We start from the raw sequence: 115343 nt of genomic DNA, 5'->3' as shown, positions 1-115343 counted from the left end.
CGAACCTGAGGCGGCTGACCATTTACGGGGCCAAACGCGAGGGACTGTTCCAGCACATCAAGGGCTCGCACCTGGTCATCACCACCTACGCCCTGCTGCGGCGCGACCTGGACGAGCTGCTCAAGTACGAGTACGCCAGCGTCATCCTGGACGAGGCCCAGAACATCAAGAACCCGAATACCATCACCGCCCGCTCGGTGCGCAAGCTCGACGCCGGGCTGCGCGTCTGCCTGTCGGGCACACCCATCGAAAACAACCTGTTCGAGCTCTGGTCCCTGTTCGAATTTCTCATGCCCGGCTTCCTGGGTTCCCAGCACTCGTTCCAGCGCGGCATCGTCAAGCCCATCAAGGACGGCGACGAGGAGACGCTGGACTACCTGCGCACCCGGGTCAAGCCGTTCATCCTGCGGCGGACCAAGGCCGAGGTGGCCAAGGACCTGCCGCCCAAGATCGAGACCACCCACTACTGCGACCTGGTGGACGAGCAGCGCGAGCTGTACAACGCCCTGGCCAAGAAGCTCAAGGACCAGGTCCTCAGGGACGTGGACGAGAAGGGCATGGCCAAGAGCCAGATGTCCATCCTGGACGCCCTGCTCAAACTGCGGCAGATCTGCTGCCACCCGCGCCTGCTCAAGCTAGACATGCCCGGCGTGTCCACCAACCTGCCGTCCGGCAAGTTCGACGCCTTCAAGGACCTGGTGGTGGACATCATCGACGGCGGCCACAAGGTGCTCGTCTTCTCGCAGTTCGTGCAGATGCTCCACGTCATCCGCAACTGGCTGCAAATCCGCGAGATTCCCTTTGCCTACCTGGACGGCTCGTCCAAGGACCGCTTCGAGCAGGTGGACCGGTTCAACGACAACCCGGACATCCCCATCTTCCTCATCTCGCTCAAGGCGGGCGGCACCGGCCTGAACCTGACCAGCGCGGACTACGTCATCCACTACGACCCGTGGTGGAACCCGGCCGTGGAGAACCAGGCCACGGACCGCACGCACCGCATCGGCCAGAAGCGCCAGGTCTTCGCCTACAAGATGATTTGCCAGAACACGGTGGAAGAACGCATCCTCAAGCTCCAGGAGCAGAAGAAGGACGTGGCCGAAGCGATCATCCCCGGACAGTCCGCCCTGAAGAGCCTGACCCGCGACGATCTCGAGATGCTTTTTGAAATTTAGGTTAAATAGGAAATATTCCTATTTACTTCCCGTCCCTCTCCTGCTACTTCCTGACCCACGCCGGTTGACGGCGTCCAACCGATGGATTTACTTGTAGAGGCATCATGATACATCCCATGCACAAGATATACGACTTGGTCACCTTCACTTTCGACCCCCTGCACCACTTCTGGGAAAAGGATTCCACCCAGCGGACCGTGGCCGGATTCCTGGTGGTGGTCTTCGTCCTCGGGCTGATCACCATCGAGATGAAACGCCAGGGCTGGATCACCGGGCATCTCGCGACAATGATCCCCACCAGCCACTTCATGGCCATCAACCTGGCCTTCACCCTGGTCCTGGTCCTGGAGGTCGTCGGCCTGATCTTCACCCTGCCCTGCTCCATCTCCAAATCCGTGGGCAAACAGTTTGAGATCCTGGCCCTGATCCTGCTCCGGGACGCCTTCAAGGCCCTGGCCGACTTCCCTGAGCCGATCACCATCACCGGCCACGAGACCGAGTTGTGGATGCTTATCTCGGACGGCTGCGGGGCCGTGGTCATCTTCTGCCTGCTCGGCGTCTACGGTCTGCTGCGCCGCAACCTGGACGAGACCCTCAGGGGCGGCACCCCGCTGTTCAAATTCGTGGCCGCCAAGAAACTGGTCGCCCTGGTCATGCTGGCCATCTTCGTGGGCATGGGCATCCAGAACGGGCTGCACGTCCTGCGCGGCGAGCATCCCTATCATTTCTTCAAGAATTTCTACACGGTGCTGATCTTCAGCGACATAATGCTGGTGCTCATCGCCCAGCGCTTCCTGCCCGAGTTCCGGGCGGTTTTCCGCAACTCCGGGTTCGCCCTGGCCACCCTGCTCATCCGGCTGGCCCTGACCGCGCCGCCCTTCTACAACGTGGCCATCGGCATCGGCTCTGCGGTCTTCGCCTGCCTGCTCACCCTGGTCTACAACACCTTCTATTCGAGCAATTCGAAGTACGTCCAGAAGCGGACCTAGCCGACCGGCCGATCACAGCAATTCGCGCACCGTCCGGGCGAACACGTCGTCCGCGACGAGTTCGAACGCGCCGTCCGCACGCAGGACCGTGCACCGGGCGTAGCCCGGCGTGAAGCGGAACAGGCCGTCCAAGGGGTGGCCGGTCACGCGGCAGAGCACCGAGCGGATCACGCCCGCGTGGGTCGCGGCCAGCACCGGGCGCGGGCCCCGGGCCAGTTCCTCGAGCGCCCCCATGGCCCGTTCGGCCACGTCTTCGAAGCTCTCGCCGCCCGGCACGCGGTACCGGCCGAGCCGCTTCCCGCGCTCCACGTACTCGTAGGGGAACCGTTTGCGTATCTCGTCAAAGGACAGGCCGTCCCACTCGCCCATGTCGATCTCGTCCAGGGCGGGCAGGGGCTCCACTTCCAGGCCCAGGCGTCCGGCCAGCGGGCCCAGGGTGGCCAACGCCCGGTCCGCCGGGCTCGAACACAGCCGCGCGAACGGGAGCGCGCCCAATTCGTCGGCCAGATTGCGGGCCTGGGCCAGCCCGTCCGGGGACAGGGGCACGTCCGTGCGGCCCACGCACCGTCCCTTGCCGTTCTCGATCCGCCCGTGGCGCACCAGGATAATCATGCCAACGCCTCCCTCGCCACGCTCTCGGCCGAACCGTCCATCTCGCGGTCGAACCGGGCCATGACCGCCTCGGCGCGGCCCATTCGGCCAAGGATGGCCGCCTCCGCGCCCTCTTCGTGTTTGTACATCTCCACCTTCTCCAGATAGCGCCCCCTGAGGGGAACCGGGCCGTGACAGCGGACCAGCTTGTCGGCCAAAAAGACGACCTCCTTCTCGGAGATGGACGCGCCGTCGGCCAGGGTCACGTCGAAGTGGGCGGCCACGATGTCGGCGGCGGCGGAAAATCCGTGTTCACGCAACAGTTCGGCCCCGGCGGCCTCGTGCCGTTTGGTCCCCTTGCCGATGTCGTGAGTCAGGGCCGCGCCGAGCACCAGGCCGGGGTCCAGGCGGACCGCGCCGGGCCGCTCGTCCAGGCGGTCGTTCAGCCGAGCGCACAGGGCCTGGGCCACGGCGGCCACGGCCCGGCAGTGTCCCACGATATGGTCCGAGACCCCTTGCATCCGGATAAGCGCCGCGCACTCGTCCTCAAGCGGATAGCCGATCCCGGCCACGGCCAGGGCCAGCTCGTAGTCCTCGGGATGGTCCAGGTCGTGAGTGGTCCCGAAATCGGCCACGTCCAGATCGCGGGCGTCGGGCTCGAAACCGTCCAGCACCGCCCGCAGCCCGCCTTGCCCGTCGTGAGCGAGGATGGCCGGAACGACCTCGCCGCCGATCACCGGCGGGTGCCCGCGCTCCCCGTTGAACCGAGGATAGAGCACGGCCGGGCGGGTACGCTGAAATTCGTCCAAGAGCCGCCTCACGGTCTCGGGCCTGACCAGGGGAATATCCGCCGGAAGCATGAAAAGACCTTCCGCATCGCCCTTCAGGGCCCGCACCCCGGTCAGGACCGAGGTGTACATGCCCTGCTCGAAGGCAGGATTGTGCACGGCCATGGCCCCGGCCTCCATGGCGCAGGCCGCCACCTCGTCCGCGCGCTTGCCCGTGACCACCACGATACGCTCCACGCCGCACGCAGTGAACAGCCTGACGCAACGCGACAGGACCGTGCCGCCGTCAAGAGGCAGCAGGGGCTTGAACCGGCCCATGCGCGAGGAAAGCCCGGCTGCGGGAATGATCGCCGCCAATCCTTGCATCACGCCTTGCCCGCCCTTACCTGGATGAGTTCGCCCACGATGCTGACCGCGATCTCCTCCGGGGTTCGCCCGCCCAGCGGCAGGCCGATGGGGCTGGTGCAGCGGTCGATGTCCGCTTGGGTGTAGCCGTCGGACAGCAGGGATTCGTAGACCTGGTCGCGCTTGGTGGAACTGCCGATCATGCCCACGTAGCGCGCCTTGGTGCGCAGGGCCTCGGCCAGGACGTTGCGGTCGTGCAGATGGCCGCGCGTGACGATGACCACAAAGGCCTCGGCGTCATCCTTGAAACCATCGCAGCACCCGGCAAAGGACGGCAGGACGACCACCTCGTCCGCCTCGGGAAAACGCTCGCGGTTGGCGAACTCCTCGCGGTCGTCCAGGACCACGGTGCGGAAGCCGACCATGGCCGCCACCCGCGCGGTGAACCGGGACACGTGCCCGGCCCCGAAGATATAGAGCGACGCGGGCGGGATGAACGGCTCGGCCAGGACCATGGAGCCGCCGTCCCGGCCGAAGACCGGCACATCGCCGACCGGCCTGCCCTCCGTGATATCGTGCCCGACCACGCGTGGACTCTCCCCGTCTTCGATCCGAGTGGTCAGGGTCGCGGCGACGCCTTTGCGCAGCATCCCGTCGAGTTCCTCGTAGCCGCAGGCGCACTCCCCGCCGGACGCGGCCAGTTCCAGGAGCATGGACAAGCCGCCGCCGCAGATCATGTCCGAATTGGCGGCCAGCTCCTGGGTCATGTCCACGAACATCAGCCGCGCCCCGCCGTCGGCCACGCCGGACCGCAGCATCTCTTGGGCCGCCCGGCAGGCGCGGGCCTCGGCCAGGCCGCCGCCCACGGTGCCGATGATGGTTCCGTCCAAGCGCACGGCCATCTTCGCCCCCGAGGACCTCGGCGTGGACCCGGAACTCTCCACCACCGTGACCAGGACAAAGGGGGCTCCCGCCCGCGCCAGCCCGGCCACGTCACGCACAAACGCTTTCATGAATCAACTCCCTACGACTATGCGCCGCTTTTCCAGGCCGGCAACGGCCGGTGCGGCGTCTCGCCTGTTTTCTATCTCCACCCCGAGGCTCCCGCCGACAAGCCCCCCGGCCACCACGGGCAGGTTCCTCAGGGCCGCCAGGACGGTCTCCCCGGCGACGTCGCCGCACACGGTCAGGTACAGCGTGTCGTTCTCCAGCCGGGCCGCGAAGTCCGCCACCCCCGGCACGCCGTACAAAATTTCGTTCAATTCCCGCAGGGTCAGCGGACCGGACGGCAGCGGCACGCTGTCGCGCCTGCGCCTGACCAGCGGATCCAGTCTGCGAAGCGGGCTGCCGCAACCGCATTCTCCGGCCAGGATACGCCCCACGTCGCCGGTGCGGTAGCGGATGAGCGGCATGCCCAGCTTGAGCGGCGTGGTCACGACCATGTCGCCGAATTCGCCGTCCGGAAGCAGCGCGCCCGTGCGCGGGTCCACTATCTCCACGTACACGTCGGTCTCGCGCAGGTGCATGCCCGAGCCGGGCGCGCACTCCACGGCCCCGCCCAGGCCGGTCTCGATCATTCCCCAGTGGCGGAAGACCCGGCAGCCGAGCCGTTCGGCCACGCTGGCCCGGACCGCGTCCGGGATCACGTCCCAGCACAGCAGCACGGACCGGATCGCCCCCTTGGGCAGGCCGCGCGCCTCCCAGGCGTGGGCCAGAAGATTGACGTGGGCCGGGGAACCGACCACGCAGGAGGCTTCCTCGGCCAGGCAGCGGTCCACGGCTTCCCCGGCATCGGTCAGCTCGCCGAAGGCCACGGCCCTCGATCCATTCCGCGACAGCGCCTCGTCAAGCAACTGGCCCACCCCGCCGGGTCGCGCTCCGGGCAGGAGCACCAGCGCGGTGCCGCCCGGCTCGACCATGTTGGCCATGCCCCATCCGAAAAAGTCCACCGTGGCCTCAAGGTCGTCCGCGGTGTGGAATATGCGCTTGGGTTCGCCCGTGGTCCCGGAGCTGGACAGGGTGACCACCCGCTCGATGTCATCGCGGGATACGCTGAGCAACGCGTCCGGGTTGGCCCGCAGATGTTCCGGAGTGATCATCGGCAGCCGGGAAAAGGCATCCAGGGAATCCAGGTCCGCGCCGCGCGCGCCGGAGAGATGGCGATTGTAGAACGGACTCCCCTGCCGGGCGTGGTCCACCAGTTCCCTCAGCCGCTCGAGCAGCCAGCCGCGCAGCTCGGGCACGGACGGGACCGTGTCCCGGTCCATGCGTCCGGCCAGCCAGCAATCAAGATTCGTTCGTCCCATGACACTTTCCCCGGTACAGGGTTTCGCCGTCCATGGACGTCAGGTTGTAGGCGCAGAACGGGATGAGCCGTCCGTCCGGTGAGACCTCGTGGATGCAGCACCCCTTGAGCCGCTCCAGGTCCAGGGTCCAGCAGTCCTGGAAGGCCATGGCCGACACGGCCAGGGTGTGGGTGGCCGCCCGCCGGATGAAGGCGTCCAGGGCGTCTTCCGGGCCGCTCTCCGGGGTCCCGCTGTCCGGAACGGCGTCAAAGGCCATGGGCAGTTGCCTGTCCGGCGAACTCCACTGGCGCTTGACGAACGCCTTGGCCGCGTCCGCCCCCTCCGAAGCCGGGCGCGGCGTGCAGCCGCAGGTCCCGCCCGAGGAGAGCCGGGTCAGCCCGCCCCGCTCGCCGACAACGTAGTTGGCGTGAAACGAACAGAAGGCGTGCTCGCAGCCCGGCGGCCGGAAATCGACGGCTCTGAGCATCCCGCCGGTCTGGGTCTCAAGTCCGCGCATGATCTCGGGTAGAGTGATGCGCTGGTGGTCGCCCGGCTGCTCGGGATAGCGCCCGAAATAGCTGACCGGCTGGAAATGAACCCCACGCACGGCCGGGGAGCGGTCCACGGCCAGCCGGAGGATGTTGCCCATATCCCGGTCGTTGACCCCCGGCACCAGCGTGGGCACCAGGATGATCCCCACCCCGGCCTCGGCCAGGGCGTCCAGGGCCGCAAGCTTTGTCTCAAGCAGGGGACGGCCCCGCAAGGTTTGAAAAATATGGTCCTCGGTGCCGTCGAACTGGAGGAAGACCGAGTCCAGCCCGGCCTCGGCCAGCCGGGCCGCATAGCCGGGTTCGCGCCCGAGCCGCAGCCCGTTGGTGTTCAGTTGGATGAACGGAAATCCCTTGGACTTGCCCAGCCGGATGATTTCGGGAAGGTCCTCGCGCACCGTGGGCTCGCCGCCCGAGAGCTGGATGTTGCAGTGGCCCGAGGCCAGTTCCACCCGATCGAACAGACGGCCAAGGTCGTCCATGGACGGGTCGGGCGGAGCCGCCTTGCCGGATGAGGCGAAACAGACCGGGCAACCCAGGTCGCAACGCCAGGTGACCTCGATAAGCGCGGTGCAGGTGTGCTGGCGGTGGGCGTCGCACAGCCCGCAGTCCAGAGGGCAGCCCTGCTCCACCGGCGTGAAGGCCGTGCGGGGCCCGGACGGGACCTTGGGACGCGCCCAGGAATCGAACGAAGGCTCGCCGCGCCAGACCACGGTACGAAATTCGCCGTGGGCCGGACAGGCCTTGACCAGAAAGGTCTCGTCGCCCACGGTCGCGTGGCGCGCCGGGATCGGCTCCAGGCAGACCGGACAGACGCTCCTCGGGCTCAGGCTCACGGCAACTCGCGCCCCTCGGCCGGGTCCAGACCATTGTCCACCAGAATTTCCCGGACCTTGGCGTTGGCCTCGCCGATCAGGCCGCCGCAGCGGGTGGGATGGGGCTGGCCGCAGGCGCCGTCCAGGATGGCCCCGCAGGAGGTTCCGCCGTATTCCAGGGTCCGCTCCGTGAACCAGTCGCGCAGGGACTCGATCATCACCGGCAGGCAGTCCTCAGGCTCCTCCATATCCATGCCCTTGCCCGCGTACAGGCCGAGTGCCAGGGTCGCCCCGGTGAGCACGCCGCATGGCCCGGAGCAGTCGCCCAGGCCGTCGCACAGGCCGCCAGCGGCCCGGACCAGGTCCGGGTCCTCGCGGTCCATCTCGTCCAGGGCCATGATGACCATCATCTGGCTGCAGCAATATCCCTTTCCGGCCAGTTCCAGGACCCGGAGTCCACCATCGTCCAGCATCAGTCCGCTCCTTGCTTTTGCGCGATCATCAGAAAATAGCCCAATCCCCGCCCACAGCCGCAGGAAGCCCCCTCGCCGGTCCAGGCGAGACGGGCGGCCAGATCGCGCAGGTGGGCGGAATGGTCTTCCAGCACATCGATGGTGAATCCGCCGTCGCGTACCAGCCGGGCCGTTTCGTCAAGCGGCGCGGCCCGGTCCGCGCAGGACGCGCCGCTGCCCGCCAGGGGGCCGGACGCGCACAGGTCGGACAGGACCAGGAAGCCGCCGGGTTTGAGCACCCGGTAAAATTCCGCCAGCCCCCTGGGCCGGTCGTCGAACAGGGAGAGGACGCACTCGCAGAACAAGGCGTCGAACGTCCCGCTCCGAAAAGGCAACCGGTCGCCGCATCCCCGGACCAATCCAGGCTGGCCGTCGGCCCGCGAGAGCTGGTCGGCGGACGGCTCCACGCCCCAGGCCCGCACCCCGTAGCGCGAGCGCAGCCGGGCCACGGTGGCCCCGAGGCCCGCGCCCACGTCCAAGACCCGCTGCCCGGGCACCAGGCCGATGCGCTCGGCCGCCCGGTCGGTCAGCGTAAACCCGCCCGGCCGGAGCGTCTCTCCGGCCACGGCGCGCAGTTCCTCGCGCTCCCACAGCGGGCGCTGCGCGAGGGACACGGCTACTTGTCCTCCAGCAACTGCTCCACCTGGTGCATCTTGCCCAGGGCCAGCGGTTCGGGGATAAGCACGTAGCCGCACTTGGGACAGGCGGGCAGCTCCACGTTGAACTGGGAGTTGAGATAGGTCAGCTCCACCGGTTTCATGACCATGTCCTCGTCGCAGGGGCCGCAACGCCAGCCACCGGCTCCGGTTCCCGGCACCGTGATCACGCTCATGGCTGCCCTCCCTTTATCTTCATGCGATGGCACCAGGCGTTGTGCACCAGGTACCCGTCGTCCGTTTTTTCGAATTCCACCCAATAGGTCACCACGGCCGGACGGAACGAGGCCAGGAAACGGCCGGTCTCGCCGTGGACCAGATGGCTGCCGGACCGCTCCGCCTGGAGCAGAACCTTCTGCACGTCGCTGGTCAGGATGCGCCGCTCCTCCATGGCCGCCGCGCCCGCTTCGGTGCAGGTAACCCGGACCTTCTCGAATTCCTCGGCCGCCACGCCGTCCACCTCGCTCCACAGCTCGCGCAAAAGCCTTTCCCTGAGACGGACGCGATTCTCGCGCCGCTCGGAATGGCCCGGCGTGGGCCGGTCGCCAGGTCGCTGTTCGCCGGGATAGACCAGATCATAGAGGTGCATGGCCGTCTTGCCCGTCCGGGCGATCATCTCCCGGCACATGGCGCAGTAGGTCACGTAATCCTCGTCCACGGCGTCGGCGCGGGCCTTGGCGGCGGCCTGGCCCAGGGCCGGGTCCACCTCGTTGAGCAACCCGCCGTAGCCGCAGCACTGGGTCAGTTCCCCACTGTACTCAGGCTCAACCGTGGACACCCCGAGGGCATCCAGCAGGGAGCGCACGTCGCCGCGCATGGCGCCGTCCTCGCGGGCCGCGCACGGGTCGTTCACGGCCAGGGTCCCGCCCGTCTTCAGAGCGGTCCGCGGCAGGCCGAGCGCGCTCAGGATGGACCAGTGGGAAACGATCTCGGCCTCGGGCATGGCCTCGCGCAGGATCTTGATGCAGGAGGGACAGGCCGCGATGATGCGCGGTGAGCCGAGCCCCTGCCAGGCTGTTTTCAGTTCGGAGAGGGACTCCCTGAACAGCGCGTCGCGCCCGGACCAGGCGGCCGGGGCACCGCAGCAGCGCAGCATCAGCCCGACCTTGCCCAGCCGCTCGCGCAGGTCCGCATAGGCGCGTTCAGCCCCGCCGGGGTCGGTGGCGGTCAGCTGGCAGCCGGGGAAAAAGACGTATTCGCTCGAATCCGCGCCCGGAGCGTGCCGGGCCATGACGCACTTGTCGCCGTCGGCAAAAGCCATGTCGCGCAGGGCGAACTCGTGGGCCGAAGGCGGCATGGTCCCCTTGGCGATCATGTTCCGCCTCGCTTCGAGGCAGACGTCGCCCATGGCGAAGTCCTCGGGGCAGACCGTGTCGCACAGCCCGCAGAGCATGCACGAGTTGATCATCTTGTTGGCCTGGCGCGTGCCCCGGACAATGGCCTCGTTGTTGTAGACCTGGCGGACGTAAACCTTGGGGTACTGCTTGTAGTGCTTGAGGTAGACGCACCCTTTGACGCACTCCATACACTCGCACTTCAGACAGCGGGCGGCCTCCTGAACGGCGGAAGCCTCGTCGTACCCTTCGCCCACGGCCACCGGCGCGGCCGGTTCGACCTTGGACAGGTTGGTGTACAGGCGCGTGTCGTACGGCCCCTCGAGCTCGCGGCTCTTGACCATGGACACGCCCTGGGAAAAACGCATGATGGAATTGGCCGCGCGCCGTCCGGCGGCCGCCTGGAATGCAGGCGAAACCTCACCCGCCCGGCTGGCGAACAGCCCGAGCCGGTTGGTGCCCAGCGTGACCTCGTCGGGCTCGCCGAAATAGCGGACCGCTTCGGGCACGCCGTCGCTGTCCACGAAGACCGCGTCGCGCTCCTCCAATTGGGCCTCGACCAGGTCCTGGGTGGGGGTCACGCCCCGCTCGATGGCCACGCCCATACGGTCCATGGCCGCGAGTTCGGCGTCGAGCACCCCATCGGGCAGTGCGGAACCGACCTCGGGCGCTTCGCAGTACACGGTCACGGCGAACCCCTTGCGGGCGATCTCCCAGGCCGCGCACAGGCCGGTCATGGCGCCGCCGATCACGGCCACGGACTTGCCGTTGCGCGGCAGGGGCCGGAGCGGCTTGGGCGGTTGGGCCGCATCCGCCAGGAACCGCTCCAGGGCGCCCATCTCGACGGGGCCGCCCTTCTCGCCGCGCAGGCAGGCCGCCTTGCACGGCGCGTCGCAGGTCCGGGCCAGGACGCCGGGCAACGGCATGGTCCTGGCCAGTACGGCCCACGCCTTGTCCACGCGGCGCGCGGCCAGCAGGGAGCAGCACTCGCGAGCGTCGACATGCAGGGGACAGGCCGCCGCGCACCGGGGCGACTCTTCCTGAATACACCGATTTTCCCATTGTCTCAGTTCAGTTTGTTCCATGGCTCCCCACATACGGAAAAAAGCGGCCCATGCCAAGGCATGGGCCGCGATTATTACGGGTTTCCAACTACCCCTTGAGGGCGGCGAGCACCTTCTCGGGATACGCCGGCAGGTGGCGGATACGCGCGCCGCAGGCGTTGTAGATGGCGTTGATGATCGCCGCGTGCGGGGCGGTCAACGGCATCTCGCCGACGCCGGAAGCGCCGAAGGGACCGTCGGGACGCGGGGTCTCGACGTAGATGATCTCCATGTCGTCCGGGATGTCCTTGATGTAGGGCATGCCCGCGCCGGCCATGTTGGAGTGCTTCTTGATATCCTCGTAGTCCTCGGTCAGGGCCAGGCCGATGCCCTGGGCGATGCCGCCGTGGATCTGGCCGTCCACCAGGAGGAAGTTGTTGACCACGCCGATGTCGGCCACGGTGACCATCTTCTCGACCGCGGTCTTGCCGGTGGCGGTGTCCACGGAAACCAGGGACAGGAACACGCCGTACATGTAGCAGCAGAACGGGTTGCCCTGACCGTTGGCGTCGCAGTCGTTGGCCGGGGCGGTCCACTTGCCGTGGTACAGCAGCTCGAGACCGTCGGCGACCATTTCCTCATGGGTGCGGAAGGAGCCGTCGGGCTTCTTCATGGCGGCCACAAGCTGGTCGCAGGCGTTCTTGGTGGCCTGGCCCACGACGACCTGGGAGCGGCTGCCGCCGGCCGGTCCGGCCGCGGGAGCGAAGCTGGTGTCGCCCATCATCAGATGGATCTGGTCCGGGGTCAGGTTCAGCGGGCGCAGGGCCTCGTGGGCCGTGCCCAGGGTGCCCATGTCAGCGCCCTGGCCGTGGTCGCCCCAGGCGGAGTACACCGTGACGGTGTTGTCATCGTTCAGGGCGATGTCGACCTCGGCGGTGTCCGGGCCGTCCAGGCCGGAGCCGTACACGCCGATGGACACGCCCACGCCGAGCTTCTTGGCGTCGGTGGAGTTGTCGGCCGCGTACTTCTTGAACTCCTCATACCGGGGACGAACCTTGTCGATCATCTCGGGCAGGGAGTAGACCTCGGGGTCCTGGCCGGTGGGCGTGGTGGAACCCTTGCGGTAGACGTTCTTGTAGCGCAGCTCCAACGGGTCCATGCCCAGCTTCTCGGCCAGCTCGTCCATGCACACCTCGGAGGGGAACTCCGCCTCGGGAGCGCCGTAGCCCCGGAAGGCAGCGCCCCAGCAGTGGTTGGTGCACACGGTGCGGCCCTCGCCGCGGATGGCCGGAATGTCGTAGCCCGAGCCGATGTACTGCGCGCCGCGCAGGGTCAGCAGGTCGCCGAACTCGGAGTACGGCCCGTGGTCCACGGTCCAGTCGGTCTCCATGCCGAGCAGCTTGCCGTCCTTGGTGGAGGCCAGGCGCACGGTGGTGAACTGCGGCGAGCGCTTGCCGGTGTACTGCTGCTGCTGTTTCCAGGTGTAGTTCAGGAAGACCGGACGGCCGGTGGCCAGGGCGGCCGCGCCGACGAGGGCTTCCATGGTCGGCGAGAACTTGTAGCCGAAGGTGCCGCCCGTGGGGTTCTGGACCAGGACCATGTTCTCGGGCTCCACGCCCAGGCCGGGGGCGATCATGAGCAGGTGCAGGTGGATGCCGATGGACTTGGAGTGGATGACCAGCTTGCCCTCGTCCCCGATGTAGGCGAACCCGACGTCCGGCTCGATGGGCATGTGCGGCTGGCGCTGCGTGTAGTAGTCGCCCTCGACGACAACGTCGGCGTTCTCGAAGATGGGCTTGGTGTCCGGTCCCTTGGCCTCTTTCTGAATGTAGTAGACGTTGGGGGTGCCGGGATGGATCTCGATGGCGTCCTCGGCCATGGCCGCCGGAGCGCTCATGTACTCGGGCAGCTGCTCGATCTCGACCTTGACCTTGGCCGCGCCCGCCTTGGCGGCCTCGGGGGAGTCCGCGCAGACGATGGCGATGGCGTCGCCGTACTGGAAGATCTTCTCATCGCACAGGATGGGACGGTCCCAGCCGTCGCCGAGGTTGGTCGGGAAGGTGATCAGACCGGTGATGCGGTTCTTGCCCTTGACGTCCTTGTGGGTGACGACCTTGAACACGCCCGGAACGGTCTCAGCCTCGGCCGTGTCGATGGACAGGATGTTGGCATGGGAGACCTCGGCCTGGACCAGTTCGCAGTACAGGCTTCCGGGGGGCAGGCGCAGCCCCATGTCGGCCCCGAAGTCCCAGGTGCCGGTGACCTTGGCCACGGCCGAGGGGCGCGGATAATGGGTGTTCCAGATACGGCCGTCCTCGGGAATCTTGAAGATCAGGTCGTCCATGGACTTGTCGCCGCGCATGACTTCGGCGGCGGCCATGACCGCGTCGACCAGCGGCTTGTAGCCGGTGCAGCGGCAGACGTTCTTGTGCTTCTGGAACCAGTCGCGGATATCCTCGCGGGTCGGGCTGGGGTTCTCGGTCAGAAGCGCATACGTGGAAACCAGAAAGCCGGGCGAACAGAAGCCGCACTGCGCGCCGCCGAAGGCGATCCAGGCCATCTGGATGGGATGCAGGTCGCCGGCGGTGCCCAGGCCCTCGAGGGTCATGATCTGGGTATTGTTCTTGACCCGTTTCATCTTCACGGTGCACGAACGGACCAGCTTGCCGTCCCGCAGAATGGTGCAGCTGCCGCACTGGCCGGTTCCGCAACCGATTTTCACACTGGTCAGTCCCAGGTTCTGGCGCAACGCGTTGGCCAGGGATTCATCCGGGTCGCAGACGACGACCCTGGAGACTCCGTTCACTTGGAGCGTCCGTTTAATCATGACAGTTTTCCTCCTAATTAGTTCTCGCTGTCTCGCAGATAGGTTGGGTTCGAAAGGAACCTTGATCTATTTACCGAAGGGGCAGATGGGATAGCGGCAGACCTCGCAGGTCGCGCAGAAACCGCCGTGCCCCAGGGATACGATGTCTTCCCGGGTGACCTTCTCCCCGGCCAGCAGGCGCGGGACAATCAGATCGAACACCGACGCCCGGTAGTACATGACGCAGCCCGGCAGCCCGAGAATGGGCACGCCGTTCAGCTCCGCGACCATGAACATGACCCCGGGAAACGTGGGGGAACCGTAGGTGATGACGTCCGCCCCGGTCAGGCGGATGGCGGTGGGCGTCTGGTCGTCCGGGTCCACGGACATGCCGCCGGTGACCACGACCATCTCCGCGCCGCCGGCGATGAAGGCCATGATCGCGTCGCGGGTCATGGCCGGATCGTCGGAGGTCAGGGTCTGGCCCATGACCTCGGAGCCGAGGGTGGAGAATTTCCTGCGGATGACCGGGCCGAACTTGTCCTTGATGCGGCCGTGGTAGACCTCGCTGCCGGTGGTCACCAGGCCGACGGACAGCCGCCGGAAGGGACGGATGCCGACCACGTAGTCGTACTCGGCACAGATGGCCTCCACCTGTCGGATCTTCTTCTCGTCGATGACCAGCGGGACCACGCGGGTGCCGGCCACGGGACGGGTCTCGGTGACCTGCTGGCCGGTGTGCAGGGTGGCCAGAACCACCTCTTCGATGGAATTGATGCGGTTGAGAGCCTCGACGTTGACGTCGAGCAGGCCGGGTTCGGCGATGAAGTTGATGCGCCCCTCGGACACGTCCGACAGGGTGATGTTCGGGCCGACGGCCGCATTGGCAATGCGGTGGGCGGCCTCGTTTTCATGGATACAGCCCTTTTCCATGTCCAGGACGTATATGTGCTCCTTGCCGATCTCGAGCAGCGTCCGGACGTCCTCTTCCATTATGATGTGTCCCTTGCGGAACACCGGCCCCTTGGACTCCCCGGGGACGATTTTGGTCATGTCGTGGCAAAGTACCATGCCCACGGCATCCTGTACTGGTACGGTCTTCATTGCTCCTCCACTAAAGACTCCGTATATGATCCGCCGCCCCTTGCCGCGGGACGGCGTCGGCTCATCATTGCTGAAATGAGCAGATGATTATGCCTAAGCAAGCATAATAAATGGGTATAGTACCCCTTACATGCCTGTCAGCCACCTCTTCCGGCACACCCTCATTATGCCGACTTGGACCTAACTTATTCCGATGAACGATTCAGGTCAACCATCTCCTGCCAATTTAGCCTTTATTTTTCATTATGTTAGGTGTGCATTTTTCGAACACAACAGGCCTGGAGACAATGCGAAAGCCGTGTCCGAAGACACGGCCCGCAGTAATAACCCTCTGTAAAAGGAGAGAATCCGATTTCGGACAATCGGTCACTTTTCCTCTCGCAGATCGATCCACTGCCCGCCCGTGAGCGCCCCGAGACGATCCGGCGTGAGCCGAAAGACCGCGTGCGGCGTTCCGGCCGCCGCCCAGATCTCCGCAAACTGTTTCAGGTCCTGATCCAACACGGTACGCAAGGGCGTGACATGGGCCACTGGCGGGATACCGCCGATTGCGAACCCAGTGCGATCCTTGACGAAATCTCCATCCGCCCTGCGCAGGTCCAGGGATGCGGCAAGGCGCACCTTGGCCGCGTCCACCCGGTTCGCGCCCGAGGCCACCACCAGAACCGGCTCGTCCGTGTTCCCGTCGCGAAAAACCAGGGACTTGGCGATCTGTCCCACGGCGCAGCCGATGCTGCCGGCCGCGTCGGCCGCCGTCCTGGTGGACGAATCCAGCTCCTTGACGTCGAACTCATCCCCCTGTTTCGATAGGAAATCCTGCACCCTCTGCGCACTTCTGCTCAGTTTTTTCGCCATCAGTCATCTCCTTGTATTCCTGGTCCGGACCGGTTCTCCTTGCCCGGCGGCCGGACTCCTGCTAAGAATTTTTCCGTGCGTTATAACGCATTTTCTCAAAATTACCACCGTACGCTATAGCGCACAAGGAGAAACCGTGTCAGCGGACGACATCAGGGAATCCATAGCCGAACGGCTGAGGGCCAGCCGGAAGGAGCGGGAAATGAGCCTGGACAAGGCGGCCCTGCTCACCGGCGTGTCCAAGGCCATGCTCGGCCAGATCGAACGCCGCGAATCCGCGCCGACCATCGCCACCCTGTGGAAGATCGCCAGCGGGCTGGACATATCCTTCTCGTCGTTCTTCGCGTCCAAGGGGGGCTCGGACTTCCGGCAGGTGCCCTTTCCCAACGACCGGGACATGGCCATCCGGGTGGTCTTTCCCTTTGACGCGGTCACGCGCATGGAGATGTTCGAGGTCACCCTGACCAACCGTCACCACCAGCGCTCCCCGGCCCACCGGTTCGGAGTGGTGGAGCACGTGGTGACCATCAGCGGCGTGCTGGACCTGATCCACGAGGGCCGGGTGCACCGCCTCGGCCCCGGTCAGTCCCACCGCTTCCACGCGGACGTGGCCCATCAATACCGGGCGGTCACGGACACCGTCGTGTTCCAGGACATCGTCTGCTACACCTGAAGGGACACGCATCGAGTGGTTCGTGCGCGAACGCCCGCAACGAAGCGCCGATCAGATTCCCATACTGGCTCGCGCCTCCCGCGCCTCTGGCAGGCCCCGTCACTTCTTGCGCCGCCGGATGTTGTAGACGCCCCGTCCCTCGGCCACATGGGTGTCCGGATCGCCCTCGGACCAGATGACCACATGGGCGTTGCCGACCTTGTTCCCGAGGAGCCGGACCGTGGCCTCGGCATAGAGATCGCGGGCAGTGGCAGGCCGCAGGTAGTCGACGCTGAGGGTAATGGTGGCGATGAAGTCGTCCCGCTCGCAGCGAGTCCAGACGGCGAAGCCCCCGCAGATATCGGCCAGGGTCGAGATGACCCCGCCGTGGATCATGGCGCTTCCGGCGTGGCCGATCAGCTCGTCCCTGAACGGAATATGCAAGCGCACCGATTCCTCGTCGATCTTGTCCACCTTCACGCCAAGGAGTTGATGGAAGGGAAAGCCCCTTTCGATGAATTGTTCTATCGGCATACCCACCCCGTTGCATGATTCATGAGGAACGGCCCGTGGCCGCCCGCCTTTCCGCAGGCTGGCCGGAACCATAGCCCAAGCCGGGACCACCGACAACAGAGGATGCGCAAAGGACGGCTATCAGGCACGGCGGACGCAAAAAAAAGAGGGTGGCCGAAACCACCCTCCAAATCTCTGCGTTCACCGGGCCCGGACCGGGTCCGCGAACCGGCTGCAAACCGGCTCATCAGAACGGTACGTCGTCCATACCGCTGGCCTCGGACGGAAAGGCGGGACCGAGGTCCTCTTCCTCCTGGGGCTGGTTCTGCGGATAGCCGTTCTGTTGCTGGCGGTTCTGCTGCGGACGGTTCTGCTGGTAGCCGCCCCCCTGCTGCTGGTAGCCGCCCTGCTGTTGATAGCCGCCCCCCTGCTGCTGGTAGCCGCCCTGCTGGGCGGGCTGCTGGCCGTCGGGGGCGCGGTCCAGTCCCTGGATGCTGTCGGCCACGATCTCCGTGGTGTAGCGGTCCTGGCCGTCCTGGCCCTGCCACTTGCGGGTCTGAAGCTTGCCTTCGACCATGACCAGACGGCCCTTGCCGATGTAGTTGCCCACGAACTCGGCCTGCTGACGCCAGGCCACCACGCGGTGCCACTCGGTGCGCTCGACCTTCTGGCCGGTCTGCCGGTCGCGGTATCCTTCGTCCGTGGCCACGGAGAAGTTCGCCACGGCCTGGCCGGAGCCGGTGTAGGAAACCTTCGGATCCTGGCCGACTCGGCCCACAATGATTACTTTATTTAAACTGCCAGCCATTTCAACTCCTTACCTGACAAGGGTTCGTCTTATAGAAATGCAATATCAAAAATCGGCGGCAATGTCTTCCAGCGCGTCCATGGTGTCTTCCAGGGCATAGGTCAACTTGTCCGCCTCGCCGGGCCGCCAGTCGCCGAGGGCCTTTTCGATGGCCTGGCGCAACTCGTCGGCCTTTTCGGCATCCGCCTTGAGGGCCTTGACCTGATTGTCGGGGATGAGCCCGGCCCGGACCGCGTCGAAAACCGCGTCAGCCAGCTCCATGACGCCCTTCCTGGGGATCGCGCCGCTGTCCTGCCAGGCCAGCTTCCACAGGGACGGCCACGCCTTGCGCACCTCGTCCTCGCTGTACGTCCACGCCGACACCCGAACCTGAAGCAATCTGCCCATGGCGCGCCTCCGATGTTTGCCTACGCCTCTTCTTCCCACTCGCTCTGGATGCGGGCCACCACGTCCTGGATGACCGTGAGCTGGTCCTCGGGGCAGACGCCGATGAGGGGTTCTCCCTCGTCCACGTTGTCGCCCCGGCCGAAGTAGACGGAGTAGATGATGCCCTCGGGCCCGGAATAGGCCAGGGGGGTCTCCCGCTTCATGCGGGACACGATCAGAAATTCCATGCCGTCCTGGACCTTGACCGAGCGCTTGCCCGAGACCTTGAGCTTCTGGTCCACCTCGGGAACGAAGTAGTACTTGGCCCGTTCCGGGGCGCGGAACAGGTACAGGGCCTCCTGCAGGATCAGTTCGATGACTTCCTTGCGGGTCAGATAATGCTTGATGGTCACCAGCGGTTCGCCCGCCTCCACGAACTGCCCCTCGTGCTGCGTGTGCACGGCCTCGATGACGCCCTTCTCCGGGGCCGGGATGGGCTTCTCGTTCTTCTCGCGGGTCAGATGGGCCAGCAGGGTGCCCGGCTTTTCCAGGAACTCGCCGCGCGGGCCGTGGACCTTCTCGCCGGGCTTGACGGCCGCAAACGAGACCACGCCGGTATGCGGGGCGCGGACCACGATCTCGCGGTACGGAGACGCCTTGACTTTATCGAGCAACTCTTTGATATTCAGCACTATTTATCCTCTATTACGCTTCGATTCGTGTTTGTTTGAAACACGGGACGCGCTCGGGGGTGTCTCATAAAAATCAGCGATAGTAAAGGTTGCGCCCGCCCATGGTCAGCAGCGACTGGTGGAGGTTTTTCTTGACCTCCCGGCGGTCCCAGATGCCGTGGATATGGCCGCGCGACAGGGCGTGGTACGCCTTGTGGTAGTTGGGCGGCACGGCTATCCCCGTGGTCTCGGAGATGACCCCGGGCCCGGCGAAGCCGATGTTCGAGGACTGCACCGCGAACTGGTACGGCGAGCAGCCCAGGAAGCTGGCCACGGGCCCGGCGTAGGAGTTGGTGTCGTAGAGCACCAGGTACAGGCCGCCCGCGTCGATGTAGCGGCGCACCGCGATGGTGCAGCGCGGCATCTGGATGACCCCGTTGACGCCCTCCTGGATGCGGATGCCCGCCGTGCCGTGCACGTAGGCGATGAACGGCTGGCGCTTGCGCGTGGCCCGTTCGGCCGCGCGGATGAACTTCTCGCCCTCGGCCGCGCCCACCGAGCCGCCCCGAAACGGCGCGCAGAACACGGCCACCACGGCGTCCACCTCCTCGATGGAGGTCTCGAAGGTAATGCACGCGGACTTGAGTCCGGTCCGCTCCTTGGCCTTGTCCAGCTTGGTGTCGAACTTCTCGTAGCCCAGGGGGTTGATGGACTCCAGCTGCCGGTTAAATTCCTTGGACTCGCTGTAGTCGAAGACGTTTTGCAGATACCAGCGGTACTCCATGGGGAAGTGGTGGCCGCAGGACGGGCAGACCCCGGCGAAGTCGCCGAACAGGTCCGGCACCCACAGGTCCGGGCAATGGTGGGTGCGCACGTTGGGGCAGGAAATGGTCCGGTCCTCCTGGCTGCGCGGGCTGGTCCAGGCCCACTCGCTGCCCACCAGGCAGGCCCCGTCTTCCGGGCAGGAAAGCCGGGTTAGCCTGTCCACCACGGCCTCGCCCACCTTGGGCGGGGTATTGCCGTTGCCGGGCAGAACCTTGTCCAGGGTCTTCTTGAGCGGCATGAGCACCTTGTGCCGGACCAGATGCGCCTCGGCCCCGAGGTCCTCGAACACGGCGTTGAGCCGCTTCTTCTGGCGGCCGAGCAGGTCGTAGCGCAGAAAGGAATGAGTCGCCCAGATAGTCCCCTTGGTGGCGGCCACGGCCCGGGTGATCACTCCGGTGCCGTCCAGACGCGCATGTCGGCTCATGGCCCGGAACTTGCGCTGACGCTGCTCCACCATGCGGTCCAGGGCGGACTGGGACAGGGTCCAGCGCATGTAGATGGACTCGGCGTCGTCGGTCTTGGTGGTGCGCACGGCCATGGCCCGGTAGAGCTTCATGGACTTGACCGAACTGACCACCTCGTTGGTGGTCTGGATCAGTTCGCGCCTGAGCTCGCGGAAAAATTCGTAGTGGGACGGCCTGGCCCCCAGCGGCGGCTCCCGGAGCACGCGGTCCACGTAACCGTTTTCCAGGTTGTCCTCGGCGGTGATGTGCAGCTGGCGGGCGCACTTCTCGATCAGTTCGGGCGTGGTCCGGTCCCCGCTGCGCAGCCCGGCCTCGATGGCCGCCGCGCCCTCGGGCGAGATGACCGAATAGTAGCCGTGGGAGAGCATGATCCGGCGGTCGGCCAGGCCGATGGCCTCGGCCCCGCCCGAGCCGCCCTCGGAAAACACGGCCACCACGGGCACGCGCAGCCCGGCCAGTTCGTACAGGTTGCGGGCGATCTGCTGGGCCGCGCCCGGCCAGTCCTCCACCGGATACGCCCCGGGCGTGAACACGAAGGTGTGCACCGGGATGTTCTCGGTTTCGGCCACCTTCATGTAGTGCAGGGCCTTGGCGTTGCCCCACGGCTTGACCGAACCGCCGTTGCGGAACGCCTCCCCGTGGCCCTTTTCCTGGCCGATGACCATGACCATCTGGTTGGTGACCTTGTCCCCCACCCGGCGGGAGAACACGGCCCGGGCGATGAGCATGCTCGGGTCGATGTTGTATTCGCCCCGCCCGCCGATCTCGGTATAGTTGTCGTAGACGTTCTCCAGGATGTCCTTAAGGCAGATACGCTGGGGATGGCGGACGATGCGCACCCGGTCCATGGGCGTCAGGGTGGTGTCGAGCTTGCGCTCGGAAAAGTCGAACAGGTCCTCGATGCGCGAAAGCTCCTCGCGCTTGACTCCGCCCGGCATGAGCCGGTGGCGCTCCAGGAGTTCGCCGAACTTGGCGGCCAGCAGCCGGATGGACTCGTCCTCGCGGTTGGCGAAGATGTCGCGGATATAGGTCAGGCGGTCCCTGAGCCCCTGAATTCTTCGTTCCCTGTCCATGCTCAGAACTCCAGGAGCCTGCCGGTCTTGGCCTTCAGGTACTCGACGTTGCTGTAGAATTCATTGGCGGCGCCGCCACACTTCCCTTCCAGGGTCAGCCCCTCCAAAAACTCCAGGCCGCGCGTCTTGGCCTCGGCCAGATCACTTCCCCAGACGATGGCCAGAGCCAGGTTCGGGTCGTATTCCATGGGGATTTCGTACGGGCCGTCCGTGGGCACGTGGGTATGGACGTGGAGCCACTCGCGCTCAGGCCAGTTCAGGCGGGTGACGGTCCCGGCGCAGGGCGTGAACCGGTTGTCCGTGTTCTCGGCCACCAGCCGGTACTCGATGCCCACGCCCTCGAAGGTGATGTCCTCCTGGGTGTAGCGCAGCGGTTCGCCCAAGGCCAGGCGGATCTGCTCGGTGATGATGTCCACCGGCCGGCCGCCCACCCGGGAGATGACCGCGGACACGCCGTTCTCCACCTGGATGCGGGTGTTGACCTCCATCAGGAAGGGCTCGCCGCGCGGGGTGATGATCCACTCCCAGGTGCCCACGTTGTCGTAATGTGTCTCGCGGGCCATGGCCAGAGAGTGCTCGGTGATCTCGGACAACACCCGGGCGGCGTCGAAGGTGTAGGAGACCACGCCCGGCGCGAAGCCCGGCGCGACCTCGATGCGCTTCTGCTTGCCCGTGGACTGGACCGAGCAGTTGCGCGTGCCGAAATGGACGTGCTGGCCGCCGCCCCGCCCGGAGACCACCTGGACCTCCAGGTGGTTGAAGTCGAAGATGCGCTGCTCGATGAGCACGCCCTCGTCCCCGAAATTCCGCTTGGCGTAGTTGCGGATGCGCCGGAACACGGAGCGGAACTCGTTGAAGTCCCCGACCTCCTCGATGCCCATGCCTCCGCCGCCCGCCGAGGCCTTGACCATGATCACCCCGTCCACGATGCCCTGGCTGGCCTGGAACTCGAACAGGGAGGAGGCGATTTCGTCGGCCTCGATCTCGCTGTACACGGGCCGGTCCGAGCCGGGCACGGTGGGCACGTTCAGTGAGCGGGCGATGCGCTTGGTGTTGATCTTGTCGCCCAGGTCGCGGATGACCCACCAACTCGGACCGATGAACTCCATGGGCCGATCCCGCCGGACCACACGCCTTGCAAAGCGGAAGTCCTCGGCAAAAAAGCCGTAGCCGGGATGCACGGCCGTGGCCTGGCTTGCGTCGGCCACGGAGAATATCTCGTTGGCGTCCAGGTAGGAGGAAATGGTGTGGACCGCGCCGTCCCCGGCCAGCTCGCGGGCCAGCCGGACGTGCCCGGACTCCCGGTCCGCGGCCGTGCACACGCAGACGAAGTCGAGCCCCAGGCGGCGGCACGCGGCCATGACCCGCATGGCGATCTCGCCTCGGTTGGCTATGAGGACCTTGTGGCGGTCGATGTTTCCGGTTTGCACTGTCAGCCTTGCTCGCGCTTTTTCTTGCGCAGGGCGATGAGTCTCTTCTGCACCTCGAGAACCAGCTTGTCGAGCTTGATCTGCCGTTGCCGGTCCAGGTCCACGAAATTCAGGCCCACGACGCCGTTGTCGTGCACGCGCATGCACATGGCCGTGGCCCCGCCGAGAAACAGCCTGTCCTTGATCAGCAGCTCCACCTCGTGGGTCTCCTTTTCAATGAACCGGCCGCTCTTGTCGAGAACCGCCAAACCGGTGGCGCTCAGGTCGGCCACGTCCAGGACGAGGTTCAATCCGGGGAACCGCGCGGTCAACCCCGGAACCTTGGTGCGGAAGGCCTTGCGCAGGCGTTCCTCGTCGTCGGGCAACTGTATGTTGAAATCCATAACTCCCCCAAAGGGTCCCTTGTGTCCGCCCGGAGGCTATTTGCCGGAGACCCGCTTTTCCAGAATGAACTCCACCCGCCGGTTCTTTGCCCGGTACTCATCAGAGGTGTTCGGGTACAGCGGGTTGAGGTAGGCCAGCCCCGTGGCCGTCAGCCGGGTTGATTCCAGGCCCATCTTGAGCAGCTCGCGCAGCACGTTGACCGCGCGCATGGCCGAAATCTCCCAGTTGTCCTTGAATCGCGAGTTGCCGCTCGGCCGGACGTTGTCGGTGTAGCCGACGATCTTGATGTTCTGGTCCTTGTGCTTGATGAAAAAATCCTTGAGGTCGTTGACCAGCTGCACGCCCTTGGGCGTGAGCCCCACCTGGCCGGACTGGAACATGACGTCGCCGGGCACCCGCAGGGTGATGATCCCGTCCTCGAAATTGGCGCTGACCAGCCCTTCCACGCCCTTCTTGGTCTGCAGGGTCTTGACCTCGGCAAAAACCTTGCGCTGGGACTCGATGATCTGGCGGCGCATCATGGCCTGGTCGATGAGCACCCCGGCCTCTTCGCGGGTGATCCGGCTGGTGGAGATCTTGTCCATCTTGCCCTGCAGGGCCTGGGTCACCGAGGTGAAGGTATCCGAGAACTTCTGCGTGTCGATGGTCGACATGGAATAGAGCAGGATGAAAAAGACCAGAAGCAGCATGGACAGGTCGGCGAAGGTGGTCAACCACTCGTTGTCATCTCCCTCGTCCTCGCCAAAGTCGAGCAAAAGGTCGTCGTCATATTCGCTGCTCATCGCTGGGTCTCCCTCTCAACCGGGGCCAGGAAGGACGAAAGCTTCTCATAGACCAACCGGGGGTTGTTGTTTTCGAGGATGGACTTGGCCCCCTCGAAAATGACTTCCAGGTGCAACTGCTCCTGCAAGGTGCGGGCCTTGAGCTTGGCCGCGATGGGGATGAAGAAGAGCGTGGACATGGCCGAGCCGTAGAAGGTCGTCAGGATGGCCACGGCCATGGCCGGACCGATGGACTTGGGATCATCCAGCTGGGAGAGCATCTGGACCAGACCGATGAGCGTGCCCATCATTCCGAAGGCCGGAGCCAGGGAGGCCAGCCGCTTGAACACGTCCTGGGCCACCTGGTGGCGGCGGCGCATGGAGTTGATCTCGATGGACAGGGTGGAACGGATGAGCGAGGGGTCCGCATTGTCCGCGATGAGCTGGCAGGATTTCTTGAGGACCATGTTCTCGGTCTGGACGTTCTCCAGCGCGATGAGCCCCTCGCGGCGGCTGATCTCGGCCACCTTGACCATGATGTTGACCACGTCGCGGGTGCGGCTCTTGCGCCCGACGAACATCTTGAACGCGGCCTTGAAGGACTGTATGATCTCCTCGAACGGGAAGGCCACCAGGATGGAGGCGAGCGTGCCGCCGATAACAATCATCATGCCGGGAACGTTGATAAAAACGTCAACAGCCCCACCGAGGATAATGGCCCCGATGATGAGCGACAATCCCACGGCGAGACCCAGTAGTGTCACGATATCCATAAAGCGCGCCTATCCTTCACGAGTCTGATCGGTCCGTTTGCTAAAGCCCTCTCCCCTGCCCGGCGCAGCGTCCAAGCCACAAGGAGTCCACATGGAATACCATAGGAAGATACGACATTCTGCCGCATACATACATGAAAAGCTAGACAAAATTCAAGCCGGTACCGTGGCATTTATAACGGGTACGGGCCTGGGCCCGCTGACCGCGGCCATCGAGAACCCGGTCGTCATCCCTTACGCCGACATCGACCAGTTCCCGGTCTCCTCGGTCAAGAGCCACGCGGGCCGCCTCATTTCCGGGACCATAGAGGGCGTCCCGGTCCTGGCCCTGGACGGCCGCTTTCACCTCTACGAGGGATTCACCCCGCAGGAGGCCACCCACAACATCCGCGTACTCGGCGAACTGGGCATCAAAACATTGGTCCTGACCAACGCGGTGGGCGCGCTCAATCCATCCTTCGAGGTGGGCTGCCCCATGCTCATAGAGGACCACATCAACCTGACCGGGCTGACCCCCCTGCGCGGCGAGAACATCGACGCCTGGGGCGACCGCTTCCCGGACATGTGCACGGTCTACGACCCGGCCCTGCGCAAGCTGGCGATCCAAAAGGCCCTGGAACTGGGCATCCGCCTGGAACGCGGCGTGTTCATGCAGATTCAGGGCCCGAACATGGAGACCCCGGCCGAGACCCGCATGTACCGGGCCATGGGCGCTGACGCCATCGGCATGTCCACCTGCATGGAGGCCATCGCCGCCCACCACATGGGCATCCGCATCCTCGGCCTGTCCTGCCTGACCAACAAGAACCTGCCCGACTGCATGCAGGAGGCCTCCCTGGACCAGGTCATCGCCCAGGCCGAGAAATCCTCCACTTCCATGGTCAAACTTCTGCGCGCCATCCTAAAGGAAATGCCCGAAACTGCCGAATAGCCTTCGGGACACTTCCAGGCATCCAATGGGCAAAACAGCGACCGGGACGGCAACGACATGAACAAAGCGGCCTTGAGCATACTGACGGCGACCCTCCTGCTCTCCCTGCAGGGATGCGGCAACCGCCTGTGGGAAGACACCAAGGAGACCACCTCCGACACGTTCAACTACGTGTTCGACACCACGCCCACGGCCCGCACCTTCCACGATGCCGCGTCCGTCCCGATCATCGAGCTCAACGACCGGGCCGCCGACGTCCTCTATTCCAACGTGGCGGGCAACGAGTTGACCGACGACTCCGCCGTGTTCGTCTCGCCCTTCACCAACCAGAACGACCCCGGGGACAAATCGGTCTTCGGCCCGACCATGGCCCAACAGATCTCCGACCGCCTGGTCCAGCAGGGTGTGCGCATCACCGAAGGCGTGCCCAACGCCACGGACTTCACCTACACGTCGGGCGTAGGCCCCGCGGACTATGAAAAGGCCTCCGGCCTGATGGGCTCGTCCCGCGACCTGCCGTCCCGGTCCGCCAAGCTGGTCGGCTCCTACGTCATCGCCGACCAGTACGTGTACATGACCGCCAGGATCATTCGCCTGGTCGACTCCACCGTGGTCTCGGCGCACAACTGGACCCTGCCCATCACCGACAGCGTCCGCGAAATGCTTCCCCAACTCTCGGCCAAGGACGAAGGCCTGGTCCCCACGGTCAAGACCTCCTTCAACGACTAGGAATGTCCCTTCCCCCGGGACAACGCGTCCCGGTTGGTACAGGTCGTCAAAAACGCCGCCCCTCGCCCGCGCCCGCACCATCGGGCGGCCCACCGGATGTGGAGAGCGGCTCCCGACGCCCCTTCCCCATTGAATTCGATACCGTTTGCCCAGGCATTCTTTGCTTGACTCCCGGGCCGTGCCATATACAAATAAGCCCGCTTCCGCCAAAAGGCGGGCTCCCCGGTCCATGCGCAACGGTCCAGGACGGAAAAACCATGAGCCGTGCGGCTTTCCGCCGCCGGGCGAAGACAAGCATCGAATGAAACGGTTCGCCGGGCCGCACGGCCCCTGACGGCGGACATCCTCCAATCGTGAAACAACAAAAGAGGAAGCGATGGACTCCGGCCTCAGCGTGATCATTCCGGCCTACAATGTGAAGGCCTGGCTTGCGGAAGCGATCGAATCCTGTCTCGACCAGACCTATTCCGATATCGAGGTCATCGTCATCAACGACGGATCGACCGATCGCACGGGCGAGGTGATGGACCGCTACGCCAAGCTCGATTCGCGGGTGCGATCCATCCACCAGGACAACGCCGGGGCCGGCATCACCCGGGCCCGGGGGCAGGAGATGGCCCGCAAAAAATACATGCACTTCCTCGACGCGGACGACGTCCTTTCCCGGCGCGCGTTCAAGACCCTGGTGGACAAGGCCGAAGCGGACAAGGTGGACATGGTCTGCGGAAACGCCGTCGTCTTTTCCGACCAGACCTTCAACACCCGCAACTACTTTCCGCATCCCGAGGCATCGAATCTCCTGTTCCGGGACGCCAAGCGCTACTGGAAGAGCAAGGTCATGTGGCGGTGGATCTTCAACACCGAATTCGTCCAGAAGAACGCCTTCCCCCATTTCCCCTACAAGATGGGACAGGACGTCCTGTATATGTACATGGCCCTGACCAAGGTCCCTTCCTTCTCCCAGGTCGCCGAACAATTTTATTACTTCCGCCAGGAGCACAAATCGACGCCCACGACCGTGGAGATATACACCGACCATGTCATGCCCCATTACGTCGAGGCCAGGAAGATACTGGTCGACGCGGGACAGCCCGGCCCCCTGGTCAAATTCATCAATGAAAACTATTTCCGCGACATCCTCCAGGTCATGCCCCGCATCGGCAGGCAGCCCTCGCCGGACAGGGACAAGATAATCCATTACGGCCTTGAATTGTTCGACGATCTTCCCGAAGAACCGTTTACGAAAGACACCTTCGGTCTCGGCATCAACCCCAAGGGCCTCCCGCTGTTCCTGGCCATGCTCCGCAAAGACGACGCCGCGATCCAGTCGGAACTCGACCGCTGGGCAGCCCCGCCCATGGCCAAGGAGGTCGACAAGCGCTCCACGTTCCATACGATCCGCCGGCGCATCAAATCCGCCCTGCGCCCGATGTCGCTCACCGTTCGCGGCCGCCTCAGGACGTTGCGAAAACGGGCCGCTTCGCGCAGGGCCTGAGCCAAGAACCTTTGAAGACGAAAAAAGTGGACGCCGTGCGGCGTCCACTTTTTTTAAGGCGTGCGACCCGGCTCGGAATCAGTCGATTTCCCCATCGTCTTCGACACGCCAGACTTGGCCCGCGTCTTCGCCCCATTCCTTTTTGGCCAGCCGGTGGCCGAGGTTGAAGGCCTTGGTGTTGACGGCCCGGATCTTGGGCGGGAGCACGGATTCCAGACTCTTGCGCATGGTCGCCTGATTGATGAAGGGCAGCAGACAGGACAGCGCGCCCAGGACCACGGTGTTCATGGCCTGGCCCACGCCGATCTTGTCCTTGGCCAAGGCAGTGAACGGCAGGCCGAGGTACTGGTTGGTGGGCGGCTGCTTGACCAGGTCGGATTCGATGATGAGGATGCCGCCCTTCTTGAGATAGGGGTAGTAGGCGTTGCAGGCCTCCTGAGACAGAGCCACGAGCAGGTCCAGGGATTCGGCCTTGGGGTAGCTGATGCGGCCGGAACTGATGACCAGGTCGCACTTGCTGGACCCGCCGCGCGCCTCGGGACCGTAGCTCTGGGTCTGGGTGACGTTGTAGCCGTGGCCGAGCGCCAGCCCCTGGCCCATGATCTTGCCCAGCGTGATGATGCCCTGCCCGCCGAGTCCGGAGAAACGGATTTCGAAACGGTCGAGTTGCTGTTGCGCCTTCATCTACTTGCCCCCCTTTGCGGCCTGGGCGAGGAAGCGCTCCTGGCGGGCGTAATACAACTCCTCGTAGCCGGGCTTGCCGCGGTCCACGAACACGCCGATGGGCATGCGGTCCACGCGCTTGTCCGCGGGCAGTTCGTTGAAGCGTTCCACGGGGATGGCCGTGGACTTGAGCCACTTGTACATGTCCACCGGGGACTTGTACTTGTTCTTGCGCCCGAACTGGGTGTGGCACGGAGTGATGGCCTCCACCAGGGAGAAGCCGGGCCGCTCCAGGGCCTCCATCATGATCTTTTCCAGCCGGTTGACGTGGAAGACCGTGCCGCGCGCCACATAGTTGGCGCCCGCGCCCTTGGCCAGCTCCACGGTGTCGAAGCTGTGGTCCAGCTGGCCGTAGGGGTTGGTCATGGTGGTCGCCCCCTCGGGCGTGGCCGGGGAGGACTGGCCGCCGGTCATGCCGTAGATGTTGTTGTTCAGGATCATGGCCGTGACCCCTATGTTGCGCCGGGCGGCGTGGATCAGATGGTTGCCGCCGATGGACAGGGCGTCGCCGTCGCCCATGAGCGCGATGACGTGCAGCTTGGGGTTGGACATCTTGATTCCCGTGGCGAAACTGAGCGCCCGCCCGTGGGTGGTGTGCACGGTGTTGAAATCCACGTACACGGCCAGCCGCCCGGAACAGCCGATGCCCGCGACCACGACCACATCGTCCTTGGGGATGCCCAAGGCGTGGATGGAACGGATCAGGGTGCCGAGCACGATGCCGTGCCCGCAACCAGCACAAAGCACGTGCGGGAACTTCTTGTTGTGCCTCAGGTATTGATGGATGATTTCGTTTCCGGTGATGTTGCTCATATGGCTACCCCTGCATGATGACCTTGAGGATTTCCGAGGGAGTGACGATCTGGCCGTCCACGCGGTTGATGGTCCTGACCGCGGCGTGGCCCATGTTGACCCGCTTCACCTCGCGGGACATCTGCCCCATGTTCATTTCCGGGACCACCAGGGTCTTGGCGCGGGCCAGAATCTTCTCCGTCTGCCTGCGGGGGTACGGGAACAGGGTCATGAGCTTGAGCAGCCCGGCCTTGACCCCGTTGCTGCGGGCCTGCCGCACGGCCAGCTCGGCGGACCGCGCCACCGATCCGTAGGCGATGACGCAGACGTCGCAGTCGTCGGTCATGATCTCCTCCACGAGCTGAATATCGTAGAAGAACTGGTCGATCTTGCGGTGGATGCGCTCCATGAGTTCGACCACCTCCTCGGGCCGCTGGGTGGGGAACCCGTTGCGGTCGTGGGTCAGGCCGGTGACGTGGAAGCGGTAGCCCGAGCCGATGGGCGGCATGGGCGGCACGCCGCGCACGGTCTCCTCGTAGGGCTTGTACCACTCGGGCGGCATGGACGGCACGGTGCGGGAAAAGACTTCGTACTCGCCCTCGTTGGGCAGCTCGATCTTCTCGCGGGTGTGGGAGGTGACCTCATCCAGGAGCAGGATGACCGGGGTGCGGTACTTCTCGGCCATGTTGAAGGCCGTGATGGTCATGTCCAGACACTCCTGCACGTTGGAGGCGGACAGGACGATGATGGGATGGTCGCCGTGGGTGCCCCATCTCGCCTGCTGCACGTCGCCCTGGGCCGGGCTGGTGGGCAGTCCGGTGGACGGCCCGCCTCGCATGACGTTGACCAGGACCATGGGGGTCTCGGCCATGACGGCGTAGCCCAGGTTCTCCTGCATGAGCGAGAAGCCGGGGCCGGAGGTGGCGGTCATGGCCTTGCGCCCGGTCAAGGACGCGCCGATGACCGCGCCCATGCTGGCGATCTCGTCCTCCATCTGCATGAACACGCCGTTCTCCATGTGGGGCAGGCGGGCGGCCATGATCTCCATGATCTCGGAGGACGGGGTGATGGGATACCCGCCGAAAAACGTACACCCGGCCAACAGCGCGCCCTCGACGACGGCCTCGTTGCCGAGCGCGAAAATCTCGGTGCGTTTCTTTGGTCTGGGCATGCCTCTCAAGCCCCCTTCCCGGCCTTCTTCTTGGGAGGCGCGGTTTCGGCGTCCTTTTCGGACAGCCCGTTTTCCATGGGTTCCTTGTCACTGACCACGATGGCGAAATCCGGGCAGTGCAGTTCACAGAACCCGCACCGGATACAGTCCTCCTCGCGCTCCACCACGGCCTTGCCTTCCAGGCTCAGGCCCAGGACCTTGCCCGGACAGAACTCGACGCAAATGCCGCAGCCTTTGCACCAGTCCGGGTAGACGGTCACCTTGTTCTTGCCTTTGTTCTTACGGGACATGGCTCCTTCCAGGGCTGCTAAAATTCCTCAGGCCGGACCTGAGCAAAGCGGGGAATGACTCCCCGGGCACCGATTCAGGATGGTACCCAGTTGATTTTCTAACAGGAATTTTCGCCGTGTCCAATGATTTCAAAAAATTGATTTTCTCCTTGCGAAAACCGATGGCGTAAAAACGAAAAATGCGCCCGGAGGATTCCCCTCCGGGCGCATTTTCGCGGCGGAAAAAAACGGAACTCAGGCGGCGAGCACGGCCAGGGCGTTAACCACCGAGGCGGCCAGCGCGCTGCCGCCCTTGCGCCCTTCAACCGAAATGTACGGGATGTCCCGGCTCATGAGCAGCGCCTTGGACTCGGCCGCGTTCACGAACCCCACGGGCATGCCGACCACAAGAAGCGGGTTTGTCGCGCCGTTGTCCACGTGCTCCACCAGCCGGATGAGCGCGGTGGGCGCGTTGCCGACCACCCAGATATGGGGGGAAAGCTCGGCCACGGCCACGTCCACGGCCGCCTTGGCCCGGGTGATTCCCTCACCCTTGGCGCGCTCAATGACGCGCGGGTCGTTCATCAGGCAGTGCACGGTGCAGCCCAGCGGATCAAGCCTGCGCACGGGCATGCCGCGTTTGGCCATCTCGGTGTCCGTGACGATCACGGCCCCGTTCTTCAGGGCGTTCAGCCCGCTTTCCACGGCCTTCATGTGAAAACGGGCAAGGGACAGCATTTCGAAATCCGCCGTGGTGTGGATCATGCGGCGGACGATCGCCCACTGCGCCCCCTGAAACGGACGCGGCTCGGGCACCTCGGAATCAATGATCCGGAAGGATTCGGCCTCGATCTCCTCGGGTTTTTGGAAACTCTGGAAGGTTATTTCGGACAAGGCGGCACCCTCCCGGTACGCATTTTCATCATTTTATCATTCGTTTTGTTCGGAAAAATGAAACGGTCCGGAACAGTTTTCACTCGTTTCCCGGACCGTTTCCGTTTGTGGCAATCTCGTTTCGCAGGCCTGCCCGCGCCTGTCTTCTAGCGGTCCCGGGCCTGGTAGCGCGAAAGCTGGGCTTCCAGGCGGCGGCTGTAGGAGGTCAAAATGTAGCAGATCAGGAAGTACAGGCAGGCGATGGTGATCCATATCTCGAAGGAGGCGACCGTCTCGCGGTTGTCCACCTGGATGCCGGTGCGGGTCAGTTCGATGACGCCGAGGATGGCGGCCAGGGAGGTGTCCTTGGTCAGGGAGACGAACTGGTTGACGAAGGACGGGATCATGTTGCGCAACGCCTGGGGCAGGATGACCAGTTTCATGGCCTGGACGTGGGACAACCCGGTGGACCGGGCGGCCTCCATCTGTCCCTTGGGCAACGCCTTGACGCCCGCGCGGACGATCTCGCCCACGTAGGCCCCGGTGAAGATCATGAAACAGCCCATGGTCGTGGTGAAGGCGGGCAGGTTCTGCCCGATGATGACCGGGGCCAGGTAGTAGAACCAGAAGATGAGCAGGAGCAGCGGCATGCCGCGGATGACTTCGATGTAGCAGACCGCGGGGATCTTGACCCACCAGCGCTTGGACATGCGCATGAGGCCCGCGGCCATGCCGAGCCAGAAGGCGCCGAAGATGCCGAAAAAGGCCAGGATGACGCTGGCCACCAGCCCTTCCGGATTATGGATGAAGGGAAAATGCCAGTCAAAGGACGTTGTCCCGTAGAGGAAATAATCCAGGTTGCCGAACGCGATATCCCAATGCATGACAAGCCCTCCCTAGTACATGACCTGGATCATGAAGTGCTTGTTGTACATGGTGATGCAGAACGAGACGACCAGGGAGATCGCCAGGTAGATCAACAGGGCAACGGTGAAGGCCTCGAACGGCATGGCGTGGTAGGACTCGATCTGGGTGGCCTGGTACATCAGGTCGGTGACGCCCAGGACCATGACCAGGGACGAGTTCTTGATCAGGTTCAGGGCCTGGGAAATGAGCGGCGGAATCACAATGCGCAGGGCCTGGGGCAGGATCACGTAGCGGTAGCCCTGCAGGAAGGAGAGGCCCACGGCGCGGGACGCCTCGAGCTGGTTCTTGGGGATGGAAAAGATGCCCGCCCGAATCTCCTCGGCGATGAAGGCCGAGGTGTATACGGTCAGGGCGATGATGCCCATGATCAGTTCCACGTTGAGAAGCATCCACTCGCCCACGAAATGGTGCCCGAACAGGGAGAACTCCCCGGGGAACCAGGAGTACAGATCGTTCATCCACGAGTTGATGGCGTCGGGGATGATCACGTGCGCCCCGTTGTACCAGAAGAATATCTGAATAAGCAGCGGCGTGTTGCGGAAAAATTCGGTGAAGGCGAGGCTGAACCACTGGAAAGGCTTGAACGGCGTCATGCGCATGACGCAGATGATGATGCCGAGAATCATGGCGCAAACAAGGGAGATCGTCGAGATCTGCATGGTCGTGCAGAACCCTTCCCACATCCACTGGGCGGGTTCGCCCGAGAACATCCTGGCCCAATGAAAAGTATAATCCAAAATGAAATCCGTCGGTTGAAGTGAAGTTGCGGTAAAAACCGGGAGCGCCTGAGGCGCCCCCGGTGTATGGGGCTAAATCAGCCTTACATGGGCCAGAGTTCCATCTCCCAGCCGGCGGGCAGGTCGTAACCCATCCACTTCTTGAAGAGCTTCTGGTAGGTGCCGTCGAGCCACATCTCGTTCAGGCTCTTGTTGACGAAGTCGCGGAACGCGGAATCGTTCTGCGGGACACCGAGGCCATAGGGCTCGGAGGAGAAGAAGGCGCCGACGATCTCCCACTTCTCGGGATTGTCGTCACCGGCCTTCAGACCGGCCAGGATGCCGGAGTCGGTGGTCACGGCCTTGACCTTGCCCTGCTTCAGGGCCATGAAGGCCTGCGGATACTCGTCATAGGAGATGACCTGGGCCTTGGGCTGGGCGGCCTTGATGTTCTTCTCGGAAGTGGACCCCTTGACGGTGCCGACCTTCTTGTTGGCCAGATCGTCGGTGGAGTTGATGCCGGAGCCCTTTTCGACCAGCAGCTTCTGGCCGTCCATGAAATAGGTGATGGAGAAGTCGATCTGCTCGTCACGGGAGAACTTGTGGGTCATGGTGGCGGCCAGCAGGTCAACCGAGCCCTGGGCCAGCATGGGGATGCGGTTCTTGGAGGTGACGACCTTGAATTCGGTCTTCACGCCGAGCTTGTCCGCGATGTACTTGCAGATATCCACGTCGAAGCCGACCAGTTCCTTGGAGTCGGGATCGACGAAGCCGAACAGGTTGACGGAGTCCTTGACGCCGCAAACCAACACGCCTTTGGCCTTGATGTCCTCGATCTTGCCGGCGAAGGCGGCGTTGGCCGCGAACGCGAAGGACAGCACCAGAGCCAGAATCAGTACCAAACGTTTCATGAATCCTCCTCTCTCTTGAGATTCCAATGTTATTCCAATTAAAGAATTTCCTTCAGGAAGTTCTTTGCGCGCTCGTGTTGGGGATTGCGGAAGAACTCGTCCGGGGCAGCCTGCTCGACGACCACGCCGCCGTCCATGAACAGGACCCGGTCGGCCACCTCGCGGGCAAAGCCCATCTCGTGGGTCACGCAGAGCATGGTCATGCCCTCCCGCGCCAAGTCCTTCATGACGTTGAGGACCTCGTTGATCATCTCCGGGTCCAGGGCCGAGGTAGGCTCGTCGAAGAGCATGACCTTGGGCTTCATGGCCAGGGAGCGGGCGATGGCAACGCGCTGCTGCTGGCCGCCGGAGAGTTCGGCCGGGTACTTGTGGGCCTGGTCGTGGATGCCCACCCGCTCCAGCAGCGACAAGGCGATCTCCTCGGCCTGGTCCTTGGGCATGTTCTTGACCTTGGTGGGGGCCAGGGTGACGTTGCGCAGCACCGACAGGTGGGGATAGAGATTGAACTGCTGGAATACGATGCCGATCTCGGCCCGCAGATCGTTGATGTTGACATCCTTGTCCAGGATGTTCTTGCCGTCGAACAGGATCTGCCCCTTCTGGTATTCCTCGAGCCGGTTGATACAGCGGATGAAGGTGGACTTGCCGGACCCGGACGGGCCGCAGATGACCAGCACTTCGCCCTTGTTCACGGATTCGGTGATCCCCTGCAGAACGTGAAAATCGCCATACCATTTGTGCAGTTTCTGCACCTCAATCATTGCCATTTGCAGCTGTCTCCGAACCTGAATGTAAAGATAAAGATAAAAAAGCCCCTCCAATCCGCCACATGCCCGGACAGACCGGCAGGGCCCCAGTCACAGACAAAAAATATTGTCCGAAATCGAAATAAAGTCAAGGCGTCCGGGGAAAATACAACATTGTCAACTCCCGCCCGGCCACGGTTTCCAGACGTTTTTAGGGGCTTGATCCGCCCCTGTTCAGGAGGGTTCCGATCACTCCGGATTTCAGCCGGATAGCCTGGAACCGTTTCCTTGCGTTATTGCAGTCCGGCCTCGCGGTAGTAGCGAGCCGCACCCGGGTGGATGGGGGCGGACAATCCCTGGAGCATTCCCTTTTTCGTCAACCCGGCGAATGCGGGCTGCTGCGCCGTGAAGACCTCGAAGTTCTCGAAGACCTCCCGGGTCACGGCATAGACGATCGGGTCCGGGACATCGCTCGACGTGACCAGCGTGGCCTTGACCCCGAAGCTCTCCACGCCCTCGTCCTCGTTGGCCGCGCCGGGGTAGTACCGCATGTCGATGCGCGACGGCACGTAGTAGGGATGCAGGACGAACAGGGTGTCCACCCCGACGATGGGCACGAAGCGCACCTTCCGCTTACCCCGGGTGGCCTTGAGGATGGCCGCCGAGGGATGCCCCACGGTGTAGAAGACGGCGTCCAGGGTGCCCGCCTCGAGCATGTCGATGGCCTCCACGGCCTTGACCTCCACGGCCTTGATGTCGGAGAGCGCAAGCCCGGCCGCGTTCAGGGCGTCCAGGGAATTCTGGTGTTGGCCCGAGCCGGGATTGCCGATATTGACCCGCCGGCCCTTGAGGTCGCGGATGTCCCGGATGCCGGTGTCCTCTCCGGCCACCAGGGTCACGGTCTCGGGATGCAGGGAGAACACGGCGCGCAGCTTCTCCTGCGGTCCGCGCTCCTTCCACTCGGCTATGCCGTGCACGGCCTGGAACTGGCGGTCCGCCTGGGCGATGCCGAACTGGAGGTCCCCGGCGATGACCGCGTTGATGTTGAACACGGACCCGCCCGTGGCCTCCACCGTGGCCCGGATGTTGTACTTGTCGCGCTTGAGGTTGACCATGTTGGCGATGGCTCCGCCCGTGGGATAGTAGACCCCGGTGATGCCGCCGGTGCCGATGGTCACGAAGGTGGGCTCGCCGGGCTTGTAGGCGAAAGACGTCGTCCTGGCCGCGGCGTCGTCGGGCTCGGCCTGCCGCACCGCGGCCCCCTGCCCCTGCTCCGCGCCGGATTGCGTCCGCTCCTCGCGCGGCGAATCGCCGCAGGCGGACAGCAACAGGGCCGAACAGAGCAACACCGCCGCCGCGAAAATTCCCCTGGCACTCCCCGTCATGATCCCTCTCCTCGGATGAAAGGTGTCTCCGCGTGCCCGATCAAGCGGTCACGAACGGTCCATTGCACAATGAATACGCCCTTTTCCAACATCTAGCAAACAGCGGAAAATCCTCTGCCGCCGCTACATTGCGGGCATAAAAAAAGACCGCTCCGGAGAGCGGTCTCTTGTTGATGCGGGTGACGGCGGATCTAGTTCAGCTCGCGTTCCTGCGGGAACAGCGGCAGATAGCGGTACACCAGGGTCAGGACCAGGAAGCCGTAGGCCACGATCATGATCGAGGAGGCGTACTCCACCCAGTTGGGGGCGTAGACCTGCCAGGAGTCGAAGGGCATGGCCGGGAAGGCGATGGTCTGGACGGTGAAGATGTACCGGTTCACGGACACGCCGATGCAGTCCAGGATAGCCGCGGTGTACAGCAGGGCCGGACGGTTGCGCATGGACGGGGTGATCAGCATGATGGCCGGGACCACGCCGCACAGGACGATCTCGGTGTAGAGCAGCCACTTGCCGTAGACCCAGCCGTAGAACATCTCGTCAAAGGTCAGGCCCACGGAGGGCAGGTAGCCGGTGGCCCACGCCCAGGTGTCCAGGATCTTGAAGAACATGTACACGGTCAGCATGGTGCCGGCGATCTTGCCCATGAGGGCCTTGGTCTTGAAGTCCACGAGCTTCTTGCCGGTCAGCTTCTCCATGAAGGTGCAGACCAGGACGGTGAAGACCGGCCCGGAACCCACGGCGGAGAGGACGAACAGGAAGAAGGTCCACGGCCAGATGAAGAAGCCCTCGCGGAAGGCGAAGGGACGTCCGATCAGGACGCCGTACATGCCGCCCAGGGAACCCTGGTGGAAGGTGGACAGGAACGCGCCGAGACCGGCGAACAGCGCCATGTTCACGTGCATGTTGTGGGCTAAAGCGTGGATGAAGGGGATCTTGTTCAGCTGCTTCTGCTCCAGGACCAGCGGGACGAACTCGATGATCAGGACGGTGCAGTAGCAGGTGATGCAGAAGATAACTTCGGTCAGCATGGAGTGGACGTTCGGATGCCAGTAGCCGAACCACGCACGGCCGGGCTGCCCGATGTCGAGCGTCAGGACCAGCATGGCGCCGGAGTAGCAGATGAAGCCCACGACCACGGTCAGGTTGATGATCTTCTCAAGCTGTTTGATCTTGAGGATGTACTTGAGCAGACCGGTGAAGAACGCGCCGGCGCCCAGGGCGATCACGGCCAGGTCGAAGGTGATCCAGGCACCGAACCCGAAGTAGTTGTCCAGGCCGGTGGTGCCGATTCCGTTGTACAGGACGAGCACGGCTGCGTAGAGGCCCCACAGGAAGAAGGCCAGAATGACGGCTGTCCAGATCAGGAACTTGCCGAAAGAGCAGCGCTGCACCCCTTCCGGGAAGAGTTTGCTATCCATTGTTCAGCCTCCTAGTGGTGTCCGCCGGCTTCGGCGTTGTAGTTGTCGCCCTGCTTGCGGACCCATTCGCGCTCGGACATGTAGTAGACCTGCGGGTGCAGGCCCAGCTTCTCGAGCAGACGGAACGCGTGCGGGCTCTTGGAGAGCTCGTGCACCTTGTGCTCCGGATTGTTCAGGTCGCCGAAGGTGATCGCCTTGGTCGGACAGATGTCGGCGCAGGCGGTGGTATACGCGCCCTCGGGCAGGTTCATCGGATCCTCGCCGTCCATGCGGGCCTTGTCCTTGGCCTGCAGGTAGCGGGAGTGGCAGAAGCTGCACTTCTCGACCACGCCGCGCGGACGTACGGAGGTGGACGGGCTCAAGCCCTTGTCCATGCCTTCGGGCCAGAGGGGATCCCACCAGTTGAAGTACCGGGCGTGGTACGGGCAGGCGGCCATGCAGTATCTACATCCGATGCAGCGGGGGTAGATCTGGGAGACGATGCCGCCCTCCTCGTTCTTGTCCGTGGCCACGACCGGGCAGACGGGCACGCAGGCCGGACTGCCGCACTGCATGCAGGGACGCGGCAGGTAGGCGGTCTCGTGTTCCGGGAAGGCCTTGCCGTTGGACAGCTCGTAGACGTTCATCCAGGTCAGGGTCCTGAGCTTGTTGGACGCGTCGTCGCGCGGCTTGGTCAGGGCCTGAACATAATTATAGGGGTCGCTCTTGGTCATGGGAGCGATATTGTTCTCCACCTGGCAGCCGACCATGCAGGCGCCGCACCCGGTGCATTTGTCAATATCAATGACCATGCCCCATCTGATTTTGAATTCTTTCGTTTGCATTGACGGTTCCCCCTAGATTTTGGCGACGTTCACAGTGGAACCGGCCCATGTGGAGGCGCCGGCGGCAGCCTCCGAACTCACCGTGAGGATCTTGTAGACATTATCGCCCTTGCCCTTCGAGAACTCGTCGCCCACGGTGTGGCCCAGCCCCAGGGGAGCGGCCACGACGCCGGGCATGACGCCTTCGAAGATCTGCACCAGGGCTTCGCAATCACCCTTCCCGCCGGACAGCTTGACCTTGGACCCGACGGACACGCCAAGCTGCTTGGCGGTGGCCGAACCCATCATCACGACCATGTGGTCGCCGACCAGCTGGTTGTTGCTGATGGTGCACGGCGCGTTGGGCGTGGTGGCCTGGTTGGCGGTGCCGACATTGAGCAGGGTGTAGGGAGCCAGTCCCACGGCGCCGGTGCCCTTGACGGGAACCGCGGCCTTGCCCAGCACGTTGGCGGCAAGGGATGCCGCCGCCGGGGTCTCACCCTCGGCCACGAAGGCCTCGCCGCCCTGCAGGGCTTCCATATCCGCGCCGACGGCCTCGGCCTTGGCCCCGAGGACCTCTTCGAAGGACTCGAATCCGAGGTCGGCCAGGCCGAGAATGAAGGTGGCCGCGGAAATCGCGTCCACGGACGGTTTGCAGACCGGCGCACCCAGGGAGTAGGTTGCCGCGGCCAGGCCGTAGGGGCTGGCCAGGTCGTCGAACCGCTCGTAGGGATGCAGGCTCGGCAAAACCAGATTGGCGGTCGCCGTGGTTTCGGTCTGGACCACGTCGAAGGCCACGGTGAAGCCGGCCTTGACCTTTTCGGGCAGGGCGTAGGCGGGGTTGGCCTCGTAGATGAACAGCAGGTCGGTGTCCACGCCCTCCAGGATGTCCGCCTTGAGCATCTCGGAGCGGCTCATGGCGGAGGGGATGGCCTTGCCGAACTCGGGCAGGGCCTTCATGGCGCCGCCGAGCAGCAAGTTCAGCGCGAACGCCGCGCCGTGGGCCGCGACCGGACCGGCGGGAACGACCACCGGATTGGAGGCGGTCAGCAGCTGTTTGGCCAGGTCGGCCATCCGGTCGGCCTTGACGCCGGTGGCGGCCTCGACCTTGGCCGGGCTGTATTCGCTCATGACCATGGCCTTGAACTGGCCGAAGTCGGCCGTGTCCACGGTCTTTCCGGCCTGCAGGACATAGTAGGCGATGCCCAGGGTGAAGGCGGCCATGCCCTCGGCCGGGACCGGGACCCACAGGGAAGTCACGGAAGCGGTCTTGGTCTGCATGGGACCGGCGAAGATGAACTTGCCGGACTCGTTGGCCGCGAACGACTTGAGGTTGGCGACCGTCGGGCCCCAGGATTCCAGGGCGTCGGCCCCGGCCAGCAGGACCAGGTCGGCCCCCTCCAGGTCGTAGCCGACCTGACCGGAACCGCCCATCAGGCCGGTCCAGGCCTTGTCGGCCGCCTGCATGTCGCAGGGCATCATGTAAAAGGCGTCGCTGCCCTTGTCGGCCAGCAGCGCGGAGAAGACCTCGTTGGCCGTGCCCGTCTGGTCGCCGGAAATGACCGCGACCTTTGAACCGGCGGCCGCCAGCTTTTCGGCCACGACCTCCTGGGCCTTCTCCCAGGTGATCTCCTGGCCGTCCAGCATGGGGGCCTTGATCCGGTTGGGGCTGTTCTTGACCTGGACGCCGTTGGCGCACAGGGGGCAGATGCCGCCGCCCGAGATCGGGTTGTCCTCGTTGCCCATGGTTCCAAAGGGCTCGCCGGCAACGGTCCGGACCTTCACGGCGCAACCGGACTCGCACATCTTGGACACGGTGGGCTTGGCCTCGACCGCCCCGTATTTCAACTTGGGGATCCAGGGCCAGTTCTGCGTCCAGATGGAAACATCATCAAGGGCTTTCCAGACCGTCGGAGTAAAAAGAATACCGACGGTGGCGCCCGCACCCAACTGAATAAAAGTTCTGCGTGCTACGCTCATTCTCAGTACCCCTTTACTTGTGACAGGTGTAGCAGGCGTTGGGCTGGCCCTTGAGGGCGTGACACCGTTCGCACTTCCACATCTTCATGGTGGTCTTGCTGTACCCGGACAGGATGTTGCGCTCCAAGGCCGGCGGGACATCGTTCGCCTGGATGTCCTTCGGATGGCAGAGGTTGCAGTTCTGCTCGGGGGCCTCGCCCTCGAAGACCGAGGGATCGACCACGTCGGACAGCTCCTTCTTCAGGCTCGCCAGTTCCTCTATGGAGAGGCTCATGTGCGAGGCGTGCGAGAAGTAGACGTTGTCCGGCTGGTACTGGTAATTCAGCCAGGGAACTTCCTTGCCCTGGATCAGATACTTGACCACGTACTCGCGTTCGGCCTGCATCTTGTCGTCATCCGAGGAAGCCAGATTGTCCTCAATGGCGCCGATCCCGGCCTTCATGATGGCGTCGTAGTCGGTCGGGTCGATGCCTTCCTCGACGATGGCCGCCTGGGCCTCCTCGGGATCGACCGCGTGACATTCGGCGCAGACTTCGTTGGTCGGGAAACCGGCATAGGTGCCGTCATCCCGGAAATAGTGACAGCTTTCGCAGTCCATCCCCTGTCCTTCCACGTGCACGGCGTGGCTGAACCAGACGGGTTGTTCCTCCTTGTCGAAGAACAAACCGGGGATGACAGCCCACCCCAAGACGCAGAAAGCCAGGAAGCCGATGATGAAGGGGAACACCCCTCCACACCGTTTTGATGCTTTTCTTTCCTCCATAACCTCGCCCCATCACTCTAAAGTTAATGTGAAAATCACACCAATTGAACTACGTTTCCATAAGGCACCAATCGTTTTGGTGTCAAGACAATATGAAAATTTTCACGATCTCTCGAATGGGTAAAATCACTGACATTTCAACTGATAACCCGCAACAATTAGCCGAAATCCTATTTCCGCACCCGGCCGTAGACATCGTCGAACCGGACGATGTCGTCCTCCTCCAGATACGGCCCGCTCTGTATCTCGATGATGTTCAGCGGGACCTTGCCCGGATTGGCCAGGCGGTGCTGTGAGGCCTTGGGGATGTCCACGGACTGGTTTTCCACCAGAATGCGCGGCTCGTTGTCGACCTCCACCTCGGCCGTGCCGTCCACCACCACCCAGTGCTCGCTGCGGTGATGGTGCATTTGGGAGCTCAGGCGCGCGCCGGGAGTGACCTGGATGCGCTTGATCTTGTACTGCGGTCCCTCCTCCAGCACCGTGTAGTTGCCCCACGGGCGGTAAACGGTGGTGTGGCTCTCCACCAATTGGCTGCCCTGGGCCTTGAGGGCCGCGACCACGTCGCGCACGGTCTGCACGCGGTCCTTGGGACAGGCCAGGGTGGCGTCCCGGGTCTGGACCATGATCGTATCCTTGAGCCCGGACACGGCCAGCTTGCCGCCCTCGCTGATGAGCAGGCAGTTCGCGCAGTTCATGGCCAGGACGTCGCCCCGGACCACGTTGCCGTCCGCATCCTTGTCGCCCAGCCGGTACATGGCCTCCCAGCTGCCCAGGTCGTCCCATTCGAACCCGGCCTTGACCACCGCGATGTTGTCGATCTTCTCGACCACGCCGTAGTCCACCGAAATGTCCGGGATATCCCGGTAGCCCTGGACCAGCGGGGCCTCGTCGCGCCCCATCCACCAGTTCCAGAGGACCGGCTCGCAGCGGGCCACCTGGGTCAGGAAATGCTTGGCCGAGAACAGGAACATGCCGCTGTTCCATAGGTGGGTGCCCTCGCGAAGAAACCGGTCCGCGGTCAGGAAATCGGGTTTCTCCACGAACCCCCGCACCGCAAAGGCGTTCTCCCCGAGGTCCTCGCCCAGCGCGATGTACCCGTAGCCGGTCTCGGGCTTGTCCGGGCGCACGCCGAAGGTCACGAACCGCTTCTGGGCGGCCAGCTCCGTTGCGCGCGCCAGGTCGCGGGCCCAGGCTCCGCCGTCACTGACGAGGTGGTCGGACGGAAACACGGCGGCCAGCGCCTTGGGATTGGCCTCCACCACCCTGTCCAGGCCGAGCATGATGGCCGGCAGGGTGTTGCGGCCCAGCGGCTCGGCCAGAACCTGCCCTTCCAGAACCTTGTCCAGGACGGCCACCTGTTTGCGCACCTCGAAGACGTGCTCCTCGTTGGTCACCACCCAGACGTGGTCGGGCGGAAATACCTCGAGCACGCGGGCCACGGTCTGCTGCAACAGGGTGGACGTGCCGCCCAGGACCAGCAGTTGCTTGGGCAGCAGGTTTCGAGAGAGCGGCCACAGGCGGGTGCCGGACCCGCCCGCCAGGATGATGGCGTGGCAGTCTCCGGCGAACGGGGGTACGACCGGATCGGTTGGGCTCATGCGCTCAGTCCTCGAAGGTAAAGGGGGATTCAAAACCGGCCAGCCGGGGCTGCCGCCGGTCCTTTTCCGAAAGGATCGGCTCCCGCCCCTGCAGGGCCGGCCGCCAGTCCATGCCGATATCCGGGTCGTCCCAGGCGAGGCCGCCCTCGTGGCCCGGCGAATACGGCGCGTCCACCTTGTACTGGAACTCCGTGTCCGGCATGATGGTCACGTACGCATGGCCGAACCCCTTGGGAATGAACATGCGCTTGAAGTTGGCGGCGCTGAGGATGACGTGCTCGGCCTGCCCGTAGGTGGGCGACCCCCTGCGCAGGTCCACGACCACGTCCAGGACCGCGCCCCGCGTCACCCAGACCAGCTTGGCCTGGGCCACGGGCGGCACCTGGAAATGAAAACCGCGCAGCACGCCGACGTCCCTGGAATAGGCGTGATTGTCCTGGACGAACCCGCAGTCGATGCCGATCTCCCGGAAATGTTCGGCGTTGTAGCTTTCCAGGAAAAAGCCCCGTTCATCCTGAAATACCTTGGGAACCAGGACAAACAGACCGGGGAATTCCGTCTCATGGACCTGCATTCACGACTCCTTGAAAAAAAGACAGGCGACTGGTGTTCATGTAGCCGAGTTCAGCAAGAGACACAACCCCGGTCAGGAATTCGCCATACCGGCTATTACAAAAATATACCTCGAATCCGGTTCACATTTCGGGCTCAGTTTGCTAGGGCTCTGTGAGGAAGTTCACCTCAGCCGACTATGGGTGCATTTATATGAATTTTCTGGATATCATTCTCATCTGCATCGTCGCCCTCTTCATCCTGCGCGGATTCTTCCGCGGCCTGGTGCAGGAAGTCCTGTCGCTCATTGCCGTGGTCCTGGCCATTTTCCTGGCCTCCCACTTCGACGAAGCCCTGGCCCCGCACCTCAAAATGTACATTTCCAGCGACATCACGGTCAGCGCCCTGTCCTATTCGCTGATCTTCATCGGCACCCTGGTGGTCGTCTGGGCGGTGACCAAGCTGATCCGCAGTGTGCTGGAGATATCCCTGCTCGGCTGGATCGACCGCTCCCTGGGCGGCCTCTTCGGCCTGCTCGAAGGCGTGCTCATCTGCCTGGTGGGACTGATGTTCCTCCAAACCTTCGCTCCCAAGTCCGACATCCTCGCGGAGTCATACATCGCCCCCAGGGCGCAGCACATGGTGGACAAGATGGGCGAATTCGTCGACCTGCCCGAGGCCCTGGACTCGGCCAAGAACGCGCTGGGCATCCGTGAGAAGGACAGCGCCGAATAATCCCCGTTTTCACAACCCGCTTTCCCTTTCCCGAAGGAGATTCGCCATGAGCGAAACGAAACACGACGCCCCGGCCCTGGCCATGCGCGAGCTGCTCGATGTCATCGACGCCCTGATCGCGCCGGACGGCTGCCCCTGGGATCAGGAACAGACCCCGCTGAGCCTGTGCGACTACCTGGCCGAGGAGGCCTTCGAGCTGATCGAGGGCATCCGCTCGGGCGACGCCCGCGAGGCCATGGAGGAGTTGGGCGACGTCATGTTCATCCTCCTGTTCATGGCCACCCTATATGAGCGCGACGGCTCACACACCCTGGCCGACTCCATCAACTACAGCGCGGCCAAGATGATCCGCCGCCACCCGCACGTGTTCGGGGACAAGCACTTCGACAACATCACAGAGCTGTGGGACAACTGGGAAAAAACCAAGCGCGAGGAAAACAAGGGCACCGGCCGCAAACGGGTCTTCGACTCCCTGCCCTCGGGGTTGCCGCCCATGCTCAAGGCGTACCGCATCAATTCCAAGGCCGCCCGCAACGGGTTCACCTGGGAATCGGACCGGGACGTGGAGGCCCATCTCAAGACGGAATGGAAAGAATGGCAGGAGGCCATGGCCGCAGGCCACGCCGAGAACTCGGAGCGGGAATTCGGCGACTACCTCTTCACCCTGGTGGAGCTGGGCAGGCGCAAGGGCATCAAGGCCAATGCGGCGCTCGACTTCGCCAACCAGAAATTCCTGACCCGGTTCGCCAAGATGGAGGAACTGGCCGAGATGCGCGGCATTGAGCTGACCGATCTGGGGTTGGACGAGATGAATGGCCTGTGGGACGAGGTCAAGGACTGGGAAAAGGCCTAGCTGAGCAGATACTCGAGAAGCTGGAACAGGGCGCTGCCCGCGCCGATGGCCGCGCACGTCAGCACTCACGGCACGCAGCGCGACCGGAGCCTTCAGATGGCCGGACCGGCCACCACGCCCGCCGCTAACACAACCAGCATCAACGTCTTATCCGCCGCATCCCTCCGGGCCGCATCATGGCCAGCCCGTCCTGCCGGTGCCGAACAGCACGTTGAGGATGTAGTACGTGGCGAACAGTGTCCCGGCCAAGGTGATCCAGACATAGAGCCGGGGCAGCACGGGCCGCTGCCAGCGGTGCAGCACCACGCCGATGACGGCGGTGATCGCCAAGGCGACTATGAGCCAGATATAATCGATGTTCATGGGCCTTCCCCCACTCTTTCCATACACCCATTTGTATTCATTGGCTATATTTTTTCCGCCTTTCCTCTAAAGATATGCGGGAAAATGCCGAAAAGGCGGATAGGCGTTATTTCCGCCCTGACGGCAGGAGGGTGCTTATGACCATGGCAATCGGCGGCTTCGGGAGCTACTCGCCGTTCGATCAGCAGACGTTCGGTGCGGCCGTGGTTTCCGAGACCCTGGACTACATGAACGACAGCGGCCCGAGCCTCGCGCCGGTGGACAAGGTTTCCGCCGAAGCGTCGCTCGTATCAAAAACCCTGGATTACATGAACCCCGGGACCTCGACGGCCGACAAGGCCGGCCTGGCCCAAAGCTACAACTTCCAGACCGATGTCCTCGGCCCCTACGCCAAGGGCTCGGTCATCAACACCATCATCTGACGGCTCGGAGATAACGCCTCGACAAAAAAGCCCCGCCCTCCCCTCACCGGGAGGCGGGGCTTCTTTTTTGCGGGGAAGTGAATGCCTCCGGCGGAGGCCTCGCCGGCCAGGCGTCTCCGACGGCTTAAGAACCTCTTCCAAGAGGTTCTTAAGAATCTCCAGAACTTTTTGTCGCCGCTTCGCGGAACCGTGCGGACGCGACAGGATGAGCCTCTTTCCACAACGTCATGCCGATCTTAGCCACCCGGCTGGCATGCGGCACAGTTAAACTCAACCCACCCCCCACGCGTATGCGTCTACAAAAAGTTTAGGAAGGGAGAGGGGATGGGGGGTTCGGGGGAAGGGGAGAGGGAAACCCTTTTCTCAAAGGGTTTCCCTCTCCCCTTCCCCGTTCCTCAATCGGCTACTTGAGCCGCAGCCAGTTTTTGGCCACGTTGCGGCAGAAGTCGGCGGACTGCTGGATGAGCAGAGGAAACCGGCTGCGGGTGTCTGCGAAGAATTCGTCGGTGAACTGGGAGCGGTATTGGGCGTAGGTGTCGATATCGCCGCGCTGGAACTCGTCGAACCATTCGTCGGCGGTCAGGGAATCCATTTCCAGATGGAACTGGAACCCGTAGGACGCCTTGCCGACCTTGAAGCACTGGTTGGCGCAGGAGTCTCCACGCACAAGCAGTTCGGCTCCTTCGGGCAGATCGAAGGAGTCCTCATGGAACTCCATGAGCGGCGGTACCGGCCCGGCCTGGCCCAGGACCGGGTCCTGTTCGCCCGCCCCGGTCAGGGCGTGGCGGACAAAGCCGAACTCCAGTTCGGGCAGAGTCCAGACCGCGCCCCCGTGGGCCCGCGCCAAAAGCTGGCAGCCGAGACAGATGCCCGCCACCGGCTTGCCCGTCCTGTCGAACTCGCGCATGAGCCGCATCAATGCCGGGAAATGGGGCGAGGCCTGGTCGTCGAAGGCGTGCTGCGGGCCGCCCAGGACCACAAGACGGTCATAGCCGTCGGCGTTCTCCGGGATCGGATCCCCTTGCGTAGGCAGGATCGCGGTCAACAGGCAGCCCTGCCGGGCCAGTTCCTTGGTGAAGTTGCCGCCGGGCGACTGGGAGGAATTTTGAACCACCAGAACCCTGGAGCCGATGATCCCGTCCTGCGGGCACGGCTCCACCGTGACCCTCGTCTCGTAGAATGGAGTGCCCTGGCCGACGATGGACGGGATGTCCCTGGTCAGGAGGTTGAACCCGTGGCCCGCCTTGTTCCATCCGCCGCGCTCGGTGATGAGCACGTCGCTGCGCATGGCCTCGTCCACCTTGAGCAGGGCCATGAGCCTGCCGTAGGGGCTGCGCACGACCACGTGGCCGCCGTCGAGCACCCCCCCCCTGTGGGCCTCGGCCGTGTTCAGGACGACCGTGGGCAGGGCGTCGTGTTCGGCCAGGGTGCGCTCGGAGCAGATGTAGCCGTGGGGCGCGATGGTCAGGAGCTTGTAGGGATATTCCGGGTCCTCACGCTGGAGCGCGGCCGGGTCGAACTCGGTCATGAACCGGAACCTGCCGGACTCGGTGGGGAACACGCCGTCCGCATAAGGCACCATGGGCGCTTCCAGGCGGAACGGGCCCTTGCGCACGCTCTCGAGGTCCGTGCCCTGGTCCCAGAGCGGCGTGCAGATGATCCGCAGCCAGTCGTCCGCAGACCGCTGGTACTGCAGGGCGAACGGGAACCGCGCGGCCAACTCCTGGAACATCTGGAATTCGGATTTGGTCTCGCCCACCGGCTCAATGGCCCGATTGACCGGACCCACGAAGTTGTGGCCGTAGCTTGCCATGAGGTCGTCTTCCTCAAGAAAGGTGGTGGCGGGCAGAAATATGTCGGCCAACTCGGCGGTGTCGTCCATGAAATGGCCGGAATAGACGACCATCTCGGCCTTGTTGAACCCCTGGAGGATCCTGTCCGCGTTGGGGGCCATGCACACCGGGTTGCCCGCCGTGACCACGATCATGCGGATCTCCGGGTCGCGGGCGCTCAGGATTTCCTCGCCCACCCTGGGGATGAGCAGGGTCCGGTGATCCGGGTGCAGATGGTCGCCCCACCAGGCCTGGTCGTAGGGGCCGTATTCCTCGAACCCCTGGCTGACCCCGCCGCCGGAGACCCCGAGGATGCCCGCGATGCCGCCCAGGGCGTCGATGGGCCGGATGGCGTAGTGGGCGTACTCGTGGCGGTGCAGCCCCCAGCCGAGCAGGATGGAGGTCGGGAACTGATTCATGAGCGTGTCGGCCAACAGTTCGGCGTCCGTGACCGGAACCCCGGCCAGGGCGCAGAGTTCGGGCACGGAAAAGGAATCCAGGATCGCCTTGTATTCGGCCCAGCCCTCGGCCCGGTTCTCGATGAAATCGCGGTCCTCGGCCCCGGCCTCGAGGATGAGCTTGGCCGCGGCCATGGCCAGGCAACCGTCGCGCCCGGGCTTGGGCCGCACATGGTGGGTGGCGATGTTCACGGACATGCTGCGCGCCGGGTCGATGACCACCACGCGGCCGCCGCGCTTCTTTATGTCCTTGGCGATCTTGACCAGGGAGATGTTGGTGGAGACCGGGTTGCGCGCCCACAGGATCATGGATTTTGAGTTGAAGTGATCCAGCGGGTCGTGGGACACGCGCTCGCCGAAATCGAGGTTCTGGGCACCCTGCCCCGCCCCGCCGCACAAGGAGCCGCGCATGGTCGTGGCCCCGCCGAGCAGGTTGAAGAAATACTTGTTCAGGAGCTTCAACGCCGTGCGCTCGCCGTACCCCTGATAGTACAGGACCGCCTCGGGGCCGGACTCGGCCACCACGGACTTGAGCTTGTCGGCCACCAGATCCAGGACCTCGTCCCAGGTCGCCCGCCGCCACCGCCCGTCCACCTTGCGCAGGGGATGGGTGATCCGCTCGGCGCTGTACACGCGCTTGATGTACTTGGCGGTCTTGTGGCAGGCCACGCCGCCGGTCAGGGGATGGGCCGGGTCGCCCGAGAGCTTGACCAGCCGCCCGTCCTCGACCGTGGCTATGAGCCCGCAGGAGTTGGGACAGTCGCGGGTGCAGGTGGTGACGATTTTACGTTGGCTCATTCTTCTTCCTTGGCTCCGTCGTCGGAGTCCGGTTCGCGACAGATCGGGCTTGATGCGCGGCGCAGGGCCATGCACCCGCCCTGGCAGCGGCGCATGAAGTCCCTGCACTCCAGGCAGTCGGTGGACACGTTGGCCTTGCGGATGGGCCGCACCCGCTCGGCGAAATGCCACATGACCGCGTCCTGGCTGGGGAAGGCGGTCACGTCCGGCACCGAGATGTCCCGCATGGGCAGGCAATAGGACGCGGACAGGTCCGGGTGCACGTCGATGGACGGATGGCAGACCCCGGAGAACTTCATGGACACCCGCTCGAGGTAGTTCCGATCCTCGATCCTGAGGTCGCACAATCGGACGCTGCAATCAAGCCCGGTGCGCACGCCCCGCTCCTCGCACGCCTTCACGAAACGGACGATGTGCGAGATGATCCGCCGGGTGTCGTCGTTGGTGAAATGGTCGTTGCCCGCCGAGATGGATGGCCGGGAGATGTCGTAGCGCACGGACTGGACCCCGTATCGGGCGCAGGCCTCGAGCAGGTAGTCGTATTCGCAGTATTGGCTGGAGAAGTTCTTCGAAAAGGTCAGCCGGGCTCCGGAGGCCGCGATGCGCCTCAGGTTCGCGGCCAGCAGCTCGGCCTGCCCATCAGTGTACAAGGACGGCTCATTGCAGTTGACCACGAAGTTGGAGACCACCGGCGTGAGCCGGTCCGCCAGCTCCGTGGGGAACAATCCATTGGTGAACAGCACCGGCGAGATGCCCGCCTCGGCCGTGCGCTCGATCATGTACGCGAGCAGCGGGTGCAGGGTCGGCTCGCCGCCGATGAAGGCCGCGGCCGGGAGCTGTGCCCGCTCCATCCATTCCAGGAGCCGGTCGAAATCGGCCTCGGTCAGGTCCTCGGGATACTCGGCGTGCAGCTCCCTGGCGAAGCAGTAGGAGCAGGCGAGGTTGCACCGGTAGGTGACGAAGATGTTGATCATGCCCGCAGCCGCAATCCTGTCCCGAGATCGAAGGCGACCATGCGCTCGTCGCGCACCGGAGTCACGCCGATGGGCTCGCGCAGGGCCAGGCCGGGCACGTCGCGGCTGTCGATGAGCACGCGGAACTCGGCGTCCTTGACCCGCACCGTGGCAACGGACTTGGGCCCGAGCGGCTCGATGTCCACCAGTTCGCCGACGGCCGGAGCGTCCTCCGGCGAGGTCAGAACCAGATTCTCCGGGCGGATGCCCAGCTCAAACCCGGCGCCCTTGCCCTTGAGCGGACCGGCCAGATGGGCGGGCGCGGGCAGGGACACCCCGGCCGCCGCGATGCGGACCGAGCCCGTGGCCTCGTCAAAGACGCCCTCGAACAGGTTGATTTGGGGCGCGCCCACGAAACAGGCGGTCTCGCGGTCGGCGGGCAGGTCGTAGACCGTCTGGGGCGCGTCCACCTGGACCACCCTGCCCCGGCTGAGCATGATGACCGTGTCGGCGATGGCCATGGCCTCGTGGTAGTCGGGCGTGGCCATCAGGAAGGTGTACCCCTGCTCGCGCTGCATGCGCCGCAGTTCGGCGCGCAGTTCGATGCGCAGCTTGGCGTCCAGGCTGGACAGGGGCTCGTCGAGCAGGAAGAGCTGGGGCGTGCGGATGAGCGCCCTCCCCAGGGCCACGCGCTGCTTCTCGCCGCCGGACATGGTCTTGGGCAGCCGCCCGAGCACGTGGGTGATCTGCAACGTCTTGGCGATGGCTTCCACGCGCTCCTTGATCCCGGCCTCCGGCTCCTTGCGGATGACCAGGGGCGAGGCGATGTTGTCAAAACCGCTCTTGTTCGGATAGAGCGCCAGGTTGTCGAAGATCATGGCCACGTTGCGGTCGCGCGGTTCCCACTGGCCCACGTCGGCGCCGCCCAGGAGCACGCTCCCCTCTTCCGGCGTTTCGAGCCCGGCGATGATGCGCAGGGCCGTGGTCTTGCCCGCCCCGGCCGGTCCGAGGATGACGGTAAGGGAGGCTTCGGGCACGGTGAAGTCCACCCCGCTCAGGGCCTGGTTGTCCCGAAACCGCTTGGAAACGGACTTCAGGTGCAGAACGGGGGTCTGTCCCCCGGTGTTGGCGGTCGTCATCAGTAAACCCTCCCGGCCACGGCGATCTCCTCGCGGCGGTTGCTGTCCCCGCCGAAAAAGACCAGGGAGTCGAAGTCGATGTCCAATCCCACGGGATCGCCCGCGCGCAGGGAATCCGAGGGCGGCGCGACCAGGGTCAGCGCCTCGTTGCCCGTTTCCACGGTAACGACCATCTCCGGGCCGCGCGGCTCCACGTTGCGGACCCGGCCGGTGATGGCGGGCGCGGACGAACCCGAGAGGCTCAGGGCCTCGGGCCGCACGCCCATGGTGTAGAATCCGGCGGGAGCCGGGCCGTCCCCGCTCTCGCCCATGGCCAGGGAGAAGCCGTCCTTGCGGAACCGGACGGCCCCGCCCTCGATCGCGAACCTGCCACGCAGCAGGTTCATGGGCGGCGAGCCCAGAAACCCGGCCACGAAGGTATGGTCCGGCCGGGCGAAGATGGTCGAGGTCTCCTCCACCTGAAGGATATGGCCCGCGTTCATGACCGCGATGCGGTCGGCGAGCGACAGCGCCTCCACTTGGTCGTGGGTCACGTAAATGATGGTCAGGCCGATCTCGCTCTGGAGCCGTCTGAGCTCGCGGCGCATGGCCAGCCTCGCCTCGGCCTCCAGGTTGGACAAGGGCTCGTCCAGGAGCAGTATCTCCGGTTTGGTCACCAGGGTGCGGCCGATGGCCACGCGCTGGAGTTCCGAGCCGCCCAGTTCGCGCACGCCGACGTCGAGCTTGTCCTTCATGCCGAGCAGTTCGGCCACGCCCTCCACGGCCCGGTTGATCTCGAGCACGTACTTGCCGCGCACCTCCAGGCCGAAGGCCAGGTTCTTGCGCACGGTCATGTGGGTGAAGACCGCGTAGTCCTGGAAGACCAGGCCCACGTTGCGATTGCCCGCCGGGGTGTTGACCACGGTGGCCCCGTCGATCTGGATGTCGCCGCCGGTGGGCTGCTCCAGGCCGACGATCATGTTCAGGGTGGTGGACTTGCCGCAGCCGGATGAGCCCAGCAGGGCCACGGTCTCCCCGGCCTCCACGGCCAGGTCGATGTCGTCCACGGCGACGACGTTGCCGTCGGAATATTCCTTGCGCAGCTGCACCAGTTCCAATTTGGGTCTGCTCATTGCTTGATCGCTCCGAATGTCATGCCACGGGCGAGGTGGCCTTGGATGAGATAGCCGACGATGACCAGGGGAATCATGGCCAGCACGGCCAGGGCGGCCTGCACGCCGTACAGGGTCCCGGCCGTGGCCGTGACGTACTTGGCGAGCTGGACCGGGATGGTCGAGATGTTCGAGTAGGACAGGACCAGGGCGAACATGAACTCCGACCAGTTGAGGATGAAGATGAACATGGTCGTGGCGAACAGCCCGCCCCGGATCAACGGGATGGTCACGGTCAGGTGCGCGGCCAGCTTGCCGCGCCCGTCGATCATGGCCGCCTCCTCGATCTCGCGCGGCAGGTCGTCCACGAAAGACTTGAGCATCCAGGTGGAGAACGGCAGCGTGACCGCCACGTAGATGGCGATGAGCCCGGTGTAGCTGTCGATGAGCCCGATGTTCGAGAAGATGATCACGAACGGCACGGCGATGGCCGCGGGCGGGAACATTCGCCCGGACAGGATTATCAGCGGCGTGGACTTGGAGTTGTTCCCGTAGCGCGAGATGCCGATGGCCGAGAAGAGCCCGATGATCACGGACAGTGTCGTGGAGACGACGGTCGCGAGCAGCGAGCCGAAGACCGCCTTGGTGGCGGGCTGGCTCACGCCGCCCACGCCGTACTTGCCCAGCGCCTCGGGGTCGAACAGGGTCTGGAAGTTGACGAAGGTCGGCTCGGACGGGATCCAGATGGCCGGGGAGGCGTTCCAGTCCGTGGGCGGCTTGATGGCCGTCATCAGGATCCAGAAGACCGGGAACAGGACCACGACCAGGGACACGGCCATGATCACGGTCTGCACGGGGGTGAGTTTCTTGTCTTGCATTTACTTGTCGCCCTCCAGGAGCTGATTGCGCACCGGGGCGAGCAGCATGTGGACCAGCAGGAGCGATCCCACCAGGACCAGGAAGGCCGCGGCCGCGCCGTAGGCGAGCTGGAAATCGTTGAAGGCCAGCTTGTAGATGTACAGGCTGATGGTCTCGGTGGAGGAGCCGGGGCCGCCCCGCGTGAGCATGTAGACCTCGTCGAAGAGCTTGATGACCTCCATGGCCCGGATGACGAAGGCCACGATGATGACCGGCTTGAGCGTGGGCATGACCACCCGCCAAAAAACCTGGCGGGGGTTGGCCCCGAGGATGACGGCCGCGCGCACAGGGTTCTCGGGCACGGAGTTGAGCCCTGAGAGCAGGATCAGGAAGAAGAGCGGCGTCCAGTGCCAGACCTCGGTGGCGATGACCGCGACGATCGCGGGCCCGGCCGAGCGGAACCAGTCCAGGGTGGCCTGGGCCCCGAAGGCGAATTCGAGCATCTGGTTGATGGGCCCGTTGGACTGGAAGAGCATCCAGAAGATGTAGCCGACCACCACGGGCAGGATCATCATCGGCGTGAGAAAGGCCGAGAACAGGACCGATTTACCCCGGAAGCGGCGCATGAAGAGCACGGCCAGCCCCAGCCCGAAGGTAAACTCCAGGCACAGGCAGATGCCGGAGATGAGCAGGGTGCGGATGACCGCATAGATGAACCGGGTGTCCCAGATGAGCAGTTCCGAATAGTTGTCGAAGGCCACGAAGGAGGCGTCGAACAGGGAGCCTCGCGTGGGGGACCAGTCCGTGAAGCTCATGTACAATGCCACCAGGAGCGGCATGACGAGGACCAGGAGGGAGACCACCTGCCCCGGCACCGTAAAGATGCGGGCGATGGCCTTGTTGCCGAGTCCCTTGCGGTTTGACGAAGTGCCGATAGCTGTCTGTGTCACGTTCTCCACCCCGCCGGTCCGAGGGCTGCCCTCGGACCGGCTTAAGGTTAATGATGATGCCCGGTCAGGACCACTGGTCCACGCCGGCGGCTTTCTTGATGGGGGCGGCCAGGTTGCTGGTCAGGGCGATCCAGGCCTTCTTGACCTTGTCCTTGCCGATGCGGCGGGTGATGCGCTCGAACTTGTGCGCGGCCTGGGACAGGGCCTCCTTGGGATCCTTGGAGCCGGTCATGCAGGCGTGCACTTCCTTGTCCAGGGCGTCCTGGTACTCGAAACCGCCGGGGATGCAGAAGTCCGGAACCGTGTTCACGATGTTGTGGTACAGGGTGTCCAGGTACGGCAGGGTGTAGGTGTCGACCAGCCGCTTGGTCGGCTTGAGCATGTGGTTGACCCGGTACGGATCGGAATAGCCGCCAAGGTACGGGATGGCGTCGGCCGAGATGGTCGGGGAGGTCATCCACTGGGCGTAGGCGTAGGCCAGCTCGGGGTTGGCCGAGTACTTGGAGACCGCGTAGCCGTAGCCCCAGCAGAACATGCCCGCGTACAGCTTGGAGCCGTCCTTGGTGAAGTCGGCGGGCATGACCGTGGCCGCGATGTTGCCGGTGGTGGCCGGGCCGGTGGACGGGGCCATGGAGTACTTGAAGCCGGACGGCCAGACGATGTTCATGAACCCTTCGCCCCGGCCGAACGCGTTGTAGTTGGAGGACCAGGTGAAGGAAAAGGCGTCGGGATGCAGGAACTGGTTCATCTCGAGCATCTCTTCCAGGACCTGCACGCCGGTGTCGGAGTTGAAGGTCGGATTCATCTCGCCGTCGAAGTAGAGCACGCCCTTGGACACGAGGCGCTGCATGAACATCCACTTGACGTAGTACGGGGAGCGGTATTCCAGGGAGCCGTAGAAACCGTTGGCCGGATCATGCATGAACTCGGCCAGTTCGCGATACTCCTTCCAGGTGTCGGGCACGGCCAGCTTGCGCCCGAACTTGTCCTCGAAGGCCTTGGCCTTGGCCGGGTTCTCCAGGTAGTCCTTGCGGCACAGCAGGGTGATCTGGTCGCCGTCGCACAACAGGCCGGCCACCCGGCCGTTGTACAGCTGGGCGTGGTGCGAGGCCGGGAAGACCACGCCGTATTCCTTGTTGAACAGCTCGGGGTCGTGCTTCTCGGTCCAGTCGGTCAGGTCGTAGATGACGCCGGAGTCGATCCAGTCCGGGTAGGACATGGCCGTGGGCATCATGACGTCGTAACGCCCGGTCTTGGCCACGGCCTCCTGCATGCCCTTGGTGTGGACGACCTCGTCCGGTTCCTCGATGAATTCCAGGGTGATGCCGAGCTCGTTCTTCCACTTGTCCACGTACGGGGTCATGTTGCCGATGGAACCGGTGGGGATGAGCAGGGTCAGGCTCTTCTTGGTGGCCTTGGCCGCGGCCACCTTGGCCAGCGCCCAGGCGCGCTCCTCGGGGCCGTTGATGGCCGCGAACGCCTTGACCGCGCCCAACGGCGACAGGGCCACGGCGTTGGCCACGGCCGCGGCCACACCCAGGGTGGTCATGGTCTTGAGGAACGAACGGCGGGTCATGCCGCCGGCCTCGTATTCCTGCAGGGTTTTCTCCAGCTTCGGGTTCATTTCCATTGCACACCTCAACTTGCTTAATATGTTAAAATGCTTGCCAGCTACCGAACATCAGCCGATCCGTCGCCAGGTCAGAGAACGTGGCGCTCATAGGTATTCTCGCAGGGGTTGCCGGGGCACAGCTCCAGCCACCCCGCTTCCGGGTCCATGATCACGGCGAACACGGTATGGAAGGCCGTTTTCGGGTCCTCGCCGGGGAACCCGTGGGCGCAGATGCACCGGGGATGGTTGGTATGGTCCCTGGTGAGTTCCTTGAGCTTCTCGAGGTTCAGCGCGCCGCGATGTTTTTTCAGGAAGTTGTCGGCCACCTGTTTGCGCACCATGGACCCGCCGTGGGAGAGCCAGTTGGGGGTCTCGAAGCGGCGCATGTCCCGGCCCACGAAGTGGTTGGTGTGGGCGATGCTCCCGTCGATGTCGAGGAGTTGGTAATAGGCCGCCGAGGTCTCGGCGCAGAAGGCCGCGCCGCCGCCCGCGAACTGGTAGTTGATGCCGCCCGCGCGCGGCGAGAAGATGGCCGCGCCCAGGGCGTCGCCGATGCGCTCGCTGACCAGCGCCTTGCGCATGATGAACGGATAGACCACGCCGGGCCGGGCGTCCGTGGCCGTGACCTTGTTGATGACCGCGCCCACGCCCGCCGAGTTCATGCCGTTCAGGCCGAGAATGCCCGCGAACGAGACCACCAGCTGGGCCGGGCCGCTCTCCGGGAGGATGCGCAGCAGGCAGAGAAACTTCTCGTAGTACTTCTCCATGTCGTAGGTCTGGCCGATGTAGGCCCGGCCCCCCTCCCCCGCCTCTCTGGTGACGTTGAAGGTGGTGCAGCCCCACAGCCCGTCGGGCAGGACCGTGCCGCCGATGCCGGGCGCGCGCAGGTCCTCCAGCTCCAGGAATGAGTTGAGGTAGAGGATCTCCCTGAAGGTCACGCCCGCGCCCTCGGCGATGCCGCGCATCTCCTCCACCAGGTCCGGGGAGAACTTCTCGAGAAAGCCGAGGTTCTTCATACAAAAGGTTTCAAGCCGGTCCTTGTCCACGGAGATGAACGCGTTGTTCATCCGGTGGACCGAGGTCACGGACTCCACGAAATCGACGATCAGGTACCTGAGAGCCCGGCCGTGGGCGCGGCCCATCTCAAAGGGGGTGCCGGACAGTTCTATGACGGGAATGGTGCTCATTGCTGCTCCTGTATGTGTGCCGCCGCACGGGGAGGGGGCGGATGAAAGGAATCCCCCTCCCCGGGTTAGGAGGTGCGACGCCTAGAGAAGTTCCATGTAGTAGTCCCATTCCCAGGGATCGACGCGGTTGTTGAATTCCGGGGTGCCGTAGTCCTCGAAGCGGGCCTTCGCGGTCTCGATCTCGAACTTCTTCACGGCCAGGACCAGCTTGATGAATTCCGGATCGAGCACGGCGTGCAGGTCCGTGTCGTTCTCGAAGGCCTCCACGGCCTCGTCCAGGGTGAACGGGAGCCGGGGCAGGGTGTCGTCCTCATAGGCGATGCCCAGGACCGGATCCGGCAGCGCGGGCTTGGAGCGGATGCCCTCGAGCCCAGCGGCCAGGGTGGACAGGGCCAGAAGGTACGGGTTGGTCCCGCCGCAGGCCAGCCGGTTCTCGAAGTGGGTTGACTCGCCCCGGCAGCCCTTCAGGCGGATGCCCACGGTGCGGTTCTCCATGCCCCAGGTGGCGGTGTGCGGAGCGAACGAGTTGACCCGGTAGCGCTTGTAGCAATTGATCGTGGGGGCGGTGAACACGGTGTTGGCCCGGGCGTGCTTGAGCATGCCCGCCAGAAAGTCGCGGGCCAGGTCCGACAGGCCGCACTCGCCGTCCGGGGCGTTGAAGGCGTTCTTGCCGGTCTTCTTGTCGATGAGGGAGACGTGGAAGTGGGAGCCCGAGGCGCTGGAATCGATGAACGGCTTGGTCAGCCAGGTGGCGATGTAGCCGTGCTGGAGCGAGATCTCCTTGCAGCCCATCTTGTAGAGAAAGGCGGTGTCCGCCGCGGCCAGGCCGTCCTGGTAGTAAAGATTGATCTCCTGCTGGCCCGGGCCGTGCTCGGAATTCTGGGTGATGATCCGCACCCCGGCCTGGTCCATCTTGCGCATCAGGTCGTAGGTGTAGTCGATGTCGAAGTTGTTCTTGAGGGTGACGAAGATGGGCTGGCCGTCGTAGACCGGCTTTCTGGTCTCCCTGTCGAGCACGTAGAACTCGAACTCGTAGCCCAATCGGCAGATGTAGCCCATGGCGTCGAACTCATCGATGATCCTCTTGAGCAGCAGGCGCGGGGAGGCCATGGCCGGGCGGCCGTCGTACCAGTACGGGTCCACGGTGATGTTGGCCGTGTTGGGCACCCAGGGCAGAACCGTGAAGGTGGACAGGTCCGGCACGGTGCAGTGGTCCTCGAAGGCCACCTCCTCGGCATAGCCGGTGCCGGTGGGGACCATGGACTGGATGTCCAGGCCGAGCAGCCCGCCGTAGAAATTCAAGCCGTTTTCTATGTAGTCCATGAACGCGCCGACCGGCACGGTCTTGCTTCGGGACACGCCGTACAGATCCGCTTGCTCGAAACGGACAAAATGGATGTCATTGTCCCGAATCTGCTTCTTGATGCTGTCGATGGAAGTTGGTTTTGGCAGGCTCATCGTCTCTTTCCCTCATTTTGGCAGTTTATTATACCGCTTGCCCGGAACGAATCCGGAGCAATTTTCATCAATGTAATTTCTTCGCTTAGTACAATCGCCGTGCCACTTTGCCTTGTTTTATAAAAATCATTTAAAAACAAACGAGTTAAGCAACAACCATTCACATTCCAACCTTGAACTCCAGACTTCATTTCTCTCTCTATTATTAAAATCAAGAATCGTATTATTAAAAATAATATCCATTCATGCGAATTGATTTTGAAAGTAAAATGTATAAAAACAGTATATTAATGATATTTTTATTATGATTGAAAAATGCCGAAGGAAAAACTATAGTCCGCGTAAAGTAAAAAATGTAGAAAAATGTAAATCAGTATGCACAGACAGATGGAAACGCCCTCCGATCTCCGGACCTTCGCCCGGCTGAGCCCGACCCCCATGGCCGTGCTCGGCCCGGACGGGAAGATCGCCCACGCCAACAACGCCTTTACCCGGCTGCTCCCGGCGGACGCGCCGTTCCCCGAGGGGCGGCGGCTTTGCGAACTTCCCTTCGGGCTGCGCTTCCTGCGGGAACTGGAGGACGGCCTGGCCCAGGTGGCCCTGACCGGCGCGGAACAGGTGGTTGAGATCGGCGACGTCTCGGCCCCGGACCGGGAGATGGTCTCCTGCCGGCTGGTGCCCCTGGCCGACGGCGGAATCGTCGTCGAGGTCCACCGCCACGCCGAGGTGGAGCGGCTGCGGGCCGCCCTGCGTGACGAGAAGGTCCTGCGGCGGCAGTCGGACATGCTCCGCGAGCGCGGCCGCCAGCTCTTTTTCGACGTGGTCCACGAGCTGCCCGTGTTCGTGTACATGCAGCGCCGCGACTACTCGGTCGCCTACGCCAACAAGAAGACCCTGGCCTTCTACGGCGAGGTGGGCGGGCGGCGCTGCTACCAGATGTTCGGCGGCCGCGACGACCCGTGCCCGCACTGCCCGACCTTCCGGGTCTTCGACACGGGCGAGTCCGTGGACTGGCAGTTCACGGACAGCGCGGGCCGGACCTTCCACATCTACGACTATCCCTTCGAGGACGAGAACGGGGAGCCCCTGGTCATGGAGCTGGGGGTGGACATCACCGAGCTGAAACGGGTGGAGCGGGAGCTGTTCCAGGCCCAGAAGATGCGGGCCATCGGCGTGCTCGCGGGCGGCATCGCCCACGACCTCAACAACAATCTGGTGCCGATCATATTCAATCTGGACTACGCCCTGGGCAAGGCGGACGGGACCGGCATGGAGGCCCCGCTGTCCGAGGCCCTCAAGGCCGCGTACAAGGCCTCGGAACTGGTCGAGCAGGTCCTGGAATACAGCCGCCAGCAGGAGGTCACCCGCGCCCCCCTGCACCTGACCCCCCTGGCCCGCGAGAACCTGGCCATCCTGCACGCCACCCTGCCCGACCACGTGGCCCTGGACATGGACTGTTCGGCCGTAAACGACTGCGTCCTGGCCAACCAGTCGCAAGTCCAGCAGGTCCTGCTCAATCTCTGCCGCAACGCGGTCCAGGCCATGCCCGGCGGCGGCACCCTGTCCGTGCGGTTGTCCAACCTCCACCTGGATTCGCAAAAGGAGGCCCCGCACTCGGGCCTGGCCTTGGGCGACCACGTGGTCCTGACCGTGACCGACACGGGCCACGGCATTGAGCCGGGCTCGGTGGAGCGCATCTTCGAGCCGTTCTACACCAGCAAGGCCAAGAGCGGCGGCACGGGCATGGGGCTGGCCGTGGTCCATGCCATCGTGACCTGCAACGGCGGGTCCATCCACGTGGACTCCGCGCCCGGGAGGGGCACGACCTTCACGGTCTACCTGCCGTGCACGGCCACGCCCGAGACCAAGAGCCTGGCCCGGGACACCCGCCCGGCCGCCCGGCCCACCGGCCGCCTGCTTCTGGTGGACGACGACGCGGGCGCCCTGCAGGCCATGCAGCGCGTCCTGCGCGACGCGGGCTACGAGGTCTTCACCGCGGGCAACGGCCAGGAGGGGCTCAAGGAATTCTTCCGGGGCAAGGGGCGGTTCGAGCTGGTGGTCACGGACCAGTCCATGCCCGCCATGACCGGCATGGAGATGGCCGCCCGCATCCTGGAGAACGCCCCGGACTGCAAAGTGGTCATCTGCACCGGCCATGTGGAACCGCAGTTGGAGGCCCAGGCCCGCAGGGCCGGGGTGGCCGGGTTCATCATGAAGCCCATGTCCCCCAGGGTGTTGGTGGAAAACGTCAATAAATTCTGCACATAGGATCATTATGGCACGCGTACTGATCATCGACGACGACGAACTCATCCGAAGCGGCCTGTCCCGCTGCTTCGGCGACCTGGGCCATGACGTCCTGACCGCCGACAGCCTGGGCCGGGGACTCGACCTGGCCCGCGCCGGGGTGGACGTCATCTACCTGGACCTGAACCTGCCCGACGGCGACGGGCACATGTCCGTCAACGAGCTCACGGCCGCTCCCGGCGGCCCGGAGGTCATCGTCCTGACCGGCCTGAAGGACAATTTCGGGGCCCAGGAGACCCTGACCAGCGGGGCCTGGGACTACATCCAGAAACCGGCCACCCCCTCTGTCCTCAAGGCGTCGCTGGAGAGCGCGCTCAAGTACCGCAGCGACAAGTTCGCGGCCCAGGCCCCGGCCCGGGCCTTCGACGACGGCGGCATCGTCGGCAGGTCCCCGGCCATGGACCGGGCCCGCCAACTCATGGCCCGGGCGGCCGAGAGCGAGGCCGGGGTGCTCATCCTCGGCGAGACCGGCGCGGGCAAGGAGCTGGCCGCCCAAGCCATTCACCGCAACAGCGCGCGCCGCGACAAGCCCTTCGTGGTGGTGGACTGCTCCAACCTGACCGAGACCCTGCTGGAAAGCGTGCTCTACGGCCACGTCAAGGGCGCGTTCACCGGCGCGCTGACCGACCACCGGGGACTGGTGGCCGAGGCGGACGGCGGCACCCTGTTCCTGGACGAGATCGGCGAGCTGCCCCCCTCCCTGCAGAAATCCTTCCTGCGCGTGCTCCAGGAGCACCGCTTCCGGCCCGTGGGCTCCTCCCGCGAGCAATCCAGCGACTTCCGGCTCATGGCCGCCACCAACCGCGACCTGGAGGCCATGACCCGCGCCGGGACCTTCCGCTCGGACCTGCTCTTCAGGCTGCGTACCCTGGAAATCCCCCTGCCGCCCCTGCGCGAGCGTGACCAGGACGTCGGCCTGCTGGCCCTCCACTTCGCCAAGACGGCCTGCGACCGCTACCGGCTGCCCCCCAAGCAACTCTCCAAGCAGCTCGACAAGGTCCTGCGCCCGTATACCTGGCCCGGCAACGTCCGCGAACTGGGCAACGTCATGGAGGCGGCGGTCATCAACGCGGGCCAGGAACCGGTCATCTATCCCAAGCACCTGCCCGGCCACATCCGCGTCTCCTCCCTGGACAAGGCCAGGCCCAAGCGCCAGCCCGTCCGGGCCCAAGGGAGTCAGGCCACGGACGGTCCCATCCAGCCCTACAAGGATTACAAGGCGTTGCGCGACCAGGCCTATTTCCGCCAGCTCATGGACATCTGCGACTTCGACATCCCCGAGGCCAGCCGCCTGTCGGGGTTGAGCGTACCGAGCATCTACCGCCACCTCTCCTTGGCGGGCATCCGACGCGGCAGAAAATAAACCCGCCGATCGCATGTCACGCATATTCATATTTGCGTGACGACATTGCCGAATCCATCCCCCGGCCCTACATACTGAAACTTGTTCGCAGGCATATGCCCGCTGCGTTCCCGTTCCGTATCCACCGCGTGCGCGTCGCCCAAGCGCCGCGCCGTCCAACCGCGATCCCTTGAACAGGCGCGTTTAGTCCCCGCCTCCGGGGAGCGCATGCCGCCGCGCAAGGAAGCCCGCCGATGATCACACGCAGGAATTTTCTGTCCCTGGGCGCAGGGGCCCTGGCCCTGTTCCCCTTTCTGACCGCAGCCCGCGCCCTGGCCGGGGATGCGGCCGAACTCGTGCTGGCGGGCCCGCCCGCGCCCCTCAGCCTCCCCCTGGTCCGCCTGTCCAAACAGCCCCCGTCCGGCGCCCTGCCCGCCATGGAGATGCGCCAGTGGCGCAACCCGGACATCATGCGCGCCTGGATGGTCTCGGGCGAGGCTCAGGTCTCGGCCGCCCCGGCCAACGCGGCGTCCATTCTCTATAACAAGGGACTCCCGGTCCGGCTCCTGGACGTCAACAACGGCGGCAGCCTGAGCATCGTCACCGCCAACCCGTCCATCAAGAAATTCATGGACATCAAGGGCAGGAGCCTGCTTCTGTTCTTCCGTGGGGACACCCCGGACATCATCGTCCGTTACCTGGCTTCGAAAAGCGGCATCACCCCGGACAATGACCTGACCATGTCCTATGTTGACTCGCCCTTCGAGGCGTTGCAGATGCTCCTCTCCAAGCGCACGGACACGGCCCTGCTGCCCGAGCCCGCCGCCACGGCGGCCATCCTCAAGGGCAAGGGCGCGGGCATGGAGCTGAAACGCATCGTCCTGCAGGATGTCTGGGAAGAAGTCACCGGCAGCGCGTCGGTCATGCCCCTGGGCGGGACCATGTGCCAGGCCTCCCTGGCTGAGGAACGCCCGGAGACCGTGACTGCGCTGCAAACCGGCATCGGCCGGGCCGTGGACTGGATCAATGCCCACCCGGCCGAGGCCGCCCGGCAATGCGCCGACTTCTTCGGACTCAAGCCCATGGTCCTGGAAAAGTCCCTGGAGACCTTCCCCCTGCGGCGCAGCCCGGCGGCCGAGGCCAGGAAGGACCTGGAATTCTACTATTCGGCCCTGATGGAAATGTCGCCCAAACTGGTCGGCGGCAAGCTGCCGGACCGGAATTTCTACCTGGCCTAGGAGCAGGAATGACGCGTCCGGCCCATGCCGCATGGTCCCGCCCGCGGGACTTCCGGTACCCCGCCCTGGGGATCGCCCTCTTTCTCGCCCTATGGTGGGCGGGGAGCCTCTTCTACGGCCCGTTCATCCTGCCCTCGCCGGGGGAGGCGGGCGCGGCGCTGTGGCGGCTCGTCCTGGACGGCCAGGCGGGCAGGGCGGCGCTGGTCACGGCCGGACGCGCGCTGGGCGGATTCGGTATCGCTGCCCTGCTCGGCAGCGGACTGGGCATCCTGGCCGGGCTGCGCCCCGCCCTGGCCCAGACCCTCAGGCCGGTGACGGCCATGCTTCTGGGCATCCCGCCCATAGCCTGGATCGTCCTGGCCATGCTCTGGTTCGGCACCACCGGGCTGACCCCGGTCTTCACCGTGGTGGTCACGGCCCTGCCCATCGTCTTTGCCGTGGCCGTGGAAGGCGCACGCACCCGGGACCGGGGGTTGGAGGACATGGCCCGTTCCTTCTCCGCCCCGCCGCTGACGCTTTTCCTGGATGTGCGCCTGCCGCACCTTCTGTCCTATCTCTTCCCGGGCTGGGTCACTGCCCTGGCCCTGTCCTGGAAGGTCGCGGTCATGGCCGAGCTGCTCGCCTCCACCGACGGCATCGGCGCGAGCATGGCCCTGGCCCGGATCAACCTGGACACGGCCGACGCCCTGGCCTGGGTCATCGTCCTGCTGGTCATGCTCCTGGCCGTGGAACTGCTCGTGCTCGAACCGCTGCAACGGCGCATGGAACCCTGGCGCGGCGACGCCGCGTCCTCGTGAAGGAGGCAGGCGGATCATGCTGACCTGGGAGAACGTCTCGCACGACTACGGGACCGGGCCGGTACTGGCCGACGTCGGCCTGCGGGTCGCGCCCGGCGAGGTCCTGGCCCTGGCGGGCCGCTCCGGCTGCGGCAAGACCTCCCTGCTGAACATGGCCGCCGGGCTGCTCGCCCCGACTTCGGGCCACGTTTCCAACACCTTTTCGCACACGGCCTGCGTGTTCCAGGAGCCTAGGCTGCTCCCCTGGCGGCGCACCGAGGACAACATCGGCTTCGGGCTCAAGGCCCTGGGCATCCCCAGGGCGGAACGGACGGCCCGGGCCCACCGGCTGGCCGAGCGCATGGGGCTGAACCCCGGCGACCTGGCGAAATACCCCCACGCCCTGAGCGGCGGCATGCGCCAGCGGGCCTCCCTGGCCCGGGCCCTGGCCGTGGAGCCGGACCTGCTCCTCCTGGACGAGCCGTTCAGCGCCCTGGACGTAGGCTTGCGGCACGAACTCCAGGACCTGGTCCGCTCCCTCATCGACGAGCGCGGCCTGGCCGCCGTGTTCGTGACCCACGACCTGGCCGAGGCGGTCCGCCTGAGCGACCGCATCGTCATCCTGGCCCCGTCACCGGGCCGCGTGGTCCTTGAACAGCGCATCGGCGAGCCCTTCGCGGCCCGCGGCGAGGCATTCGTCAGGCGGATAACGGACGGGCTCCAGACCGCCCCGACCGTGCGCGCGGCCTTTAGCCGAAACGATCCGAGCCCTGTCACGCCGACCGACATCCCGACAGCCCCGAGCCGCACGCGGCCCGCAACCAACGAGGTGAATATGGTGGAATTCAAGCCCGTGCATCTCCCGGAGACGACCCTGGCCACGGACATGGCCGGGCGCAAGGTCCTGGTCAAAACCAACATCGAAAGGGTCTTCGGCTACAACCCCATGGTCACGTCCCTGCTCTTTTGCCTGGCCCCGAAAAAGATCGCCGGGCTGGGCATGCCGCCCATGCCGCCCGAGCGCATGCTGGCGGGCCCGGAGTATCTCTCCCTGCCGGTCCTCGGAGTCATGGGCGGCGACTTCGGCGGCGGCAAAAGCACCTTCGACAAGGACGCGGTCCGGCAGCGCGGCGTGGACCTGATCCTCTCCCTGACCCTGTTCGCCCTGGACGAGGTCGAGGTGAACGCGGCCGAACGGCTGCAACAGGAGATGGGCATCCCGGTGCTCGTCTACGACGGCTGCCTGGACCGCACCGGCGAAGTCCTGCGGCGCGTGGGCGCGCTTGTCGGCACGCCGGACCGGGGCAATACGCTGGCCGACTATTTCGACGAAAAGTTCCGCCACATCGTACGGACCGTGGCCGAAATCCCGCACGGCGAGCGGCGCACGGTCTACTACGCCCAGTCGCCCACCGGCCTGCTCACCGAGCCCAGGCGGTCCCGCCACGGCGAGATCATAGAATACGCGGGCGGGGTGAACGCGGCCGAGGTCTTCGAGCAGCGCGGCTGCGGCCGCACCCCGGTCTGCGCCACGGACCTGGCCCGCTGGGACCCGGACGTGGTCATCATGCTCTCGGACGAGGGCAAGTCCCCCCAGCGCTTGTATAATCGGATGCGGACCGACCCTTTCTGGTCCCGGCTCAAGGCGGTCCGCAACAACGCCGTGTTCGAGCCCCCGGCGGGCATGTACAACTGGTTCGACCGCCCCCCGTCCGTGAACCGGCTCATGGGGTTGATCTGGCTGACCAACCTGCTCTACCCCGAGTGGTTCGCCTGGGATATGGTCCGCGAAACCCGCGAGTTCTACAAACTATTCTACCGCATGGACCTCGGCTCCAAGCAGGCCGAGATCCTGCTCGGCCCAAGCTTGAGGGGGCTGGCCAACTAGGATTTTCCCTTGTCCTTTGCGCCGCTCTTTGCGACCATGTGAACATGGCGAGATATCCGGTCCTGACAGGTCCGGGCCATGCACGCATACCGCAAGGAGCCGTCATGAGGGAAGAGAACCTGTTGTCCAGGCGTGTTTTTCTGGCCGCCGCGGCCGGTGCAGTGGTCAGCATCGGGCTGCCCGGCGTGTTCGCCACGGTCGGCGAGGCCCGCCTGCAGGAGCTGGCCGAGGCCCTTCGGCTGGACGGAAGGCCACGGATCCCGCCGGGACAGACCGCCATCGAGCACATCGAGGACATGGGCGGCAGGCCCGGCTCGCCCCGGCCCGAGGACTTCCGCCTGCGCGTCCACGGCGAAGTCGAGAACCCTCTTGATCTCGACTTCGAGGCGCTCATGGCGCTCGAACAGCGGGACTTCACCTGCGACATCCACTGCGTGACCGGCTGGACCCTGTTGGACTCCACCTGGCGCGGCGTCCCCATCGCCCTCCTCCTGGACAAGGCCGGGCCCGCCAAGAAGGCGAGGTTCCTGGTCATCGAGGCCGCCCACGGCTACACCACGAGCATCCCCCTCACCGAGGCCGTGAAACCGGACGTGTTCCTGGCCCACACCCTGTTCGGCAGTCCCTTGCCCGGCCCCAACGGCGGACCGGTGCGCGCCGTGGTCCCGGACCGCTACTTCTACAAGAGCGCCAAATGGGTGCAGGGGCTGAAGGTCGTCTCAACGGACGAGCCGGGCTTCTGGGAAACGCGCGGCTACAGCAACTCCGCCGATCCGTGGAAAGAGGAACGCTATTCGCGCTCCCGCTAGGCTTCGTCGGCCGCCACACCCGCCCGGCCTCGTCGAACTGCAAACCGCACCTTTCATCTCCCCTGCCAGAACCGCAAAGAAGACTTTGCAGCCCGGACGGACGTTGAATAATAATATCCTGCTATTTCAAGGAACAATCCTTCCCGACAAACATGGCCCACTCCTTGCTCAATGGGAAAAAACGAGTGTGGCCGGGCGGCCCGTCCTGGCGATCCGCCCCTGTGAGTAACTTTTTTGGAGGATTGTGAGAATGGCTGAACAAGTTGTCGAGAAGAACTCCGAAGTCGTCGTCGATCAGGCGAAGTCTTCGTGGTCCGATCTCTGGAAGAAAGAGGATTACTGGGCCATCTGGCTCGGTTTTGTCATCCTCATTGTCGGTGCCTTCATCTATTTCAACAACGAGCCCGCCGGCATGCAGGAGAAATTCGCCGAGGCCAACGCCGTCATGACCGCCGAGGCGCAACGCGCCCCGTTCAAGACCGTGGCCTGGTACGAGGCCCAGACGGCCAAGGAAAAGATCAAGGCCAAGAGCCAGCCCATCGGCAAGAGCATCGCGAACCTGATGGCCCACCCCAAGTCGTGGTCCACCAACCCGCTCAACGCCTTCATGCAGACCCAGGCCCAGGCCGACGCCAAGAACGCCAAGGGCATGCCCAAGTACGAGGCGGCCAAGGCGGCCGCAGCCGAGGGCAAGGGGGCCGCGCTGGCCGCCCAGACCAAGGCCGAGGCGGCGGGCTTCCAGAACGCCGGGCTGAACGCCGAGGCGTCCAACGCCATCGAGCACTGGCTGAAGCTGCGTTCCAAGGAATCCTCGGCCAAAAAGAAGATCTCCAACAAGCCGTATAACCTGTTCCCCGGCCTGATCGGCCTGTTCATCGGCTTCGGCGTGATCTTCGCCATCGGCATGCACTTCATCGACGGCAGCAGCGCCAAGTTCCTCAAGGGCTTCATCCTGGTCTTCGCCGTGGCGGTGCTCTCCTACGTCATGTCCGGACAGGCGACCATGAAGCAGTACGGCATCGGCTACGCCGCCTGGGCCATCGCCATCGGCCTGATCATCTCCAATACCATCGGCACGCCCGGATGGGCCAAGAAGGCCCTGCAGGTCGAGTTCTTCATCAAGACCGGCCTGGTGCTCCTGGGCGCCGAGGTGCTCTTCAACAAGATCGTGGCCATCGGCATTCCCGGTATCTTCGTGGCCTGGGTGGTCACCCCGGTGGTGCTCATCTCCACCTTCATCTTCGGCCAGAAGGTCATCAAGATGCCTTCCAAGACCCTGAACATGACCATCTCCGCCGACATGTCCGTATGCGGCACCTCGGCCGCCATCGCCGCGGCCGCCGCGTGCAAGGCCAAGAAGGAGGAGCTGACCCTGGCCATCGGCCTGTCCCTGGTCTTCACCTCCATCATGATGGTGGTCATGCCCGCGATCATCAAAGCCACGGGCATGCCCTACATCCTGGGCGGCGCCTGGATGGGCGGCACCATCGACGCCACCGGCGCGGTGGCCGCGGCCGGCGCGTTCCTGTCCGAAAAGGCCCTGTACGTGGCCGCGACCATCAAGATGATCCAGAACGTGCTCATCGGCGTGACCGCCTTCGGCATCGCCATCTACTGGTGCACCAAGGTGGACTGCGTCGAGGGCCAGAAGGTCGGGGCCATGGAAATCTGGCACCGCTTCCCCAAGTTCGTGCTCGGCTTCCTGGTCGCCTCGGTGATCTTCTCCATCGCCTACTCGTCCCTGGGCTCGGACGCGGGCTTCACCATGATCGACCAGGGCGTGCTGCGCGGCTTCTCCCGCCTGTTCCGCGGCTGGTTCTTCTGCCTTTCCTTCGCGGCCATCGGCCTGGCCACCAACTTCCGGGAGCTGAAGCACTACTTCAAGGGCGGCAAGCCGCTCATCCTGTACGTCTGCGGCCAGTCCCTGAACCTGTGCCTGACCCTGGCCATGGCCTACCTGATGTTCTACGTGGTCTTCCCCGACATCACGTCCAAGATCTAACCACCTCCACCCCCAAGAACCCCGAGGGGGGCCGAGCCTCGGCCCCCCTCACCCCAAGGAGCAAGATATGGAAAACCGCAGCCTCACCCAGCGCATCCTGGCCCTGGTCTCGGTCTGCGCCGCCATCTGGGTGTTCACCTATGTGGCCGGGCCCATGCTGGTCAACGCGTCCCAGGACTTCCGGACGCTGGGCGACTTCATCGTGCGGGAAAACATCGACACCGGCATGTTCTATTACACCGACCTGGAGATCGTCGGCCACGCGGACCACAACGCCCGCTCGACCATCGAATACATGCCGCACGGCCCGGGGCCCACGCCCGGCGTGGGTTCGGCAACGGGCGCGCCCGCGGACCAGTAGACCTGCCGGGGCCGGGTTACATCCCGTCCCGGGGGTCGAACATGGCTTCTATACGCCGGTTCAACCCCATGAGGTAGCAGACGGTGCGCGGGACGGCGGCAAGGAAATAGCCGAGCTGCTCGAGTTCGCTTCGGCCCAGGCCGTAGGAGCGGAAGTAGAGAAAGAAGACGGCGATCAGGGTCATGCCGCACAGGAGGATCAACGGGATGGTCGTGTTCAGGCGGATGAACAGGACCTCTCCCGATATCCGCCCGCGAAAGAAAAGCACCGCCAGAGCCACGGAACGCAGCACGCCGGTCCACGCCCGGACAAACATGTCCGCCGTGGCCATCCCCACGAACAGGGCCGCTCCGAACAGCAGCGTATCGTTCATACCGTTACTCCCCCGGGCGGAGCCTCCTTTTCCACCCTGTAGAAACCATACGGTTTGATGGAAAGTACCGTCAAGGAAACCTTGACGGGAACCTGTTTCATCTCTGATAGTCGACTACAAAACCATGAAGCTTCCCAGACCGTACTCACTCCAGAGCAAATTTCTGATCGGCCTGATAATGACCTCCGTCGCCATCGGCGGTCTGCTCCTGGCCGGTTTCTCGTACCACATGCGCCAGGTGCTCGAACGCGAGGTCGAGGACAAGGCCGCCATGGTCCTGGCCCAGGTGGATGCGGTCCAGCAGTACGTCCGCCGGGTCCTGCGGCCGCGCATGTACGACGTCCTAGACGACACCTTCATCATCGAGGCCATGTCCTCGTCCTTCATCTCCCGCAACATCATGGACGGCGTGGCCGAGCACAGCCCCACCAGGCACCTCTACCGGCGGGTGGCCATAGGCGCGCGCAATCCGAAGTTCGAGGCCGACCGCCGGGAGCGGGACCTGGTGGAATATTTCCGCGCCCACCCGGACAAGAAGGTCTGGCAGGGATTCACCGACATAGACGGCATCGAGCACTTCGTCATGGCCCGCCCCGTGGTCTTCGCCAAGAGCTGCCTGCACTGCCACGGCAAGCCCGGGGACGCCCCGGAGCAGGTGCTCGCCCTGTACGGCGACCGGGGGTTCGGCCACATCGAGAACAGCATCGGCGGCGTGGACTCCGTCGGCCTGCCGGTCTCCGCCTCGGTGGCCCACATGCAGGACACGATCATGAGCTACCTGGCGGTCTTCGCCATCGCGGCCCTCATCTACCTGGGAGCCACGAACATCATCTTCAAGCGCATCGTGGCCAACAATGTCCGCCTGCTCACCGCCAGCTTCAGGCGCAACTTCAGCGACGACAAGGGCGTGGAGCTCGTGCGGGAGCTGGAAAAGGGCGACGAGATCGGCCAGATGATCTCCGGCATCGAAAAGCTCGGCGACTACCTCTATGAAACCCGCGAGCAGCTGCAACGCTATACCAACGACCTGGAGGTCATGGTCGAGGAAAGGACGGAAAAGCTTGCCGAGCAGGCCGAGGCGCGCTCCGCGGACGTGCGCCTGTTCGTCCGCCTGCTGGCCGGGTCGAGCAAAAGCGGCTCCCGGCACGAGCTGTGGGAGGCCACCCTGCCGCACATCGTCGAGCGGTTCGGCCTGGAGCGTGCGGTCTACGTCTGCACCTTCTACTCCAAGCGCCACTACTCCTGGCCGCACTCGGACGTGCCGCCCGACCTCCCGGACAACTGGGTCAAGCTGCTCACGGATTCCATGCCGCACATCGAGAAAGACCGGGCGTTCATCCCGGTGGAATCCTCGGTGGGCAACGCCGAGGGGCTGCTCTGCCTGTACCACAGGTCCGGCAGCGCCTTCGCCGAACAGGACGGCGAGGTTTTCCAGGCCCTGGGCCGCCAGCTGGGCATCGCCGCGGACAACATCATGGCCCTGGACTCCATCGTCCGGAACAACGCCAACATGCACGCCATCTTCGAGGGCATCACCGAACCGCTGCTGCTGGTGGACGAGTCCGGCAACCCCGTGGTGGTCAACGAGGCCGCGCGCCGGCTCGGCCTGGACCTGTCCGAGGGCATGGTCCAGGACGGCAACATCATCAGCCTGCTCTGCGCCAACGTCAGCGGGGACAACGACTGCGACATCTCCAAGTCCCTCAACCTCAATGAGGTCATCTCCAGGGAGGTCTCCCTGCCCAACGGCCGTTCCTTTGCCCTGAGCATCTACCCCGTGGCCGAATCCGGGGGCTCACGCAACAGCCAAGCGGCGGTCTACGTCCACGAGACCACGCAGCAGAAACGGATGCTCGCGCACATGACCCAGGCCGAGAAGCTGGCCACCGTGGGCAAGCTCGCCTCCGGCCTGGCTCACGAGATCAACAACCCGCTGGGTGTCATCCTGTGCTATGCCAAGCTGCTCAAAAAAGGGCTGCCCGAAGGCCAGACCGGCGAGGACGTCGACGTCATCGTCAAGCACACGAGGCAGGCCCAGAACGTGCTCAAGAACCTGCTCAGCTTCGCCCGTCCCAAGGTCGGCAACGACGGGACCGTGTCCCTGCCCGAGGTCATCGGCTCGCTGGTGGACGTTTTCCGGGTCCAGGCCGAGAGCCAGCACGCGACCCTGTCAGCGGACACCGCCGGGGAGGTTCCCCCGGTGCCGGTGGACACCCAGGCCCTGGAGCACATCATGGCCAACCTGATCATCAACGCCCTGGACGCCATCCCGGACAGGGACGGCAGGATCGACATCAGGACGGCCTACGACACCCTGGCCGAGGAGGTGGTGGTCACGGTCTGCGACAACGGGCCCGGCATCGCCGAAAAGGACCACAAGTTCATCTTCGACCCCTTTTACACCACCAAGGAGGTGAACAAGGGGTCGGGGCTGGGGCTGTCCATCGTCTTCGGATTCATGAGCGACCTGGGCGGGAGCGTCATGGCGGACAACCAGAATACCGGCGGAGCGCGGTTCACCCTGCGTTTCCCCGTGGCCGGGACGGAAGCGACATGATCGACACGAGAACCATGCATGTATTGGTCGTCGACGACCAGACCGATTTCGCCAGGGGGCTCGGACGGTTGATCCTGGGCGAGTTCGACGGGGTCGACGTCCACGTGGCCGAATCGGGCGAACAGGCCCTGGAACTCCTCAAGGATACCCCGGTCAACGTGATGATCACCGATCTGCAGATGCCGGGCATGGACGGGCTGACCCTGCTCCGGGAGGCCCTGGAGAGATCCCCGTCCCTGTCGGCGGTGATGCTGACCGCTCACGGCACCATCGAGACCGCCGTGGACGCGCTCAAGGCCGGGGCCTACGATTTTCTGACCAAGCCCACCGAACCGGAGGACGTGTTCCGGGTGGTGGCCAACGGGCTCGAACGCAGCCGCCTGCTCGACGAGAACCGGCGGCTCCGCGACCAGCTGGAACGGCACAAGGACAAGCTGATCGGCGAGAGCCCGGTCATGCAGCGCCTCAAGCAGTCCATCCAGGCCGTGGCCCAGACAGACTACAACGTGCTCATCCTGGGCGAGTCCGGCACGGGCAAGGAACTGGCCGCCGCCATGATCAGGGAACTGAGCCCGCGCGCGGACAGGCCGTTCATCACTCTCAACTGCACGGCCATCCCCGAAAACCTGCTGGAGAGCGAACTTTTCGGCCACGTCAAGGGCGCGTTCAGCGGCGCGGAGCAGAATCGGGACGGGCTGTTCGTCAAGGCGCATACGGGCACCATCCTGCTGGACGAGATCGGCGACATCCCCATGGAGACCCAGGCCAAGCTGCTGCGGGTCCTGCAGGAGGGGGAGATACGCCCGGTGGGCTCGGACGAATCGCGCAAGGTGGACGTGCGCATCATCGCCTCCACCAACCAGGACCTCGCCGCGCGCATCGCGGACAGGACCTTCCGCGAGGACCTGTACCACCGGCTCAACGTGCTCACCCTGACCCTGCCCCCGCTCAGGGAGCGCCCGGGGGACATCCCGCTTCTGGCCCGCTACTTCCTGCTCAAGGCCTGCGCCGAGCTCGGCTTGCCGGACAAGGACATCTCCGCCGCCACTCTGGCCGGACTCGCGGCCAGGCCGTGGCACGGCAACATCCGCGAACTCCAGAACGCCATGCGCAAGCTCGCGGTCTTCGGTAACGCCCAGCCCCAGCGGGACCTGTTGCCCGGCACCGTTTGTCTCGCCCCCCTGGGGCGGGAAGGCGAGCTGCCTCCGTTCAAGGAGGCCAAGGGGCTGGTGATGGATTCCTTCACCCAGGACTACGTCCGCGAGGCCATGACCCTGTCCGGGGGCAACATCTCCCGGGCCGCGCGGCTGTCCGGCCTGTCGCGCGTGGCGGTCCAGAACATGCTGAACCGGTACGGGCTTTCGGCCGACGCCTTCAAATAGCCTGAGAAAAGTCCCGCTCCCCATGCGCATGACCGGCCGCCGCCCGGCGGAAAGTCCTGTCCGCGCATTGCCTCCGCCCGGATAAAATTATAGAAGCGTCGCCATGAGCAATCTCCACGACACCAAGTCCAAGGAAGCCGTGATCGCGCAGGCGGTCCGCCACATCAACCACCACGGCGGCGGGTTTGACGCCTGGTTCGTCGGCATCGAGGAAAAGGGCTCGGACCGCGACGCCAAAAACGACCGCCACCCCATCCACTTCCTGCTGCCCAGCGAGGACGACGCCAAGGCCGCCATGTCCCAGCTCCTGGACCTGGGGCTGCAGGCCGACGACGAATACGGAGTGCAGCCGGTGATCCTGTTCGTGTACACGCCGAAATAGGCGGCAGGCCCGGGCAAGGGCATGAAAAAGGCCCGCCCCGACCGGGACGAGCCGTCGCCGTTTCCGGCATGCGGGGCACTCCCCGCCCGACAAGACATTTCCGAAAAGGGCCGAAGGCGGACAACGCCTTCGGCCCTTTCGCGAGCTACATCATGCCCTTCATCTGCATCATGGTCTTTTCCATCTTGTCCAGACCCTCGTTCATCATGGACATGCCCTTGTCGGCATCCTTCTTCATCATGCCCATGCCCTTCATGGTGGTCATCATGTCCTTGTTCATCTGCTTCATGGAGGCCTCCATCTTGTGGTCGCCGGACTTCTTGGCGTGCGCCTCCATGCCGGCCATGCCGTGATGCATGTCGGCCATGTGGCCGTTCATGGCCTTCATGGCCTCCTGACGCGCGGCCGGGTCCTTCATGGCCGCGACGTCCATCTTCATCATGTCCAGGTTACCCTGCATGGCCTTCATGCTCTCGGGGGCCGACATGTCCCCGGCCTTCATGTCGCCATGGTTCATGTCGCCGTGGTTCATGTCCATGGCAAAGGACAGCCCGCTGAACAGCAGGGTCAGGGCCAGGGCGACGGCGAGGGTGGTGGTCTTTTTCATTGGTGTCTCCTTTTGTAATACGGTTGTATTGTTTTTAGGTTAATCCTGAACAGTCTCAGGAAGTTGACTTTTGTTGTCCCGCTTGAACCGGAGCTCCTCCACCAGGCAGTACAGGGTCGGGACCACGAACACGGTCAGGATGGCGATGGTCATGCCGCCGAACGACGGGATGGCCATGGGGACCATGATGTCCGCGCCGCGCCCGGTGGAGGTCAGCACCGGAATCAGGGCCAGGATGGTGGTGGCCGAGGTCATCAGCGCCGGACGGATGCGCCGCTGCGCCCCTTCGAGGATGGCCTTGCGGATGGCCTGGATGCTGCCCGTGTCCCGGCTCTCCCGGCTTTCGTCCAGATAGGTGGCCATGATCACGCCGTCGTCCGAGGCGATACCGAACAGGGCCAGGAAGCCGACCCAGATGGCCACGCTCAGGTTGATCGGGTGGACCTGGAAGAGGTCACGCATGTACGTGCCGAATACGCTGAAGTTCAGGAACCAGTCCTGCCCGTACAGCCAGATCATCAAGAACCCGCCGGACCAGGCCACGATGATGCCCGAGAAGACCATCAGGGTCGTGGCCATGGACTTGAACTGGAGATAGAGGATGACCACGATGACCATGAGCGCCAGGGGCAGGATGATGGCCAGCTTCTTCTGGGCCCGGATCTGGTTCTCGTAGTTGCCCGCGAACTCGTAGGACACGCCGTGCGGCACGGTCAGCTCGCCCGAGGCGATCTTGCTGTCGATGTAGGTCTTGGCGTGGTCCACCACGTCCACCTCGGCGAAGCCGGGCTTCTTGTCGAACAGGACGTAGCCGACCAGGAAGGTGTCCTCGCTCTTGATCATCTGCGGGCCGCGCACGTAGCGCAACTCGGCCAGCTGCTTGAGCGGAATCTGCTCGCCCGAGGGCGAGGCCACCAGGATGTTCTCCAGCCCTTCCAGGTTGTCGCGCAGCTCGCGCATGTAGCGCACCCGCATGGAGTAGCGCTCGCGCCCTTCCACGGTGGTGGAGATCATCTTGCCGCCCACGGCCACCTCGATGACGTCCTGGACCCTCTTCAGCTTGATGCCGTAGCGGGCGATGGCCTCGCGGTTGATGACGATCTCGATGTACGGCTTGCCCACGATGCGGTCGGCCACCACGGCGGCGGGCTGGATGGACGGCACTTCCTTGAGCAGCCGCTCCAGGTTGAGGCCGAAGCGCTCGATGGTCTCCAGATCCGGCCCCTTGACCTTGATGCCCATGGGGGCGCGCATGCCGGACTGGAGCATGACGATGCGGGCGGCGATGGGCTGCAGCTTGGGGGCCGAGGTCGTGCCGGGCATCTCGGCCGCGCGGGCGATGGCGTCCCAGATATCGTCCGGGGTGCGCACCCCGGCCCAGGCCTCGCGCCCGGGGTTCAGGTCGGGGTCGAGCGGCGCGCGCCATTGCCTGAACGGCTTGCCGTCCGGGTCCGGGATGAGTCTGCCCTGCCCGTCACGGGGGTAAAGCCCCCGCACCAGATAGGGCAATCCGTCCCCGGCGGGCAGCGGCTTGCCGTCGGCCGAGCGGAAGTAGTCCTTCTGGGTGCCATCGAACCGGTAGCGCAACCGCTTGCCGTTTTCGGCCAACAGGTACTCCGGCCTGTAGTTGATGACCGTTTCGATCATGGACAGCGGGGCCGGGTCCAGCGGGGTCTCGGCGCGGCCGAGCTTGCCCACGGCGGTGTCCACCTCCGGGATGTCCAGGATGGCCATGTCCTGCTTGGACAACACGTCCTGCACCTCGCCGATGGAGGCATGGGGCATGGTCGTGGGCATGTACAGGAAGGAGCCCTCGTCCAGCGGCGGCATGAACTCCTTGCCCAGGCCGGGGAAGACGTGCATCAGCGCGCCGACGGGAGCCGAGGCCCGGACCGAATCGGGCAGCCAGGAAGTCATGGCGCCCGCCCCGAACCAGGCGAATCCGCCCAGGAGAATGATCGCCAGGGGCAGGGCCAGGAAGGCCGCCTTGTGGTCCAGGACCCAACGCAGCATGGACGCGTACCCCTTCTGGAATATCTGGAAGAAGAGCATCAGCCCGCCGATGAGCACCGCGACGAACAGGAAGTTGCGCAGATTGCCCTTTTCCGGCCCGAGCGGCAGCCAGTGCGTGGACAGGAGGATGACCACCAGAGTGATGACGCCCCAGTTCTCGACCTTGCCCCACAGGGCTTCCACGCGCGGCGGCAGGAAATGCCCGAAGACGCGGTGCAGGCCGAGCGCGATCAGGAACAGGCCGATCCACCACTTGACGAATACGGCCACGGCCAGGCCCGCGACGATGTACAGGACGTCGACCAGGTGGTTGGGCAGCCGCTTCCTGGCGCCCTCCGCCTTGCGTCGGTAGATGAGGTGCGCGATGGCCGGGAGCACGGTCAGGGCCACGATGATCGAGGCGATGAGCGCGAAGCTCTTGGTGTAGGCCAGGGGCTTGAACAGCTTGCCCTCCGGCCCGTCCATGGCGAAGACCGGCAGGAAGCTGACGATGGTCGTGGCCACCGCGGTCATGATCGCGCTGCCCACCTCGGACGCCCCTTTGAAGATGACCTTCATGCGGCTCTCGTCCAGGGAGGCATGCTCGAATTTCTTGAGGATGTTCTCGCAGATGATGATGCCCATGTCGACCATGGTGCCGATGGCGATGGCGATGCCCGACAGGGCCACGATGTTCGCGTCCACCTTGAACATCTTCATGCCGATGAAGCACATCATCACGGCCATGGGCAAGAGCGACGAGATGAGCAGGGAACTGCGCAGGTGCATGACCGCGATGAGCACCACGATGATGGTGATCAGGATTTCCTCGGTCAGGGCCGTGTCCAGGGTCCCCAATGTCTCGTTGATCAGCCCGGAGCGGTCGTAGAAGGGAACGATGGTCACCTTGGAGACCGTGCCGTCGGCCAGGACCTTGGACGGCAGGCCGGGCGAGATGGCCTCGATCCTGGCCTTGACGTTCTTGATGACCTGAAGCGGGTTCTCGCCGTAGCGGACCACGACCACGCCGCCCACGGCCTCGGCACCGCCCTTGTCCAGGATGCCGCGCCGCAGGGCCGGGCCGAGGGAGACCCGGGCCACGTCCTTGACCCGGATGGGCACGTTGTTGGTCACCTTGACCACGGCCTCCTCCACGTCGCCCAGGTTCTTGACGAACCCGATGCCCCGGATGAGGTATTCCACGCGGTTGATCTCGATGGTCCGCGCGCCCACGTCCAGGTTGGACTGCTTCACGGCCGAGAAGACGTCTTCCAGGGTGACCCCGGCCGCGCGCATGGCGTCCGGGTCCACGTCGATCTGGTACTCCTTGACGAACCCGCCCACCGAGGCGGTCTCGCTGACGCCGTCGGCACCGAGCAACGCGTAACGCACGTACCAGTCCTGGATGGAGCGCAGTTCGTCCGGATCCCACCCTCCGGTGGGGTTGCCGTCCGGATCACGGCCCTCCAGGGTGTACCAGAAGACCTGGCCCAGGGCGGTGGCGTCGGGTCCCAGCGTCGGCTGGACGCCCTGCGGCAGGGTGCCGGGCGGCAGGCTGTTCAGCTTCTCCAGCAGGCGCGAGCGCGACCAGTAGAAGTCCACGTCCTCGTTGAAGATGACGTAGATGGTCGAGAAGCCGAACATGGAGTAGCTGCGCACGGTCTTGACCCCGGGGATGCCGAGCAGGGACACGGTCAGGGGATAGGTGACCTGGTCCTCCATGTCCTGCGGCGAGCGGCCCATCCATTGGGTGAAGACGATCTGCTGGTTCTCGCCGATGTCCGGGATGGCGTCCACGGGCACTGGGTCGCGCGGCAGGTCCGGGATGTTCCAGTCGAACGGCGCGACCACCAGGCCCCAGCCCATGACGCAGGCGACCAGCAGGAAGACGATCAGTTTCTGTTCCAGGCAGAAACGGATGACCTTGTCCGTCAGCGTCTTTGCCTCGATGCGGGGATGCTGTTCCATCTTGGTCACCGGCTACCGCTTGAGTTGCTTGTTGATTTCGCCGCAGGTGGACATGGCCGTGCCGAAGTACGGATTGTTAACCTCCTGGTCGCGCTGGACCCAGGTGGCGCCCTCGTAGTCGAAGGCCATGGGGCAGAATATCTCGTACAGGGGACCGTCCGTGTCCGATCCGAACTTGAGCAGCGCATCGGAAAGGCCTGCGGACAGCGGCTTGAACCCGGTCCGCACGGCGTCGATGCCGTCCGCCTGCCGGATGGCCTCCAGCCCGCCGGTCATGTCTTCGAGCGCCTCGCTCCAAAGGGTATGGGACGGGCCGTCCAGGACCTGGCCGTCGACCAGCCTGAGGGCTTCGGAGACCTTGGACGCGGCCTGGCGCGCCCCTTCGGCGTCGTCCGTGGCCAGGGCCTTGGCCAGCGGCTCGTAGGCCGCGAAGACCTGGCCGAGCTGCCGCCGGAAGGCGGCCGGAACCGAGGGACCGGCCGGGGCCGGGGCGACCTTGAAGGCCGCGGCCATTTCGCCGTAGTGGCCCTTCATCTCCGCGAATATCTCATTGAGCCTCGCGACGTCCGGGGCCTCGGCCCCGAGGATGGCGTCGTTGCCGAGCAACATGGCCGATTCCTTCCAGCGCAGGGACGAATCACCCTCCAGACCGGAACCGTCGATCAGGCGCAGGGCCTTGTCGAACCGGCCGAAGGCGAGATGGGTCCGGGACAGGTCCCGGGTGGCCACCGCGTCCGACAGCTCCCCGAAGGACTGCGCCAGAAGACGCAGCTGGGAGGCGAACAGGGACGGCAGTTCCCCGTCGTCGCCGCCCTCGACGGCGCTCGACGGGTTCATCATGCTCGGCTTGGCCACGATCTGCACGGCGCTGTCGATCTTGAAGTTGCCCTTGGTCACGACCTGTTCGCCCTCGGTCAGCCCGCTCTTGACGATGTAGAAGTTTCCGGCCTTGGCCCCGAGCACGATCTCGCGCCCCTCGTAGGCTCCTGCCTTGTCCGGCACGGCCACGTAGACCACGGCGCGCTTGCCGGTGATCAGCGGGGCCGAGGCCGGGATGACCAGCGGGGACTCCCCGCCCTTTGCGGCCGTCTTGTCCTTGTGCTGGGTGGCGCGGACGAGCATGCCCGGCTTCAGGCTGCCGTCCTTATTGGGCACCACCAGGCGGACCCGGACGGTGCGCGTCTTCTCGTTGACCAGGGGGTCGATGTACACGACCTTGCCCTTGAATACCTTGCCGGGGTACGCCTCGGTCCTGAACTCCACCTCCTGCCCCAGGGAAACCCAGGGAAGATCGGATTCGTAAGCCTCGAGCACGACCCACAGGCTGGACAGGTCTGCGATGGCATAGATGGGAGCCCCGGTCTTGACGTACTGGCCCTCGTTGACGTCCTTGCGGATGACCACCCCGCCCTGGGGCGCGTAGAGGGTGATGTGGTCGGACGCCTTGCCCTCGGCCGCGACCCTGTCGATCTGCGCCTTGGTCAGGCCCAGGAGGCGAAGCTTCTCGCGGGCCGCGTCCTCGGTGCGCGCGGCGCTGTCGCGGACCAGGTCGAGATTGCTGTTCTTCAGGTCGCGCATGGCCTTGACCGCCTGGATCAGCTCGGCCTGGGCGGTCAGCAGCTCGGGGCTGTAGACCGAAACCATGGGCTGGCCGCGCCGGACCGTGTCGCCGGTGTAGTCCACGTACATCTTGTCCACGCGCCCGCCGGCCCAGGCGGTGATGGTCCGCACCCGGGTCTCGTCGTAATCGACCTTGCCGAGCATGCGCGTCTCCACGGCCACGTCCAGACGCCGGACCGCTTCGGTGGCGATGCCCGCCAGCTTCCTGGCGTTCTCGCTCAGGGAGATTTCCCGCAGGCTGTCCCGTCCGCCCTCTTCGGTGCGCCGCAGGGGGATCAGCTCCATGAAGCAGATGGGGCACTTGCCCGGCTCGGGCAGTTGGATCTGCGGGTGCATGGAGCAGGTCCAGGTGATGTTTCCGTCGTCGTCGAGATGGGCCTCGAGGTCGTGGTCCTCGGTCACGGGGGCGTGAACCGCCTCGTCGGCGATGGGGCCGATGGCTCCCTTGACCAGGTATCCGCCCGCAAAGGCGACGACGCTGACCAGGATGATGACCATGGCGAATCTGCGGTTTCTGAATGTACTCATATCTTCCTCTGTGGTTACGGGCAATTGTGCCCGTCGTCGTTCGATCCGCGGCCTAGGCCGGGGCGTCTTCCGGCAGGACGTTGTTGTCCCGCATCTGTTCCATGTACTTGTCCGGGTCCTTCTTGAATTCGGACGGGCAGAACGGACAGCAGAAATAGATCCGCTTGGACCGGTAGTCGGTGAAAATGTCCCGGTTGATGTCGAAGCCCATGATCGGGCACAGACTCTGGACGGCCCCGCCCTCTCCGTCCCCGACGCCCGTCCAGAATGGGATCGAGACGGCGGCCAGCAAAACGGCGGCGCACAGGGCCAGCTTGATTCGGGTCATGGATCACTCGCCCTTCTTCAGCAGGGAGCCGTGAAATTCGCACGGCAGTTCGGTGCCCACCAGGGTCTCGATCTGGGCCAGGCGCTGGGCCTGGTCGGTCAGGGCCCGGTAATAGGCCAGCTGCAGTTCCAGCAGGGTCTGTTCGGCGTCGATCATGTCCAGGGAGGTGCCCGCCCCGGTCATGAACGCCTCCATGGTCACGCCCAGGGACTGCTCCGCCTTGGGGACCAGCGTGTCCCGGTAGAGATCGATCTTCCGGCCCGCGTCGCGGTACTTGTAGAGGGCCAGTTCCAGGTCGGCCTCGAGTTGGCGCTCCAGGCCGAGACGGGCGCGCCGGGCCGCCGAAACCCTGGACTGCCCTTCCTCCACGGCGGCCTGCCTGGCGTTGAACCAGATGGGCAGGTTGAAGGACATGGTCGCCATGACCGGGTTCTCCCCGTCGCCGATCACGCCGGGATTCCGGGCCTCGTCCACTTCGGTGACGTCCAGGCCGAAGGTGAAATCGGGATAGTAGTCGCGTTTGGCCAGGCTCTCGCCCGCCTCTTCCCTGGCCTGGACCGTCTGCCAGTAGGCCAGCTGCGGACTGGACTCCTTGAGCCGGGCGAACAGGGACGCGTCCGTGTCGCTGATGGACATGACCGGAACGGCGGCGGGAACGGGAATGTCCGCCCCGGGTTCCCGGTCCAACAGCGCGTTGAGCCGGGCGGCCAGCGGCTGTTGCAGGTCCCTAAGGGAGTTGAGACGGTCCTCGAGTTTGCCGAGCTCCACCTGCGGACGCATGATGTCCGAATGCTTGGCCGTGCCCGTGGTGTAGCGGGCCGTGGCGATCTTCTCCAGGTACTGCATCAGCTCGATGTTTTCCCCGGTGATGTCGATGGCCCGGGCCACGTAGGCGTATTCGTAATAGGCATTCTTGACTTCGTAAAAGGTCTTCAGCTTGAGATCGTCGAACCGGGCCTTGAACCCGTCGGCCTCGCGCAGGGCCATCCGTTCCTTGTCCGCGAGCTTGCCGAAGAACGGCAGGGTCTGGGACAGCCCGTATTTATAGCGCGCCGGGCCGCCGCGCGTCTCCAGCGGCGTGGTGTAGTAGCCGAAGGAGAGCCGGGGATCGGGCAGCGTGTCGGCCCGAAGCGCCTTCTTGACCGAGGCCTGCCAACGGTGGAAGGCGGCCCTCAGCTCGTTGTTGTTCTCCGAGGCGAGTTGGAGGTAGGACTTGAGGTCGGCCAGTTCGGCCCGGTCGCCGAGATAGTCGCCCGGGGCCGGTTCCGTCACGGCCGAGGCGTCTTTCGTCTCCGCATGTGCCGAGGGCGCGCCCAGGGCAATGAGCAGGGTCACGGCTGCCAGGGTGGTGGTTATAGCTGTTTTCATCCTGATCCCTCTGCGTTGAATGGTTGGAGAGGCGACTTCCCAGTTTCTGCTTAATTTCAGACTTCCAAGGTATGAAATCTGCGCCTGTCTTATTAGAAAATAGAACAGAATGAAAGGCGTGACCAGCAAGGATATCCCGCCCCGACTCAGTTCTAATCCTTCAGCTGGGTGCGGATATTGCGAAATTCCTCGGTGGAGATGTCGCCGTTGGCGTACCTGCGCTTCAGGATCTCCATGGAATCCTCCCGGTCCCGCCTCGCGCTGGAACCGGAGACGGGTCGTTGGAAAAGCCGGATGACCAGGAACACCAACAGGCCGATGAGGAGCAGTCCGAAGAGGGAACCGAAGCCGCCCATGAACCATCCATGGCCCGGTCCGTACATGAAACCCCAGTTGTGATGCAGCATGTCTTTCTCTCCGTAACGTGTTTCAGCGGGGGGAGGTGCTCTCCCCCCGCTGAACTAGGGGATTAATCGGATCTACCAGGCCGGGCAGTTGTAGCCGTTGCCGTAGCCCTGGCCATAGCCCATCATGGCGCCGCGTCCCATGCCGCCGCGCATGCCGTGACCCATGCCGGGGCCCATTCCGCGTCCCATGCCGGGGCCCATGGCGCCGTACTGGGGCAGTCCGAGTTCCTTGGCCTTGGCCTGAACGGCCGTGATGTTCTTGTCGATGCTCTCGGACAGGGCGCGAACCCGCTTGGCGTCCGGATTCTGCCCGGCCATGACGGCCGCCATCTCCGCACGGTCCGCGCGGATGGCCGCACGCAGGTCGGCAGTGGAATCCTGGAATTCCTGGTATGCCTTCTGGTCGACCTGGGTGGCGTTGTAGCCCATGCCGTACCCGTTGCCCTGCCAGCCGTGCATGCCCCAGGCCATGGCGTTGGCGGAAACCAGGGCGACGACCGAAACCACTGCGAGCGCCATAACAAACTTCTTCATGATGAAACCTCCTGTAGGGTTTTGTTCGTGTTCGTACCCTCCATAAGGCAAGGGGCGTGCCAAAGTCGTTCTACTTCACACAATATATTGATTTAATTAGAATTACTGAAAAAACACAAATGCCGCGCAACGAATTTACCCTTGCCAAGACGGTCGCATGTGATTAATTTTTAACCAGTCCAAAAATAAGACAGTCCAAAAATTAAACAATCGCACCCGGCAGGTCGGACATGCAGCTGAAAGCGAAGATATTGGGAAGCCCCGCATCCGTGTGGATGATCCTGGGCATGGCCACCATCATGACCCTGGTGGTCGTGACCCTGGCCGTGTTCAACTACAACCGCGAAGTCCGGTACATGGAGAAGGTCCTCGGCGAAAAGGGAGGCGCTCTGATCCGCTCCTTCGAGACAGGCGCGAGGGTCGGCATGATGGGCGACTACGGGGCCGAGGGCAGGCTCCAGGCATTGATCGACGCGACCGCCAAGCTGCCCGACATCCTCTATATAGTGCTCACCGACCGGGACGGACGGATCATCGCCCACAGCGATTCGCAAAAGATCGGCAGCGTATTTCTGGACGCGGCGCAAATCGAGTCCCTGCATCCGGACCGGAAGGCCCAGTCCGTGGTCCTTCGGGATGGTGCTGGCGCGGGCTCCTTCGTGGTCTACAAGGAATTCGTCCCCCTGAAATCCGGCGGCTTCAGAATGATGCGCGACATGATGAACCACCACATGTCCTGGTCCGGCAACGGGCGGGGGAACGGAAGTGGCAACGGACGCCGGGGGATGATGATGCGGCGGCAGGCCGAGGACGCGTCCGGCGAGTCCGTCGAGAAACCGCTCATTTTCATCGGCCTGGACATCGCCCCATTCGTTGAGGCGCGCCGCACCGACGTCCGGGTCATGATGACCACCTCGGCCGTCCTGCTGCTGGTCGGCCTGGGCTGCATGGTCTCGCTCTTCTGGGTCCAGGCGTACCGCCGCTCCCGCGAGCAGCTGCGCGACACCCAGGCCCTGGCCGCCGAGATCGTGGCCAACCTGCCCATCGGCATGATCGTCACCGGCCCGGACGGCTGCGTGACCCGCATCAACCGAGACGCGGCCGCGCTCCTGAACGTGGCCCCGGACGACGCCCTGGGGGCCGCCGCGCGCGACGTGCTCCCGGCCGAGGTCACGGACCTGGCCGCCGAGTCCGCCGAGACGGGCGCTCCCGTGACCAGGGAACTGTCCATCCGGACCCGGGACACGGAGTCCCCGGTCAACGTCGGCGTCGCGCCGGTGACCTCGGACGGGGCCGCCCACCTGGGGACCATCTACATCCTCAGCGACCTGACGGAAATTCACCGCCTCCAGGCCGATGTGAAGCAGCGCGAGAAGATGGCGGCCATCGGCAACCTGGCTGCGGGCATCGCCCACGAGGTGCGCAATCCGCTGAGCAGCATCAAGGGATACGCGACCTACTTCGCCGGGCTGTTCGACGAGGGCAGCGATAACCGCAAGGCGGCCACGGTGATGATCGCCGAGACGGAACGGCTGAACCGGGTCATCTCCGAACTCCTGGATTTCTCGCGGCCCTCGGACTTCAAGTTCCGCAAGGCCGACCCGGCCATGGTCCTGGACACCGTGTCCAGGCTGTTGCAGCAGGACGCCTCGGACCAGGGAGTGGAGCTTTCAATGGAGGTTACGCCGGACCTGCCCGAAGCCGAGATGGACCCGGACCGCATGGTCCAGGCCGTACTGAACATCGGCATCAACGGCATCCAGGCCATGGAGCCCGGAGGCCGTCTGTCCCTGCGCGCCCGGTCCTTTGAAGGCGCCCTGGTCATCGAGGTCGAGGACACCGGCCGGGGCATCCCCGAAGCGGACCTGGCGACCATCTTCGATCCGTATTTCACGACCAAAAGCCAGGGCACCGGGCTGGGCCTGGCCGTGGTCCGCAAGATCGTGGAGGGACATGGCGGCGGTGTCCATGTCGCAAGCAATCCGGGCAAGGGCACGACCTTCGCCATCACCCTGCCGCAAGCCCATTGAGGAAAGACAGACAATGAAGACCACCATACTCATCGTCGACGACGACAAGGGCCATCTCTCCATGCTGAAGACCATCCTCGGCGGATGGGGCTATGAAACCGCTTCGGCCATGGACGGCGGCGAGGCGGTCTCGGCCGTGAAGGAGCGCCCCTTCGACGCCGTGCTCATGGACGTCCGCATGGCCAGGGTCAGCGGCATCGAGGCCCTGGAGGAGATCAAGGCCTACAACCCGGCCATTCCGGTGCTGATCATGACCGCCTACTCCTCGGTGGACGTGGCGGTCGAGGCCATGAAGCTCGGGGCCTACGACTACCTGACCAAGCCGCTCAATTTCGACGAGCTCAAGCTGACCCTGGAACGCGCCCTGGAGCACCGGCGGCTGTCCGAGGAGAATCGTCATCTGCGGGAGACCGTCTCCTCCGGGCAGTCGCTCACGGGGATCATCGGGACCAGCCCGGCCATGCGCGAGGTCATCGAGATGGTCAAGGTGGTCGCCCCCACCGAGGCCACGGTGCTGATCACCGGCGAGTCCGGCACCGGCAAGGAGCTCATCGCCCGGGCCATCCACTCGAACTCCGCCCGGAAGGCGAAACAGCTGGTGACCATCAACTGCGCCGCCCTGTCCGAGACCCTGCTGGAATCCGAGCTGTTCGGACACGAGAAAGGGGCCTTCACCGGCGCGGACAAGCGCCGCGACGGCCGGTTCATGCAGGCCGACAAGGGGACCATTTTCCTGGACGAGATCGGCGAGATATCCATGCCCATGCAGGCCAAGCTGCTTCGGGCGGTGCAGGAGCGGGAGATCCAGCGGGTGGGCAGCGACACGGTGCAGTCGGTGGACGTGCGCATCCTGGCCGCCACCAACCGGGACCTCAAGGCCGAGGTGGACGCCGGACGCTTCCGGGAGGACCTCTACTACCGGCTGCACGTCATGGCCCTGCGCCTGCCCGCGCTGCGCGAGCGCCAGGACGACGTCCCCCTATTGGCCAACTTCTTCCTCGACCGGTTCGCGGAAAAGAACCGCAAGGCGGTCAAGGGATTCACCCCGCTGGCCATGGACATGCTCATCCACCACGCCTGGCCCGGGAACGTCCGCGAGCTGGAGAACACCATCGAACGGGCGATCATCCTGTGCATGGGCGAGTACGTTACCGAAAAGGAACTCCCGGCCGCACTGCTCAGGAGCTACGAGCAGGACGCCCCGGCGGGCAACGGCCACGGACAGCTCGGCGGGCAGCCGTTGGAGGACGTCCAGAAACTGGCCATCCTGGCGACCCTGGAGCAGACCGGCGGGAACAAGAGCGAGGCGGCCAAGATTCTCGACATCACCCGGACCACGCTGAACAACAAACTGAAGAAATACGGGATGTGACCGATACGCTGCGGCCCTCTCCCCGCCGCCGTCAGGACAGCCCGAGTTCGTCGAGCTTCCTGAGCGCCACCTCGAAGTCGTAGTTCTCCACGGCCTTGATCAGGCCGTTCATCTTGGCGGCGTGCCTGCGGACGCCGGGCATGGTGCGCAGCTTCTTGGCCACGGCCAGGGCTTCGGCGTTGAACTCCTCGAGCAGGACGCGCAGTTCGCGCAGGCATTCCAGGGTCTCCCCGGCCACCTCCCCTTCGCCCGCCTTGTCCGAATCAGCCGGCGCGGACGGCCCGCCGAGGCGTTGCAGCGCCGCTATGACCGGGGCCAGTTCCTCCTCCACGGCCCGGAGCAGCCTGTCGATCTCCGCGTCCGGTTCACGCCGGGCGCAGGCCGACTCCAGGTCCAGGGCGCGCTCGCTGACCCGTGCGGCCCCGATGGTGGCCGCCACCCCCTTGAGAGTATGCGCGCACCGTTCGGCTGCCATATCGTCGTCTTCCCGCCGCGCGGCCTCGAACATCTCCCCGAACTTCTCGTAATTGCGCAGGAATTTTCCCAGCAGGGAGCGGTACAGGGACTCCTTGCCCTGGACGTAGCGCAGCCCCGCCGCCACGTCTATGCCGTCCAGGCCGGACAGGTCCATGTTCATCTCGGGCAATGCGGAGGCGGTCCGCTTGATGGACGGCTTGACCCATTTGCCCATGGTCACGAAGAGTTCCTGGACCCGGATGGGCTTGCCGATGTGGTCGTTCATGCCCGCCTCGATGGACTTCTCCCTGTCCCCGGCCATGACGTTGGCGGTCATGGCGATGATCGGGAGTTTCTTGAAGCGGTCGATCTTGCGGATTTCCCGGGTGGCGGTGTAGCCGTCCATGACCGGCATCTGGCAGTCCATAAGCACGCAGTCGAAAGGCTCCCGCTCCAGCATCTCCAGCGCCTCCACGCCGTTTTTCGCGACCTTGCAGGCGATGCCGTTGCTGGTCAGCAGGTCCACGGCCACGTCCTGGTTGATCTCGTTGTCCTCCACCAGGAGCACCTTGGCCTGGCTCAGTTTGGCGGTCACCTGTCCCAGTTCGCTCTGCCTGAAGCCGGTCCGGCTCGCCCGCTGGGCCATGCCCTGTTCGGCGACCATGATGGTGTCGAGCAGGGTCGAGGGCAGTATGGGCTTGCTCAAGACGCCCACCACGGCGGGCTCGTCCTTGGTCTCGTTCTCGATGTTGAAGGTCCCGTACGCCGACACGAAGATGACCTTCGGCACCTGCGCGACGGCCGGACTCTCCTCCATGGCCCGGATCATCCCGTTTCCGGCGAGGCCGTGCAGATCCCAGTCCAGGATCGCGAAGTCGTAGGGACGGTCCCCGTCCCGCCCTTCCAGCAGGGCCAGCCCGGCTTCGGATGAATCCGCCAGATCGAACGTGAAGCCGAACCCGGCCAGCATCTCGGCGAAAATCGTCCGCGCGGTGGCGTTGTCGTCCACCACCAGCACGTGCAGGGGTCGTATATCCAGGTATTCGTCCCACTTGGGCGGGCGTGACTGTTTCTTCAGGCGGGTCGTGAAATGGAACGTGCTGCCGATGCCGGACTCGCTCTCCACCCAGATGGAGCCGCCCATCAACTCGGTCAGCTTCTTGGAGATCGCCAGGCCAAGCCCGGTGCCGCCGTACTTGCGGGTGGTGGAGGTATCGGCCTGGCTGAACTGCTGGAAGAGCCTGCCGCGCTGCTCCTCGGTCATGCCTATGCCCGTATCGCGCACCGCGAAATGCAGGACCACGTCTTCCCCGACCTCTTCCATGAGGCGCACCGAGATCACGACCTCGCCGCGCGGAGTGAACTTGATCGCGTTGTTCCCGAGGTTGAGCAGCACCTGCCCCAGCCGGAGCGGGTCGCCCACCAGGGCCGTGGGCAGGTCGCCCGGCAGGTCGAACATAAGCTGGAGCCCGGACTCCTGCGCCCGCAGCCCCAGGACGCCGGCCAGGTGCTCGAACACCTCCCCCAGGAAGAAGTCGACGTGCTCCATGTCCATCCTGCCCGCCTCGATCTTCGAGAAGTCGAGGATGTCGTTGAGGATGCCGAGCAGGTTTTCCGCCGAGACATGGACCTTCTCGATGTAGCTGCGCTGCTTCTCGTTGAGGCCGCTCTGCAAGGCCAGGTGGGACAAGCCCATGATAGCGTTCATGGGCGTGCGGATTTCATGCGACATGTTGGCCAGGAAATCCGACTTGGCCCGGGTGGCCTGTTCCGCCTCCTCCTTGGCCTCGGCCAGGGCCTTGGCCACCGCCTTCCGGCTGGTGATGTCCTCGATGATCCCTTCGATGGTTTCCAGCTCCCCGTCCTTGTTGAAGACCGGGTGCATGGAGTTGAGCAGTTCGTGCCGCGTCCCGTCCAAGTGGATGTAGGCCATCTCTATTTCCAGGGCGGTCTGCCCGCGTTCCATCGCCTCGCGGAAAGCGGCCTCCGCCCGCTCGGCCGCGCCGGGTTCCCAGTCGACCACGTCCTGCCACCTGCGTCCCATGACCTTTTCCCGGGGCAGGCCGAAGACGGACAAAACGCTCTCGCCGATGAACAGGATTTCCCCGTCCGGCTTGTGGCTGAAGATGGCGAACCGGCCGGCCAGGTCCTCCACCAGCCGCTGGTACCGCTCCCGGCTCTTCCGGATCTCGTCCTCCATGGCCTTGCGCTCGGTGATGTCGCTCAACACGGCCACGAAGATGGGGTTGCCGTTAACCACGGCCGAGTTGAGCGAAATATCCATGGGGAACAGGGAGCCGTCCTTTCTCTTGGCCTGGACCACGGTCTGCCTGCCGATGAGCTTGGTCGGGCCGCCATGGTTGAAGTCGCGAAGATAGCGGTCATGCTCCCGGCCGCGGGGCTCGGGCATGAGCATGTTCACGTTCTTCCCGAGCACCTCCTCCTTGGAGTAGCCGAAAATCCCCTGCGCCGCCGGGCTGAACTCGTTGATCCGCCCCCGGGAGTCCACGACGATGATGCCGTTCCTGGCCGTATCGATGATCCCGCGCAAATGGGCGGTCCGTTCCTCGACCTTGTTCTCCAGTTCCTTCTTGGCCTTTTCAAGCGCAAGCCGGTTCTCCTCCGCCTCGGTGATGTCGACAAAGGTCTCCAGCAACAGTTCCCGGTCGCCCTTCGTGATCATGGAAACCGACTTCATGATCGGAATGACGGTCCCGTCCCTGTGCAGCAGGGAACGTTTGGACATGTCCATGGATTGATCCAGGTCCAGCACCGGGCAGTTGTCCCGCTCCGACGGGCACGTCAGCAGATGGCAACTCCTGCCGACCACCTCTTCCTCGGTGCGGTCTATCATTTTCTGCGCAAAGCGGTTGATGGCCACGATGTCCCTGGTCTCGGGATCGACCAGCATGACGCCGGCCTCGATCGAGTCGAGCAGCTGGGACAGGAATTCCTCGTTCTTCCTGATCTCGTCCGACTGGGCCAGGATCGCCCGCTTCGAATTGTCCACCCGGTCGAACATGGTATCGAGAAAAACGCTCAGGTCGTGGATCTCGTCGTTCCCGCCGATGTCGATGGCCGACGCCGCATTGTCGGCCTTCTCCCGGCCCGACAGCCGGGACATGAGCAGATCGAGCCGATTGAGGACCTTTTTGTGGAGCAGGTAGAAGCTGAACAGGCCGATAAGCAGTATCGCGAAGAAAATAATGGCGAAGTAATAATATGAAATAGTCTTCCCTTCCCGGGAAATGGCTCTTTTCGCGGACACCTTCAGCAGGGCGACCGTCCGCCCATCCACATCCCGGACGGCAAGCATCCCCACCGAGGTCCTTTCATCGGGATAGACCAGGCGCACCCCGTCTCCGGAGCCGGGAGCGCTCAAGACCGTCTTCTCGCCGTCCTCCGGTTTTTCGAGCGACACCTCCACTCCCATCAGAGCGGATATCCCCTCGATGACGTCGGGGGTTATCATGCGCGCCATCATCAGCGACCCCATGGCCGGGCCCGATCCCGAGCTTGTCAGGACCGGACGCTTGACGACCATGAGCAGTTCCCCGTCCGGCAGACGGACGATGCCGCCGAAACCGCCGGATTGACTCGGCAGGGGCGGAAGCAGCCCGGCCGTCAGCCGGTTGATCCGCATTGCCAGCGCCATGTCCAGGTTGCCGTCCGGCCTGAACGCCCGCAGATAAACCGGCTCGCCATGGCGGTCCCGGATCGAGATGCACACGAGCGACTGGTCCTCAAACGTCTCCGGCGAGAGGTTGGACTCGACGTAATGGTCGTTGCCGTCCTGCGCGAAGACATAGGTGTCGTCCCACTCGGCCCAGTCCAGCACCAGTCCGTTCAGATGGACGAGCTGCCGGTCGAGAACCCCCTTGGCCATGGCGGCCAGGGAACGCGTCTGCTCGTCCTCGATGTCCTGGAATCCCCTGGTCAGGACCAATTCCGAGGCGAGGAACTGGCAGATGACGAAAAAGACCGCCACGGTGATGACGCCGGCCAGAAAAAACGTGCGAAGCTTCATCGAGTTGTTCCCCTCTGGCCTGAAAGGGGCGATCGCTGGCTATGATGGATATAATTCATGTATTCTACCGAGATGGTTGCGGGCCGGCCCGGCTCCGACGGCCGAGGCGCGCAACGCCCATTCCCAAAGAGGATCGATGCCTCGGACGCGGCATCGCGTCCATGCGCCCATGGTCATGCCACACGCCTTTTCCGTCCATTATATTATCGAAGTAATGGATTGACTTAACGATCAAAATAGGAAGGGGCTATCCGAATCGCCGATTGTATCCCCTTTCTCTCTTCACCGGGACAAAACCGTGACGGATATCGCGTCACGAATGATCGGGAAGCACTTTGATGCGATCAAAAAAACGGCCCAACACTGTCGTGATGAGCCGTGGGGAATTATCTGGCGGAGAGGGAGGGATTCGAACCCCCGGGCGGGTTGCCCCGTCTCTGGTTTTCAAGACCAGCGCATTAAACCGAGCTCTGCCACCTCTCCTTAAGGGGTCGGCGCGCATTTGTGCGCCGATTTGCGGGAAACCGTTTGTAGAAACCGTACCCCGGAATGTCAAGATGCAAAAGGGGTTCCGGGCGGTTGGGAGCTATTCCCCGCTTTTTTGTTCCCATTTGACACCTTCTTTTGCATCCCGTATGAGAGGAATTGACTGAAATTCAAACAAAACGACGGGATATCCCAATGAAAGCCCCGCAAGAAGTCTTTGCCGAATATCTGGCCAACGAGAACCTGAAAATGACGCCCCAACGGCGGGTCATTCTCGACACCCTGCTCAGGAAAAACGACCATCTTTCGTCCGAGGAGTTGTACGCCCTGGTCAAGAAGCGGGACGCCTCCATCGGCCAAGCCACGGTCTACAGGACCCTCAAACTCCTCAGCGATGCAGGGCTGGTGGAGCCCCTGGACTTCGCGGACGGGGTGACGCGTTACGAGCCCTGCTACGGCAAGGACCACCACGACCACCTCATCTGCGAGCAGTGCGGCAAGAACATCGAGATCATGGACGAAGTCATCGAGCGCCGCCAGGAACAACTGGCCAAGGAGCACGGCTTCACCCTCATCCGCCACAAGATGTATCTCTACGGCCTGTGCCCGGACTGCCGCAAGAAGTAGCTTATTCCTCGATATCGGCCAGGAACCGCGCCAGGGCCGGGATTTCGCCGTGCACGGAATGCCATGTGTACCGGCCCTTTACCTGTTCGCCCTCGGCCATGAACTGGATGCCCAGCCCGATGGCCCCGCCGCGGCCGGAAAAACGGCTGCGGATGACGCCGAGCGCCGTGAAGAACGAATATTTGCGCGTCTTGGGGTTCCAGATGCTGACCCGCAGTATCAGCTGCGCGCCCTGCTCCAGCGGCGGCATGTCGCCTCCGGGATTGACGATGAACATGCGCATTCCGCCGGCCGAGATGTTTTCCACGGCCAGGCGGGTGCGGGCGTCGTAGCGGGCCGGGTTGTTCACGGTCTGCAGCTCCGGCCGAAACATCCAGAAAGTGCGCGCCTTGCGACCGCTCCACGCCTTGACCCGGACCGCCCCCTCGCGAGCCACCCGCTGGCGGGCGTGCCGCCGCCGCAGGATGAACCGGTAGCGCACCGGAGTGAGTAGGCTCAACTCCTTGAGGACCACCCCCCGCTTGTCCGCGTGGGCCACCAGGGTGGTAAAGGCGTTGACGCGCTTGCCCGAATAGGCGAAGGGCCGGGTGAAACAGATGACCGGCAGGTGCCTGAGGGCGGTGAAGGTCGGATTGGCGCCGATCAACTGGAGCTCCATCTTACCGCCGGCCACGCTGGCCACCCGGGCGTCGCAGAGCTTGCGCCCGACCACGCCGCCGGAGTACAGGCAGACCTCGATGACCACGCCCCGGGAGACCAGGTAGTTCTCCACGGCACGCCGCTTGCGCCCGCGCAGCAGGCGGGCCGCCCAGCGCCCGGCCACGTGCAGGATGAGCAGCCGATAGCGCCACAGGACGTAGACCACGGCCATGGGAACGGCCACGGACAAGGTCCTGAACAGCAGTTCCTGGACGTCGAGGTGCCCGCTGCCGCCGAAGGTGCGCTGCACCTCGCGCAGATAATTGGACTGGGCCAGAAATCGGACCATCTTCCCACCGGTTGCGGTTCAAGCGGTTGACGCTCGTTGTTTCTATTCCGGACCCGCTGCAATTTCAATACCTTCAGGCACGCCAGAAACCCGAATCCGCCGGGCCGCCAAGCGTTTCGCGGCCCCTCTTGCAGAGAGTCGGCACCTGCAACACTCCTGAATACAAAGGCATATTACCTATCTGCTGAACAGGTGCCGCTTCCGGCCACCCGGGATGCGATCAGATGAACCGGTGCTCCCTCAGGTAAAGCAGGACCTCGTGGGCCGCCTCGTCGGGGCTCAATTCCGAGGTGTCGATACGCAACTCCGGATTCTCCGGTTCGACGTATGGGTCATCCACGCCGGTCATCCCCTTGATGATGCCCGCCCGCGCCTTGGCGTAGATGCCTTTGCGGTCGCGCCGCTCGCAGGCCGCCAACGGCGTGCTGACGTGTATTTCGACGAACCCGCCGTACTCCTCGACCGCCTCGCGTGCCTGTCGCCGGGATTCGGCGTAGGGGGCGATGGGCGCGCAGATGGCCACCCCGCCGTTCTTGACGATCTCGCTGGCCACGAACCCGATGCGGGTCACGTTCAGGTTGCGGTGCTCCCGACTGAAGGACAGCTCGCTGGACAGATTGGTGCGCACGATGTCGCCGTCGAGCAGGGTCACCGGGCGGCTGTTCAGCTCCAGGAGCTTGACGAACAGGACCTTGGCCAGGGTGGACTTGCCCGCCCCGGACAGCCCGGTGAGGAACAGGGTGATCCCCTGCTTCCAGCGCGGCTTGTACGTCCTGGACAGCTCCTCGAGCACCCCGGGGAAGGACATCCACTCGGGCACGGGCTCTCCCCGCGTAAGCAGGTCCACCACGGCATTATGGTCGTTGGCGCATCGGACGCCCGTTTCCGAACGCACGTATTTGCCCGAGGCCGGGTCTAGGACCATGCAGTGTTCGGCCACCGAAACAATGCCGGTCTCTTCCCGATGGTCCGCCAGCCAGCGGATGTGCGCCTCGTAGTCCTCGGACAGGATGTTTCGTCTCGGCTCGGCCTTGGCCCCGTCCCAGACGAGCATGTGGGTGCAGCCGTAGTTCCTGTTCACGACGGCTCGAAGCAGCGCGCCGCGCGGGCCCATGCGCCGCTCGAACCACGGGGTCAGGTTCAGGCTGGCCATGCTCCGGGGAAACGTTTCGGTGAATTGCCGGAAGCTGCGCACCAGGCTGAAATGATCCACGCTGAAATACATGGAGGGCCTGAGCTGAGGCGACAGCAACAGGTCGACCCCCTGCTCCCGGGCGATCTCCTCGAGCATGGCCCGGTCCGCCCGGTGCAGCGGCCTGCCCGCCTGCACGGCCATGACCTTGCGCCTTCCCTTTTGGGCGAAGGACCGCCGGACCTCGGCCGGGGTCAGGCGGATGTCGGTAAAGTCGTACCGCTGGGGATAGGACACGCCTTCCACCCGGCCGCCGATGTACCACGGCTCGCCAAGGCCGCAGCAACAGGCGTCCACCGGCTCACGGCGGGCCTCCGGGCCGTGGATGGCCCGGGCCTCGGCCGCGAGGTCCGGCTTCCAGATGTCGGACACGGTCAGCACGGCCAGCATGAACCCCTCGGCGTCGCGCACGGCCACGCACTCGCCCTCTTCGAGGTTCGCTGCGAACTCCGCGCTCACGCCCAGGCAAATGGGCAGGGGCCACAGGGTCCCGTCGCTCAGGCGCATGTCCGAGAGCACCGACTCGTAGTCCTTCCGCCCGAGATACCCGTCCAGGGGATGGAAGGCGCGGTTGAGGAGCATTTCCAGGTCGCAAAGCTGGCAGGGATTCAGATTCACGGACTTGAACCCCGTGGCTTGTTCCTTGAGCAGCTCCGCCCTGCGCGGATGGACCAACAGGCTCTCCGCATCGTGCGCGGGAAGGGAATCGGTATATTGCATCGTCTCGGCGTCTCGCGTGTTGTCGGTGCCCGGAGCCGCCCGGCCAGGCCGGATCGGGTGCCCGCATTGCGGGGCCTGTTCTCGGCCGGTCGGCACCGGCCCGGACAAACCTGTTCCAGCAACCACGTACTATCGTTTATCTTCATGCGCAAGCGCGGACGCCCCGCACAGATCCGCCGCCGGGCAGGGAAAAGGCCCCGGCCCCGACTGTGGGGCGCGGGGCCTTTACTGGCTCGTTTTCGGACTAGGCGTTCTGCATGTCGATGACGAAGCGGTAGCGGACTTCCTTGTTCATCACGCTCTGGTAGGCGCGCTCGATCTCCGAGGGCTTGATGATCTCCACGTCCGGCGCGATGTTGTGCGAGGCGCAATAGTCGATGACCGCCTGGGTTTCCTTCATGCCGCCGATCATGGACCCGGCCAGGCTGTGCCGCCCGAAGGCCAGGGCCATGCCGTTGATGCCGTCCATGTCGAACAGGTCGCCGACGTTGACCAGGGTGGCGTCCAGCTTCAGCAATTCCAGGAACGGCTGGACCTTGAACGGCACGGGCACCGTCGAGATCATCAGGTCGAAGCTGCCCTTGTAGCGGTCGAACGCCGCCTTGTCGGACCACAGCACGGCGTCCTTTGCGCCCATCTTTCTGGCGTCGGGTATCTTGTCCGGCGTGGTCGTGAAGACGGTGACGTTCGCGCCGTGTCCGACGCCCAGCTTGACCGCCATGTGGCCCAGGCCGCCCAGCCCGACCACGGCGAGATTCTGGCCCTTCATGAGTTCCCAGTGCCGCATGGGGGAAAAGGTCGTGATCCCCGCGCACATGATCGGCGCGACGCGCGCCAGGTCCATATTGTCCGGGACGTTGACCACGAAGTGCTCCTTGACCACGATGGACTTGGAGTAGCCACCGTAGGTGAAACCGCCCGAAACCTTGTCCGCCGAGTCGTAGGTGAAGGTGGTGCCGTTGAGGCAGTTCTGCTCCCGGTCCGCCTTGCAGTTTTCGCAGACGCCGCAGGAATCGACCATGCACCCCACGCCGCCGACGTCGCCGACCTTGAACCGGGTGACGTTGCTGCCCACGGCCACCACGCGGCCGACCATCTCATGGCCGGGCACCACGGGATAATGGGCCGGCCACCAGTCGCCGTGCACGGTGTGGATGTCGGAATGGCAGATTCCGGCAAAGAGGATGTCCATCTTCACGTCGTCCGGGCCGACCGCCCGGCGTTTGATGTCCATGGGGTGGAAATGCCCCTCCGCGCTGTCGGCTCCCCAGGCATGAACGATCGATTCCTTCATGACGTCCCCCTTGGTTTGGGCCTCGGCCGTGCCGGCCGTCAGCCCCGCCCCGATCACCGGAGCCAGGGTCAGGCCGGCGGCGATCTTGGCGCCGGTTGCGATGAACTCCCGGCGGCTTTTGTCCGCGGGATCGGAAACACTCTTTTCAGCGATATGTGTTTTATTCTTGCAGGATTCGCACATGGTCAGCTCTCCGTGAAAGTTGGTTTTTCTCTGGGACAACCTCTCGCGACAACCGCCCGAAGGACATCCCAAAGACCATCCGGACGGAATCCATCGGCACTCTGCCATCCTTAAAACAGACCTCGCCCAGAGAACAATGATAATCCATACCAGTTTCCTCCGTGGGAGAATTGCCCGATACTCCAGAAATATGACCTATTCATATTGGAAAGGAGCCGGGGGAGCGGGATGCCCTCCCTGCGCCCAAAGAGAGGAATCTTAACCTCCCCGATACAGACAATGCCGCCGATCGGTGGCATTGCCTCTCCATGAGCGGACTGAATCCCCATGTCGACGAGTCGGACAGGCGGTTTCTGCTGGACAGGAGCCACCGCTCCCCGCTGTGGCGGCAGATCGCCTCGGCCCTGGAACGGGAGATCGTCCGGGGGCATTTTGCCCGGGGCGAGCGGCTGCCCGCCGAGAGCACGCTGGCCAAATGGTACAGCGTCAACCGGCACACCGTGCGCCGGGCCCTGTCGCACCTCCAGGAACGGGCCCTGGTCCGATCCGAAAAGGGCCGGGGGACATTCGTCAACGAGCATGTGGTGGAATACCTGGTTTCGCGGCGGACCCGGTTCAGCGACAACCTGAACCGGCAGAACCGCTCGCACGACGGCGTGCTCATCGGCCACCGGGTGATGGAGGCGGGCGACAGGGTGTCCAGGGCGCTCCAGATCCAGCCCACGGCCCAGGTCTCGGTGCTCGACATCCTGCGCAAGGCCGAAGGCCGTCCCCTGTCCCTGACCACCCACTACTTTCCCCGGCCGCGATTCGCCGGGCTGCACGAGACCTTCCGCAAGACCGGGTCCATCACCCAGTGCCTCGGCGCCCACGGCGTGGCCGACTACTTCCGCGAGGAGACCCGCATCCTGACCCGGCAGGCGACCTCGGAGGAGGCCCGGCTGCTCGGCCTGCCCCGCCACCGCCCTGTCCTGGAGACCCGTTCGGTCAACGTGGACGAACTCGGCGTGCCCGTGGACTTCGGGATCACCCGCTACGGCGGTGACAAGATCGAGCTGGTCATCAAGACCTTCCTGGACTGATCAGATGATCCGCTTGCGCAGGCGGGACGAAAGCTGCTCCACCAGCAGGACCAGGGCGAAGATCAACAGGATGATGGTCGAGGCCTCGGAGTACATGAACATGTCCATGGAGACCTTGAGCTCGATGCCGATGCTCCCCGCCCCGACCAGGCCGAGCACCACCGAGGAGCGCGTGGCCTTTTCCAGGCTGAACAGGGCCGTGTTCACGAACGACGGCAGCGCGGCCGGGATCACGGCGCAGATGACCGTGCCCAGGCGGCTCGCGCCCAACGACTCCAGTGCCTCCTGGGGTCCCTTGTCCACCTCCTCCATGGCCTCGGCGAAGAACCGGCCGCAGAACCCCATGGTGTCGACCATGATCGCCAGAGTGCCCGCGAACGGCCCCAGGCCGACCATGACCACGAAGAACAGGGCCCAGATCAGGTCGGGCACGGTGCGGAACAGGGCAATGAGGTTCCTGGACAAATAGTACAGTCCCCTGTTCGGCGTCTGGCTCTTGCTCGCCAGGATGCCCAGCACCAGGCTGAAGGCCACCCCGAAGACCGTGCCCACCAGGGCCATCTGCAACGTTTCGAGCAGGGACAGGGCCACCGCGTCCACTCGGCGCAGAGACGGAGGGAACATCTCGGAGACCAGGTCCACGATATACGGGAAGCCGCGCACGAACTCGGTCAGCGAAAAATCGATGTTGCGCATGGAGACGATGAAAAAGGCCAGCCCGGCCGCGTACAGGGCGAACGACAGCGCGCTCGGCCGGGGAAAACGGATGGGCAGCAGGGCCGGGTCCGTGGCCTGGCCGTCGAAGACGAATTGACTTCCTTGGCGGATGCGGTCAGCCATATATCCTCCGCAGGGTTGCCTCGTTCAGGTCCGAGGAGTCGCTGTCCATCTCGATGCGCCCGTCGCGCAGGCCGATGACCCGGTCCGAGTATTCCAGGGCGTGGCGCACCGAATGCGAGGTGTAGACCAGGGTCAGCCCCCGGCCGCGGATGAGCTCCACGAACAGGCGCATGACCTCCTCGCCCGCGTTGGGGTCCAGGCTGGCCACAGGCTCGTCCGCGAACATGATCCGGGGCCGCTGCATGAGCGCCCTGGCGATGGCCACCCGCTGGGACTGACCGCCCGAGAGCCGGTCCACCCGCTGCTCGGCCACGTGGGACAGGCCGACCAGTTGCAGGCAGCGCATGGCCTCCTGGCGCTCGCCGTCCGTGGCCAGCATGTGCCACCAGACGCGCGGGCCGCGCTTGCGGCTCTGGGCCCCGTGCAGGACGTTGGTCAGGGCGGTCAGGCGTGGCACCAGGTTGTGCTTCTGGAAGACGAAACCGACCTTGCTGCGCAGCCTGCGCAGGCCGGAACTGTTCAAAGACAGGACGTCCGCCCCGCCCATCTCCACGACCCCGCCGCTCGGCTCGATGAGCCGCAGCAGGCAGCGCAGCAAGGTGGACTTGCCCGCTCCGTTGGACCCGACCAGGGCCACGGCCTCGCCCCTGTTCACGGCCAGGTCCACGCCGTCCAGGACGGTGGCCCGGCCAAAGGACTTGACCAGCCCCTTGACCCGGATCTCCAGCCGATCACCGGCAAGAGCCGCCGGGGAGTCTTCCCCGGCGGACGTATTGAACTTCAGCATCAGTCACCCACGAAGTCCGAGTACTGGGGATAGCCGATGGTCGCGTACATGGCGCGCACGTAGTTGTAGTCCGCGTCCTTGACCTTGGGCAGAAAGACCATGCCCTTGTACTTCTGGTTGTCCTCACCGGTCAGGATGGCGGCGATCATCTCGTCGGCGTGGTCGGCGAACGCGGATCGCACCTTGGCGACCACATCCCTGTCCACGTGCGGGCCGACCACGAGCACGTCGTTGGGCAGGTCCGGGCCCCGCGCGATAACCTTGAACGCCCCGGCGGACAGCTGCTTGTCCATGGAGCGCATCTTCAGGAACTTGTCGTTGGTGGTGCAAAACGCGGCCACGTCGCCGCGCTTGAGCGACTCGAAGCCGACCTTGTAGTCCACGTGCAGGGTCTTGACGTCCTTGAGGGGATCGAGCCCGTTGTCCTTGAGGATTTGCATGGGGGCCAGGTGCTTGGAGGTGGAGCCGACATCGCCCATGGCCACCTTTTTGCCCTTCAGGTCGGGGACCGAGTTGATCCCGCTTGCGGCCAGGACGATGACCGAGCCGAAGTAGTCGGGCCGGGAGAAACCGACCACGGGCTCGGCGTTGACCCGCTTCTTGAAGACCACATACTCGGCCGGGCCGGTCAGGACGAAATCCACCCGCTTGGACTTGAGCGCCTCCACGGCGGCGGTGCGGTTGTTGACCGGGAAGAACTCGAAATCGTAGCCGGTCAGGACGCCCAGCTTCTCCTTGAACGAGCCGAACTCCCGCTGGAGCTCCTCCATGCCTTCCAAATCGGTGACGGCCAGCCGAACGGTGTCGGCGGCCAGGGCCCATGCGCCCATGGCGCAGACCATGAGCAGGGCCGTGAACAGGGTGACGATCGAACGTTTCATTGCTTCTCTCCATGATTTCCGGTTGCGCCGGCCCTTGCCGACGATCGATTGGGTCACAGAGTATGGCCGTTGCGTTACGCCCGGATTGCGGTTGAACGTACAAAAGACGAACTTCCCCTAGACAGATCAGCGACCTGTCTACTGCTTTACTTTTCCCGCCCCCCTCGCCGAACATGGCCTCCGATCGAAAGAACCTGGCGCGCCATTTCGGCGGGCTGGCGGCCCGGGCCGAAGCCGCCGCGCGACCGTCACCGGATGGCCGCGCAACCTTCATGCAGCCAGGCGGACAACAAGGAAAGATACATGGATATGCGCATACGAAACGGACGCGTGCTGCTCCCGGACGGGGACGTGCGGCAGACGGACATCATCGTGGCCGAGGGGGTCATCCGGGAGGTCGGGGATTCCCTGAACGGGAGCACGAACGGCGGAAAATCCATCGACGCGCGGGGCAAGCTCGTCCTGCCCGGCATCGTGGATCTGCACGGCGACGGCTTCGAGCGGCACATCATGCCGCGCGCGGGCGTCTCCTTCAGCCGCGCCCTGGGGCTGCTGGACACGGACCGGACCATGACGGCCAACGGCATCACCACCGCCTTCCACGGCCTGACCTGCTCCTGGGAGCCGGGCCTCAGAAGCCGCGAGGCCGCCCACGCTTTCCTGGCCGATTTCAAGACCGTGCGCGACAGGCTCGGCTGCGACACCCGCCTGCACCTGCGCTTCGAGACCTACAACCTCCAGGCCCTGGACGAGATCGAGGCCTGGATACTCGACGGGACCGTGGACATGCTCGCCTTCAACGACCACATCGACGCCATGTTCGCCAACCTGGACCGCTATTCCAAGATGTCCGGCTACCTGGACCGCACCGGCCTGAACCGGGAGGCGTTCATCCATCTGATCTCCGAGATCAGGGAACGGGCGGCGGCCGTGCCCGAGGGCATCCGCAAGCTGGCCCGGGCCGCCGCCGAACGGAACATCCCCATGGCCTCCCACGACGACCCGGACCCGGCCACGCGGTCCTGGTACGACGGCCTGGGGTGCGCCATCTGCGAATTCCCGCTGGACGAGCCCACGGCCCGCAGAGCCCGCGAACTCGGCGGCGCGGTCATCCTGGGCGCGCCCAACGCATTGCGGGGCAAGAGCCACATCAACCGGCTCATGGCCCGCGACGCCATCCGCATGGCCCTGTGCGACGCCCTGACCTCGGACTACTTCTACCCTTCCCTGCTCCAGGCCGCCTTCTCCCTGGCCCGCGACAAGGTCTGCCCCTTCCCGGACGCATGGCGGCTGGTCTCCGCAGGTCCGGCCCGCGCCGCGGGGCTGGCCGACCGGGGCGCGATCGAGCCCGGCAAGCGCGCCGACATGATCATCGTGGACGACTCGGACCCGTCCCTGCCCTTCGCGGCCCTGACCCTGCGCCAGGGAACGCCGGTCTTCAGCGCCAACGGCCTGGGCATGTAGCCCGCCCGCCGGTCCCGCGCCTGATGGAAGGCCCACGCCCCTAGGGCTTCACGTAGGCGAACCCCTTGCGCTGCAGCTCCACGATCTCCACCACCCCGGCGGGGACCACCTCGCAGCCCGGGCAGAGCCGCTCGGGATCTATGCCGAAATGGGTCAGGGCGTTGTTGCAGACCTTGACCACCGCGCCGAGGGCGAGCACTTCGCCGATCTGCGCCGCGTGCTCGCCGTCGCGGTCCAGCAACCGCACGCCCGGCCCGTTGACCACCAGAACCACGGCGGGCCTGTCCTCGGGAAAGGCGTTCAGGTAATTCCTGATGTTGCTGAAAGCGATACCCAAGGCCTGGGGATCGTGGTCGAAATGGAACAATACGTCGTAATTCATATTTGTTGCCTCTTATGGTCTATCCATCATGTTTGGCGGAAAAAGCTTAACGCTCATGCGCCCTTCCCACTCAAATGGAATGAACAACCCGCACAGAGCATAAAAAATGGGGTTACGTGAATATCACGTAACCCCTTTCTGTCTGGCGGAGAAGGAGGGATTTGAACCCTCGTATGAGCTTTACACCCATAACACGCTTAGCAGGCGTGCGCCTTCAGCCAGCTCGGCCACTTCTCCAAACTCTTTGCGCGCGTAAAGACGCGGTTCGCATTGAGGAAAGTCCGTCTACACTTTTCCCGCGCGGATTGTCAATAAAGATGAGCCCTATTTACCCTTTTTCCCCTTGCCGCCCTGGGCATCCTTGCTCTCGCGCTCCTCGCGGCGGCGCTTGCTCTTGAGCGCCTTGTACTTCTCCTCGTGGCGGCGCGTCTTGGCCCCGCCGATGCGCTCGCGGCCCGGGCCGCGTTTGCCCAGCGACGAGATGCCCCGCGCCTTTTCCCACTCCTTCTTGTCGTGGCTGGAGCGGAACACGATGTTCACCGGCGCGGACTTGATGCCGAGCAGCTTGCGGAACTGGTTCTCCAGGTAGCGCACGTAGGACGTCTTGACGATGGTGTGGTCGTTGCAGAAAAAGACGAAGGTCGGGATGGGCTCGTCCGCCTGGGTGACGTAGTAGAACTTGGGCCGCCTGCGCTTGACCACCGGGGGCTGCAGCTTCTCCAGCACGGCCTGCATGGCCCGGTTCAACTCGCCGGTGCCCACCCGTATTTCGCACTCCCGGCGCAGGGTCTCGGCCAGAGGCAGCAGCTTGCCGATGCCCAGCCCCTTGACCGCGCTGGTCATGACGATGGGCACGTGCGGGATCAGGCGCAGCTCCTCCCTGAACGCCTCGAGCGCGCGGTTGGTTTCGCTCCTGGGGATGAGGTCGGCCTTGTTGACGACCACAATGAACGGGGTCTTCTCCTTGGCCAGAAATTCGATCAGCCGCTTGTCCTGCCGTCCCGCGCCCAGGGTGATGTCGATGGTCAGGATGGTCACGTCGGACCGCTTGGAGTTCTTGAGCGCCCGGATAACGCTGATCTTCTCCAGATGGTCCTGGATGTTGGCCCGCTTGCGCACGCCCGCCGTGTCCACGAAGGTGTACCGCTTGCCCTGCTTCTCAAAGGTCACGTCGATGGAGTCGCGGGTGGTCCCGGCCACGTCCGAAACGATCAGCCGGTCCTTGCCGATGAGCGCGTTGATGAGCGAGGACTTGCCCGCGTTGGGACGGCCGAGCATGGTCAGCCGAAGCCCCTTTTCCACCCCGTCGTCCGTGTCCTCGGGCAGCCCCAACCCCTTGACGAACTTGCGGACCCGGTCGCGCACCCCGTGCAGGTTGTAGCCGTGGGCCGCGGACACGGGCAGGAATTCGATGCCCAGGGAGTGGAACTCGGCGGTCATCTCGGCCTCGAACTCGCTGCCGTCCACCTTGTTGATCAGCATCATCACCGGCTTGCCGGAGCGGCGCACGTACTCGGCCGCCTGCTGGTCCAGCGGGGTCAGCCCCTCCTTGCCGTCGACCACGAAGAGGATGGCGTTGGCCTCATTGATGGCCTCCTGCGCCTGCTCGAATATCTCGTCCTCGAAGTCCTTGGACAATTCGGGCGTGGCCTCGGATTCCAGGACCATGCCGCCGGTGTCGATGAGGTCGAACCGGGTCTCGCCCATGATGCACTCGCCGTAGATGCGGTCGCGCGTCACCCCGGGCAGGTCGTGGGTGATGGACCGCGACTTCCTCAGAAGTCGGTTGAAGAGGGTGGATTTGCCCACGTTGGGGCGGCCCACCAGGGCGACGATCGGCAGCATGTTCGGCTCCGGATGGTGTTTGATGGCGCGGTAATGCGTGAACCCCGCGCTTTCCAAGGGCGGGAAGCGCGGGGGTTACCTTATCTTCATTTGAATGTCGAGTCCATTAATCCCGGCATTCCCTAAAAGGACGGCGGACTACCCGCCCATGGATTCGATGATGCCATTCAGCCGGGAGGCCATGGTCGCCACCTCAAGGACCGCGTTGGAGGCCTGATCCATGACCTGGGAGGCCTCGATCGCGATCTGGTTGATCTCGTCCGTGGCCCGGTTGATCTCCTCGCTTGTGGCGGACTGCTCGTCGGCGGCGGTGGCGATGGCGCGAACCTGATCCGCGGCCACCTCGACACGGCCGACGATCTCCGCCAGGGCCCGCCCGGAATCGTTGGCCAGCTCCGTGCTCTGCGAGACCGAGAAGACCGCCTTTTCGGTGGCGGCCACGTTGTCCCGGGTCATGGCCTGGATCTTGGAGATGGCGTTGCCGACCTCGCTGGTGGCGGTCATGGTCTTTTCCGCCAGCTTGCGGACCTCGTCGGCCACCACCGCGAAGCCGCGCCCGGCCTCGCCCGCGCGGGCCGCCTCGATGGCCGCGTTCAGGGCCAGGAGGTTGGTCTGGTCAGCGATGTCGGTGATCACCTCGAGAACCTGGCCGATGTCCGCCGCCTGCTTGCCCAGTTCCTCCATGGAGGTCTTGAGGTTGTCGGCCTGGGCCTGGACCCCTCCCACCGCCTCGATCATTCGCCGGACGATGTCCTCGCCATCCTGGGCGTTCTGCTTGGCGGTGTCCGCCTCCTCGGCGGCGGAGCTGGCGTTTTGCGCCACCTCCAGCACCGTGCTGTTCATCTGCTCCATGGCGGTGGCGGTTTCCTGCGCCCGGCTCCGCTGGGTGTCGGAGCCATTCTTGGCCTGTTCGATCTGGGCGGACAACTCCTCGGCGGCGCTGGACAGCCGCTGGGAGACCTCCTCGGCTTCGGCCGCGGCCTGGGAAATCCGCCCGTTCTGCTCCTCGATCTGCTTCTGCTGGGCACGGATCTCCGTGATGTCGATCCAGATGCCCAGGGCACCGAGCAGCTCGCCGTCCATGTCGTAAAACGGTGTGGTCACCACATGCACATTCTTGGATTCGCCGACCCTGGCGTATTCGATCTCGGCCTCTTTCCGCCGCTGTTCGCGGATGGCCTGGTCGGACAAGACCTCTCTGTCGTCGCTCTCATCGTCGTAAAAGAAGGAGCCGCCGGAGACCCCAATATAGTCCTCGGGCGAACCGGTACGGCCGACCATCTCCATCATCTGCTTGTTGACCCAGATCAGCTTGTGGTCCGGCCCGAGGATGCTGCACGGCAGGGAGAGCCCGTTGAGCACGCCCTGGGAAAAGCCAAGCTTGTTCTTGAGTTCCCGGACCATGACTTCGATCTGCCCGGCCAGGGACTGGAGTTCGAACCGGTATCGGCCCTCCAGGCGGGCCTGCAGGTTCCCTCCGGCCACCTCGGAAGCGTATTCCAGGATGTTCTTCACAGGATTGATGATGGTCCGGCGCATGGCGAATATCAGCACGGTCACCAGCAGGACGCCCAGGGCCGCGCCGCCGGCTGCCAGCTTGTCGCGCTGGTTGTGCGCCGCAGCGGCCAGGTCGTCCTCGTAGGCGCTCATGACCACCTTCCAGCCGGTCGTGGGCGCGGTATTGAAGACCATATACTTTTCGCGGCCCTCCCACGTATAGGTGGCCTCACCCGTCTTTGCGCTCAGGGCGATCTTGACGAACTCCAGGTCCGACACGTCCTTGAGGTACAGGTCCTTGTTCACCGCGTGGGCGATCATCCGTCCCTTGTGGTCGAGCATGTAGGCGTATCCGCTGCCCGCCACGCGGAAGGGGTCGACGAACTTGGAGGTGAAATGCTCCCACTTGGGAAACAGGCCCACCCCGCCGATGATCTCGCCCGTGTGGTCGCGGACCACGCTGGCAGCGGCGAAGATGAGAATCCCGCCGCCGCTCTTGGATATGAGGATGTCGTTGGACAGAAAATGGTCCGACTTGCCGGACAGGACGGCCTTGACATACCCGCGCGAGCTGCGGTCCGCCCCGGTCATGTCCTGCCCCTTGGCATTGTACCCGGCCACCACCTGGCCGTTGCGGTCAAAGACGAAGGCCGCCCAGTAGCCGCTGGAAGTGGCCATGAAATCCTTGAACAGCCCGGACGCGGGCAGGGCGTCCCGCCCGGCCAGAGCGTCGGCCACGGCCTGTTGCGAGGCGAGCATATGCGCCATCTCGTCGGTCTGGACGATGTAGTTGTCCAATGCGGTCATGGTCTGGGCGACCATGTTGTTCATGGACTCCTTGCCCTCGTTGAAGACGGTCTGCCGAGTATCATGGTTGACCCAGGTTACGGCGGCCAGGACCGATATGGCCATGCTGGCGGCGATCAACAGAGCAATGGCGGTATTGACGCTTTTCATCTTCATGCTGAACCCATCCTTGACGGTCTGTATTGTGCCCCTGTTTATTACCGGTCGGGAGAAAATTGTCTATTAGAACAATATATTCCCAAAACACAAAATGGGACAAAACCGCAGCGCGGTTTCGCCCCATTGTTACCATACCTTGAGAAGAGCATTACATGAACAATTTCTTGATGGCAAGGTCATAGGGCGGGTACAACACGCCCTTTTCAGTGATGATGCCCGCGATGAGCTCGTTGGGCGTGGGATCGAAGGCCAGGTTGTAGACCTCCACCCCCTCGGGCGGGATGCGGTGGTCGCCGATGTGCGTCACCTCGCGCGGGTCGCGGTCCTCGATGGGCACGTCGTCCCCGGTCGGCGTCTCCGGGTCGATGGTGTACACCGGCGCGGCCACATAGAACGGGATGTTGAACCGTTTCGCGATGATGGCCACCCCGAAGGTGCCGATCTTGTTGACCACGTCGCCGTTGGCCGTGATCCGGTCCGCGCCGACCACGACTTTATCCACCAGGCCGCGCTTCATGAGCAGGGCGCAGGCGTTGTCGCAGGCCACCTTGACCGGGATGCCGTCCTTGTGCAGCTCGTACGCGGTCAGCCGCGCGCCCTGAAGGAAAGGCCGGGTCTCGTTGGCGATGACCGAGACCTTCTTGCCCTGGTCGATGGCCCCCCGGATCACGCCCAGCGCCGTGCCGTACCCGGCCGTGGCCAGCGCGCCCGCGTTGCAGTGGGTCATCACGGTGTCCCCGTCGTCGATGAGTTCGCCGCCGAACTTGCCGATCAGCTCGCACATCTCGATGTCGCCCGCGTGGATATCCTTGGCCCGCTCGAGCCAGATGCCCAGCAGTCCTTCCAGGGAGACGTCACCCGCCTCGTCCCAGACGCGGCGCATATCGCGCACGGCCCAGCGCAGGTTCACCGCCGTGGGCCGGGCGTCGTGGATCTGGTCCAGCTTGGCCGACAGGTTCGCCTTCCAGTCGCCGTCCATCCCCTGCACCTCGCGCCCGGCCAGATAGCAGCCGTAGGCCGCGGTCACGCCGATGGCCGGCGCGCCGCGCACGACCATGACCACCAAGGCGTAGCAGATGTCGTCCGTGGTCCTGCACTCGAACCAGTCCTCCCGGTTTGGCAGGTAACGCTGGTCAAGCAGGATCAGGGCGTCTTTCTCGGGAGAATACTGAATGTGTTCGGTCATCTTTGGTTGCCTCCGGCGGCCAGAGGGGAAATTTTTGGAAAAGTTTCCCCTCTGGACTCCCCTTCAAAACTTTTTATCGCGGCGCAGATGCTATCGAGGTCAACGAGATTCTTCGTATGCGCCGAATGGTGCGGGCACCACTCTCCGTCCATAGAAATAGAGTACGGAAACGCACCCCCACGCCGCCTTGAGGAATGGACTTTCCCCTATAAACTCCCTGGCGGCGTGGCGACAAAAAGTTTTGAAAGGGGGGCCGGGGGAAAACTTTCTCAAAAGTTTTCCCCCGGTCTTCCTCACGAAAGTTTCTTCGTAAACAGCTGCGTGACCACGCCGGGGTTGGCCTGGCCTTTGGACAGGCGCATGACCTGGCCCATGAAGAAGCCCATGAGTTTGGTCTTGCCGCCCTTGAAAGCCTCGACCTCGGACGGGTTGTCGGCGATGACCTTGTCGACCATGGCCTCGAGCTCGGAGGTGTCGGACACCTGGACCAGCCCCTTGGCCTTGACGTATTCGGCCGGGTCGTCGCCGGACGCGCACAGGTCGCGGAAGATGTCCTTGCCGATCTTGACCGAGATGGTCCCGTCGTCCACCAGGGCGAGCAGCGCGGCCAGCTTTTCCGGGGTCAGCTTGACCTCGCAGGCTTCGGACCCGTTCTCGTGGCAGAACGGCAGCAGTTCGCCCGCCACCCAGTTGGTGACCTTTTTGGCGTCGCCCGCATATGCCTTGACCGCGGCCTCGAAATAGTCGGCCACGGCGAGGTCGTTGGTGATCAGGGCCGCGTCGTAGTCGGCCAGGCCGTACTCGGCCATGAACCGCTCGCGCTTGGCCGAAGGCAGTTCGGGCAGCTCGGACTTCCACTTGTCCACCCAGGCCTGCTCCAGGACCAGCGGGACCAGGTCCGGATCCGGGAAATAGCGGTAGTCGTGGGCCTCCTCCTTGCCGCGCATGGAGTGGGTCGTGCCCTTGTCCACATTGTACAGCCGGGTTTCCTGGACAACTTTATCGCCGTCCTCCACCAGGTCGATCTGGCGTTCCACCTCGTACTCGATGGCCTTCTGGATGTGCTTGAAGGAGTTGAGGTTCTTCAGTTCCGCGCGGGTGCCGAACTCCTCCTGGCCAAAGGGCCGGATGGATACGTTGGCGTCGCAGCGGAAGGAGCCCTCCTCCATGTTGCCGTCGCAGATGCCGAGATAGAGCAGCACCGAGCGCAGCTCCTTGAGGTAGGCCACGGCCTCCTCGGCCGAACGCATGTCCGGCTCGGACACGATCTCGATGAGCGGCACGCCGGTCCGGTTCAGGTCCACGAAGCTGGCGTTGTCGGCCGCCGAGTGGATGTTCTTGCCCGCGTCCTCTTCCATATGGATGCGGGTCAACCCCACGCGTTTCTTCCGGCCGTCCACCTCGATGTCCACATGGCCGTGCTCGCAGATGGGCTGTTCGAACTGGGAAATCTGATACCCCTTGGGCAGGTCGGGATAGAAGTAGTTCTTGCGCGCGAACACGGACTTGAGGTTGATCTCGCAGTTGGTCGCCAGTCCCGCCTTGGTCGCGTATTCGGCGACCTTCTCGTTGAGCACGGGCAGCACGCCGGGCATGCCGGAGCAGACCGCACAGACGTTCTCGTTGGGGTCGTTTCCGAACTTGGTGGAGCAGGAGCAGAATATCTTGCTCTCGGTTTTCATCTGGGCATGGACTTCGAGGCCGATGACGGTTTCGTACCGGGACATGGGAGCTCCCCTATTTCTTGTTTCCGTAGAGTTCCGGGTTGAGCTTGGGGTCGTTGTACATCTTGAACTGGAAATAGACCTTGGGCTTCTTGGTCCCGGCGAAATATTCGTCGACCAATTCCAGAATGGCCCGTTCCAGATCATTGTGCTGTCGCTTGAGCACGCCGACCTTGTTGTCGCACTGTTGGATGTGCTCTTCATCCACATCCTTGCGCGAACACTGCTCTTTCATGTGATAAATCTTGAGCGCCTGGATGGACAGCCGATCCAGGGCCGCGCCCACGGTCTCGGTGTTGTACCGCTCCTGGGCATCAATGGGCAGGAGCGGCTCCATGGCCGAGATGAGACATTCGTCCACCCGTTCGATGAGGTCGTTGCGCTTCTGGTTGAGCTTGTCGATGGCGTACTTGCAGTCCGCGATGACGCGGGCGTCCACGTCCTTGCGCCGGGCGCGGTCCTCGACGTGCCAGAGCTGGAAGTTGGCCCAGTGCTGGCGGGCCACCAGTTCTCGCAATCCCTCGAGCCCGGCCAGATCGTCGGCGGGATTGCCTTCGTACACGGGCTCGCCGAAATGCCAGTCCATGACGGACCGAATCTGGTGGGCCACGGCGTCCCGAATGGTATTCTTGATGGAATCGTGTGTGATGTCAGCCATTGATCAGTGCTTCTTTGCTTATGAGGAGGTATACGGTGGCTTCGGTCTTGATGTTGCTGGCAATGGGCGCCACCGCGTTGCCCTCGCCTATGTAGTAATCGACATGGGGGCCTTGGATGGCCGTGCCCGTATCCTGGGCCAGGCCGATGCCCGACACCTTGCGCTTGCCCGCGGGGCGGCCGTCCCGGGCCTCGGGAATTTCGGCCTCGAAGGCCAACAGACTGCCGAGCGGCAGGAGCTTCCGGTCTGTAGCCAGTGAAACCATCGGCGTCAACGGCTTTCCGATGGTCCCCTCGGGCGGCGAGTCCTCCAGGCGGAAGAACACGTAGCTCCGGTTCTCGGCCATGAGCTCGAACATCCGTTCGGGATGCTTGTCGAAATACCGTTTCACGTCCTCCTTGGCCAGGTGCCCGTCCGGGAGCAGCCCCTTGGCGTGGAGGATGCGGCCCAGGGAGCGGAAGCCGTGGCCGTTCTTGGCCCCGTAGAGCACGTTGCGGGTGGTCCCGTCGGGCAGCCGCAGCCGCCCGCACCCTTCCACCTGCATGTAGAAGACGTCCACCGGGTCCTTGGCCCAGGCGATCTCGAGCCCCCGGCCGGACAGGACCTTGCGCAGGTCCACGTCGCCGCGCCTGTAGTACGACAGCACCCGCCCCTTGTCCACGCGGTAGAACCGGTAGCGGCCGCGCACCGGGCCGTAGCGCAGGTCCTCGGGCACGCCGTAGATGGGGTATTCGTAGCCGGGCCGCCGGGTCAGGCTGGCCTCGATCTCCGGGGTGTAGTAGCCGGTCATGAGCGGCTTCTGGCGCATGCCGTACCAGACGAAGCGCTGGGCCAGCAGGTCCGGGTCCGCGTCCAGGTGCGGCAGCAGGTCAAGAAATTCCTCCAGGGAGCGGACCACCTGGCCCCAGGTCAGGGACATGCCGGGCCGGGCCAGGGCGGGCTCGTTGGCCGGCATGTTCAGGGCGTATTCCAGGCTGCGCTGGACCGGTCCTTCCAGGGCGCGCCAAGTGTCGAGCCCCTGGCTCCTGATGTCCAGCCGGGCCATGTTCTGCGCTCCCTCCACGTTGGACAGGGGGAAGAACATGTCGCAGGCCGGGATGGACAGAGGCTCGCGCACGGGCCGCAGGGTCAGTCGGCGCACCGCTCCGTCACGGTACAGGCAATTCTCGCCGACGGACAGCGCGGCCACGGCGTCGGCGTCCTCTTCCGCGATCTCGGCACCCTCGGTGCTCCCGGCTTCGGGGGCCTCGACGGCGGTTTCTCCGCCAGCCGGTTTTTGGGCGGCGGTCTCCCGTTCGACCGGCGCGGCCGCCTTGGACCCGAAGAGCGGCCCGGACTTGACGCACGACAGCAGCGCGGCCAGGCAGGCCACGGCCAGCAAAAGCCGGAACGCCCGCCACAGGGAGGGCCGTATGTCGTTGAAAGCATGCCGCATGGGTACCGCGCCGTTTGAAGTTCCTAGCCGCACGAGTCGATGGCCACGTCGCAGAACTTGCCCACCCCGTACTCCCGCCTGCGGAAGAACTTCTCTGGGTTGGGGCCGATGATCTGCAGTTCGGGATGGGCCCGCTGCACGTCCAGGGCGATGTGCATTTCCTTGGTGCAGCCGGTGGAATAGGTGGAGTCCTTGCCGGTCCAGACCGGGGGCACCTTGCGCCCCATCAACTCGAAGCTCTTCTCAATATCGAAATACGTCTGGAAACGCCAGACATTGATGTACCCGCTGCGCTGGACCTTTTCCCACATGAACATCAGGTCGTCGGCGTCCATGCCCTCCTCGAAGTGCTCGCCGGGATTGATGATGTACACGTCGTCCAGCTGCCCCCGCAGGTGGTTGACGTAGGTGGTGATGACCTCGATGGCCTCCTTGGTCTGGCCGGGCACCGAGCCGATGATCCCGGAGTAGAACATGACCGTCTCGCCCCGGGCCCTGGCCTGACGCATCTCCCGGATGATCTCCTCGGCCTTGCCGCTGATGTACTGCTCGGAGAAGATCAGCACCCGCTCGGGCTTGGGCCGGAAATGGACGTGAAATTCGCCCCGCTCGTCCCTGCGGAAACTGAGGATGTCCCGGGTGAACTCATGGGAGTTGAGGATCAAACGGTCGTAGGTGTCCTCGCCCTTGGCCAGGATCAGGTCGCACTCCTTCCAGGCCCGGGCAAAGGTCACCGAGGTCCGGTAGGGGTTGAACTTCTCGCGCGTGCCGTCGGAGATGACCAGGAAGGGATGGCGGGCCATGACGGCCAGCAGCTCGTTCTTGGACAACTTGTCCTCGCTGACGAAATGCGCCCCTTCAAAGGCCTGGGCCAGTTCCAGGTCCGAGTCCCGGTCCCAGAAGGTCGGATGGTCGAAATAGAACCCCTCCTTGAGGGCCATGACCACGCGGTGCCCCAGCCGGAGCAGGGCCTTGACCACCTTGAGGTCGAACAGGATGCCGCCCGCCCGGTTGGGCAGATACAGGATGCGGCGGCGCTGCTCCCCGTCCTTGCCCAGCCGCTCGAACATCGGGTTAAGGAGGTCCGAGCCCTCGCGCACCTCCTCGGCCAGGCCCGAGGCGCGCAGCCCGTCCAGGGAAAACATCTCCGGGTTCCAGTGATCCGTGAAGGTGGCGATGCGCATGAGCCGCTCGATCTCGAGGCGGTCGAGCCGGTTGCGCAGATCATCGGTCCTGACGCCGACATCGATGTCCACGGGACTGCCGTGGACCATCTCGTCGAACACCGGGCTCTCGACCATCTCGGCGGCCCGCCGGTTGAGCCCCCGGCGGATGTGCAGGTAGGGATCGTCGATGCCGGACTGGGTCATGAAGATGGTGATGAACCACTTCATCAGCCGCGAGGGCATGAGGATGGGCGAGGCCAGGACCATGCGGAACTTGTGCCGGGCCAGCTGGATGAACCGGCGGGCCATCTTCCGGTCCGAGCAGAAGTCGCGGGACAGGTGGAGGAACCGCTTCCACTGCTCCAGATACTTTTCGAGCAGCCGATCCGGCAGCCGCTGGTCCAGAAGCATGGTGAACATCCAGTCCGAGCACGGAGCGTAGAACTCCCCTTCCTCGAGCGCGACCATGAAGCGCATCTGCTCTTCCGAGGCGTTCTTCAGCGGATCGATGGTGTATTCCAGGTGATTTTCCGACATGAAGTGGAGCAGCAGCGCGTCCAGGGCGGGGTCGAGCCCGTACTTGATGTCGAGGACCGAATCGAATTCCTTGGCCAATCCCATGTTCACCTCTCGGTCAGAAAACCGTGTTTCTTCAATTTCTCGAAATATGCGCCCTGCCCCAGGTCCACCACCAGCAGGTCGGCGGGCGATTTCTCCACGACCACCTCGTCGCCCGGTGCGAGCCTAACGGCGGTCTGGCCGTCCTCGGTCAGGTTGACTTCGCCCGCCTGCTCCCGGACGCGCACGGTGATCACTCCGTCCGCCGGAAAGACCATGGGCCTGAAGCTGCTCTGGAAGGGGCAGACCGGGATCACGCAGCAGACCGCCAGCCCGGCGTGGACCAGGGGGCCGCCGGCCGAAGCCCCGTAGGCCGAGGAGCCGGTGGGCGTGGACACGATCAGCCCGTCCGCCCGCAGGCAGGAAATGCCGATGCCGTCATAGGCCAGTTCCAGCCGGACGAGCCGGGCCAGCTCCCCCCGGCTGACGACCAGTTCATTGATGACCAGTCCGTCGGCCATCTCCTTGCCATCGCGCAACACGGCGTACTTCAGGACCAGGCGCGGCTCGGCGCTGAACCCGTTGTCCAGCGCGTCCTCAAGCCACGGACGCCACCCGTCGCGCTCCAGCTGGGGCAGAAAACCCACCCGGCCGAGGTTGACGCCCATGAGCGGAGCCCCGAAACGCAGCAGCCGCCGGGCCGCGCCGATGAAGGTGCCGTCCCCGCCCAGGATCACGGCCAGGTCGAAGGGGCCGCTGATCCGTTCCTCGTTCTCGCAGGACTTCCGGGGAGCGTCCGGGCGGTGCTCGCAGGTCTGAAAGGGCACCCCCCTTTCGTCCAGGAACCCGGCCATGGCCTCGCGCACAGCCTCGGCGGCCTGATCGCCCGGCTTGCTCACGATAAGCATTTTCCCTACGGTGCGTTTCATGATCGGTATTTTTATTTAAATTCCGAGAAACATCCAACCTTTTTCCCCTGGACGGTCCTTTTCCCGCCCCTTGGCCGACCGGCTTTTCTGGCTTTTTTTTCGTTTTCCCCCTAAAGTTTTTTTGAACGGGGACGATCGTATCATTCAAGGAAGGGAGAAATACCGTGAATGCATCGTCCACCAATGTTCGCAATATGCTGCGCACCTATGGAAAGCAGCTTACGAGCGCGAAGCGTCTCGCACGCTTCAGGCAGGCGATGGGCGGTGCGGAGCCCCCGGACGACATAGCCAGGCAGGCCAAGCGCCGGGAGCTGGTGCAGCGCATCGCTCACGAGGTCATTGAAAACCTGATCGTCAATTCCGAGCGCTCGCCGGTGGTCCAGGCGGTTCTGGACCAGCTGGAAAGCGAGTTCGACGGCCGGTACGTGTTCGAGTACCCGCTCGACGGAGGCGACGTTCAGATAATCAGGGAGACGCCACAGGGGCCGCGGGACGTGGAAGGTTCCGAGAGGAGCAAGGTCTTGCGGAGACTGTGGGAAATAGCATTGTCAAAGGTGGATGGCACCATGCTTTGATGACCCCGTCCCCAACGGGAGGTACGACATGGTTATTAGAAACATCGTGGGGGATCAAAACCCTTACGCAAACAAGAAGATCGAACGGCCGGAAGCCAAGGAAGCCAGGAGCACGCAGGAAAGCGTGAAGACTTCCGGGGAAGCAGCCGACCGTGTGGTTCTCTCGTCCGAGGCCCGGCTGCGGGGCACCGCCCTGCAGACCGCCAAGGAAGCGCCCGACGTCCGCCGCGAAAAGGTGGACGAGCTCAAGCGCAAGGTCAAGGACGGAACCTATCGGCCCGACCTGAAAAAGGCCGCCGCGAACCTGATTCGCGACGACCTCGATCTCTTCGTTTAGCACGAGAGGGCAGCGACCGAACGATCAGGACCCTATCGGCCGGAAGTGCGTGGGATAGCCCGCTTCCGTCTGAGGAATCTGAAGACCTATCCTCGTCTCCGTGTTGATGACAATCGGCCCCTGGAGATTGAGGGTGGTGTCTTCAGGTTTGTCCTGTGGAATGGTCACGGTCACCAGGATGGCCAGCTGCCGGATGTTCTCCACCTTCAGGACCTTGCGGTCCGGATTCTCGATCTTCACGTCATAGTCGTCGATAAAGCTGTAGGGATCGGCCACCAGGAGCCCGAGTCCCGGGTCGGTGATGCACTGCAACAGCAAAAACGGCGAATCCCCTTCCCTGACCGGAAGCAGCGTGTACTCACGCTTGTCCTCGAGCCCGACCAGTCCGCGGGGGAAATACAGGATGGAGTCGGAGAGGATTTCCCGCTCGCCCAGCCGGGTCATTATTTTTTGCGTTCTTTCTTTTGCCATAGCGCCGCCGCCGCGAGCAGGTCCTGCTGGTTGACTTCCAGCGCCTGCCGGTTCTGTTCCTTGATCTTCAAATAGACCTCTTCCCGATAGACGGTCATGTCTTCGGGCACATCCAGGCCGATCTTTATCTGCTTTCCCTGAACGCTCAGGATCTTCAGCTTGATATTGTCGCCCAAATAGAGGCTTTCTCCCGGTCTCCGGGTCAGAATCAACATTTCGTTACCAAGTCATTCCTTCGGCTTGTCCGCTTTTCACGCGGCATACGCCTTGCCGACTACATGAGGTTCACCCGCAAGTAAAGTGCATTATTTTATTAATTTATATAAACTTCGAAAGATTGAGCTGCATGATCATGG

101 protein-coding genes and 2 tRNA genes (2 of these 103 only partly in view) are annotated in these 115343 nt (G+C 64.4%); 27 read left to right on the top strand and 76 right to left on the bottom strand.

All coding sequences use genetic code 11. The annotated features are described in order from the left end of the window. Both BerOc1_RS17000 and BerOc1_RS16995 read left to right on the top strand, forming a co-directional pair. On the top strand, positions 1 to 1175 hold the 3' end of the coding sequence (locus BerOc1_RS17000) for a DEAD/DEAH box helicase (protein ID WP_071546950.1). Its footprint begins 2035 nt before the window's first position; 1175 of the gene's 3210 nt are visible here — the last part of the coding sequence; its start codon lies beyond the left edge, outside the window; it ends in the stop codon at positions 1173 to 1175. A 104-nt stretch (positions 1176 to 1279) separates the two neighbouring features. Then, positions 1280 to 2164, top strand: coding sequence for a hypothetical protein (locus tag BerOc1_RS16995; RefSeq protein WP_071546949.1), 885 nt, complete (start codon positions 1280 to 1282; stop codon positions 2162 to 2164). A 12-nt stretch (positions 2165 to 2176) separates the two neighbouring features. On the opposite strand, the gene BerOc1_RS16990 is transcribed toward BerOc1_RS16995, so the two are convergent. The 12 genes from BerOc1_RS16990 to BerOc1_RS16935 all read right to left on the bottom strand — a co-directional run bounded on the left by BerOc1_RS16990 (position 2177) and on the right by BerOc1_RS16935 (position 15846). Next, positions 2177 to 2776, bottom strand: a complete 600-nt coding sequence (locus BerOc1_RS16990) for a histidine phosphatase family protein (RefSeq protein ID WP_071546948.1) — start codon at positions 2774 to 2776, stop codon at positions 2177 to 2179. Further along, positions 2773 to 3909 (bottom strand): DVU_1551 family NTP transferase, encoded by a 1137-nt coding sequence (locus tag BerOc1_RS16985; protein WP_071546947.1) that lies wholly within the window; start codon positions 3907 to 3909, stop codon positions 2773 to 2775. Before BerOc1_RS16985 ends, BerOc1_RS16990 begins: the two co-directional genes overlap by 4 nt. Continuing rightward, complete coding sequence (locus BerOc1_RS16980; RefSeq protein ID WP_071546946.1) at positions 3909 to 4901, bottom strand: XdhC family protein; 993 nt, start codon at positions 4899 to 4901, stop codon at positions 3909 to 3911. Before BerOc1_RS16980 ends, BerOc1_RS16985 begins: the two co-directional genes overlap by 1 nt. 3 nt (positions 4902 to 4904) lie before the next feature. Beyond that, positions 4905 to 6194, bottom strand: coding sequence for a DVU_1553 family AMP-dependent CoA ligase (locus BerOc1_RS16975; protein ID WP_071546945.1), 1290 nt, complete (start codon positions 6192 to 6194; stop codon positions 4905 to 4907). Then, a complete protein-coding gene (gene trsS, locus BerOc1_RS16970; protein WP_071546944.1) occupies positions 6175 to 7557 on the bottom strand; it encodes a radical SAM (seleno)protein TrsS in 1383 nt (460 codons plus the stop codon). Before trsS ends, BerOc1_RS16975 begins: the two co-directional genes overlap by 20 nt. After that, positions 7554 to 8009 (bottom strand): DVU_1555 family C-GCAxxG-C-C protein, encoded by a 456-nt coding sequence (locus BerOc1_RS16965; RefSeq protein ID WP_071546943.1) that lies wholly within the window; start codon positions 8007 to 8009, stop codon positions 7554 to 7556. Before BerOc1_RS16965 ends, trsS begins: the two co-directional genes overlap by 4 nt. Further along, positions 8009 to 8662: a DVU_1556 family methyltransferase gene (gene trsM, locus BerOc1_RS16960; RefSeq protein WP_071546942.1), complete on the bottom strand. Its 654-nt coding sequence runs from the start codon at positions 8660 to 8662 to the stop codon at positions 8009 to 8011. Before trsM ends, BerOc1_RS16965 begins: the two co-directional genes overlap by 1 nt. A gap of 2 nt (positions 8663 to 8664) precedes the next feature. After that, positions 8665 to 8880: a DVU_1557 family redox protein gene (locus BerOc1_RS16955; RefSeq protein ID WP_071546941.1), complete on the bottom strand. Its 216-nt coding sequence runs from the start codon at positions 8878 to 8880 to the stop codon at positions 8665 to 8667. After that, positions 8877 to 11123, bottom strand: coding sequence for a pyridine nucleotide-disulfide oxidoreductase/dicluster-binding protein (locus BerOc1_RS16950; RefSeq protein ID WP_071546940.1), 2247 nt, complete (start codon positions 11121 to 11123; stop codon positions 8877 to 8879). Before BerOc1_RS16950 ends, BerOc1_RS16955 begins: the two co-directional genes overlap by 4 nt. Positions 11124 to 11190: 67 nt before the next feature. Continuing rightward, positions 11191 to 13908, bottom strand: coding sequence for a molybdopterin-dependent aldehyde oxidoreductase (locus BerOc1_RS16945; RefSeq protein ID WP_071546939.1), 2718 nt, complete (start codon positions 13906 to 13908; stop codon positions 11191 to 11193). A 66-nt stretch (positions 13909 to 13974) separates the two neighbouring features. Further along, on the bottom strand, positions 13975 to 14991 hold the full coding sequence (locus BerOc1_RS16940; protein WP_071546938.1) for a molybdopterin-binding protein: 1017 nt from the start codon (positions 14989 to 14991) through the stop codon (positions 13975 to 13977). Between the two features lie 366 nt (positions 14992 to 15357). Continuing rightward, positions 15358 to 15846 carry a YbaK/EbsC family protein gene (locus BerOc1_RS16935; protein WP_071546937.1) on the bottom strand — a complete coding sequence of 163 codons (489 nt, stop codon included), beginning with the start codon at positions 15844 to 15846 and terminating at the stop codon, positions 15358 to 15360. A gap of 136 nt (positions 15847 to 15982) precedes the next feature. On the opposite strand from BerOc1_RS16935, the gene BerOc1_RS16930 reads away from it, so the two are divergent. Further along, positions 15983 to 16519 (top strand): helix-turn-helix domain-containing protein, encoded by a 537-nt coding sequence (locus tag BerOc1_RS16930; RefSeq protein WP_071546936.1) that lies wholly within the window; start codon positions 15983 to 15985, stop codon positions 16517 to 16519. Between the two features lie 99 nt (positions 16520 to 16618). On the opposite strand, the gene BerOc1_RS16925 is transcribed toward BerOc1_RS16930, so the two are convergent. The 9 genes from BerOc1_RS16925 to BerOc1_RS16885 form a co-directional block, all read right to left on the bottom strand. Further along, positions 16619 to 17032, bottom strand: a complete 414-nt coding sequence (locus tag BerOc1_RS16925) for a PaaI family thioesterase (RefSeq protein ID WP_071546935.1) — start codon at positions 17030 to 17032, stop codon at positions 16619 to 16621. Between the two features lie 226 nt (positions 17033 to 17258). Then, positions 17259 to 17819: a single-stranded DNA-binding protein gene (locus BerOc1_RS16920; protein ID WP_071546934.1), complete on the bottom strand. Its 561-nt coding sequence runs from the start codon at positions 17817 to 17819 to the stop codon at positions 17259 to 17261. 45 nt (positions 17820 to 17864) lie between these two features. Further along, positions 17865 to 18206, bottom strand: a complete 342-nt coding sequence (locus BerOc1_RS16915; RefSeq protein ID WP_071546933.1) for a hypothetical protein — start codon at positions 18204 to 18206, stop codon at positions 17865 to 17867. Positions 18207 to 18226: 20 nt separating this feature from the next. Beyond that, on the bottom strand, positions 18227 to 18877 hold the full coding sequence (locus BerOc1_RS16910; protein ID WP_071546932.1) for a biotin/lipoyl-containing protein: 651 nt from the start codon (positions 18875 to 18877) through the stop codon (positions 18227 to 18229). Positions 18878 to 18950: 73 nt separating this feature from the next. Further along, positions 18951 to 21218 carry an acetyl-CoA carboxylase carboxyl transferase subunit alpha/beta gene (locus tag BerOc1_RS16905; protein ID WP_071546931.1) on the bottom strand — a complete coding sequence of 756 codons (2268 nt, stop codon included), beginning with the start codon at positions 21216 to 21218 and terminating at the stop codon, positions 18951 to 18953. Between the two features lie 2 nt (positions 21219 to 21220). Next, a complete protein-coding gene (locus BerOc1_RS16900; protein ID WP_071546930.1) occupies positions 21221 to 22648 on the bottom strand; it encodes a biotin carboxylase N-terminal domain-containing protein in 1428 nt (475 codons plus the stop codon). Between the two features lie 2 nt (positions 22649 to 22650). Beyond that, positions 22651 to 23031, bottom strand: a complete 381-nt coding sequence (locus tag BerOc1_RS16895) for a PilZ domain-containing protein (RefSeq protein WP_071546929.1) — start codon at positions 23029 to 23031, stop codon at positions 22651 to 22653. 36 nt (positions 23032 to 23067) lie between these two features. Then, entirely contained in the window at positions 23068 to 23814 is a 747-nt protein-coding gene (locus tag BerOc1_RS16890; protein ID WP_071546928.1) for an OmpA/MotB family protein, read from the bottom strand. Next, on the bottom strand, positions 23811 to 24566 hold the full coding sequence (locus BerOc1_RS16885) for a motility protein A (RefSeq protein WP_071546927.1): 756 nt from the start codon (positions 24564 to 24566) through the stop codon (positions 23811 to 23813). The genes BerOc1_RS16890 and BerOc1_RS16885 overlap by 4 nt, the downstream gene beginning before the upstream one ends. 91 nt (positions 24567 to 24657) lie before the next feature. Here BerOc1_RS16885 and BerOc1_RS16880 point away from each other — a divergent pair, with 91 nt between their 5' ends. The 3 genes from BerOc1_RS16880 to BerOc1_RS16870 all read left to right on the top strand — a co-directional run bounded on the left by BerOc1_RS16880 (position 24658) and on the right by BerOc1_RS16870 (position 27721). Then, positions 24658 to 25497 carry a purine-nucleoside phosphorylase gene (locus BerOc1_RS16880; protein ID WP_071546926.1) on the top strand — a complete coding sequence of 280 codons (840 nt, stop codon included), beginning with the start codon at positions 24658 to 24660 and terminating at the stop codon, positions 25495 to 25497. A 57-nt stretch (positions 25498 to 25554) separates the two neighbouring features. Continuing rightward, entirely contained in the window at positions 25555 to 26226 is a 672-nt protein-coding gene (locus BerOc1_RS16875) for a FlgO family outer membrane protein (RefSeq protein ID WP_071546925.1), read from the top strand. 376 nt (positions 26227 to 26602) lie between these two features. Then, entirely contained in the window at positions 26603 to 27721 is a 1119-nt protein-coding gene (locus tag BerOc1_RS16870; protein ID WP_071546924.1) for a glycosyltransferase family 2 protein, read from the top strand. A 78-nt stretch (positions 27722 to 27799) separates the two neighbouring features. On the opposite strand, the gene BerOc1_RS16865 is transcribed toward BerOc1_RS16870, so the two are convergent. From BerOc1_RS16865 to rfbC, 16 genes are all read right to left on the bottom strand, one after another. Continuing rightward, positions 27800 to 28405, bottom strand: coding sequence for a 2-oxoacid:acceptor oxidoreductase family protein (locus tag BerOc1_RS16865; protein WP_071546923.1), 606 nt, complete (start codon positions 28403 to 28405; stop codon positions 27800 to 27802). Beyond that, positions 28406 to 29257, bottom strand: a complete 852-nt coding sequence (locus tag BerOc1_RS16860) for a 2-oxoacid:ferredoxin oxidoreductase subunit beta (protein WP_071546922.1) — start codon at positions 29255 to 29257, stop codon at positions 28406 to 28408. It lies immediately after the preceding gene. 4 nt (positions 29258 to 29261) lie between these two features. Further along, complete coding sequence (locus BerOc1_RS16855) at positions 29262 to 30407, bottom strand: 2-oxoacid:acceptor oxidoreductase subunit alpha (protein WP_071546921.1); 1146 nt, start codon at positions 30405 to 30407, stop codon at positions 29262 to 29264. A 5-nt stretch (positions 30408 to 30412) separates the two neighbouring features. Further along, positions 30413 to 30697, bottom strand: a complete 285-nt coding sequence (locus BerOc1_RS16850; RefSeq protein WP_071546920.1) for a 4Fe-4S dicluster domain-containing protein — start codon at positions 30695 to 30697, stop codon at positions 30413 to 30415. A 234-nt stretch (positions 30698 to 30931) separates the two neighbouring features. Then, positions 30932 to 31570 carry a precorrin-8X methylmutase gene (locus tag BerOc1_RS16845; protein WP_071546919.1) on the bottom strand — a complete coding sequence of 213 codons (639 nt, stop codon included), beginning with the start codon at positions 31568 to 31570 and terminating at the stop codon, positions 30932 to 30934. Between the two features lie 146 nt (positions 31571 to 31716). Continuing rightward, positions 31717 to 32433, bottom strand: coding sequence for an amino acid ABC transporter permease (locus tag BerOc1_RS16840; protein ID WP_071546918.1), 717 nt, complete (start codon positions 32431 to 32433; stop codon positions 31717 to 31719). Positions 32434 to 32445: 12 nt separating this feature from the next. Further along, positions 32446 to 33213, bottom strand: coding sequence for an amino acid ABC transporter permease (locus BerOc1_RS16835; RefSeq protein WP_071546917.1), 768 nt, complete (start codon positions 33211 to 33213; stop codon positions 32446 to 32448). 83 nt (positions 33214 to 33296) lie between these two features. After that, entirely contained in the window at positions 33297 to 34103 is an 807-nt protein-coding gene (locus BerOc1_RS16830; RefSeq protein WP_071546916.1) for an ABC transporter substrate-binding protein, read from the bottom strand. 38 nt (positions 34104 to 34141) lie between these two features. Continuing rightward, positions 34142 to 34870, bottom strand: coding sequence for an amino acid ABC transporter ATP-binding protein (locus BerOc1_RS16825; protein WP_071546915.1), 729 nt, complete (start codon positions 34868 to 34870; stop codon positions 34142 to 34144). Positions 34871 to 35142: 272 nt separating this feature from the next. Continuing rightward, complete coding sequence (locus BerOc1_RS16820; protein WP_071546914.1) at positions 35143 to 36234, bottom strand: TAXI family TRAP transporter solute-binding subunit; 1092 nt, start codon at positions 36232 to 36234, stop codon at positions 35143 to 35145. A 191-nt stretch (positions 36235 to 36425) separates the two neighbouring features. Next, complete coding sequence (qrcD, locus tag BerOc1_RS16815) at positions 36426 to 37652, bottom strand: menaquinone reductase integral membrane subunit QrcD (RefSeq protein ID WP_071546913.1); 1227 nt, start codon at positions 37650 to 37652, stop codon at positions 36426 to 36428. Positions 37653 to 37663: 11 nt separating this feature from the next. Continuing rightward, positions 37664 to 38476: a menaquinone reductase iron-sulfur cluster-binding subunit QrcC gene (gene qrcC / locus BerOc1_RS16810; RefSeq protein WP_071546912.1), complete on the bottom strand. Its 813-nt coding sequence runs from the start codon at positions 38474 to 38476 to the stop codon at positions 37664 to 37666. Positions 38477 to 38488: 12 nt separating this feature from the next. Continuing rightward, positions 38489 to 40435 carry a menaquinone reductase molybdopterin-binding-like subunit QrcB gene (qrcB, locus tag BerOc1_RS16805; protein ID WP_071546911.1) on the bottom strand — a complete coding sequence of 649 codons (1947 nt, stop codon included), beginning with the start codon at positions 40433 to 40435 and terminating at the stop codon, positions 38489 to 38491. 13 nt (positions 40436 to 40448) lie between these two features. Beyond that, a complete protein-coding gene (locus BerOc1_RS16800; protein WP_071546910.1) occupies positions 40449 to 41198 on the bottom strand; it encodes a cytochrome c3 family protein in 750 nt (249 codons plus the stop codon). 170 nt (positions 41199 to 41368) lie between these two features. Next, positions 41369 to 42799 (bottom strand): mannose-1-phosphate guanylyltransferase/mannose-6-phosphate isomerase, encoded by a 1431-nt coding sequence (locus BerOc1_RS16795; RefSeq protein WP_071546909.1) that lies wholly within the window; start codon positions 42797 to 42799, stop codon positions 41369 to 41371. 4 nt (positions 42800 to 42803) lie between these two features. Continuing rightward, the gene (gene rfbC / locus BerOc1_RS16790; RefSeq protein ID WP_071546908.1) at positions 42804 to 43373 is read right to left on the bottom strand and encodes a dTDP-4-dehydrorhamnose 3,5-epimerase; all 570 of its coding nucleotides are present in this window, start codon (positions 43371 to 43373) and stop codon (positions 42804 to 42806) included. A 191-nt stretch (positions 43374 to 43564) separates the two neighbouring features. Here rfbC and BerOc1_RS16785 point away from each other — a divergent pair, with 191 nt between their 5' ends. Then, a complete protein-coding gene (locus BerOc1_RS16785; RefSeq protein ID WP_071546907.1) occupies positions 43565 to 44086 on the top strand; it encodes a CvpA family protein in 522 nt (173 codons plus the stop codon). 46 nt (positions 44087 to 44132) lie between these two features. Next, positions 44133 to 44939 (top strand): nucleoside triphosphate pyrophosphohydrolase, encoded by an 807-nt coding sequence (mazG, locus tag BerOc1_RS16780; RefSeq protein WP_071546906.1) that lies wholly within the window; start codon positions 44133 to 44135, stop codon positions 44937 to 44939. Between the two features lie 174 nt (positions 44940 to 45113). Here the strand turns inward: mazG and BerOc1_RS16775 are convergent, their stop codons facing one another. Further along, complete coding sequence (locus BerOc1_RS16775; protein ID WP_071546905.1) at positions 45114 to 45302, bottom strand: hypothetical protein; 189 nt, start codon at positions 45300 to 45302, stop codon at positions 45114 to 45116. 137 nt (positions 45303 to 45439) lie between these two features. Between BerOc1_RS16775 and BerOc1_RS16770 the strand changes: the two genes are divergently transcribed. Continuing rightward, a complete protein-coding gene (locus BerOc1_RS16770) occupies positions 45440 to 45724 on the top strand; it encodes a hypothetical protein (RefSeq protein ID WP_084641662.1) in 285 nt (94 codons plus the stop codon). Between the two features lie 403 nt (positions 45725 to 46127). Here BerOc1_RS16770 and BerOc1_RS16765 read toward each other — a convergent pair whose 3' ends face one another. The 9 genes from BerOc1_RS16765 to BerOc1_RS16725 form a co-directional block, all read right to left on the bottom strand. Continuing rightward, positions 46128 to 48812 (bottom strand): molybdopterin-dependent oxidoreductase, encoded by a 2685-nt coding sequence (locus BerOc1_RS16765; RefSeq protein ID WP_071546904.1) that lies wholly within the window; start codon positions 48810 to 48812, stop codon positions 46128 to 46130. Beyond that, entirely contained in the window at positions 48809 to 49786 is a 978-nt protein-coding gene (locus BerOc1_RS16760; RefSeq protein WP_071546903.1) for a radical SAM protein, read from the bottom strand. The genes BerOc1_RS16765 and BerOc1_RS16760 overlap by 4 nt, the downstream gene beginning before the upstream one ends. Further along, entirely contained in the window at positions 49783 to 50904 is a 1122-nt protein-coding gene (locus BerOc1_RS16755; protein WP_071546902.1) for an ABC transporter ATP-binding protein, read from the bottom strand. Before BerOc1_RS16755 ends, BerOc1_RS16760 begins: the two co-directional genes overlap by 4 nt. Next, complete coding sequence (locus BerOc1_RS16750) at positions 50904 to 52016, bottom strand: ABC transporter ATP-binding protein (protein WP_071546901.1); 1113 nt, start codon at positions 52014 to 52016, stop codon at positions 50904 to 50906. The genes BerOc1_RS16755 and BerOc1_RS16750 overlap by 1 nt, the downstream gene beginning before the upstream one ends. Then, a complete protein-coding gene (locus BerOc1_RS16745; protein ID WP_071546900.1) occupies positions 52013 to 52873 on the bottom strand; it encodes a carbohydrate ABC transporter permease in 861 nt (286 codons plus the stop codon). The genes BerOc1_RS16750 and BerOc1_RS16745 overlap by 4 nt, the downstream gene beginning before the upstream one ends. Further along, positions 52874 to 53803 carry a carbohydrate ABC transporter permease gene (locus tag BerOc1_RS16740; protein ID WP_071547170.1) on the bottom strand — a complete coding sequence of 310 codons (930 nt, stop codon included), beginning with the start codon at positions 53801 to 53803 and terminating at the stop codon, positions 52874 to 52876. 64 nt (positions 53804 to 53867) lie between these two features. Further along, entirely contained in the window at positions 53868 to 55433 is a 1566-nt protein-coding gene (locus tag BerOc1_RS16735; RefSeq protein ID WP_071546899.1) for an ABC transporter substrate-binding protein, read from the bottom strand. 71 nt (positions 55434 to 55504) lie between these two features. Then, a complete protein-coding gene (locus tag BerOc1_RS16730) occupies positions 55505 to 56602 on the bottom strand; it encodes a C45 family autoproteolytic acyltransferase/hydrolase (protein WP_071546898.1) in 1098 nt (365 codons plus the stop codon). Positions 56603 to 56683: 81 nt separating this feature from the next. Beyond that, a complete protein-coding gene (locus BerOc1_RS16725) occupies positions 56684 to 58060 on the bottom strand; it encodes a glutamine synthetase family protein (RefSeq protein ID WP_071546897.1) in 1377 nt (458 codons plus the stop codon). A 375-nt stretch (positions 58061 to 58435) separates the two neighbouring features. Here BerOc1_RS16725 and BerOc1_RS16720 point away from each other — a divergent pair, with 375 nt between their 5' ends. The 8 genes from BerOc1_RS16720 to BerOc1_RS16685 all read left to right on the top strand — a co-directional run bounded on the left by BerOc1_RS16720 (position 58436) and on the right by BerOc1_RS16685 (position 68783). Beyond that, the gene (locus BerOc1_RS16720) at positions 58436 to 60328 is read left to right on the top strand and encodes a hybrid sensor histidine kinase/response regulator (RefSeq protein ID WP_071546896.1); all 1893 of its coding nucleotides are present in this window, start codon (positions 58436 to 58438) and stop codon (positions 60326 to 60328) included. A 7-nt stretch (positions 60329 to 60335) separates the two neighbouring features. Continuing rightward, positions 60336 to 61730 carry a sigma-54-dependent transcriptional regulator gene (locus BerOc1_RS16715; RefSeq protein WP_071546895.1) on the top strand — a complete coding sequence of 465 codons (1395 nt, stop codon included), beginning with the start codon at positions 60336 to 60338 and terminating at the stop codon, positions 61728 to 61730. 233 nt (positions 61731 to 61963) lie between these two features. After that, the gene (locus BerOc1_RS16710; RefSeq protein WP_071546894.1) at positions 61964 to 62947 is read left to right on the top strand and encodes an ABC transporter substrate-binding protein; all 984 of its coding nucleotides are present in this window, start codon (positions 61964 to 61966) and stop codon (positions 62945 to 62947) included. Positions 62948 to 62955: 8 nt separating this feature from the next. Next, positions 62956 to 63744 carry an ABC transporter permease gene (locus BerOc1_RS16705; RefSeq protein ID WP_071546893.1) on the top strand — a complete coding sequence of 263 codons (789 nt, stop codon included), beginning with the start codon at positions 62956 to 62958 and terminating at the stop codon, positions 63742 to 63744. Positions 63745 to 63760: 16 nt separating this feature from the next. Next, positions 63761 to 65611 carry an ATP-binding cassette domain-containing protein gene (locus BerOc1_RS16700; protein WP_071546892.1) on the top strand — a complete coding sequence of 617 codons (1851 nt, stop codon included), beginning with the start codon at positions 63761 to 63763 and terminating at the stop codon, positions 65609 to 65611. Positions 65612 to 65715: 104 nt separating this feature from the next. Then, positions 65716 to 66420 (top strand): molybdopterin-dependent oxidoreductase, encoded by a 705-nt coding sequence (locus BerOc1_RS16695; protein ID WP_165610828.1) that lies wholly within the window; start codon positions 65716 to 65718, stop codon positions 66418 to 66420. A 250-nt stretch (positions 66421 to 66670) separates the two neighbouring features. Continuing rightward, positions 66671 to 68422, top strand: a complete 1752-nt coding sequence (locus tag BerOc1_RS16690; RefSeq protein WP_071546891.1) for a YeiH family protein — start codon at positions 66671 to 66673, stop codon at positions 68420 to 68422. A 67-nt stretch (positions 68423 to 68489) separates the two neighbouring features. After that, positions 68490 to 68783: a hypothetical protein gene (locus tag BerOc1_RS16685; protein WP_071546890.1), complete on the top strand. Its 294-nt coding sequence runs from the start codon at positions 68490 to 68492 to the stop codon at positions 68781 to 68783. Positions 68784 to 68799: 16 nt separating this feature from the next. Here the strand turns inward: BerOc1_RS16685 and BerOc1_RS16680 are convergent, their stop codons facing one another. Continuing rightward, positions 68800 to 69156 carry a hypothetical protein gene (locus BerOc1_RS16680; RefSeq protein WP_071546889.1) on the bottom strand — a complete coding sequence of 119 codons (357 nt, stop codon included), beginning with the start codon at positions 69154 to 69156 and terminating at the stop codon, positions 68800 to 68802. A gap of 124 nt (positions 69157 to 69280) precedes the next feature. On the opposite strand from BerOc1_RS16680, the gene BerOc1_RS16675 reads away from it, so the two are divergent. From BerOc1_RS16675 to BerOc1_RS16665, 3 genes are all read left to right on the top strand, one after another. Further along, entirely contained in the window at positions 69281 to 71713 is a 2433-nt protein-coding gene (locus tag BerOc1_RS16675) for a c-type heme family protein (RefSeq protein ID WP_071546888.1), read from the top strand. Beyond that, a complete protein-coding gene (locus tag BerOc1_RS16670; protein ID WP_071546887.1) occupies positions 71710 to 73095 on the top strand; it encodes a sigma-54-dependent transcriptional regulator in 1386 nt (461 codons plus the stop codon). The genes BerOc1_RS16675 and BerOc1_RS16670 overlap by 4 nt, the downstream gene beginning before the upstream one ends. A 103-nt stretch (positions 73096 to 73198) precedes the next feature. After that, entirely contained in the window at positions 73199 to 73477 is a 279-nt protein-coding gene (locus tag BerOc1_RS16665) for a hypothetical protein (protein ID WP_071546886.1), read from the top strand. Between the two features lie 145 nt (positions 73478 to 73622). Here the strand turns inward: BerOc1_RS16665 and BerOc1_RS16660 are convergent, their stop codons facing one another. From BerOc1_RS16660 to BerOc1_RS16630, 7 genes are all read right to left on the bottom strand, one after another. Further along, positions 73623 to 74084 (bottom strand): hypothetical protein, encoded by a 462-nt coding sequence (locus BerOc1_RS16660; protein WP_071546885.1) that lies wholly within the window; start codon positions 74082 to 74084, stop codon positions 73623 to 73625. Between the two features lie 39 nt (positions 74085 to 74123). Continuing rightward, the gene (locus BerOc1_RS16655) at positions 74124 to 78044 is read right to left on the bottom strand and encodes an efflux RND transporter permease subunit (RefSeq protein ID WP_071547168.1); all 3921 of its coding nucleotides are present in this window, start codon (positions 78042 to 78044) and stop codon (positions 74124 to 74126) included. Between the two features lie 12 nt (positions 78045 to 78056). Then, entirely contained in the window at positions 78057 to 80192 is a 2136-nt protein-coding gene (locus tag BerOc1_RS16650; protein WP_071546884.1) for an efflux RND transporter periplasmic adaptor subunit, read from the bottom strand. A gap of 52 nt (positions 80193 to 80244) precedes the next feature. Next, positions 80245 to 80520 carry a hypothetical protein gene (locus tag BerOc1_RS19175; RefSeq protein WP_071546883.1) on the bottom strand — a complete coding sequence of 92 codons (276 nt, stop codon included), beginning with the start codon at positions 80518 to 80520 and terminating at the stop codon, positions 80245 to 80247. 3 nt (positions 80521 to 80523) lie between these two features. Then, positions 80524 to 81888: a TolC family protein gene (locus BerOc1_RS16640; protein WP_071546882.1), complete on the bottom strand. Its 1365-nt coding sequence runs from the start codon at positions 81886 to 81888 to the stop codon at positions 80524 to 80526. 152 nt (positions 81889 to 82040) lie between these two features. Next, entirely contained in the window at positions 82041 to 82295 is a 255-nt protein-coding gene (locus tag BerOc1_RS16635; RefSeq protein WP_071546881.1) for an SHOCT domain-containing protein, read from the bottom strand. 72 nt (positions 82296 to 82367) lie between these two features. Next, positions 82368 to 82829: a periplasmic heavy metal sensor gene (locus tag BerOc1_RS16630; RefSeq protein WP_071546880.1), complete on the bottom strand. Its 462-nt coding sequence runs from the start codon at positions 82827 to 82829 to the stop codon at positions 82368 to 82370. Positions 82830 to 83059: 230 nt separating this feature from the next. On the opposite strand from BerOc1_RS16630, the gene BerOc1_RS16625 reads away from it, so the two are divergent. Next, positions 83060 to 84859, top strand: a complete 1800-nt coding sequence (locus BerOc1_RS16625) for an ATP-binding protein (protein ID WP_071546879.1) — start codon at positions 83060 to 83062, stop codon at positions 84857 to 84859. A gap of 13 nt (positions 84860 to 84872) precedes the next feature. After that, on the top strand, positions 84873 to 86231 hold the full coding sequence (locus BerOc1_RS16620) for a sigma 54-interacting transcriptional regulator (protein WP_071546878.1): 1359 nt from the start codon (positions 84873 to 84875) through the stop codon (positions 86229 to 86231). 31 nt (positions 86232 to 86262) lie between these two features. Here the strand turns inward: BerOc1_RS16620 and BerOc1_RS16615 are convergent, their stop codons facing one another. After that, entirely contained in the window at positions 86263 to 90714 is a 4452-nt protein-coding gene (locus BerOc1_RS16615; RefSeq protein WP_071546877.1) for a PAS domain S-box protein, read from the bottom strand. 391 nt (positions 90715 to 91105) lie between these two features. Then, positions 91106 to 91197 (bottom strand) — tRNA-Ser (locus tag BerOc1_RS16610). A gap of 198 nt (positions 91198 to 91395) precedes the next feature. Here BerOc1_RS16610 and BerOc1_RS16605 point away from each other — a divergent pair. Then, positions 91396 to 91827 carry a Fur family transcriptional regulator gene (locus BerOc1_RS16605; protein WP_071546876.1) on the top strand — a complete coding sequence of 144 codons (432 nt, stop codon included), beginning with the start codon at positions 91396 to 91398 and terminating at the stop codon, positions 91825 to 91827. Position 91828: 1 nt separating this feature from the next. Here the strand turns inward: BerOc1_RS16605 and BerOc1_RS16600 are convergent, their stop codons facing one another. The 3 genes from BerOc1_RS16600 to BerOc1_RS16590 form a co-directional block, all read right to left on the bottom strand. Continuing rightward, complete coding sequence (locus BerOc1_RS16600) at positions 91829 to 92815, bottom strand: hypothetical protein (RefSeq protein ID WP_071546875.1); 987 nt, start codon at positions 92813 to 92815, stop codon at positions 91829 to 91831. Between the two features lie 220 nt (positions 92816 to 93035). Further along, positions 93036 to 94727, bottom strand: coding sequence for an adenylyl-sulfate kinase (gene cysC, locus BerOc1_RS16595; RefSeq protein WP_071546874.1), 1692 nt, complete (start codon positions 94725 to 94727; stop codon positions 93036 to 93038). Between the two features lie 244 nt (positions 94728 to 94971). Further along, positions 94972 to 96204, bottom strand: a complete 1233-nt coding sequence (locus BerOc1_RS16590) for an NAD(P)-dependent alcohol dehydrogenase (protein ID WP_084641658.1) — start codon at positions 96202 to 96204, stop codon at positions 94972 to 94974. A 308-nt stretch (positions 96205 to 96512) separates the two neighbouring features. Between BerOc1_RS16590 and phnF the strand changes: the two genes are divergently transcribed. Next, positions 96513 to 97286 carry a phosphonate metabolism transcriptional regulator PhnF gene (phnF, locus tag BerOc1_RS16585; protein ID WP_084641655.1) on the top strand — a complete coding sequence of 258 codons (774 nt, stop codon included), beginning with the start codon at positions 96513 to 96515 and terminating at the stop codon, positions 97284 to 97286. On the opposite strand, the gene phnE is transcribed toward phnF, so the two are convergent. From phnE to BerOc1_RS16570, 3 genes are read right to left on the bottom strand one after another with little or no spacing between them, the layout of a single operon-like run. Then, positions 97287 to 98126 carry a phosphonate ABC transporter, permease protein PhnE gene (phnE, locus tag BerOc1_RS16580; RefSeq protein WP_071546873.1) on the bottom strand — a complete coding sequence of 280 codons (840 nt, stop codon included), beginning with the start codon at positions 98124 to 98126 and terminating at the stop codon, positions 97287 to 97289. Beyond that, complete coding sequence (locus BerOc1_RS16575; RefSeq protein WP_071546872.1) at positions 98119 to 98913, bottom strand: phosphonate ABC transporter ATP-binding protein; 795 nt, start codon at positions 98911 to 98913, stop codon at positions 98119 to 98121. The genes phnE and BerOc1_RS16575 overlap by 8 nt, the downstream gene beginning before the upstream one ends. Continuing rightward, entirely contained in the window at positions 98913 to 99794 is an 882-nt protein-coding gene (locus BerOc1_RS16570; protein WP_071546871.1) for a phosphate/phosphite/phosphonate ABC transporter substrate-binding protein, read from the bottom strand. Before BerOc1_RS16570 ends, BerOc1_RS16575 begins: the two co-directional genes overlap by 1 nt. A 255-nt stretch (positions 99795 to 100049) precedes the next feature. On the opposite strand from BerOc1_RS16570, the gene BerOc1_RS16565 reads away from it, so the two are divergent. Further along, complete coding sequence (locus BerOc1_RS16565; protein WP_278248079.1) at positions 100050 to 101258, top strand: alpha-D-ribose 1-methylphosphonate 5-triphosphate diphosphatase; 1209 nt, start codon at positions 100050 to 100052, stop codon at positions 101256 to 101258. Between the two features lie 40 nt (positions 101259 to 101298). Here the strand turns inward: BerOc1_RS16565 and BerOc1_RS16560 are convergent, their stop codons facing one another. The 10 genes from BerOc1_RS16560 to BerOc1_RS16515 all read right to left on the bottom strand — a co-directional run bounded on the left by BerOc1_RS16560 (position 101299) and on the right by BerOc1_RS16515 (position 113583). Then, positions 101299 to 101640, bottom strand: a complete 342-nt coding sequence (locus BerOc1_RS16560) for a DsrE family protein (RefSeq protein WP_071546869.1) — start codon at positions 101638 to 101640, stop codon at positions 101299 to 101301. 143 nt (positions 101641 to 101783) lie between these two features. Continuing rightward, positions 101784 to 101877 (bottom strand) — tRNA-Ser (locus tag BerOc1_RS16555). 87 nt (positions 101878 to 101964) lie between these two features. Then, positions 101965 to 103485: a ribosome biogenesis GTPase Der gene (gene der / locus BerOc1_RS16550; protein ID WP_071547165.1), complete on the bottom strand. Its 1521-nt coding sequence runs from the start codon at positions 103483 to 103485 to the stop codon at positions 101965 to 101967. A gap of 138 nt (positions 103486 to 103623) precedes the next feature. Then, positions 103624 to 105945, bottom strand: a complete 2322-nt coding sequence (locus BerOc1_RS16545; RefSeq protein ID WP_071546868.1) for a methyl-accepting chemotaxis protein — start codon at positions 105943 to 105945, stop codon at positions 103624 to 103626. Between the two features lie 151 nt (positions 105946 to 106096). Beyond that, positions 106097 to 107134, bottom strand: a complete 1038-nt coding sequence (gene mtnA, locus BerOc1_RS16540) for an S-methyl-5-thioribose-1-phosphate isomerase (protein WP_071546867.1) — start codon at positions 107132 to 107134, stop codon at positions 106097 to 106099. A 293-nt stretch (positions 107135 to 107427) separates the two neighbouring features. Beyond that, on the bottom strand, positions 107428 to 108861 hold the full coding sequence (gatB, locus tag BerOc1_RS16535) for an Asp-tRNA(Asn)/Glu-tRNA(Gln) amidotransferase subunit GatB (RefSeq protein ID WP_071546866.1): 1434 nt from the start codon (positions 108859 to 108861) through the stop codon (positions 107428 to 107430). Positions 108862 to 108871: 10 nt separating this feature from the next. Further along, the gene (locus tag BerOc1_RS16530; RefSeq protein ID WP_071546865.1) at positions 108872 to 109516 is read right to left on the bottom strand and encodes a DUF4254 domain-containing protein; all 645 of its coding nucleotides are present in this window, start codon (positions 109514 to 109516) and stop codon (positions 108872 to 108874) included. Further along, positions 109509 to 110951, bottom strand: coding sequence for an MltA domain-containing protein (locus BerOc1_RS16525; RefSeq protein WP_071546864.1), 1443 nt, complete (start codon positions 110949 to 110951; stop codon positions 109509 to 109511). The genes BerOc1_RS16530 and BerOc1_RS16525 overlap by 8 nt, the downstream gene beginning before the upstream one ends. Positions 110952 to 110974: 23 nt before the next feature. Then, positions 110975 to 112738 (bottom strand): ARMT1-like domain-containing protein, encoded by a 1764-nt coding sequence (locus BerOc1_RS16520; RefSeq protein ID WP_084641653.1) that lies wholly within the window; start codon positions 112736 to 112738, stop codon positions 110975 to 110977. Positions 112739 to 112740: 2 nt separating this feature from the next. Continuing rightward, positions 112741 to 113583, bottom strand: a complete 843-nt coding sequence (locus BerOc1_RS16515; RefSeq protein ID WP_242653025.1) for an NAD(+)/NADH kinase — start codon at positions 113581 to 113583, stop codon at positions 112741 to 112743. A 185-nt stretch (positions 113584 to 113768) separates the two neighbouring features. On the opposite strand from BerOc1_RS16515, the gene BerOc1_RS16510 reads away from it, so the two are divergent. Next, positions 113769 to 114179, top strand: a complete 411-nt coding sequence (locus BerOc1_RS16510; RefSeq protein WP_341349797.1) for a DVU0524 family FlgM-associated protein — start codon at positions 113769 to 113771, stop codon at positions 114177 to 114179. A 28-nt stretch (positions 114180 to 114207) separates the two neighbouring features. After that, a complete protein-coding gene (gene flgM / locus BerOc1_RS16505; RefSeq protein WP_071546862.1) occupies positions 114208 to 114516 on the top strand; it encodes a flagellar biosynthesis anti-sigma factor FlgM in 309 nt (102 codons plus the stop codon). A 24-nt stretch (positions 114517 to 114540) separates the two neighbouring features. On the opposite strand, the gene fliW is transcribed toward flgM, so the two are convergent. From fliW to flgL, 3 genes are all read right to left on the bottom strand, one after another. Next, positions 114541 to 114960: a flagellar assembly protein FliW gene (gene fliW / locus BerOc1_RS16500; RefSeq protein ID WP_371912970.1), complete on the bottom strand. Its 420-nt coding sequence runs from the start codon at positions 114958 to 114960 to the stop codon at positions 114541 to 114543. After that, the gene (gene csrA, locus BerOc1_RS16495) at positions 114960 to 115202 is read right to left on the bottom strand and encodes a carbon storage regulator CsrA (protein ID WP_071546860.1); all 243 of its coding nucleotides are present in this window, start codon (positions 115200 to 115202) and stop codon (positions 114960 to 114962) included. Before csrA ends, fliW begins: the two co-directional genes overlap by 1 nt. A gap of 103 nt (positions 115203 to 115305) precedes the next feature. Then, a protein-coding gene (flgL, locus tag BerOc1_RS16490) for a flagellar hook-associated protein FlgL (RefSeq protein WP_071546859.1) crosses the window boundary here: on the bottom strand, positions 115306 to 115343 show its end. 1630 nt of this gene lie beyond the right edge of the window; the window shows 38 of its 1668 coding nt (coding positions 1631-1668); its start codon lies beyond the right edge, outside the window — the gene reads right to left on this strand; it ends in the stop codon at positions 115306 to 115308.

It is taken from the genome of Pseudodesulfovibrio hydrargyri, from assembly GCF_001874525.1.
GTDB classification, from domain to species: Bacteria; Desulfobacterota; Desulfovibrionia; order Desulfovibrionales; family Desulfovibrionaceae; genus Pseudodesulfovibrio; species Pseudodesulfovibrio hydrargyri.
Note: the sequence above shows the minus strand (reverse complement) of the source record. Positions and strands in the feature narration are given on the sequence as shown.

Coding starts and splice junctions, on each gene's coding strand:
- BerOc1_RS16995 (WP_071546949.1), top strand. CDS start 1,280: ATGATACATCCCATGCACAAGATATACGACTTGGTCACCTTCACTTTC.
- BerOc1_RS16990 (WP_071546948.1), bottom strand. CDS start 2,776: ATGATTATCCTGGTGCGCCACGGGCGGATCGAGAACGGCAAGGGACGG.
- BerOc1_RS16985 (WP_071546947.1), bottom strand. CDS start 3,909: ATGCAAGGATTGGCGGCGATCATTCCCGCAGCCGGGCTTTCCTCGCGC.
- BerOc1_RS16980 (WP_071546946.1), bottom strand. CDS start 4,901: ATGAAAGCGTTTGTGCGTGACGTGGCCGGGCTGGCGCGGGCGGGAGCC.
- BerOc1_RS16975 (WP_071546945.1), bottom strand. CDS start 6,194: ATGGGACGAACGAATCTTGATTGCTGGCTGGCCGGACGCATGGACCGG.
- BerOc1_RS16965 (WP_071546943.1), bottom strand. CDS start 8,009: ATGCTGGACGATGGTGGACTCCGGGTCCTGGAACTGGCCGGAAAGGGA.
- BerOc1_RS16955 (WP_071546941.1), bottom strand. CDS start 8,880: ATGAGCGTGATCACGGTGCCGGGAACCGGAGCCGGTGGCTGGCGTTGC.
- BerOc1_RS16950 (WP_071546940.1), bottom strand. CDS start 11,123: ATGGAACAAACTGAACTGAGACAATGGGAAAATCGGTGTATTCAGGAA.
- BerOc1_RS16945 (WP_071546939.1), bottom strand. CDS start 13,908: ATGATTAAACGGACGCTCCAAGTGAACGGAGTCTCCAGGGTCGTCGTC.
- BerOc1_RS16940 (WP_071546938.1), bottom strand. CDS start 14,991: ATGAAGACCGTACCAGTACAGGATGCCGTGGGCATGGTACTTTGCCAC.
- BerOc1_RS16935 (WP_071546937.1), bottom strand. CDS start 15,846: ATGGCGAAAAAACTGAGCAGAAGTGCGCAGAGGGTGCAGGATTTCCTA.
- BerOc1_RS16925 (WP_071546935.1), bottom strand. CDS start 17,032: ATGCCGATAGAACAATTCATCGAAAGGGGCTTTCCCTTCCATCAACTC.
- BerOc1_RS16920 (WP_071546934.1), bottom strand. CDS start 17,819: ATGGCTGGCAGTTTAAATAAAGTAATCATTGTGGGCCGAGTCGGCCAG.
- BerOc1_RS16915 (WP_071546933.1), bottom strand. CDS start 18,206: ATGGGCAGATTGCTTCAGGTTCGGGTGTCGGCGTGGACGTACAGCGAG.
- BerOc1_RS16905 (WP_071546931.1), bottom strand. CDS start 21,218: ATGGACAGGGAACGAAGAATTCAGGGGCTCAGGGACCGCCTGACCTAT.
- BerOc1_RS16895 (WP_071546929.1), bottom strand. CDS start 23,031: ATGGATTTCAACATACAGTTGCCCGACGACGAGGAACGCCTGCGCAAG.
- BerOc1_RS16890 (WP_071546928.1), bottom strand. CDS start 23,814: ATGAGCAGCGAATATGACGACGACCTTTTGCTCGACTTTGGCGAGGAC.
- BerOc1_RS16885 (WP_071546927.1), bottom strand. CDS start 24,566: ATGGATATCGTGACACTACTGGGTCTCGCCGTGGGATTGTCGCTCATC.
- BerOc1_RS16880 (WP_071546926.1), top strand. CDS start 24,658: ATGGAATACCATAGGAAGATACGACATTCTGCCGCATACATACATGAA.
- BerOc1_RS16875 (WP_071546925.1), top strand. CDS start 25,555: ATGAACAAAGCGGCCTTGAGCATACTGACGGCGACCCTCCTGCTCTCC.
- BerOc1_RS16870 (WP_071546924.1), top strand. CDS start 26,603: ATGGACTCCGGCCTCAGCGTGATCATTCCGGCCTACAATGTGAAGGCC.
- BerOc1_RS16865 (WP_071546923.1), bottom strand. CDS start 28,405: ATGAAGGCGCAACAGCAACTCGACCGTTTCGAAATCCGTTTCTCCGGA.
- BerOc1_RS16860 (WP_071546922.1), bottom strand. CDS start 29,257: ATGAGCAACATCACCGGAAACGAAATCATCCATCAATACCTGAGGCAC.
- BerOc1_RS16855 (WP_071546921.1), bottom strand. CDS start 30,407: ATGCCCAGACCAAAGAAACGCACCGAGATTTTCGCGCTCGGCAACGAG.
- BerOc1_RS16850 (WP_071546920.1), bottom strand. CDS start 30,697: ATGTCCCGTAAGAACAAAGGCAAGAACAAGGTGACCGTCTACCCGGAC.
- BerOc1_RS16840 (WP_071546918.1), bottom strand. CDS start 32,433: ATGCATTGGGATATCGCGTTCGGCAACCTGGATTATTTCCTCTACGGG.
- BerOc1_RS16830 (WP_071546916.1), bottom strand. CDS start 34,103: ATGAAACGTTTGGTACTGATTCTGGCTCTGGTGCTGTCCTTCGCGTTC.
- BerOc1_RS16825 (WP_071546915.1), bottom strand. CDS start 34,870: ATGGCAATGATTGAGGTGCAGAAACTGCACAAATGGTATGGCGATTTT.
- BerOc1_RS16820 (WP_071546914.1), bottom strand. CDS start 36,234: ATGACGGGGAGTGCCAGGGGAATTTTCGCGGCGGCGGTGTTGCTCTGT.
- qrcD (WP_071546913.1), bottom strand. CDS start 37,652: ATGGATAGCAAACTCTTCCCGGAAGGGGTGCAGCGCTGCTCTTTCGGC.
- qrcC (WP_071546912.1), bottom strand. CDS start 38,476: ATGCAAACGAAAGAATTCAAAATCAGATGGGGCATGGTCATTGATATT.
- qrcB (WP_071546911.1), bottom strand. CDS start 40,435: ATGAGCGTAGCACGCAGAACTTTTATTCAGTTGGGTGCGGGCGCCACC.
- BerOc1_RS16800 (WP_071546910.1), bottom strand. CDS start 41,198: ATGGAGGAAAGAAAAGCATCAAAACGGTGTGGAGGGGTGTTCCCCTTC.
- BerOc1_RS16795 (WP_071546909.1), bottom strand. CDS start 42,799: ATGAGCCCAACCGATCCGGTCGTACCCCCGTTCGCCGGAGACTGCCAC.
- rfbC (WP_071546908.1), bottom strand. CDS start 43,373: ATGCAGGTCCATGAGACGGAATTCCCCGGTCTGTTTGTCCTGGTTCCC.
- BerOc1_RS16785 (WP_071546907.1), top strand. CDS start 43,565: ATGAATTTTCTGGATATCATTCTCATCTGCATCGTCGCCCTCTTCATC.
- mazG (WP_071546906.1), top strand. CDS start 44,133: ATGAGCGAAACGAAACACGACGCCCCGGCCCTGGCCATGCGCGAGCTG.
- BerOc1_RS16775 (WP_071546905.1), bottom strand. CDS start 45,302: ATGAACATCGATTATATCTGGCTCATAGTCGCCTTGGCGATCACCGCC.
- BerOc1_RS16770 (WP_084641662.1), top strand. CDS start 45,440: ATGACCATGGCAATCGGCGGCTTCGGGAGCTACTCGCCGTTCGATCAG.
- BerOc1_RS16765 (WP_071546904.1), bottom strand. CDS start 48,812: ATGAGCCAACGTAAAATCGTCACCACCTGCACCCGCGACTGTCCCAAC.
- BerOc1_RS16760 (WP_071546903.1), bottom strand. CDS start 49,786: ATGATCAACATCTTCGTCACCTACCGGTGCAACCTCGCCTGCTCCTAC.
- BerOc1_RS16755 (WP_071546902.1), bottom strand. CDS start 50,904: ATGACGACCGCCAACACCGGGGGACAGACCCCCGTTCTGCACCTGAAG.
- BerOc1_RS16750 (WP_071546901.1), bottom strand. CDS start 52,016: ATGAGCAGACCCAAATTGGAACTGGTGCAGCTGCGCAAGGAATATTCC.
- BerOc1_RS16745 (WP_071546900.1), bottom strand. CDS start 52,873: ATGCAAGACAAGAAACTCACCCCCGTGCAGACCGTGATCATGGCCGTG.
- BerOc1_RS16735 (WP_071546899.1), bottom strand. CDS start 55,433: ATGGAAATGAACCCGAAGCTGGAGAAAACCCTGCAGGAATACGAGGCC.
- BerOc1_RS16730 (WP_071546898.1), bottom strand. CDS start 56,602: ATGAGCACCATTCCCGTCATAGAACTGTCCGGCACCCCCTTTGAGATG.
- BerOc1_RS16725 (WP_071546897.1), bottom strand. CDS start 58,060: ATGAGCCTGCCAAAACCAACTTCCATCGACAGCATCAAGAAGCAGATT.
- BerOc1_RS16720 (WP_071546896.1), top strand. CDS start 58,436: ATGCACAGACAGATGGAAACGCCCTCCGATCTCCGGACCTTCGCCCGG.
- BerOc1_RS16715 (WP_071546895.1), top strand. CDS start 60,336: ATGGCACGCGTACTGATCATCGACGACGACGAACTCATCCGAAGCGGC.
- BerOc1_RS16710 (WP_071546894.1), top strand. CDS start 61,964: ATGATCACACGCAGGAATTTTCTGTCCCTGGGCGCAGGGGCCCTGGCC.
- BerOc1_RS16705 (WP_071546893.1), top strand. CDS start 62,956: ATGACGCGTCCGGCCCATGCCGCATGGTCCCGCCCGCGGGACTTCCGG.
- BerOc1_RS16700 (WP_071546892.1), top strand. CDS start 63,761: ATGCTGACCTGGGAGAACGTCTCGCACGACTACGGGACCGGGCCGGTA.
- BerOc1_RS16695 (WP_165610828.1), top strand. CDS start 65,716: ATGAGGGAAGAGAACCTGTTGTCCAGGCGTGTTTTTCTGGCCGCCGCG.
- BerOc1_RS16690 (WP_071546891.1), top strand. CDS start 66,671: ATGGCTGAACAAGTTGTCGAGAAGAACTCCGAAGTCGTCGTCGATCAG.
- BerOc1_RS16685 (WP_071546890.1), top strand. CDS start 68,490: ATGGAAAACCGCAGCCTCACCCAGCGCATCCTGGCCCTGGTCTCGGTC.
- BerOc1_RS16680 (WP_071546889.1), bottom strand. CDS start 69,156: ATGAACGATACGCTGCTGTTCGGAGCGGCCCTGTTCGTGGGGATGGCC.
- BerOc1_RS16675 (WP_071546888.1), top strand. CDS start 69,281: ATGAAGCTTCCCAGACCGTACTCACTCCAGAGCAAATTTCTGATCGGC.
- BerOc1_RS16670 (WP_071546887.1), top strand. CDS start 71,710: ATGATCGACACGAGAACCATGCATGTATTGGTCGTCGACGACCAGACC.
- BerOc1_RS16665 (WP_071546886.1), top strand. CDS start 73,199: ATGAGCAATCTCCACGACACCAAGTCCAAGGAAGCCGTGATCGCGCAG.
- BerOc1_RS16660 (WP_071546885.1), bottom strand. CDS start 74,084: ATGAAAAAGACCACCACCCTCGCCGTCGCCCTGGCCCTGACCCTGCTG.
- BerOc1_RS16655 (WP_071547168.1), bottom strand. CDS start 78,044: ATGGAACAGCATCCCCGCATCGAGGCAAAGACGCTGACGGACAAGGTC.
- BerOc1_RS16650 (WP_071546884.1), bottom strand. CDS start 80,192: ATGAGTACATTCAGAAACCGCAGATTCGCCATGGTCATCATCCTGGTC.
- BerOc1_RS19175 (WP_071546883.1), bottom strand. CDS start 80,520: ATGACCCGAATCAAGCTGGCCCTGTGCGCCGCCGTTTTGCTGGCCGCC.
- BerOc1_RS16640 (WP_071546882.1), bottom strand. CDS start 81,888: ATGAAAACAGCTATAACCACCACCCTGGCAGCCGTGACCCTGCTCATT.
- BerOc1_RS16635 (WP_071546881.1), bottom strand. CDS start 82,295: ATGCTGCATCACAACTGGGGTTTCATGTACGGACCGGGCCATGGATGG.
- BerOc1_RS16630 (WP_071546880.1), bottom strand. CDS start 82,829: ATGAAGAAGTTTGTTATGGCGCTCGCAGTGGTTTCGGTCGTCGCCCTG.
- BerOc1_RS16625 (WP_071546879.1), top strand. CDS start 83,060: ATGCAGCTGAAAGCGAAGATATTGGGAAGCCCCGCATCCGTGTGGATG.
- BerOc1_RS16620 (WP_071546878.1), top strand. CDS start 84,873: ATGAAGACCACCATACTCATCGTCGACGACGACAAGGGCCATCTCTCC.
- BerOc1_RS16615 (WP_071546877.1), bottom strand. CDS start 90,714: ATGAAGCTTCGCACGTTTTTTCTGGCCGGCGTCATCACCGTGGCGGTC.
- BerOc1_RS16605 (WP_071546876.1), top strand. CDS start 91,396: ATGAAAGCCCCGCAAGAAGTCTTTGCCGAATATCTGGCCAACGAGAAC.
- BerOc1_RS16600 (WP_071546875.1), bottom strand. CDS start 92,815: ATGGTCCGATTTCTGGCCCAGTCCAATTATCTGCGCGAGGTGCAGCGC.
- cysC (WP_071546874.1), bottom strand. CDS start 94,727: ATGCAATATACCGATTCCCTTCCCGCGCACGATGCGGAGAGCCTGTTG.
- BerOc1_RS16590 (WP_084641658.1), bottom strand. CDS start 96,204: ATGTGCGAATCCTGCAAGAATAAAACACATATCGCTGAAAAGAGTGTT.
- phnF (WP_084641655.1), top strand. CDS start 96,513: ATGAGCGGACTGAATCCCCATGTCGACGAGTCGGACAGGCGGTTTCTG.
- phnE (WP_071546873.1), bottom strand. CDS start 98,126: ATGGCTGACCGCATCCGCCAAGGAAGTCAATTCGTCTTCGACGGCCAG.
- BerOc1_RS16575 (WP_071546872.1), bottom strand. CDS start 98,913: ATGCTGAAGTTCAATACGTCCGCCGGGGAAGACTCCCCGGCGGCTCTT.
- BerOc1_RS16570 (WP_071546871.1), bottom strand. CDS start 99,794: ATGAAACGTTCGATCGTCACCCTGTTCACGGCCCTGCTCATGGTCTGC.
- BerOc1_RS16565 (WP_278248079.1), top strand. CDS start 100,050: ATGGCCGCGCAACCTTCATGCAGCCAGGCGGACAACAAGGAAAGATAC.
- BerOc1_RS16560 (WP_071546869.1), bottom strand. CDS start 101,640: ATGAATTACGACGTATTGTTCCATTTCGACCACGATCCCCAGGCCTTG.
- der (WP_071547165.1), bottom strand. CDS start 103,485: ATGCTGCCGATCGTCGCCCTGGTGGGCCGCCCCAACGTGGGCAAATCC.
- BerOc1_RS16545 (WP_071546868.1), bottom strand. CDS start 105,945: ATGAAGATGAAAAGCGTCAATACCGCCATTGCTCTGTTGATCGCCGCC.
- mtnA (WP_071546867.1), bottom strand. CDS start 107,134: ATGACCGAACACATTCAGTATTCTCCCGAGAAAGACGCCCTGATCCTG.
- gatB (WP_071546866.1), bottom strand. CDS start 108,861: ATGTCCCGGTACGAAACCGTCATCGGCCTCGAAGTCCATGCCCAGATG.
- BerOc1_RS16530 (WP_071546865.1), bottom strand. CDS start 109,516: ATGGCTGACATCACACACGATTCCATCAAGAATACCATTCGGGACGCC.
- BerOc1_RS16525 (WP_071546864.1), bottom strand. CDS start 110,951: ATGCGGCATGCTTTCAACGACATACGGCCCTCCCTGTGGCGGGCGTTC.
- BerOc1_RS16520 (WP_084641653.1), bottom strand. CDS start 112,738: ATGGGATTGGCCAAGGAATTCGATTCGGTCCTCGACATCAAGTACGGG.
- BerOc1_RS16515 (WP_242653025.1), bottom strand. CDS start 113,583: ATGCTTATCGTGAGCAAGCCGGGCGATCAGGCCGCCGAGGCTGTGCGC.
- flgM (WP_071546862.1), top strand. CDS start 114,208: ATGGTTATTAGAAACATCGTGGGGGATCAAAACCCTTACGCAAACAAG.
- fliW (WP_371912970.1), bottom strand. CDS start 114,960: ATGACCCGGCTGGGCGAGCGGGAAATCCTCTCCGACTCCATCCTGTAT.
- csrA (WP_071546860.1), bottom strand. CDS start 115,202: ATGTTGATTCTGACCCGGAGACCGGGAGAAAGCCTCTATTTGGGCGAC.